Here is a 115,343-nt window from a genome sequence, read left to right on the forward strand (position 1 = left end):
AGCGATTGCAGGAGAAAAACATTGTGATAAAAGAATAAGGGTAAGGGCATAGACACCTCCCTAGGTGCTTAGGCTTATTTTCAATCAGACGGCTCACACTTTTGTATGGAAACACATAGTGTGGGCCTTTTTACGTCCTCGAAAACGTGAGTTAATAATATCGTACTTGCCATTAGATAGGCCTATGGTCCTTCGTGATTGAAAGATCTATATTTTTTAGAAATAAACATTTTTAACAAAAAATCCCTATTTTTATCTGTACAGAAAAATTCTCTCTGCTATAATGAATAACAGTTTGAGCTACGCAAGAATATGTATGCAGAACATAACGATGACTTCGCAGGAGCATTTTTCATGAAGGGGTGATACCACTAAAAGAACCTCGCGAATACTGAGATGTGATGGTTATTTTTGCAAGAACAATGTTATGAATCCATTAGGCTAGAGTACCAGTGGATACTGTTCATCCAGATAATGGTAAGAGGCTTTTGTCCTGAAAACACTTCAATACAAACAGGGAATTATCCCCATTGTGAAAGTTTGTAAAATCTTGGAGAATTTGAAGGTGAAAATTGGTTCATGACCATAGATATAGAGTAATGGGTTATAATTACAAAAAAGACACAAATACCCACATATTTTGTTACATTCGACCATTATATTTAATGTTATTGGAGCTAATACTTCCATTTTTTACAATAACATTCATTTCCTTGAATTTTCGTTAGCCGCTTTTACCTTAACTGTCACTTGTTTGGCCATCACATTGTTTTGTCACACTTCATGATAGACAAAAGTTTGCCAATTATCGGAGGGGACATATGTTAGCAAATCAGGCCAATCTCATCGACTTGGAGTGGGAAAAAGAACAGGTAGCCTTGCTTAATGATACAAAGGCTGAATATCCACAGGATAAGTCGATTCATCAGTTGTTCGAGGAACAAGCAGAAGCTGTGCCACACCGAGTTGCCATCGTTTATGAAAATGAGCGCTTAACTTACCAGGAGCTCAATAGGAAAGCCAACCAATTAGCAAGAGCACTGATCGAAAAAGGGATTACAACAGACAGCATTGTCGGTGTCATGATGGAAAAATCCATTGAATATGTTACAGCTATTCTGGCCATCCTCAAGGCTGGAGGAGCGTATGTTCCTATCGATATCGAATATCCCCGTGATCGGATTCAATATATCCTGCAAGACAGTCAGACCCAAATCGTCATCACCGAGAAAAACGTCAGCCAGCTTGTTTATGACGTCGGATACCGTGGTTCTGTCGTTGTACTTGAAGAAGAAAAACTGGATTCTCGCCCAGATTCCAATCTTCACTTGCCAAGCAAGCCAACAGACTTGGCTTATGTCATATATACATCAGGCACAACCGGCAAACCGAAAGGAACCATGCTGGAGCACAAAGGAATCGCTAATTTGCAATCATTCTTCCAACACACGTTTGGCGTTACACCTGCAGATAGGATTGGGCAATTTGCCAGCATGTCTTTTGATGCATCGGTATGGGAAATGTTCATGGCCTTACTAACCGGTGCCAGCCTCTACGTCCTATCCAAACAGACGATTCATGATTTCATCAGTTTTGAAAACTATTTGATTGAAAATGAATTGACCATCATCACGTTGCCACCCACTTATTTAACTCACCTCAACCCAGATCATATTACAACACTTCGCATCATGATTACGGCAGGTTCAGCTGCCAACTTTCCTTTAGTGAACAGATGGAAAAACAAAGTTAGGTACGTAAATGCATATGGACCTACGGAAACAAGCATTTGCGCGACGATATGGGAGGCACCTTCCAATACGCTCGTCAATCAAACGATCCCAATCGGAAAACCGATTCAAAATACGTGCGCTTATATTGTCAATGATGAGCTACAGCTGCAGCCAATTGGCAGTGAAGGCGAATTATGCATTGGTGGAGTAGGCTTAGCCAGAGGATACTGGAATCGTCCAGATTTGACCGCCGATAAATTTGTAGAGAATCCTTTCGTACCTGGAGAGAAGATGTACAGGACAGGAGACCTGGCAAAATGGCTGCCGAATGGAGAAATCGAGTTTCTCGGCAGAATCGACCATCAGGTGAAAATCAGGGGTCATCGGATAGAGTTGGGTGAAATCGAGTCCGTTTTGCTGAAACATGACCAAATAAAAGAGGCAGTGGTAGTCGCTAGAGAAGACCAACACGATCAACCCTATTTGTGCGCTTATTTTATTTCGCAATTGGAAGTAACTCCTACTCAGATCAGAGAATATGCAGCTCAAAAGCTTCCTGCGTACATGCTTCCTTCCTATTTCGTGAAGCTGAATAAAATGCCGCTCACGCCAAATGACAAGGTTGATCGCAAAGCATTGCCTGAACCTGATTTTACTGCTCAGACAAATTCTGCATACGAAGCTCCTAGAAATCAGACAGAATCGATTCTCGCAACCGTTTGGCAAGAAATATTGGGGATCGAGAAAATTGGGATTCGCGACAATTTTTACTCACTTGGCGGGGATTCCATTCAAGCGATTCAGGTCGCAGCTCGTTTGCATGCCTATCAACTAAAGCTAGATACGAAAGATTTGCTGAATTACCCGACAATTTCTCAGGTTGCTCTCTTTGTCAAGAGTACGACGAGAAAAAGCGATCAGGGGATCATAGAAGGACCTGTCACGTTAACGCCGATTCAACAATGGTTCTTTGAAAAGAACTTTACGAATATGTTCCATTGGAACCAATCGTATGTGCTGTATCGCGAAGAGGGAATTGATCCTGAAGCCATCCGAAAGGCCCTGGATAAAATCCTTTCGCATCACGACGCGCTCCGCATGGTCTATCAGCGCGAGAATGGAAGAATCGTTCAGCAGAATCGTGGATTGGGCAACGAATTATACCATTTCCAACACTATGATCTGACCTCGCATTCGGATATCCAGCAAGTGATCGAAGAAGAGACGAGACGTTTGCATAGCAGCATGAATTTACAAGAAGGACATTTGGTAAAGGTAGCCCTGTTTCATACGCTCCAAGGCGATCATTTATTTTTGGCCATCCATCATTTAGTCATGGATGGAATCTCTTGGCGCATCCTGTTTGAGGATCTAGCAACTGCATACAGTCAGGTACTAGCAGGAAAAAATATCGTCCTCCCAGAAAAAACGGATTCTTTTAAAAATTGGGCAGTATGGCTAAATGAATATGCGAATAGTGATGAGTTGCTGAGAGAACTACCGTATTGGGAGAATCTCGAATTAGGTGCAAGGAATGCTTCTCTTCCGAAAGACTTTGAAACGGCGGGCAGCAAACAGAAGAGTATCCGAAACATACAGGTCGGATTACTAGCAGAGGAAACTGAACAATTGTTGAAGCAGGCAAATTCTGCTTATCAAACCGAAATCAATGATCTGTTATTGGCAGCGTTGGGGTTGGCCGTCGCAGAGTGGAGCAGGCTTGACCAAATCGTCATTAATCTGGAAGGGCACGGGCGCGAGGATGTGATCGAACAGGCTAACGTGACAAGAACAATAGGCTGGTTTACGTCCCAATATCCCGTTTTACTAGATTTGAGTCAAATTCGTCACTTACCTGAGCATATCAAATGCATGAAAGAAAACCTGAGGAAGATCCCCAATAAAGGCATTGGCTATGAAATTATAAAGTATATGACAGAACCGGAAAAACGACGTTCCTTGTCCTTTTCCTTGCAGCCCGAAGTGACATTTAACTACTTGGGTCAGTTTGACTCAGGCCTTAACAGTGAACAGTTTACCCGTTCTCCCTATAGTTCAGGCAATACACTCGGTGCGGATGGAAAGAACAATCTGAGTCCCGATTCCGAGATTTATACCGCTTTGAATATTACGGGAAGAATCGAAGGTGGAGAGCTTCTCATCACGTTTACTTATAGCGAGGAGCAATTTAGAGAAGAGTCTATTCATCAATTGAGTGAGAACTATCGAAAACATCTCCGGTCGATCATCACTCATTGCTCGCAGAAAAAAGAAGTAGAGCGGACTCCAAGTGATTTTAGTCTGAAAGGACTTCAAATGGAGGAAATGGATGACATCTTCGAATTGCTTGCCAATACTCTTAACTAAATAAACACTTGCTAATATTTAGTGGGGAAAAACATACTCTTTACTTACATTTTTATGTAAATATGAAAAATAATGTTGATATCGAGGTGCCGGAATGAGCGTATTTACCAAAGAACAAGTACAAGATATGTATTTATTGACGCCCATGCAAGAGGGAATGTTATTTCACGCCTTGCTAGATGAAGAACATAACTCTCATCTTGTACAGATGTCCATTTCGATTCAGGGCGATCTTGATGTTGGTTTGTTTACCAATAGCTTGCATGTGCTGGTAGAGAGATATGATGTGTTCCGTACGCTGTTTCTCTATGAAAAATTAAAGCAGCCTTTGCAGGTTGTCCTGAAGGAACGGCCCATTCCTATCCTATTTTGCGATTTAACTGCATACGACGAGCAAGAAAAGCAGAACCGCTATACGCAATACAAAAGGAATGACCAAGAGAAGACCTTTCATCTGGCGAAAGATTCGTTGATGAGAGTGGCTATTTTCCAAATGACGGAAAGCGAATACCAAGTCATCTGGAGTTTCCATCACATACTCATGGACGGTTGGTGCTTCAGCATTATTTTTGATGACTTGCTTTCCGTCTATTTATCCTTAAAGAACGGTGCTCCGATCTCCCTTGAGCCGGTGCAGCCATACAGTCAGTTTATTCGATGGCTGGAAAAGCAAGATAAACAGGCTGCTCTCTCATATTGGATAGACTATCTGGAACAGTTTGAACAGCAAACTTCCTTGCCGAAATTAGGGAAGTCTTCTAGCAAAGCCTTTCTACCAGCACAATATCGTTTTGTGCTGGACCGTTCGCTGACGCAGCAGTTGTCTGCGATCGCGAGTCAAAATCAAGTGACTTTGCCGACTGTGATTCAAACCTTATGGGGGATTCTCCTCCAATCCTATAACTCTACGAATGATGTGCTCTTTGGCTCTGTTGTATCCGGGCGACCAACTGAAATCGTCGGAATCGACAAAATGGTTGGGTTGTTTATCAATACCATTCCATTCCGCATTCAAGCGAAAAACGATCAAACCTTTGCAGACTTGATAGAGGATGTGCACCAGAGATCACTGAAATCCCAGTCATATGAGCATGTGCCTTTGTACGATATTCAAAACGATTCCGTATTGAAGCAAGATTTGATCGATCACCTGATGGTCATTGAAAACTATCCGTTAGTGGATGCCTTGCAGAAAAAGACAGCGACTCAGCAAGTAGGCTTTACCATTTCCGATGTGGAGATGTTTGAGCCTACCAATTATGACATGACCGTCATGGTAATGCCCAAAGAAGAGATTGCGATACGGTTTGATTACAATGCTGCTGTCTTCGACGAAGTCGTTATCCAAAAAATGGCTGGCCACCTCAAGCAGATCGCGGCTTGCGTGGCAAACAATCCGAAGGTAGCCCTTCAAGAAGTTACCTTGCTGACAGAAGCAGAAAAACAGCAACTGATAGCCAGAAACCTTGATACTTCTGATGCCTACCCAGCGAAAACCATGCACGAGCTCTTTATGGAACAGGTAGAAAGAACACCGGATCAGGTTGCTGTCGTATTCGGAGATCAGCAGCTGTCATATCGGGAGCTAGATGAGAAGTCCAATCAGCTCGCCAGATTTTTGAGTAGAAAAGGGATTGCAGCAGACAGTCTAGTCGGTACGATGATGGATCGTTCCATCGAGATGATTGTAGGAATTCTTGGGGTTTTGAAAGCCGGTGGTGCGTTTGTCCCGATTGATCCGGAGCTGCCTGAAGAACGAATTGCCTACATGCTCGAACATAGCGGGATTCAATTGGTAGTGACCCAACATCATCTACTAGAGAAAGTCTCTGCTTCTACTGAAAAAATAGACATCAGCGCTCCAGTTATATGGGAAGAGAGCAGTGCGTCTGTTGAAATGATCAATCATTCAGATGACTTGTTTTATATCATCTACACCTCAGGAACGACAGGGAAACCAAAAGGCGTCATGCTTGAGCATAAAAACATGGCAAATCTGATGAACTTTACGTTCACCAAGACGAACATCGATTTTCATGAAAAAGTATTGCAGTATACCACATGCAGCTTTGATGTTTGCTACCAGGAGATTTTCTCCACGCTGCTTTCCGGCGGACAGCTCTATCTCATCACGAATGAGATGAGACGCCATGTTGAAAAACTATTTGCTTTTATCCAGGAAAAACAGATCAGCATTTTGTCCCTCCCTGTATCGTTCTTGAAATTTATCTTTAACGAAAAAGATTATGCACAAAGCTTCCCGCGCTGCGTCAAGCACATAATCACGGCAGGGGAACAGCTCGTCGTCACCCATGAGCTACAGAAATATCTGCGAAACCAACACGTATTTTTACACAATCATTACGGGCCGTCGGAGACACATGTGGTAACCACCTACACGATGGACCCAAGCATGGATATACCAGAGCTGCCGCCAATCGGAAAACCGATCAGCAACACAGGCATTTATATCCTGGATGAAAAGCTGCAAATGAAACCAGAAGGCATTGTTGGAGAGCTGTATATCGCTGGTGCGAACGTAGGAAGAGGGTATTTGCACAATCCGGAGCTGACTGCGGAGAAATTCCTCGAGAACCCGTATCAATCAGGCGAAAGAATGTATCGAACGGGTGACCTGGCCCGTTGGTTGCCGGATGGCAATATCGAGTTTTTAGGGCGGATCGACCATCAGGTAAAAATCAGGGGGCATCGCATCGAGCTGGGAGAGATCGAATCGCACTTGCTCAACCACGCCTTAATCAAGGAAGCCGTAGTCATCGACAGAGCCGATGAGACTGGTGGAAAGTACTTGTGCGCCTATGTCGTTTTGACAGAGGAAGTCAGCAACGAAGAGCTGCGTACGTACTTATCCCGAACGCTGCCTGAATATATGATCCCTTCGTTCTTTATAAACCTGGAGCGGATTCCGGTCACACCGAATGGAAAAACAGACAGAAGAGCCTTGCCCATACCTGAGGGGAATGCTTCTACTGGAGCGGAGTACCTCGCCCCGACCACAGAACTGGAACAGAAAATGGCAGCGATTTGGGAAAACGTACTCGGCGTGTCGCCGATTGGCATTCAGGATAACTTTTTCACGCTGGGTGGTCATTCGCTAAAAGCGATCCATCTCATTTCCCGGATGCAAAAAGACTGCCAAGCAGATGTACCGCTTCGCGTATTGTTTGAGCGACCAACCATTCAAGAAATTGCCAAGTATGTGGAAGGTGAAGAGACAGGAACGTATCTCGCTATTCCGCGGGTCGTCATGCAAGAGCATTATCCTGTATCCTCCGCACAAAAACGCATGCTCATTTTAAACCAGCTTGATCCGGCTAGTACGGTTTACAATCTGCCCGTTGTGACGGTACTCGATGGGGAATTGAATGGGCAGCAGCTGGAGCATTCCTTTTCCAGCCTCGTGAGTCGTCATGAATCGCTGCGAACCTCTTTTCATACCATCAACGGCGAGCCGGTTCAACGCATCCATCAGGAATGCAAGCTGCCAATCGCCTACATGGAAGCGACAGAAGAACGTTTGAATCAAGTCATCATGGATTTCATGCGTCCGTTTGATTTGGAAAAAGCTCCATTAAGTCGGGTTGGACTGGTCAAACTGGGAGAGAAGCGCCATGTCTTAATCGTCGATATGCACCATATCATCTCGGATGGCGTGTCCTCGCAAATTATCCTGAATGATCTTGCGCAGCTCTATCAAGACAAATCCTTGCGAGAGCAACGCATTCAATATAAAGACTTCGCGGTGTGGGAAAAAGGTCTGGCAGAAACAGACGAATTCAGAAAACAGGAAGCGTATTGGACCGAGCGTTTTGCTGGTGAAATCCCGGTTTTGAACCTGCCTTTGGACTACTCTCGACCTTCTATTCAAAGCTTTGAGGGTGAACGTTATCTATTCTGCTCAGAAAAACAGCTGCTGGAAGGTTTGCAGCGAGTAGCGACCGATACTGGTACTACACTCTACATGGTGTTAATGGCAGCCTATCATGTTTTACTCGCGAAATACTCCGGGCAAGAAGACATGGTTGTCGGAACCGTGACAGCTGGAAGAACGCACCCTGACACGGAAAGCATAACGGGCATGTTTGTGAACACGATGGCACTGAGAAATCAGCCGGTGGCAACCAAAAGCTTCAAGGAATTTTTACGAGAAGTGAAGGACAATACACTCGCTGCATTTGAACATGGGGATTACCCGTTTGAGGAGCTCGTCGAAAAGCTGGCGGTTAATCGAAATCGAAGCCGCAACCCATTGTTTGACACCTTGTTCATTTTGCAAAACATGGATGCCGATCCGATCGCGATCGAAGGCATGACAGTGACGCCTTACATGCCAGAGGGCAAAATGGCGAAATTCGATTTGTCGCTCGAAGCAACCCAAAACCATGCCGGTCTTATGTTCTGCTTTGAATTTTGCACCAAGCTGTTCAAGAGGGAGACCATCGAGCGCATGTCGCGACATTATCTCCAAATCTTGCAAGAAGTCATCCGGAACATGGACTTGGCTCTCTATCAGATGGAGATGCTAACCGAGCCAGAAAAGCAGGAATTGCTGGTCGATTTCAACGACACATTCAAGCCTGTTCAGTTGGAAAGCACACTTCCACAGTTATTTGAAGAACAAGTGCTGAAAACACCTGATCATATCGCGTTGGTTTGCGGAGACAAACGATTGACATATGAGGAGCTCAATAAGAGAGCCAATCAGCTTGCACGCACATTGCGGAAAAAAGGAGTGAAGGCTGACCAAAGCGTTGGGATTATGACAACTCGCTCCTTGGAAATGGTGATTGGAATCCTCGCTATTCTCAAGGCTGGCGGAGCGTATGTGCCGATCGATCCAGAGTATCCGAATGATCGCATCGCGTATATGCTGGAAGATTGCGAAGCCCGTCTGGTGCTTACCCAAGAGCATCTTGGAACAAAGATTGCGGATAGCGTGGAATGCCTGTATCTGGAGGATAAGAGTAACTATTCTCGTATTACCACAAACCTGAATCCGATACATACGGCTACCAATCTGGCTTACATCATTTACACATCTGGTACGACAGGCAGGCCAAAAGGGGTCATGGTGGAGCACCGAGGAATTGTCAACAGTGTGACGTGGAACAAAGAAGAGTTTGCCCTATCTGTCCATGACAGAGGTTTGCTGGCTCTATCCTTTGCCTTTGATGGTTTTGTCCTTACCTTCTTTGCGTTGATTCTATCCGGTTCAACAGTTGTCTTGACGAAGGATGAAGAAGCAAAAGATCCGATAGCGCTCAAGAATCTGATCGCAACATGGAGTTGCAGCTACACGTTATGCGTGCCAAGTTTGTTCCAGGCGATTTTGGAATGCAGCACTTCCGAAGATATCAGTCCGATGAAAATGGCTGTGCTCGGAGGAGAAAAGCTATCACCGAAGCTAGTTGAGATGTGCAAAGAGATGAATCCGCAGATGATTGCTGTCAATGCGTACGGTCCGACAGAAAGTAGCGTTATCGCTACCTATTTGTGCGATACACTGCCGGATGCTCCGATCACCATTGGACGGCCAATTGCAAACACAAGCATATACATCGTGGACCATTCACACCAGCTGTTACCAATCGGTGTAGTGGGAGAAATATGCATAGGCGGACTCGGTTTGGCACGTGGATATTGGAACAAACCAGAACTTACTGAGGAGAAGTTTGTTACCAATCCATTTGAGCCGGGTGAACGCATGTACAAGACAGGCGACCTTGGCAGATGGCTCCCTGACGGAACGATTGAATTCGCAGGACGCTTGGATGAACAGGTAAAAGTGAGAGGATACCGGATTGAGATCGGGGAGATCGAATCGGTTCTGCTCAGCTATGAAACGACAAATGAAGCGATTGTCGTTGCCTATCAGGATGGAAGCGGAGACGCGTATCTGACGGCGTATTTCACCGGTAAAGAAACCATCTCTGAAGCGGCGCTTCGAGCACATTTATCTCAAGAACTGCCAGCGTATATGGTACCAACCTATCTGGTTCAACTGGATGCTTTCCCGCTCACACCAAATGGCAAGATCGATCGCAAAGCCTTGCCGAAGCCTGAAGGAAAGCCTACAACAAGTGTGGAGTATGTCGCACCTGCTAATGAAGTAGAGGCAACACTCGCAAAGATTTGGGAAAACGTCCTTGGCATCTCCGGTATTGGTGTGATGGATAACTTTTTTGAGCTGGGTGGCCATTCCTTAAAAGCTATGACGGTAGTAGCGCATGTGCATCGGGAGTTTCAAATCGATCTTCCTTTGAAGCATTTCTTTGAACAGCCTACCGTTCGGGCCTTGTCCCAGTTGATTGAGCACAGCGAGCATGCATCAGATATTTCGATTCAACCAGCAGAGCCGCAAGACTACTATCCGGTATCATCCGCCCAGCAGCGTATGTACGTGCTTCATCAGCTGGAAGGAGCGGGTATCAGCTACAATACGCCTGGCATGATCATGTTGGAAGGGAAACTGGTACGTGAGCAATTAGCGTATGCCCTGCAAGCTCTGGTAGACCGCCATGAGATTTGGAGAACATCATTTGAGATGGTGGGAGATGAGCTCGTTCAAAAAATTCACGACCGCGTGGAAGTGGAAATCGAGTATCGGACAGCAGAAGAACATCAGATCGACGACATTTTCCATTCGTTTGTCCGTCCGTTTGATCTTTCTGTTCCACCACTCATTCGCATGGGCTTGGTGAAAATCTCGGATGAACGCCATCTTCTCCTTTATGACATGCATCATATCGCTGCAGATGCCTCATCCGTCACGATCATATTCAACGAGCTGGCCGAATTGTACCAAGGCAAACACTTGCCTGAGTTGCGCATCCAATATAAGGATTTTTCTGTCTGGCAGAAGAAGCGCCTGTACGAGTCCAATGACTTCAAGAAACAGGAAGACTATTGGCTGAATACGTTTGCGAGAGACATTTCTGTATTGGAGATACCGACAGATTTTCCGCGACCATCTGTGAAAAGCTTTGAAGGTGACCATATCGCGCTTTCAACAGATCAATCACTGTTGCAAGCTTTACACGCGCTCGCGACAGAGACGAAAACGACCTTGTTTATGGTATTGCTGGCTGCCTACAATGTGCTGCTATCGAAGTATTCGGGGCAGAATGACATCGTCGTCGGTACGCCAATCTCTGGCAAGACGCGGGCTGAACTGGAACCGATTGTCGGAATGTTCGTCAATACGCTTGCCATCCGAAACAAACCGACAGCCCATAAGACTTTTAAGGAATTTCTGATGGAAGTCAAGCAGAACGCGCTGGATGCCTATGATCATCAGGATTACCCGTTGGAAAGCTTGGTTGAGAAGCTCGGCATTCAACGTGATCCAGGACGCAACCCGCTGTTTGACACGATGTTCATCCTGCAAACCGATGATTTATACCAAAAAACGCTGGATCAGCTGGTCTATCGTCCATATGAATCTGGCAGCGCGCTTGCCATTTCGAAATTCGACCTGTCCTTTCATTTGACCGAGCGAGAAACCGACTTGTTCCTCCGCTTAGAGTACAGCACCAAGCTTTTTAGAAGAGACACGGTAGCTAGAATGTCACGTCACTTCTTGCAAATCCTGCAAAACGTCACAGCCAATCCAGATATGCAGCTTCAAGAGATTGAGATGCTGACGGCAGAAGAAAAGCAGTTGTTGCTGGTGGAGTTCAATCATACGGAAAGAGAATACGACGAAGAGAAAACCATCCAACAACTCTATGAACATCTGGCCGCAAATACGCCTGATCAAACGGCTATTGTATTCGAAGAGAAGAGCATGTCATACCGAGAGCTTAACGAAAGAGCGAACCAGCTAGCCGTGGTATTGCGGGAAAAAGGAGTAGGTCCTTCGCAAATCGTCGTCATGATGGTAGAGCGTTCCTTGGAAATGGTCATTGCAACACTTGCCATTTTAAAAGCGGGCGGAGCCTTTTTACCTGTCGATCCTGATTATCCCGAAGAAAGAATTCGCTACATGATCGAGGACAGTCAGTCGAAGCTTGTGCTTACGCATTCTCACTTGTTCCACAAGGTGTCCAGTCAGGCAGAAATTATCGATTTGGACGACGCACGAAGCTATTCGTCGCATACTGACAATTTGATTTGCATCAACAAGCCGTCAGATCTGGCTTATATCATTTACACGTCCGGTACTACTGGCAATCCAAAAGGAGTCATGCTGGAGCACAAAGGTGCAGCCAATCTGCAAGCAGTTTTCAGAAATCAGCTTGGGGTAACTCCACAAGATCGGCCAGGACATTTTGCGAGTATCTCTTTTGATGCATCCGTGTGGGATATGTTTATCGCTCTTTTGACAGGAGCGACCTTGCACATCTTCTCCCGAGAGACGATCAATGATTTCCGCAAATTTGAGGAGTACGTCCGCCTGAATGGGATTACCATTCTAACTTTGCCGCCGACGTATGCCATTTATCTGGAGCCTGATCGCGTCCCAACTTTACGTATCCTGATAACAGCCGGATCTTCATCTTCCACTGCGTTGATAGATCAATGGAAAGAGAAAGTGACCTATATCAATGGATACGGGCCAACAGAGAATACCGTTTGCGCGACGCTCTGGAAAGCCTTACCGCATGAACCAGTCGGCCAAACAATTACGATTGGTAAACCGGTACAGAATACGAAGCTGTACATTGTGGATGAACAAATGCAATTGAAGACTGTTGGTCAGATGGGAGAATTGTGCATCAGCGGGGTGGCACTGGCGAGAGGATATTGGAATCGACCAGAGTTAACCGCGGAGAAATTCGTCGACAACCCGTTTGTGCCAGGAGAGAAGATGTACCGAACAGGTGATTTGGCTAGATGGCTCCCGGATGGAAATATCGAGTACCTCGGCAGAATCGATCACCAGGTGAAGATTCGCGGACATCGGGTGGAGCTGGGTGAAGTCGAGAGTGTTCTGTTGCGTTATGAAACGATAAAAGAGGCGGCAGCCATCACACATACGGATGACAACGGGCAAGCTTACCTGTGCGCGTACTATGTGGCAGAAGGGGAAGCAACACCAGCACAGCTGCGAGAATTTATGGGGAAAGAATTGCCAAATTATATGGTTCCCTCCTTCTTTGTTCAGTTGGAAAAGATGCCGTTGACACCAAATGACAAGATTGACCGCAAAGCTTTGCCGAAGCCAAGCCAGGAGCAGAATGCAGGTCGAGAATATGAAGCACCACAAAACGAACTCGAACAATTACTGGCAACGATCTGGGCAGAGGTATTGGGAATCAAGCAAGTCGGAATGAAAGACAACTTCTTTGAACTTGGCGGAGATTCCATCAAAGCGATTCAGGTATCCACGCGCATGCACGCATCAGGCTGGACGCTTGCGATGAAGGAACTGTTCCAATATCCGTCGATCGAAGAAGTCGTCGTCCATGTGACGCCGAACATCCGAGAAAGTGATCAGGGAGTCGTAGAAGGCGAGATTGGCTTGACCCCCATCCAGAAGTGGTTCTATGAGCAGAATTTCACTGATCGTCACCACTGGAATCAGGCTGTCATGCTGTTTCGTGAAGAAGGCTTCGATGGAGCACTTGTTCAGCAAGCCTTCCATAAAATCATCGAGCATCACGATGCGTTGCGCATGGTATACAAACACGAAAATGGGACCAGCACGCAGATCAATCGAGGGATAACAGACGAACTATTCCGTTTCCACTCATTTGATTTGAGGGAACATGCAAACAGCGCAGCTCACATTCTGGAATTGTCTAACTTCATCCAAAGCAGCATCGATTTGGAACAAGGACCGCTCGTCCATTTGGGCCTCTTCTCAACCAAAGAAGGTGATCATTTACTCATTGCGATCCACCATCTGGTAGTGGATGGCGTCTCGTGGCGAATCTTGTTTGAAGATTTTTCATCGGCCTATTCACAGGCTCACCTTCATCAGGAGATCGTCTTGCCGAAGAAGACGGATTCATTCAAGGACTGGTCGGCTCAAATGCAAACTTACGCAGAGAGTGAAGAGCTTTTGCGGGAAGTTACGTATTGGCACAATCTGGAGAGCACGACCAAACCCGCAGCTTTGCCAATCGATTTCGTCACAGCAGATCGGAAACAAAAGCATACGCGTACAGTAAAGGTTGAGTTGACTGCATCGGAGACAGAAAACCTGTTACGTCACGTCCATCATGCCTATCATACGGAGATAAATGATCTGTTGTTGACCGCTCTGGGATTAACCGTGAAAGAATGGGCGAATATCAACAGGGCTGTGATCAATCTGGAAGGTCACGGACGCGAAGACATCCAGAACGAAATGAATGTGACACGGACGATTGGGTGGTTCACTTCCCAGTTCCCAGTTGTACTTGATATGGAAAAGTCAGCGGACTTTGGTTATCAAATCAAGCACATCAAAGAAAACTTGCGCCACATTCCGAAAAAAGGGATTGGCTATGAGATTTTACGCACGATGACGACAAGTGCGACCCAACCATCCTTGCCATTTAGTCTTCAGCCGCAAATCAGCTTTAACTATCTGGGGCAATTTGACTCGGATGTGAAATCGGGTGGTTTATCATTCTCGCCACTCGGAACGGGGCAGTTGTTCAGTCCAGAATCAGAGAGAGTATTCCTGTTGGACATTTCCGGCATGATTGAAAATGGAAGGCTCCAGATTACCTTTGGGTACAGCAGTCTACAGTACAAGGAAGAGACCATTACGAACTTGGCAGACAGCTATCGGAAACACTTGCTTGGCACCATAGCCCATTGCCTATCAAAAGAAGTAGGAGAGTTGACCCCGAGCGACCTGGGGGATGACGACCTTTCCATGGAAGAACTGGAGAACATCCTGGAATTGATTTAAGCAGGCGACGTCAGAAATGCTTTTCCTCCAATAAAAGCGGTGCATCACGCGTTTTTATTGGAGGAACCCTCTTTGGATCGATAATAACTTTAGTTGAGGTGCGTAATGAAAAAGCAGGAAAATATCGCAAAGATTTACCCGTTAACCCCATTGCAAGAGGGAATGTTGTTTCATGCTGTCACAGATACAGACAGCAGCGCCTACTGCCTCCAGATGTCCGCAAAGATCCAGGGGGATTTTCACCTGCCGATCTTCGAAGAAAGCATCAACAAGCTCGTAGAAAACTACGAGGTATTGCGAACGGTGTTTGTCTATCAAAACCTGCAGCGACCTAGACAGGTTGTCTTTAAAGAGAGAAAAGCTACTGTACATTTCGAAAACATTTCCCATCTGTCTGAAAATGAACAGAAGGATTACATAAAAGCTTATACCGATCAACATCATTCGTTTGACTTGACAAAAGATACCCTAATGAAAGCAGCCATTTTCCAAACAGGGGAAAGCCAGTATCAATTCATTTGGGCGTTCCACCATATTGTCGTCGACGGGTGGACATTGGGCGTATTGCAGGGCAAGCTGCTTTCTTATTACGCTGCACTCCGTAAAGGTGAATCGATATCACGGGAAGCAGCAAAACCATACAGCGAATACATCAAATGGCTGGATAAGCAAAACAAAGAAGAGGCGCTCACTTACTGGCAGAATTACTTGGAGGACTTTGATCACCAAGCAGACTTCCCGAAGAAGAAGTATGTGGCTGAGGGTGGCACCTATCTGCATGTTGAGTCTCTATTCACCATAGCGCCAGAGAAGACACAGCAATTGATGCAGATTGCCAATCAGAATCAGGCCACGATGAGCAGTGTGGTTCAAGCACTTTGGGGTATTTTAGCCAGCAAATACAAAAATTCTGAAGATGTTGTTTTCGGGTCTGTTGTATCGGGTCGTCCGCCTCAGATCCAAGGAATTGAGAGCATGGTTGGCTTGTTCATTAACACGATTCCAACCCGAATCCAAACGAATAGACAGCAATCTTTCAGTGATCTGCTAAAAATTGTCCAAAAGCAAGCGTTGGCGTCTGCTGCCTATGATTTCGCCCCGCTGTATGAGATTCAGAGTAAAGCAGAACTGAAACAGGAACTGATTGATCATTTGGTGACCTATGAAAACTACCCGGATAACTCCAAAAACGATCTGGAAGATTCACTCGGTTTTCAGTTCACCGTTGAAAATGGGGAAGAGCAGACGTCCTATGATTTTAACGTAGTCGTTGCCGTCGCACCGTGGAACGAAATGTATGTGAAGCTGAGCTATAATGCTTCGGTTTATGAACAGGCATTCGTGGACCGAGTGGAAGGTCATTTAAAAACGATCATCGAGCAGATCATTCACAATCCAGAAGTGCTGCTTCAAGATATCGGCATCATCACTGATGTGGAAAAACAGCAATTATTGGTAGATTATAACGAAACGGCCGTCGATTATCCGCGAGACAAAGTGATATATGAACTGATCGCAGAGCAAGCAAGTCAGTCGCCAAATAAAGTAGCGGCGGTTTGCGGGAAAGATCAGCTTACATACCAGGAGCTCCATGAGCGTTCGAACCAGCTTGCCAGAGCTCTTTGCGAGAAAGGAATTTCCCGAGGCAGTATTGTTTCGATTATGGCGGAGCATTCACTGGAACTGATCGTAGCAATCATGGCTGTCCTAAAATCAGGCGGTGCCTATTTGCCGATTGATCCAGAATATCCGCTCGAGCGTATTCAGTACTTACTGGATGACAGTCAGACAACGATTCTCTTAACACAGTCTCACCTTCAGGAAAAAATCGAATTTGAAGGAGACATCCTCTATTTAGACGATTCAACCTTGTATGAAGGTGATAGCACGAATCTTGAAACACAGAGCACGCCAGATGATTTGGCTTATATGATCTATACCTCCGGGTCCACTGGGAATCCGAAAGGGGCGATGATCACCCATCAAGGTTTGGTCAATTACATCTGGTGGGCGAACAAAGTGTATGTCCAGGGTGAAGCTGTAGACTTCCCGCTCTACTCTTCCATTTCGTTTGATTTGACTGTCACTTCGATCTTCACGCCACTTCTGTCAGGTAACACCATCTATGTGTACAGGGGAGCAGACAAGGTACAGGTCATTTTAGATATCATCCAAGACAATAAAGTCGGAATCATCAAACTGACGCCCACACACCTGAAGCTGATAGAAGAAATTGATGGCACAAATTGCAGCATCAGACGGTTTATTGTCGGCGGTGAAAACTTGCCAACGAAGCTGGCGAAGAGAATCTATGAGAATTTTGGTCACAATGCCAAAATCTTCAACGAGTACGGACCAACCGAAACCGTTGTTGGCTGCATGATTTATCAGTATGACCCAGAACAAACCAAACAAGAATCCGTACCAATCGGTGTCCCTGCCGATAACGTCCAGCTCTATTTGCTTGATTCTTCCATGCAGCCTGTGCCAGTTGGCTCCATTGGCGAAATGTACATAGCCGGAGATGGCGTAGCGAAAGGGTACTTCAATAGACCGGAGCTGACTCAGGAAAAATTTATCGATAATCCGTTCCGTCTAGGGACCAAAATGTACCGCACTGGTGACCTGGCGAAATGGCTGCCTGATGGAAGCATGGAATATTTAGGGAGAACAGACCATCAAGTTAAGATTCGCGGACATCGGATTGAGATGGGCGAAATTGAAACTCGTCTGACGCAGCATGAATCGATCAAGGAAGCAGTTGTCATCGTAGAAAAGGACAACAGTGGTCAAAATGTCCTATACGCTTACATTGTTTCCGAGCAAGAGCTGACGGTATCTGAATTAAGAGAACATCTGAGTAGTACGCTTCCTTCCTACATGGTTCCGTCTTCTTTCATCCGTTTGGAGGAAATTCCGCTGACTGCCAATGGAAAAGTAGAGCGGAAGAAATTGCCGAAGCCTGACGGTGCAGTTGTAACGGGAACAGCGTACGTCGCTCCTCAGAATGAAACGGAAACAAAATTGGCTGAGATTTGGCAGCAGGCCCTGGGGGTTAGTCGTGTAGGCGTTCACGATCATTTCTTTGATTTGGGCGGACATTCACTGAAGGCTATGACAGTCATCTTTCAAGTCTCTAAAGCGTTGGAAGTGGATTTGCCAGTAAAGGCACTGTTCGAGAATCCGACCGTATCCCAGCTCGCTACTTTTATCTCGAAATCGGGGAAAAGCAAGTACACAGCCATTCAACCGGTTGAGGTAAAAGAATTTTATCCCGTATCTTCTGCTCAAAAAAGAATGTACATCCTTCAGCAATTTGAAGGAAGTGGCATCAGCTATAACATTTCGGGAGCAATGTTGCTGGAAGGAAAGCTGGATTACAATCGTTTTGCTAGCACGGTCCAACGACTGGCGGAGCGCCACGAAGCTTTACGCACCTCCTTCCACCGTATCGATGGTGAGCCTGTACAGAAAGTGCATGATGAGGTAGAAGTACCAATCCTGATGCTGAAGTCTACGGAAGGCAAGGCGGAGCAGATCATGCGCGATTTTGTCCGTCCATTTGACCTCGGAACCGTGCCATTGATTCGAACAGGCTTGGTCAAGTTGGGCAAAGACCGTCATTTGTTCCTGCTCGACATGCACCATATCATCTCGGACGGTGTCTCATCCCAAATTTTGTTGAGTGAATTTGCCAAGTCGTACCAAGGAGAAGCCTTGCAGCCTCTTCCTCTTCAATACAAGGATTTCGCTGCCTGGCAAAATGAGCTGTTCCAGACGGACGTGTACAAGAAGCAGGAGCTTCACTGGTTGAATACGTTTGCTGATGAAATTCCATTACTCAATCTGCCGACTGATTATCCGCGTCCAACCATTCAAAGCTTTGAAGGGGATCTTGTTCTTTTTGATACAGGAAAAGAATTGACCGAGCGTTTGCGCAAGGTAGCAGCAGATACGGGTACAACCCTGTATATGGTCTTGCTCGCGGCTTACCATGTACTGCTGTCCAAGTATTCCGGCCAAGAGGATATCATTGTGGGTACGCCTGTCGCTGGTCGTTCTCATGCCGATGTGGAAAACATCATGGGGATCTTTGTGAATACGTTGGCGATGAGAGATCATCCTGCGAGCGAAAAAACCTTTACCCACTTCTTGCAAGAAGTGAAACAAAATGCGCTGGCGGCTTATGACAATCAGGATTATCCATTTGAAGAGCTGGTGGAAAAGCTGGCGATTCAACGTGACATTAGCCGAAATCCTTTGTTTGACACCATGTTTTCTTTGGAAAATGCGAATCAGCAGTCGCTGGAAATTGAGCAGCTGACAGCAGCTCCGTACGAGATATTTAACAAAATTTCAAAGTTCGATCTAGCTTTGAATGCGAGTGAATCGCAATCTGACATTCAATTCCTATTCGCATTTGGTACGAAGCTATTCAAGAAAGAAACCATCCAAAGAATGGCCCATCATTATCTCGAGATCCTGCGTACCATTAGTGCACAACCGAATGCCAAGTTAGCAGAAATCGACATGATGACAGAAGCAGAAAAACGTGATCTCATCCTGAACGTCAACGATACTTTTGTCGAACGTTCTAATGATCAGGTTTTGCACCAATTGTTTGAAGAGCAAGTATTGCTTACGCCAGATCAAGTAGCGGTAGCCTTTGACGGAAACACCTTGACCTACCGCCAGTTGAACGCCCGGGCCAATCAAGTAGCTCGTTTGCTGCGGAGCAAAGGAACTCAACCAGATACATTGATCGGAATTATGGTAGACCGTTCCATCGGGATGGTCGTGAGCATGTTGGCCGTGTTAAAAGCAGGTGGTGCATATACGCCAATTGATCCTAGCTACCCGCCAGAAAGAATCCAATACATGCTCAGCAACAGCAAAGCTCCGATTCTACTGACACAGCGTCATTTGAAAGAGACAGTAGAGTATGCAGGAGAAATTATCGACGTAGACGATGAAGCGATTTATGCAGGTGACGACACCAATCTTGACAATGTCGCTGGCAGGGATGACTTGGCCTATGTCATCTATACATCAGGATCGACCGGAAATCCCAAAGGGGTTATGATTGCGCATCAAGCGATTTGCAATCACATGCTTTGGATGAAGAATGCGTTCCCACTGTCTACAGAGGATGCTGTTTTGCAAAAAACGCCGTTTTCCTTCGATGCTTCCGTATGGGAATTTTATTTGCCACTGATCACGGGGGGACGCCTGGTACTGGCAAAGCCAGACGGACATCGTGACATCGAGTACATGACTCGCATGATCAGAGAAGAGAAGATCACGACTCTACAGATGGTTCCTTCCTTGCTAGATCTGATCATGACCGAACCGGGATGGAGCTCTTGCACGAACCTGCAACGCGTCTTCTGCGGTGGAGAAGCATTGGCACCTGCACTTGTTTCGCGCTTTTACCAGAATCAAACGGCACAGTTGATTAATCTCTATGGCCCTACAGAATCCACGATTGATGCGACATACTGGATTTGCCCTCGTTTGCCGGAGTATGGCGTGATTCCTATTGGCAAACCGATTGATAACGTCCGTTTGTACGTCGTAAATGCGAGCAACCAGCTCCAGCCTGTAGGGGTTGCAGGAGAACTGTGCATTGCTGGCGATGGATTGGCCCGCGGTTACTGGAATCGTGAAGAATTGACAACAGCCAGCTTCATTGACAATCCGTTTGAACCGGGTAGCAGGATGTACCGTACTGGAGACATGGTAAGGTACCTAGCCTGCGGCAACGTGGAATATCTCGGACGCATCGACCATCAGGTCAAAATCAGAGGCCACCGGATCGAACTGGGTGAGATCGAAGCAAGGCTTTTGCAACATGAATGGATAAAAACGGCCATTGTCCTTGCCCGTCCAGATGAAAAAGGGCAAAACAACCTGTACGCCTATATCGTTTCCGATCAGGAAATCAAGACAGCCGACCTGAGAGCTTACATGGCTTCCCATTTGCCATCTTATATGGTTCCTTCTTATTTTGTTTATTTGGAGAAACTGCCGCTCACGGCAAATGGCAAGGTAGATCGCAAAGCATTGCCTCAACCTGAGGGAGCATCCTCATTAGAAACCGTATATGTAGCGCCGCGCAATGAAGTGGAAGCCACGCTCGCAGACATTTGGCAAAGTGTACTTGGCGTGAACCCAATCGGGGTACACGATCATTTCTTCGAGTTGGGTGGACACTCCTTGAAGGCAATGAACGTCATCTCTTTGATCCATCGCACCCTTCAAGTAGATGTGCCGTTGAAAACACTGTTTGAATCGCCAACGATCGCTGACTTGTCGGCATACATCTCTACTGCTAGCAAAGGCAAGTATACGACGATTGAACCTGTCCAAAAGCAGGAGTATTATTCGGTATCTTCTGCACAAAAGAGAATGTTTATTCTCCGACAAATGGAAGGTGCAGACATCAGCTACAACATGCCTGGCATCCTGTACATCGATGGCATGCTGGATACAGAGCGTTTGCAGCAAGCGCTCAAGAGTCTGGTGAGACGCCATGAATCTCTGCGTACCTCGTTCCACTCCATGAAAGGAGAGACTGTTCAGCGGGTACATGAAGATGTCGAGCTGGAAATCTCGTTGATGGAGTCAACAGAGGGAGAGCTCAAACAAATCGTCGAGCAATTTATTCAACCGTTCGATTTGGAAAAAGCTCCACTGATTCGCGCTGGACTGGTCAAACTGGCTCCGGAACGCCATCTTTTCATGCTGGATTTGCACCATATTGTGGTGGATGGTGTATCTATTGGGATTCTTGTTCAAGAGCTTGCTCAGCTTTATCACGGGGAAGAGCTGCCAGAACTGAGCATTCAGTACAAGGATTTTGCCCATTGGCAGAATCAATGGGTTGAGACGGAAGAGTTTGCTTCTCAGGAAGCTTATTGGATCGATACCTTTACGGGAGAAATTCCTGTATTGAATCTTGCAACGGATTATCCGAGACCTTCTGTGAAAAGCTTCGAGGGTGAGCGATTTGTTTTCAGCTCCGGTGCCCTATTGAAAAAAGAATTAAATCGACTTGCCCATGGTACAGGAGCTACGCTCTACATGGTCCTGCTGGCTGCCTACAATGTACTTCTCTCCAAATACTCTGGACAAGAGGACATTATTGTTGGTGCGCCTACTGCTGGCAGGTCCCATGCAGAAACGGATTCGATCATCGGTATGTTTGTCAATACACTGGCATTGCGAAACGAGCCTATGGGGGCTAAGACCTTCCTTAGCTTTTTGGCAGAAGTGAAAAACAATACGCTGAAAGCTTTTGAGAATCAGGATTATCCACTGGATGAGCTGATCGATAAGCTGAACATTCAACGGGATCTGAGCCGCAATCCTTTGTTTGACACCGTATTTATCTTGCAAAATATGGATCAGAAGCCGTTCGAAATGGAACAACTGACGTTTACACCCTATATGGCAGACGTGAATCAGGCCAAGTTTGATCTGTCATTAGAGGCGTACGAAGAAGATGAGGAGATCATCTTTAGTCTTGATTATTGCACCAAATTGTTTACACGAAAAACGATTGAAAAAATAGCGGCACATTTTATCCGAATCCTCCATGCCGTTATTGAGCAACAAGCCATTACCTTATCCGAAATCACGATGCTGTCCGATGAAGAAAAGCATCGCTTGTTAGTAGAATTCAACGATACACATAAGGAATATCCGCAGAACAAGACACTACATGAGCTATTTGAGGAGCAAGTGGAAAAAACACCACAGGTTGCTGCGGTTGAAATCGGCGATAAGCAGATGTCCTATCACGAACTGAATGAGCGAGCAAACCAGCTTGCCGTCACCTTGCGTGAACGGGGAGTAAAGGCTAATCAATTCGTAGGAATCATGGCAAACCGTTCTGTGGAAATGGTTGTGGGAATCATGGCCATTTTGAAAGCAGGTGGAGCCTATGTGCCTATCGATCCCGAATATCCGGAAGATCGTGTGGCCTATATGCTGGAGGATTGCGAAGCCCGTCTGGTGCTTACCCAAATACATCTTGGAGCTAAGCTGGCTTCTAGTGTGAGCGTGGAATGCCTGTATCTGGAGGAGGAGAAGAACTATTCTCCCAACCGTTCGAATCTCGAGCCGATTCAAACCGCTTCCGATTTGGCTTATGTCATCTACACATCGGGGACAACAGGCAAACCAAAAGGAGTAATGATCGAGCATCGTGGCATTGTCAACAGCGTGTTGTGGAAGAAAGAGGAGTATCAGTTTAGCGTCCATGATAGAAGTCTGGTGCCCCTATCTTTTGCGTTTGATGCCTTTGTCCTTTCCTTCTTTACACCGATCCTTTCCGGTTCAACCGTCATCTTAGCGGAGGATGAAGAAGCCAAAGACCCTGTATCTCTCAGAAACCTCATTGCAGCTGCGAGATGCACCCAAATGACAAGCGTGCCAAGTTTGTTCCAAGCTATATTGGAATGCGGTTCTGCTTCGGATATCATCTCCCTGCAAACCGTCACACTTGGTGGCGAAAAAGTATCTGCTCAGCTCGTTGAGAAGAGCAATCAGCAGAATCCGGAATTGGTCATCGTCAATGAATACGGTCCGACAGAAAGCAGTGTCGTCGCCACCTGGCAGCGAATTTCGCAACTGGATTCTGCGATAACGATCGGACGTCCCATTGCCAACACCAGCATCTATATCGTGGACAATTTCCATCAGCTACAGCCAATCGGCGTGGTAGGGGAAATTTGCATCGGTGGCTACGGATTGGCACGTGGATATTGGAACAAACCGGAACTCACAGCAGAGAAGTTTGTTTCCCATCCTTATTTGGAAGGCGAGCGCATGTACAAGACTGGCGATCTAGGAAAGTGGCTCCCTGACGGAACGATTGAATTTGTCGGTCGCTTGGATGAACAGGTAAAAGTAAGGGGATATCGGATTGAAATCGGCGAGATTGAGTCGGTTATGCTCTCCTTTGAAAAGCTGACTTCGGCTGTCGTAATTGTCCATGAGGACCAACAGGGCCAATCGTCGCTTGCTGCTTATTACACGGCGGAAGAAAAGCTTGAAGTCTCGAATCTGTGGTCGTATTTGTCGCAAAGCTTGCCGTCTTACATGATTCCTGCGTACTTGGTTCAGCTCGATCTTCTCCCGCTTACACCTAATGGAAAGATCGACAGGAAAGCCTTGCCGAAACCAGAAGGCAGACCTGTAACAGGAGCAGAATATGTGGCGCCAGCAAGTCCTGTGGAAAGCAGGCTAGTAGAGATTTGGGAACGTGTGCTCGGGGTAAACGAGATCGGTATTCTCGACAATTTCTTCCAGCTAGGTGGGCATTCCTTGAAAGCCATGTCGCTCGCCGCACAGATCCATCGAGAGTATCAAGTCGAGCTTCCACTCAGAGTACTCTTTGCGACACCTACCATTCAGGCATTGGCAGAGTATATCGATACAAGTGGAAAGGACACACATATATCGATTCAGCCTGTACCGTGGCAAGCGTATTATCCCGTTTCCTCTGCACAAAAAAGGATGTTTGTCCTGCGCCAGTTTGAAGGCACCGGCACAGTCTATAACATGCCAAGCGTGATGTATATCGAAGGCGATCTGGATCATGCACGCTTTGAAACCGCGATACATGGGCTGGTCAAGCGACACGAATCGTTGCGGACATCCTTCCACACAGTGAATGGCGAGCCTGTTCAGCGTGTACATGAGGCAGTCGAACTGGATGTGCGCTATGAGGATTTGACGGAAGACCAAGTCGAGCAAACCATCGAATCATTTGTGCAAGCATTTGATCTGGAGAAGGCTCCGTTGTTGCGGGTCGGACTCTTCAGACTGGGAGAGAAGCGACATCTCTTCCTAATGGATATGCATCACATCATTTCGGATGGCGTCTCTGTCGGAATCATCATGGAAGAGTTCTCGAAGCTGTACCGAAACGAATATTTGCCAGAACTGTCTGTTCAATACAAAGATTTTGCTGTCTGGCAGACGGATCTGTTCCAAACAGACATCTATACAAAGCACGAGAACTATTGGTTGAATTCCTTCGCGGGTGACATTCCGGTACTGAATCTGCCCGCCGATTATTCTCGCCCGCTGGTTCAAAGCTTTGAGGGAGATTGCATTTCGTTCCAGACAGACAAAACGTTGTTGAACGATTTATACAAGCTCGCCCATGAGAACCAAACCACACTGTTTATGGTCTTGCTGGCGGCTTACAATGTGCTCCTTTCCAAATACAGCGGCCAGGAAGACATTGTAGTGGGAACGCCGATTGCTGGCAGATCCCATGCGGATGTAGAAAAAGTCTTGGGGATGTTTGTCAATACATTGGCTTTGCGAAACACCCCTGACGGAACGAAATCATTCCAGGCATTTTTGGAAGATGTCAAACAGAATACGCTGCAAGCATACGCCCATCAGGATTATCCGTTTGAAGCACTGGTCGAAAAACTGGAAATCCAGAGGGATCTCAGCAGAAACCCGCTGTTTGACACCATGTTTATTTTGCAAAACCTGGACAAAAAAGCTTATGAGTTGGATGGGCTGAAATTTGAAGCCTACGCCGGAGATGGGCAGCAAGGCAATGCCAAATTCGATCTCACGGTGGAAGCGCATGAAGATGAGACAGGAATTCATTTTGGTCTCGTGTACTCCACGAAATTGTTCCAAAGAGGCACGATTGAAAGAATGGCAGGTCATTTCCTCCAGGTACTGCGAGGAGTCGTGGCAGATCAAACCGCTTCCTTGCACGAGCTCAGCTTGTTGAACGAAGAAGAAAAGCAGCTTGTGACAGTTGCATTTAACAATACGGTTGTCGATTATCCACGCGAAAGCACCATCCAAGAGCTTTTCGAGGAGCAGGTCCTGAGAACACCTGAGAATGCTGCCGTTATTTTTGACGGACAGATGCTGACGTATCAGGAGCTGAACCAGAAAGCGAACCAGATCGCAAGCGCGCTTCGCCGTGAGGAAATCGGGAAGGATTCCGTTGTAGGACTGATCGCAGATCGTTCTCTCGAGATGATCACAGGCATCATGGGAATCATCAAAGCGGGAGGCGCCTACCTAGGGATTGATCCGGAGCATCCATCAGAGCGTATTTCTTACATGCTCGAAGATGGTGGCGTGAAGGTTGTCCTTGTTCAAAGACATCTGTTGCATCTCGCAGGCGAAGGTCTCATTCCAATTATTTTGGAAGACGAGAGCCTGGAGCTAGAAGATGCCAGCAACTTGACTAACCTCAATAACGCCAAAGACTTGGCCTATGTGATGTACACGTCAGGTTCAACGGGCAAACCAAAAGGAGTTATGGTTGAGCATCGCAATGTCACTCGATTGGTGAAACATACGAATTATGTTCAGGTACGTGAAGAAGATCGTATGATTCAAACGGGCGCCATTGGCTTCGATGCCATGACGTTTGAAATTTTCGGAGCTCTGCTACATGGTGCTAGTTTGTCCCTCGTGAGCAAGGATGTTCTGTTAGATGCAGAGAAGCTGGGCAGCTTCCTGCGAGAGAATCGGATTACCACAATGTGGTTAACTTCACCACTGTTTAACCAGCTCTCGCAAGACAACTCGGCGATGTTTGAAGGCTTACGTGCGTTAATCGTCGGTGGTGAAGCACTGTCTCCGAAACACATCAACAAAGTAAACAGCGCTCATCCCGATCTAGAAATCTGGAACGGATACGGCCCGACCGAGAACACTACCTTCTCCACGTGCTATCTGATAGAGAAGGAATTCGAAGACAATATTCCGATTGGGAAGCCGATTACGAACTCCACTGCTTATATCGTGGATCGATATAATCAGCCGCAGCCAATTGGAGTGCCGGGTGAACTATGCGTAGGTGGCGACGGGGTAGCCAGAGGCTATTTGAACAAGCCGGAATTGACCGATGAGAAGTTTGTTCCGAATCCGTTTGTTTCTGGTGAAAACATGTACCGCACAGGCGATTTGGCGAGATGGAAAGCGGATGGAACGATTGAGTATTTGGGTCGTATCGACCAACAAGTAAAGATCAGAGGCTATCGGATCGAGCTTGGGGAAATCGAGACCGTTCTCACCAATCTGGAAAAGGTAAAAGAAGCTGTCGTTACGGTGATGGATGATACGAACGGCCAAAAAGCTCTTTGCGCTTACTTTGTTCCAGAAGAGGAACTCGACGTAGCAGACCTGAGAGAAGCTATATCCAAAGAATTGCCTAGCTACATGGTTCCAACCTTCTATGTCCAAATGGATAAACTGCCTTTAACAGCAAACGGAAAGCTCGATCGTAGAGCATTGCCAGAACCATCTGGTGATCGGGTTCACGGTTCCGCATATGTTGCTCCACAAAATGCGACCGAGACGAAGCTGGCTGAAATTTGGCAAGGGGTACTGGGAATTCATGCGATAGGCATTCACGACAACTTCTTTGAATTGGGCGGACATTCCCTGAAGGCCATGAATGTAATCACGCAGGTGCATAAAGCATTTCAGGTAGAGCTTCCGTTAAAAGCACTGTTTGAATCTCCTACGATCCATGAGCTGGCTGCCTATATCACTGCGAGTGAAATGGAACAGTTCGAGACGATTCAACCAGTAGAGCAAGCAGACTTTTATCCAGTCTCGTTCGCACAAAAAAGAATGTACATCCTGCATGAATTTGAAGGAAACGGGATCAGCTACAACGTACCAAATGTGCTGATGATAGATGGCAATCTGGATTACGAACGCTTTGAACACGCTATTCAAACGCTGGTAAGACGACATGAATCCCTGCGAACATCCTTCCATTCGAAAAACGGGGAACCAGTGCAACGAGTCCATGAGGAAGTCGAGCTGCACATTGGCATTTCCGAGGCAGCAGAAGACCAAGTAGAGCAACGCATTCAGGAGTTGGTCCAGCCATTTGATCTCGAAGTGGCTCCGCTGTTCCGGGTTCATCTGATCAAACTGGGAGCAGAACGACACTTGTTCTTCATGGATATGCACCACATTATCTCGGATGGAGTATCGCTTGCAGTCATCGCCAAGGAGTTTGCGAGCTTGTACGAAGAAAAGCAGCTCCCTGACATGCGTCTCCAGTACAAAGATTTCGCTGCTTGGCAAACGAAGCTGGCCCAGTCTGAGCGCTTCCAAAAACAGGAGGATTATTGGACCCATGCCTTTGCAGGAGAGATCCCATTACTCAATCTGCCAATTGATTACCCAAGACCTACTGTTCAAAGCTTCGAAGGCGACACAGTAGCGATCGGTACAGGAAATCACTTGCTTGCGGAGTTGCGACAACTCGCTGCAAATACTGGCTCCACACTGTTCATGGTGCTTCTGGCAGCCTACAATGTGCTGCTGTCCAAATACGCAGGACAGGAAGAAATCGTAGTCGGCACACCGATTGCAGGTCGATCCCACGCAGATGTGGAACGAATCGTCGGCATGTTCGTCAACACGCTCGCCTTGAAAAATGTGGTAGGAGGCAACCTGACCTTCCGTGAATTTTTGGGTGACGTGCGACAAAATGCACTAGATGCGTTTCAACATCAGGATTATCCGTTTGAGCATCTCGTAGATAAGCTGGAAGTGCGGCGCGATCTAAGCCGAAATCCGCTATTTGATACGATGTTCAGTCTGGGGCTTGCGGATTCTTCTGCATTAGAAATTGCAGGACTCAATATGTCCGCTTATCCGGTAGATGGCAAGATCGCGAAATTCGATATCGCTCTGGATGCGATGGAACAACAAGATGAGCTTCTCGTGCAATTCAGCTATTGCACGAAGTTGTTTGCAAAAGATTCGATCGATCGTCTGGCAGCTCATTACGTCAATCTTTTACAGTCGATCATTGCCAATCCAGATAGCAAGCTGGCCGAGATCAGTGTCTTGTCAAAAGACGAGATGGATCAGATGCTGCATGATTTCAATGCAACAAAAGCCGCTTATCCAACGAATAAAACGTTCCAGGAGCTATTCGAAGAGCAGGTCGAAAAAACACCGAACCAGGTAGCCGTCATTTATGAAGATGAACAGCTAACGTATCGGGAATTAAATGAAAAAGCGAACCAGCTCGCACGTATCTTGCGCCAAAAGGGAGTCAAGCCAGAGAGCAAAGTCGGCATCATGGTAGACCGTTCCTTGCACATGGTAGTAGGGACACTCGGTATTTTGAAAGCCGGCGGCGCCTACGTCCCGATTGATCCAGACTATCCGTTGGAGCGTCAAGCATTCATTTTGGAAGATAGTGATGCGAAGCTGTTCCTTACCTTGCAAAAGATGAATACACAGCTTGCATTCCCTCACGAAACTCTCTATTTGGATGCAGAGGGGCTGTATCAGGGAGAAGTGAGTAATCTGGAGCCTGTGGCACTGCCGGAACACGCCGCTTACATCATTTATACTTCCGGTACGACTGGCAAGCCAAAAGGGGTCGTGATCGAGCACCGGAGCTATGCGAATGTCGCGTTTGCATGGCAGGATGAGTATCACTTGGACACCTTCCCGGTTCGCTTGCTGCAGATGGCGAGCTTCGCGTTTGACGTATCGACTGGCGACTTTGCCCGCGCATTGCTCACAGGAGGTCAGCTGGTAATTTGCCCGAATGAGGTCAAAATGGACCCTGCTTCCTTGTACGAAATTATCAAGCGGTATGAAATCACTATTTTCGAAGCGACACCAGCTCTGATCATGCCGTTGATGCATTACATTTACGAAAACCAGCTCGACATCAGTCAGATGAAGCTCCTGATTCTCGGAGCAGACAGTTGTCCAGCAGAAGACTTCAAGACCTTGCTCGCCAGATTCAGCGATTCGTTGCGCATTGTTAACAGTTATGGGGTAACAGAGGCGTGCATCGATTCCAGCTATTATGAAGAAACGGATGTCTCATCCATCCGCTCGGGAACGGTACCGATCGGAAAACCGCTGCCGAATATGCAGATGTATGTAATGGACCAACAATTGAATCTTCAGCCTATTGGAGTCGTGGGTGAGTTGTGCATCGGTGGAGCAGGGGTCGCTCGCGGTTATTTGAACAGACCTGAGCTGACACTGGAGAAGTTCGTACCGAATCCATTCGCTCCAGGTGAGCTGCTGTATCGTACGGGTGATTTGGCGAAATGGCGCTCGGATGGCAATGTGGAATTCCTGGGTCGTAACGATCATCAAGTAAAAATCAGGGGTGTCCGTATCGAGCTCGGCGAAATCGAGACACAGCTACGCAAGCAAGAGGGAATCTTGGAAGTAGTCGTGGTCGCAAGAGAGGATCACAGACAAGAAAAGTATTTATGTGCGTACGTTGTGGCAGACCACGAGATCGACACAGCACAATTACGTCAGGAATTGCTAAAAGAATTGCCTCAAGCGATGATTCCTTCGTATTTCGTTTCTCTTGAAGCGCTGCCGCTTACCGCAAATGGGAAGATCGACAGACGTTCCTTGCCGGCGCCAGACGTATCTTTACTCAGAACGACGGAGTATGTAGCGCCTCGTACGGAATTGGAAGCGCAATTGGCCCGCGTATGGGAGCAAGTGCTGAATGTGGAGCAAGTAGGGGTTCTGGATGATTTCTTTGCAATTGGCGGTCACTCCCTGCGTGCGATGAGTGTGATTTCGAGCATGCATAACGAATATCAAGTGGATATCCCGCTTCGTATTTTGTTCGAAAAACCAACGATTCAGCAATTGGCTGCACACATCGAAGAGACAGCAAGAGGGTATGTCATTTCGATTCAACCAGCACCTGCGCAAGAGTATTACCCTGTTTCATCGGCCCAAAAGCGCATGTTTATCCTCCATCAATTTGAGGGAGTCGGCATCAGCTACAATATGCCTTCGACCATGCTGATCGAAGGAAAGCTGGAACCAGAACGATTAGAGACAGCGTTCAAGCAACTGATTGAGCGACATGAAAGTCTTCGTACATCTTTTGCCGTTGTAAATGGAGAACCTGTTCAAAAGATTCACGAGGAAGTTCCTTTTGATCTCTCGTATACAACGATCACAGAAGACCAGGCCCAACAGGCTCTTTCATCCCTCGTTCAGCCATTCGATCTGGGAGTAGCGCCGTTGCTTCGCGCCCGACTTCTGAATATCGGCGAAGATCGTCATGTGCTCTTTACCGACATGCATCATAGCATTTCCGACGGGGTATCATCCGGCATTCTCCTGTCAGATTTAGTGCAGCTGTACCAAGGAGATGTTTTGCCCGAGCTGCGAATCCAGTACAAGGATTTCTCCGTATGGCAACAGGAGCTTTCCCGATCCGATGCCTTCAACAAGCAAGAAGAGTACTGGGCTCAATTGTTTGCAGACGACATTCCAGTACTAAACCTGCAAACAGATTTCACTCGACCAAGCATCCAAAATTTCGCAGGGGATCAGTATACAATCGGAACCGGAAAACAGCTCATGGAAGGCTTGAACCAGCTGGCGCGAGAAACTGGAACGACGCTGTACATGGTTCTCCTTGCAACCTATAATGTACTGCTTTCCAAGTATTCCGGGCAGGAGGACATCATCGTCGGCACACCAATTACAGGCAGATCCCATGCTGAACTGGAACCGATTGTCGGTATGTTTGTAAACACATTGGCGATGAGAAACAAGCCACATGCTGCGAAAACATTTACCGAGTTGCTGCTACAAGTTAAGCAAAATGCACTGGACGCTTACGCCCATCAGGACTATCCGTTTGAGGAACTGGTGGAAAAACTGGACATACCGCGAGACTTAAGCAGAAATCCGCTCTTCGACACCATGTTTACTGTGCAGAACAACACGGATGAGTCAATCGACTTGCCTGGCTTGTCACTTGCTCCTTTCATGACGGATCAGACTGGCAACCATTCCAAATTCGATTTGACGTTGATTGCCTCAGAAGAGCGTGAAGAGATCAGCATTGGTGTCGAGTACAGCACAAACTTGTTTGCGAGAGAGACCATTGAACGATTTAGCAACCACTTCTTGGCCATTGCACAAATTGTTGTGCAAAATCCGCATACCCGCTTGAGTGAGATCGACATGCTCTCGACGGATGAGAAGCAGATCATTTTTGAAAAGTTCAATGATACAGCTGTCAGTTATGTACAAGACAAAACACTGCATCAATTATTCGAGGAACAAGTCGATAAGACACCAAATCAGGAAGCCATTCTCTTTAACGGGCAATCACTGACGTACGCCGAGCTCAATGAGCGAGCCAACAGATTGGCAAGAGTTCTACGCACCAAAGGAATCGGACCTGATCGTCTTGTAGCGGTCATGGCGGAGCGTTCACCAGAGATGATCATTGGCATCCTTGGTATTTTAAAGGCAGGCGGTGCTTATGTTCCGATCGATCCTGCGTATCCGCAAGAACGCATTCAGTACTTGCTGGAGGACAGTGACGCTGCCCTGCTTCTCTGCCAAGCTCATCTGTCAGAACTATTGTCCCGCGTGTCGAGCGGACTTGATTGGCTTGATCTGAACGCAGAGCATGAGGCCGAGATGGATGGCTCTAATCTCACATCACTCAATCAATCGACCGATCTTGCCTATGTGATCTATACATCAGGTACGACCGGTAAGCCGAAGGGCGTCATGATTCCGCATCAGGGAATCGTCAATTGCTTGCAGTGGAGAAGAGATGAGTATGGCTTCGGACCGGAACACAAGGCGTTGCAGGTATTCTCGTTTGCGTTCGATGGATTTGTAGCAAGCTTGTTCGCTCCGCTTCTCGGAGGTGCTACTTGCGTCCTGCCGAGAGAGGAAGAAGCTAAAGATCCTGTAGCGTTGAAAAAACTGATTGCCTCAACGGGAGTTACACATTACTACGGTGTACCGAGTCTGTTCCAAGCGATTCTGGATTGCTCGACTGCTGCCGATTTCTCTCCTCTGCGTTGCGTAACATTGGGAGGCGAGAAATTACCTGCACAGCTTGTGCAAAAAACGAAAGAAAAGCATCCAGCAATTGAGATCAACAATGAATACGGTCCGACCGAAAACAGCGTTGTCACCACCATCTCTCGTTCGATCGAAGTAGGTGAAGCTATCACCATTGGCCGACCGCTAGCCAATGTACAAGTGTACATCGTAGATACACAACATCACTTGCAATCGATCGGCGTAGTGGGAGAGCTATGCATCGGAGGCCCCGGACTTGCAAGAGGTTATTTGAACAAACCAGAGCTCACACAAGAAAAGTTCGTTCCGAATCCGTTCATACCAGGAGAGCGCATGTATAAAACCGGTGACTTGGTGAAATGGCGGACAGATGGCACGATCGATTACATCGGTCGGGCTGACGAACAGGTGAAAGTGAGAGGGTATCGTATCGAGATCGGGGAGATCGAGAGCACCATACTCACTTACGATGGCATCGATCAAGCAGTGGTGGTTGTGCAAGAAGATGACGTAACAGCCGTTCAGTATCTTTGCGCTTATCTAGTCACTGCAGCAGAGGTATCCGTTTCCGAGCTGAGAAGGCATCTGGCGAAGGAACTGCCTGCTTACATGGTTCCAAGCTATTTTGTTCAGTTGGATCAACTTCCGCTTTCGGCCAATGGAAAAGTGGATCGCAAAGCATTGCCGAAGCCACAGCAATCAGATGCGACGACACGTGAGTACGTGGCGCCAAGAAATGCGACTGAGCATCAATTGGCATCCATTTGGCAGGAAGTTTTGGGAGTAGACCCGATCGGTATCACTGACCATTTCTTTGAACTGGGTGGACACTCATTGAAAGCAACACTGCTGGTTGCAAAGGTGTATGAGTACATGCAGATTGAACTGCCGCTGAACCTCATCTTCCAGCATCCAACCATTGAGAAGGTAGCGGATTTCATCACCCACAAGAACTTCGAGGGCAACACCGGAAGAGCCATTCTCTTAAATGAAGAGACAACGAGAAAGGTATTCTGCTTTACGCCGATTGGAGCTCAGAGTGTCTATTACCAGAAGCTTGCTAATGAAATCAAGGGCGTCTCCCTGCACAGCTTTGATTTCATCCAAGAAGACAATCGACTTGAGCAGTACATCGAAGCCATTGTCGCGATTGATCCAAAAGGACCCTATACGCTCATGGGATATTCATCGGGAGGCAATCTGGCTTTTGAAGTTGCAAAAGAACTGGAGAACCAAGGATATGTCGTGACCGACCTCATCATGTTCGATTCGTATTGGAAAGACAAGGTGATGGAGCGGACTCTGGCGGAAACCGAAAGTGACATTGCCCAGTTATTTGCCGAAATTGGAGAAAACATCGAAATGTTCAACATGACACAAGAAGACTTCAATTTGTACGCTGCCAATGAATTCGTCAAGCAAAGCTTCATTCGAAAAACGGTCAGCTATGTGATGTACCACAATCAACTGATCAATATGGGTGCAACGAACGCAGCGATCCATCTCATTCAATCAGAGCTGGAATCGGGCGAGGAAGATCTGGTTGCAGTTAAATGGAATGAATCCGCTTGGACACAGGCTACGAAACGACTGATGACGTATGAAGGGTACGGAATCCACTCCAGCATGTTGGGAGGAAATTACGTGTCGATGAATGCTTCCATCCTCCGAGACATCCTGCAAGAGCTGTTCATTCTGAAATAAGACCGCGGCTTTGTGATGATTCCCCTTGGGAAAAAGGTTTTCCAAGGGGAGTTCATCCATTACATCCTTGGAGAGGAGCAGCACATGATTTTTACCAAGCAAGATCAGCAGAGAAAGAAAGAGCCCGTGTTTGGCTGGGTACTTTCGTTTGTTAAGCCTTATCGAGGTTGGGTCATTATCTGCATCATCGCCTCGCTTCTTGTGGCCGTGGCAGACATTTGGATGGGAATCCTGATCAAAACCATGGTCGAACAAACGAACGATTTCGACAAGCTGGTCAGTATTGCCCTCATCATTTTAAGTATGACCATTGTCGGTTTTCTCTCGAAATATCTCATCACGTATTCGGCAGCTAGATTCAGTTCAAGAGCCATGAGAGATTTGAAAAACAGCATGGTTTCTCATCTCGAAAAATTCCCCATGTCTACCATGGATAAATATCATTCCGGCGATCTCGTTTCTCGCTTAACAACGGATGCCCAAATCTTACAAAGCTTTTTGCAAAAGCATTTTTTCCAGCTTTTTTATCTGCCAGTTGTTTTTGCCGGAGCTCTCGGACTGTTGTTGACGATCAATTGGAAGTTAATCATCTTCAGCGTCGCGATCCTTCCAGTCGCCATCGCCATCACAGGCTGGATGAGCAGACCGCTTCAAAAGTACTCGGAGAAAATGCAGGACCATCTGGGTCAAACGAACGCGATCGCGCAAGATACTCTTTCCGGAATTCACATGGTCAAAGCTTTTCAATTGGAAGATGTTCTGTATCGGAAATACCATGCGGGTATGAAGCAGGTATTGAAAAATGCGATCCAGGCAGAGAAGAAGCGCGCGTGGATGACAGCACCAGGGATTTTATTGTTTTCGTCCCCCATTCTGTTTTTTGTCGCTTACGGTGGTTATTTGATTCAGGCGGGAGAATTGGATCTGGGTAGCTTGGTCATCTTTAGCTATTTGCTTCACTTTATTATCGAACCGCTTTCACTCGCACCTGTGCTGTTTGCCCAAGTTCAAGAAACATCAGGTGCGGCAAAGCGGCTGCAAGAAATTTTTACACAGCCTGTTGAACAAAATGATCAGCCTGCGATTTCTGTTGATCCAGAGGAGATTCCGGTACAGTTTGAGAACGTTACGTTTGCTTACGATCAGGCAAGGATTCTTGATAACGTAAGCTTTACGTTACATCCGAACAAGACCATTGCGTTAGTAGGTGCCAGCGGGAGTGGAAAGAGCACCATCATGAAACTGCTGTGCGGGTTTTATCGAATGGAACCTGGCAACGGGAGCATGAAAGTATTCGGGCATTCTATGACTGACTGGAATATGACGGACATGCGGAGCTATCTTTCCATGGTTTCTCAGGATACGACGTTATTCCCTGTGTCTATTGCGGAAAATATCTCTTATGGACGCATTCATGCGACACAAGACGAGATTATCGCAGCGGCAAAGGCAGCCAATGCCCATGACTTCATTATGGAGCTGCCACAAGGTTATGAAACAAGAGTGGGGGAACGAGGCTCTCGTTTATCCGGAGGACAGAAACAGCGCATCGCGATTGCCCGAGCAATTCTGAAGGACGCCCCGATTCTGCTGCTGGATGAACCCACATCTGCCTTAGATACAGAGTCGGAGGCTTTGGTTCAGGAAGCACTGGAAACGGTGATGAAAAATCGGACCGTTCTCGTCATTGCTCATCGCCTGTCCACGATAAAAGATGCGGATGAAGTGCTTGTTCTGGAGCAAGGACAAATCGTTGAGCGAGGTACACACTACGATTTGCTTGCCCAAAGCGGCGTTTACACCAGATTGTATCAAAAACATTTTGCCACAGAGATGCACAGATCACTGGCAGCAGAGGGGGTATAGGCATGTTCATCCAGAACTTGATGCGTGAATTACTTCAATTGCTGTCGTTTATGAAATCCAAAAAGCGAGCGTATATTTTGGGACTCGTGGGAGACGGAATCGGTCAAGCTGCTGTATTGGTATCCTTGCCTTTCGTGTTCAAGGATCTGACGGATTTGGCGAACACAAAAGACCCAGCTTTATTAACTAGAGCGATTGTCACCATGTCTGTGATGTTTCTCTTGCTGAGTATCCTGTCACCGTTTTTCAGCTACATCTATCGACGATGCGTTCGTGAGCTCATTGCTAACATTCGGCTTCAGGTCTATCAACGATTGAGCAAGCTGCCTTTCGATTATTATGAGCAGCATCATTCGGGAGATACGATGTCGAGACTGGGCAACGATGTTGTCCTTATGGAAAACGCGTACGCAGAGCAATTAAAAACGTTAAGCATCATCCTGCTGTCGCTCATCGGTTCGATCATTGGAATGTTTGCTATGGATTGGAAAATAGCCGTCGTCCTGCTGCTCGTAAGCACAGTGACTCTTTATGTAAATACGCTGTTTGCCAAGTCGGTGCGGCGCATTGGGGACCGAATGCAACAGCAGATGGGGATGGGGACAGAAAGATTAAACGATTTTTTGTCGGGGTTGCCCATCATCAAAATGTTTCATTTACATAACGTTGTGACCGCCCGTTACACGGAAGCAAACGAAGAAGTAACTAGGTCTGCCATTAAGCAAGGGCATAAACACGGATTATTGGAAGGGACCAATTTTTTCATCCAATTCTTAAGCTTCGGAGGAATGCTTGTTTTTGGAATCATGATGGTTTCCAAGGAAATGATCGGGTTGGGCGTGCTGGTCGCCTTGGTTCAACAACAGATGCTTGTTACGATGGCGTTTCTCCAGCTTGGCCAAGTCATCACAGCGTTACAGACCTCGCTAGCAGGGGCTTCCCGGGTCGTCGAGTTTCTGAATGAACCGATCGAGCCAGAAGAGTATCAGCAGAGGTCCGACAAAGACCAGCAATCAGAAAGCATGCTGAAATTGGATCAGGTCGTTTTCGGATACAACGAAGCTACAAACGTGCTGGATGGTGTTTCGTTGCGAGTCGAGCAAGGCCAAATGGCTGGTCTAGTAGGAATGAGTGGGAGTGGAAAAAGCACCGTCATGAAACTCCTGTTAGGATATTACCCACCTACGAGCGGCTCTCTTTATTTACTGGGCAAGCCCATGGGAGCGTATTCTCTAGCAGAAATAAGAAGCATGATCTCTTATGTACCGCAGGATGCCTTTTTGTTCGAAGGAACCATCGAAGACAATATCCGTTATGGATGCCTGGATGCTTCGGAAACGGATGTCATCAAGGCAAGCAAAGCAGCTTATGCGCATGATTTTATTATGGAGCTATCAGATGGCTACCAGACCAAAACAGGAGAACGAGGTGCGAAGCTATCTGGCGGTCAGCGTCAGCGAATTGCGATTGCAAGAGCCATTCTGAAAAATGCGCCGATTCTTCTACTGGATGAAGCAACCTCCGCTTTGGATGCAGAATCGGAATATTGGGTGCAGCAAGCATTGGCCGCACTCATGAAAGATAAAACGGTACTCGTCATCGCTCATCGCCTGTCAACCGTAGAGGATGCAGATGTGATTTACGTAATGGATCAAGGAAAGGTCATCGAGCAAGGTCGCCATGTTGAGTTAATGGAGCACAACGGCACGTATGCCAAATTGTATGAAGTGCAGCAGCGAAAGGATCGCGCAGAACAAGTTAGTAGTCTTGAATTCTCGGAAAGAAGAGTGAGTCCTACGTGATTGCCATTTACGCTATGAAATGTCCTGCTGTCATGGATAAAGAGTTGTTCAATCGATTTTTGCATGCACTACCCGAAGCGAAACGGGAACGGGTCAACCGTTTCAGAAATCCGGCTGATTCCTATCGAGCGTTGCTCGCGGATGTGCTTGCACGTTCTCTCATTAGTGAAGCCTATGAGATTCCCAATGAGAACATCGAGTATGACTACAATGCATACGGAAAACCATTTTTCAAATCATTTCCCAACTTCTGCTTTAATGTCTCGCATTCCGGAGAATGGGTAGTCTGCGCTACGCATGACTCGCAGGTGGGGATTGACGTGGAGCAAATATGTCCGATTGACTTGGATGTTGCTACTCATTACTTTGCACAAGCCGAAGTAGAAGATCTCCTGGCGAAACATCCGAATGACCAGCTTTCGTATTTCTTCGACCTTTGGACTTTGAAGGAGAGTTATATAAAAGCCAGAGGCATGGGGCTATCCATCCCATTGCAATCGTTCGCCATTCGAAAACATCTGGACCAATCGATATCGTTAACGCAAAATGATTCGCGTGTTGCTTGGTCATTTCAACAGTATGAGATCGACCCAGGATACAAATTGTCAGTTTGCGGTACTATCAATCAGTTTGCTGATCAAGTAGTCAGGAAGGATTTACAAGATTTGCATCAGGCCCTTTTTTACAGAAGGATCTAGATGTCATTACATGATGAGGAAAGGGTGGGGAAAGAGATGAAACTGTTCTGCTTTCCGTACGCAGGGGGGCTTCCCAGCATCTATTACGGTTGGAGGCGGGTATTATCGCCAGCGGTTTTGGAAATTGATCCATTCGAGGTCCGGCCTTCATTTCTGGGCGATAGCATAGTTCTTCTCACCTCGTTTTATGAGGTCTTGGAGGATGTATACCAAAGGATCACACCAGAGCTGGGGAAAGAGCCATTTGCCTTTTTTGGCCACAGCATGGGCGGATTAATCGCGTTTGAACTGACACGAAAACTGTTGCAGAATGGAGGGCCACTGCCCCAGCACTTGTTCTTGTCTGCTTCCCGTGTGCCACATGCGTATCACAAACTGGTGAAAACATACGACCTGCCGCATAACGAGTTCCTCGAATCGTTACGCACACTTGGGGGTACTCCCGATGAAGTTTTGGACAATCACGAGCTCTTGGAGCTATTTTTGCCCACGATTCGCGCTGATTTCCAAGCCGTGCAAACCTACGAAATGAATACCGATCTTCCTCGGCAAATTCCTGTCAACATGACGGTTTTGTTCGGAAAAGAAGATAAGATTGAACTCCAGGATATTGTGGCGTGGCGAGACTATGGCGGGCGAGACTGCAAATTTTACCCCATGCCTGGTGGACATTTCTTTATTCATCACCAAATGAATCCGATCCTTGCGATCATTCAAGACACATTGAATGCGGAACAAACAGTTGCAATCCGTGCACAATTCTAATGATTGTGTACGGCAACAATAAATTCTAAGGTGAAGGTTGGTGTTCTTTTGATGAATCAGAAAGCATTATCTCGTTTGCTGGCGGCCGTTACATTATCAACGGCTCTGGTCTACCCGCAAGCTGCAAGCGCAGCTGCTCCACCTCCGTCTTTGCATGACGACAATCCAAATGGTCATTTTGGTGACTGGTACACAGGTGCGGTGCCTCCCAATGCATCCGACGCCAAGCCTGTGATCCTATTTGTCCAAGGTCTGCACTCCACCTACAATACCTGGTATACAACAGACGGATTTTATGATGCAGCCTATAACGCCGGGTATCGTACTGCTTTTGTGCAACTGAAGGACGCGGATGGTACTGGCGGCAACATGTGGACAAACGGAGCCAAGCTCGCGGAAGTCATTAAAAAGGTCGCAGATTATTACGGTGTCTCCAAAATCAATATCATTGCACATTCCAAAGGCGGCATCGATACACAGACAGCACTCGTCCACTACGGCGCACATCCGTATGTCAACGTCGTTCACCAGATTTCTACGCCAAACAAGGGTTCAGAATTGGCTGACTTGGCTTACAGCAATTGGGCGGGATGGCTCGCTGACATTCTTGGCAAAAAAGACGATGCGGTGTATTCCCTCCAAACGTCATACATGGCCAACTACCGTTCCCAGACTGACAACCGTACCGAAAATCGTTCAACAAAGATATACATGGCCGCCGGAACAGGGGACGATGGCATGTTTAGTCCTACCTGGTTTGGTCATGCGGCTATTCCTGGTGAAGATGATGGCGCTGTTTCCGTAGAATCTGCCTTCGGTTTGCCTTATGGGATTAAGAGCTTTACCAAAGACATTTCCCACGGTCAAATAGTGAAAGCCTCGAATACATGGAATCTGGTCGAACCGAAATTGCAAAAGGCCTCTGTTCGCGGTGCAAATAAAGCAAGCGAAGAAAAATCAAAAACAACCACTTTGGAAGAGAGCTCCGTCATTCTCCGTGGTGGCGAAGTGGAAGACAACGTCTCGGAAACATTTTTCCTGGAGAGCGGAATCGATCAGTTCAATCTGGATACGATGACCTCGTCGGAAGACACCGTTGTGACCCTAATCAGTCCGTCTGGCAAAAAGTATGAAGCGGACCGCAGTGAAAAAAGCGAATCGGAGGATGAATCCGAGATATTCCAAGGTGCTGTTCATCACTTCATTGAAGTAGAGGAGCCTGAAGCAGGCGAATGGACACTTGAAGTGGAGGGCTCTGACGATGCCTTTTTCATGGTGGGTTCCGTGGATGGTGGAGAAGAAGCGAAAGTAAAGGCGAGCAAAAAGGTATTCAAGAAAGGCGACAAAGCGAAGATTTCCGTCGACTTGGGCAAAAACGAAATTGATCAATCGCTATTGGAAAAAGCAAACCTGACTCGCTCACTGAACGGCGAAAAAGCAAGCGTCCTTGATGAAGTGAAGTTTGCCATAAAAGAAGATGAGCTTACTGGCAATTTTACCGTGCCGACTAAGCCAGGCGTTTATAATCTCTCCTTTGACGTAACCGGCATCAATGAGGACGGCGAACCATTTACACGCTCTATTAATTACAACTTTGCGGTAACAGATCGTGATGGAGAAATCGAAGACTAATAAGAAGCATCTTCAGCAGCCCTCGCGGAAAGTGAGGGCTTTTTTGTTTTTGCTTCCAGTCCGATAGAATCGAACAAAAGAAGTAATCGTGACGAGAGTTTGGAGCGTGATACCTTTATGTATTATAATGAAACGGATTAGCATGATAGATAGTCTAGAACAGGTGGAATTTACTATGAAAATCGACCCTAATCATGAACTTATAAACGATTGGTTGGCTCTTACTCACATTACTGAAAGTATTTCCAATATGCTTGAAAAAGATTTACGAGAAAATTACAATCTTTCTTTAAAAGAGTTTTACGTCCTTTACTTTTTATCGAAAGAAAGTAATAAAACACTGAGGTTACAACAATTACAGGAACGGGTTGGATTAAGTCAAAGTGCGATATCAAGGCTGGTTGGAAGACTTGAGGCAAAGAACTGCAGAGCTTTACAGAGAAATGTATGTGAAGACGACCGTAGAGGCGTTTATACTCAGCTAACTGAATTAGGTGAAGAAAAACTCCAGAGATACCTCGTGACGATGAATGAAATTCTCCAATCTGCTTTTTCAGATGGAAAATTTGATGATGCAATACAATTGTTAGTGCAAAAGAAGTAATTGCAAAAAGCCACGATTTCCTAACCAACGGGAATAGCGGCTTTTTTTCGTGTAAGGATCGCCGTTACACTTATCGGTTGACAGGTGAAAAAGGATGATGGTAAATTAGATGCGTGCGCATGCATTTAAAATACAAAGCTCTACTCACAAAATCAGTAAAGGAGTGGGGGCTTAAAAGGTTTAGAGTTAATAAATCGTAATATAATGTGATTGTTACCCCTACCGCTCAAGAGTGGTAGGGAAAAATTAGATTGAAAAAATAGTGAAAAGAAAGAGGGAATCACATGAATTCATCAAAATCTGTAACAGCATTATTCACCCAGTTTGAATACAAAGGACTGAAACTTGAAAATCGGTTTGTTATGGCACCCATGACCCGCAGTTTTTCACCGAAAGGGATTCCAGGGCCCAATGTAGCTGACTATTACCGTCGACGCGCAGAGAACGAGGTGGGCTTAATCATCACCGAAGGAACGCTAATCGAGCATCCAGCTGCGGGTGCAGACCAGAATATCCCACATTTCTATGGAGAGGAAGCGCTGGACGGATGGGCACGCGTTGTTCGAGAAGTACATGAGGCGGGCGGAAAAATTGCTCCGCAGATTTGGCATACCGGCATGGCTCGCCAAAAGGAGAAATTCCCAGAATCAGATGTCGAACCAATCGGTCCTTCTGGTCTAAGTCTTACTGGTGAAAAGGTATCAGAACCACTCAGCATAAAAGAAATTAACGATCTCATTCAGGCTTACGCACAAGCCGCGTCTCAAGCTAAGAAAATTGGTTTTGACGCAGTGGAAATTCACGGAGCACATGGCTACCTGATTGACCAGTTCTTCTGGGAAGTCACCAACAAGCGTACAGATGAATATGGCGGTGATCTTGTAGGCCGCACCAAATTTGCTGTAGAGGTGATTAAGGCTGTACGGGACGCAGTCGGTCCTGACTTCCCGATTATTTTCCGATTTTCGCAATGGAAACCGAGTGATTATCAATCCAAACTGGCAAAGACGCATGAGGAATTGAAGCTTTTCCTTACACCTCTGTCCGAAGCCGGTGTAGATATCTTCCATGCTTCCACCCGACGCTTCTGGGAGCCGGAGTTTGAAGGCTCTGATCTAAACCTGGCTGGCTGGACTCGTAAACTGACTGGAAAACCAACCATCACCGTAGGATCTGTTGGATTGGACTCTGAGTTCCTGAGTCTATTCACCGAAGGCAAGGGTGGTCAGCCCGCTAACATCGATAATCTGATTGAACGTATCGAGCAAGAAGAGTTTGATCTTGTGGCAGTTGGACGTGCGCTACTGAGCGATCCGGCTTGGGTATCAAAAATTCGTAACGGCAATACCGAAGAACTTCAACCATTTACGCGAGAAGCATTAACAACACTGAGCTGATCGAATAAACAAATTCAGTGAGCTTATTAGCAAAGTAATGATCCCAGTTCTTGCAACCTGATAAATCCCGTTTCTCTTCACGATTTGGCCTATTAATATGGTTTTCCCCCTTCCGAACTCAAAAAAGGAAGTGGGCTGAAAAGGACGATGTAGCTTCATTCATAAGAACAAACTACGATAGGGCGACCCGCTTACTTAATGGGCTTGCCCTCTTTTTTTGGGGTGGAAAACGGAGTGGCTGCGGATACCGTTCGCAAATATATGCATACAACCGTAAGGCGATTGGAATTGTAGTATGGAAGAGACAGGAAAGGGAGCGTGCATCCGTATGATGAGGCTGTTTCGATACTTGACGTCCTACAAATGGCCGATCGCAGTGATATTGGTGCTTGTATTCGTCCAATCGTTATCCGATCTGTACTTGCCAACATTAATGGCAGATATCGTTGACGTTGGGATTGTGCATGGAGACACCTTCTTTATTTGGAAGGTTGGCGGTTTTATGTTACTCGTCGCTGCTGGTGGGGGTTTCTGTTCCATCGGAGCCAGTTACTTCTCTTCCAAGGTTGCCATGAGCTTTGGGCGCGAGTTGCGTGCCAAAGTGTTTAAGCAAGTAGAACACTATTCGATGCAGGAGATCGACCAAATCGGTACAGCCTCACTCATTACTCGAACAACGAACGATATTAACCAGGTACAGCAGGTTCTGATCATGATTTTGCGTATCATGGTCGCTGCTCCCATGATGTGTATTGGTGGAATTATCATGGCTTCATCTAAGGATGCAAAGCTGACGCTAGTCCTTGCAGTAGTAGTACCCATTCTAGCCTTATCCATTTTCCTTATCGCACGCAAGGGGATGCCTCTTTTCAAAGCTATGCAAAAGAAGCTGGATAAGCTAAATCTGGTCGTGAGGGAAGGCTTAACAGGAATACGTGTGATCCGCTCGTTTAACCGCATGGATGCGGAAAAAATGCGTTTTAACGAAGCGAATGCCGATTTGACGCAGACAGCGATTAACGTGAATCGAATCATGGCAGCCTTGATGCCGATTATGATGCTGACCTTTAATTTGTCTGCCGTTGCCATACTTTGGTTTGGTGGCCACCGTGTTAGCAATATGGATCTGCAAGTCGGTGATCTCATGGCGTTCATTCAATATGCGACACAGATTATGTTTTCGTTGGTCATGCTGTCCATGATCTTCGTCATGGTTCCACGCGCTTCTGCATCTGCTATCCGGATTAACGAGGTGTTGGATTTACATTCGACCATTTATGATCGCCCAGAGCCTGTGACCCGAACGAAAACGACAACTCCAGGCACGGTGGAGTTTCAGGATGTAACTTTTTCTTACCCGGGTGCAGAACATCCCGCGTTGACCTCGATCACCTTTACAGCTCGACCGGGGCAAACCACCGCAATTATCGGAGGGACAGGCTCCGGTAAATCGACGATACTCAATCTGCTTGACCGCTTCTACGATGTGACTTCCGGAACCATTCGGGTAGACGGCGTTGACATACGCGACTTGCCTCTCGAGCAATTGCGAGCAAAAATCGGCTATGTTCCACAAAAGGTGCTGCTCTTTTCAGGCTCGATCGCTGAAAATATTCGCTTCGGTAAAAAAGAAGCTACAGATGCCGAAGTCGAGCATGCCGCTAAAATTGCGCAGGCAGGCGATTTTATTGCGAGTATGAATGGCGGATACGAGGCACACATTTCCCAAGGCGGCACGAACGTGTCTGGTGGACAAAAGCAACGGTTATCCATTGCACGAGCGATTGTCCGTCAACCGGCCATCTATATGTTTGATGACAGCTTTTCCGCGTTGGATTTCAAAACAGATGCGTTATTACGAGCCGCATTAAAAGAAGAGATGGAGAAGAACCAATCCACGTTAATCATCGTGGCTCAGCGGGTTAGCACTGTGATGGACGCAGACCAGATTATTGTGCTGGATGAAGGCTCGATTGCGGGTATGGGTACACATCAAGCGCTCATGCAAAACTGCGAAGTCTATAAGGAAATCGTACGATCCCAACTGACAGAGGAGGAGATCGCATGAGTGAATCTGGAGGAGGTAAGCAAGCGCCAAAGAGTGGCGGCCACATGGGTGGTCCGATGGGAATGGCGATGCCGGGAGCAAAAGCAAAGGACTTTAAAGGCACACTCAAGCGCTTGATCGGCTACTTCCGGCCACGCCGCGTACAGCTGATCATCGTGTTTCTTGCTGCCGTTTTGAGTACGATCTTTGCTATTGTCAGTCCTAAACTGATGGGGAAGGCGACAACGAGCCTTTTCGCAGGCATGATCGGTCTCATGCAGGGACAGCCAAAGGAAATTGCATTTGACTTTGGGTATATCGCAGATATCCTGGTCCTTTTGATCGGATTGTATGTCATCAGTGCGCTGTTCAGCTATTTGCAGCAATATGTGATGGCAGGAGTATCGCAAAAGATCGTCTATGACATGCGTGAGCAAGTCAATGAGAAATTGTCCCGCCTGCCCCTGAAATACTTTGATTCGAAAATGCATGGGGATATTTTGAGTCGTGTCACGAACGACATTGATAATATCAGCAACACGCTCCAGCAAAGCCTGACACAGCTCATCACATCCATCGTGACGATCATCGGTGCCATCATTATGATGCTAACGATCAGCCCATTATTGACTCTCATTCTGATTTTGACGTTGCCGCTCAGTGCCATTGCTACGAAACAAATCGCCTCGAAGTCACAAAAGCATTTCATTGGACAGCAAAGCTCACTTGGCGAATTGAATGGGCATGTAGAAGAAATGTTTACGGGGCATCAGGTTGTGAAGGCGTTTGGGTATGAACGGAAGTCTCAAGAGAAATTTGATCAAATCAATGCAAAGCTGTATGAAGCTGGATGGAGGGCACAATTTATATCAGGAATTATCATGCCGGTTATGAGTTTCATCGGAAATATCGGCTACGTGCTCGTCTGCATCGTCGGTGGGATTCTCGCTACGAACGGTTCGATTGAAATCGGTGATATCCAAGCCTTTATCCAATATACTCGTCAGTTTACGATGCCAATCGCGCAAACAGCGAACATCGCCAACCTGATCCAGTCCACCATCGCGTCGGCGGAGCGGGTCTTTGAAGTTTTGGATGAAGAAGAGGAAGTGCCTGAAAACACGGAGCCAGTCACAATTGCAGCGCCGAAAGGCAAAGTGGAATTTCAGCACGTCAAATTTGGTTATAAAGAAGAACATTTGCTGATGCAAGACATCAATCTCTTAGTATCGCCAGGACAAAAGATTGCGATCGTGGGCCCAACAGGTGCGGGTAAGACGACTATGATTAACTTGCTTATGCGCTTCTATGAGCTTAATGGAGGAGCGATTCTGATCGATGACGTCGATATTACACGTATGAAACGAAGCGATCTTCGTTCCTTGTTCGGTATGGTCCTGCAAGATACGTGGCTGTTCAACGGAACGATCCATGATAATTTGGCGTATGCGCACCCTGACGCTTCTGATACGGATATCATTCGCGCAGCGAAGGCGGCTCGTGCCGATCACTTTATTCGCACGCTACCAGAAGGATACAAGACGGTTTTAAATGAAGAAGCCTCGAATATCTCTCAAGGGCAAAAACAGCTGTTGACCATCGCTCGTGCCATTTTAGCAGACCCTACCATTCTGATTTTGGATGAAGCAACCAGCAGCGTCGATACACGAACCGAGGTGCATATCCAAGAAGCGATGAATGAGCTAATGAAGGGGCGTACCAGCTTCGTGATCGCACATCGACTATCTACTATTAGAAACGCTGACTTGATCCTCGTCATGAACAAGGGAACGATCATTGAACAAGGAACACATGACGAGTTGATGGCGCAAGATGGCTTTTATGCTGATTTATACAACAGTCAGTTTGCAGAGTCCACACCAGCAGGCTAAAAATGACGTGTACGCTAAACCGCCAAGTAAAGGGCTATACCAATGCCCTCAAAATCTTGGCGAATGGCCGGGCAGGTTTGGCTGCCAGAAATCTCGGTTCTTGCCAAAAACTGCTGGATTTGTCCATGAAATATACGATGGAGCGCATTCAATTTGACAAGCCGATCATGGAACAACAAATAATCCAGCACTACTTGGCAGAAATGGCATTGGACTGTGAAACTCTGCGTGCGTTTACGTATCATGTCGCATCGCTCGTCGATCAAGGCAAGAATGTGATCAAAGAAGCCGCCATGGTGAAATTGTTTGCCTCGGAAATCCAAAAGAACATCATTGCCGGTCGTTTAATCAAGGAATACTCGTAAACAAGAGAAAAGTGGGAATACTGGATCTGACCAGTGACATTTCAGGGCCCAGCGTCATACACGACGAAGGGCTATTTTTTATATGACGAGGTTTTATAATGAATATTTTTTATATTCAGATTTATATATTGTCGTTTTTCAATCCTCCGCTTATAATTCTACTAGTGCACTAACTTCATATCTTTGTTTATTTTGAAGTGTATACTTCGAAAACAAAACCGAAATTGCTTTCCTGTTTGTAAGTAATGAACCCAAGGAGGCATGACATGAAAAGGAATGAGTGGGAAGCGTCGTTTGAAGCATACGTTCAAAGGCTGATGGATGATTTTCAGGTTCCCGGTGCAATCATTGCCGTGGCCAAAGACGGAGAACTCACTTATGAAAAAGCGTTTGGTTTTCGGGACCGAGAAACGAAAGCTCCCATCGATCTGGATACGGTATTTGGCATCGGGTCGATCACGAAGTCGTTTACTTGTATGGCGATCATGCAGCTTCAAGAGGAAGGGAAGCTTTCCGTGCATGATCCAGTTATCACCTATTTGCCTGAGTTTCACACACCGAACGAAGCCCAAACGAAGAGCATTACCATTCATCATTTCATGACGCACTCCCTCGGCTTTCCACCACTTCCATCTCTCATTCCCGCAATGCTACCCAGCATACAAGCCGATCCGACAGCAGAACCGTTACTCCAGCAATTTGAAGCAGAATGTCAACATCCGATCGTTTCCTTTGAAGACCTCATGGCGTACATGGCAAAGTTTCCCTTTGAGTTGTTAGGGCCTGCGGGGACACAATTCAGTTATTCGAACGAAGCTTTTGGCTTGCTTGGCGCAATCATTGAACGTGTCAGCGGCAAAACATACGAAACCTATGTCCACGAACATCTTTTACAGCCGCTTGGCATGGAACGAACGGTTTTTCATGTGGAGGAATTAGGCGAGGATGACAATACGACCATGCTGTACACACCTCGCATGAATGATGGCGTTCGTGAAGTAGTACGTGCCCCCGGTTGGTGGGATGCTCCCTCCATGCGTGCAGCAGGCTTCCTCAAATCGTCCGCACGTGACATGCTTCGGTATGCGGATGTCTATCGGACAGGCGGGCTTTCAAATGGAACGACAATCATCTCGGGTGATAGCGCAGCGCAAATGACTGCGCCGCATGTCCGCATTGATTTGAGCCGCAGCTATGGTTACGGACTTGGCGTGATGCCATTTTCAGAAGAGTATACCTTACTGACCCATACCGGCGGCTTAAAAGGAATCACCGCGCAAATGTTCATCGTCCCAGAGGCGGGAGTAACCGGGATTCTTTTGACCAACATGGATGATGCCCCCATTTCCAATCTGACATTAGGATTGTTAAACAGCATGTTCGGTCGCCCGCTCGAGACGCAGTTCGCCACGTTTGCCGAATGTGAGGTAACGTTTGCTTACTTGCAGCAATGTCCCGGTACATACAAATCCGGAGAAGGGGACGTAGTAGAGATCAGATTCGATGAAGCAATGAGACAACTCTCACTCGTTCTAGGCAGTGATGTGTTCCCAATGCGTTCTGTTGGAGAAGATACGTTTTTATTCACTCGCCACAGCGTCGATTCACTCATCCGCTTTGTTCGCAATTCAGACGGTGAAATCAAGCGCTTGGCGATGGGATCGCGCCAAATGCCGAAAGTAATCTAACCAAAGACAAGGAGGCAGGTTACTCATGAAGGTGTTTATTTCGTTGGACATGGAAGGGATCTCCGGACTCAGCGAATGGGAGGATGTCATCCCCGGTCGCAGACATTATGAAGCGGGGAGGCGACTGTTGACACAAGATGTAAATGCGGCGATTGAGGGTGCACTGGAAGCCGGAGCCACCCAAATTATCGTCAATGAATCTCATGGACCGATGAACAATATCATTCTGGAAGAATTGCATCCACAGGCAGATATCATCCGTGGTTTTTTCAAACCTCTCTGTATGATGCAGGGGATCGACAGCAGCTGCGATGCCGCATTTTTCATCGGTTATCATGGAAAAGCGGGAACAGGAGATGCAGTACTCAATCATACGTTGTCTGGCCTTGCTATCCATCGGCTTATCTTAAATGGCAAAGAGGTGGGCGAAGCAGGATTAAATGCAGCAATCGCTGGAGCCTTTGGTGTCCCTGTCGTACTCGTTACCGGAGATTCCCAAACAGCAAAGGAAGTGGAAGAAGATATCCCTGGAGTCTTTACGGTCGCCGTGAAAACAGGGATAACGGGCCTCTCGTCGCAAGCGATGCATCCTGTTCGTGCCAGAGAACTGATCCGACAGCAAGCAAAAGAGGCATTGCTCCATCGCAGTACAGTTAAACCGCTTGAACAAAGTGTAGAGAATACGATAGAAGTCGAGTTTACGAAATCACAATTTGCTACAGCAGTCAGCTGGATGCCAGGAATGGAACTCATCGAGGGACGCACGGTACGCTTCCACTCGCAGGATCTTGTCAGTATGATGCCTGTCTTGCAATCGATGCTGTTGATCACTGGGCAAGTGAATCGGATGATTACTGGTTAAGTAAACCAAAAATGCAGAGCCCCTCATCACGAGGATGCGCTGCATTTTTTTGTTCGATTTAGGTTTGAGGCTTATGGTTTTTCAGATACGCAAGGGCTTGATAAATCATTTCAGCTGCCTCTTCACGAGTGATGGCCTTATGCGGGTGGAGCTTGTTTTCCTTATCTAAGTGGATAATCCCTCTTGCCAGAGCAAGTTGAATAGAGCCTTGGTAATCAACGGTGAGGCCATGATTATCTTGGATTTCTACCGGTACTAGTTTGATCATGGGAAGATTACCCTCGGTCTCCATGACTCTCATCAGGTGGTGAATGAACTGTTCTTTTTAGTTCACACACATGATGGGTGAGATCGGTCATGCTGGCTTACTCTAAGGAAGAGGTTGAAAAGTGGGACGAAAAGATGATGCATCAATATTGCGAGCTCATGCAAGCGCATCTTTTGATTGTCATCGAAGCAGATCCGCGTCAAACACAGTTCGAAGATGCTTTCTCGGCGGCAGCGGCGTTCATACAAAATTTGCAGCTGCTAGCTTGGGAGAGAAAGGTCGGCGTAGTCTGGAAGACGAACGATTACAATTGGCATCCGAAGTTTCTGCAAGCTGTTGGTGTAAAGCAGGGAGAGAGAGTTGTGGGCACGTTGCATCTCGGTTATTTCAACGACAACAAAGTTCCACGACCAAAGAAGCGTACACCGATTGGTGAGCTGCTTACCGTTCATCACGAATAGTTGCCTATCCCAATACTTCATAGAAAAAAACAACCGGTCATCCACGTGAGACCGGTTGTTTCTTCTATTTGTTTACCATTAAATGATTTAAGAAAAATTTTAACTTTTGATTACTATTTCATTTAACATTACCTACTATCATCAGATAGAAAAAGAAAAACGTGTGTTCGAACCATGGAGGAAATGGAAATGAAAAAGCGATTTCTCTTACTAGGTATTCTTTTATTGTTACTGGGTTATCCATTCTTGGGACCGCTCGTAGAGGATGTATCGCAACAAAAAGAGCCAGATGCAGCAGTTGTCCCGAAATACAAAACGATTCGGGTTGAACAAGACCAGATATATCAGGGAGATCTATTATTGGTCAACAAATACGATGCGATCCATTCAGAGAGAGTGCTATCCGATGTGATCAATTTGTCTTCGCACAATTATTTGGTTGAGGGTTATCGCTTGCAAGATAATTCCATTGAATTGTCTGAGAAGGCAGCGGAGGCGTTCAACGAAATGGTCAATAGAGCAAGCAGTGACAACGTAAAGCATTTTATGATCAAGAGCGGCTACCAAGGCTTGGAAAAGGGACATAACGATACTTTGCCAGATTGTTTTAGCGAACATCATCTGGGTACAGTCTTGGACGTTGCATCCACACAAATGAAAGTGGAGCAATCCCCTGAAGGGAAGTGGCTACAAGAAAACGCATGGAAATACGGGTTCATTCTGCGCTATCCGAAGGAAAAGGTCACAATCACTGGCATTCCTTACAATCCTATGCATTACCGATTTGTAGGTTTGCCGCACAGCGCTATTATGCAAGAGCGTCAATTATCTTTGGAGGAGTACGTGAATTACTTGCGAGAGGCAAAGGAAGTGTCAGGGACGATAAATGGTGGCGACTACAAGATTTATTATCATCCAGTGGCCACTAGCATCATGGTTCAAGTGCCGACCAATGGGAAATATGTGCTTTCAGGCGACAATCAAGAAGGTGTCATTTTGACAGAATTCCTGTAAATAGTACAGGGAGACAGTAAAAACGATTCCGCTATTTAAAGGCCTTACATGCAAAAGGCTGCTGAAGCTATCAGCAGCCTTTTTTGCCTATTCCAAGAAGATATTTAAATCACACGTCTTCCAAGCTCAAAGCGTTTTTCCCAGGAAGTCCCCTTGAATTTTGTTGTCGTAACTCCTGGCTTACCGTACGTATGCAGTAGTTTATTGTCTCCAGCGTAGATGGCAACATGGGTAATGCGAGAAGAAGAGCTGCCGTAGCTGCGGAAGAAAACGAGATCTCCTTTTTGCAGCTGATTCTTCGAGACTTTTTGACCGACTTTGGACTGTTGACGTGAGTCTCGCGGCAGATTTACTCCGACCTCTTTAAACACTCGCTGTGTAAAGGAAGAGCAATCGAATGTACTCGTTGTTTTTTTGCTCGATCCAAATTTATAAGGGACGCCTTTATACTTCAATCCTTGTGAAATGACCTGATCGGCAATTTCGGAAGAGGGAGCTGAAGTATTCGTAGCCTCATTATTTTTCGCAGTGTTTGGATCAGAAACAGTTGAGGATGAATCTGCTGCATTTAGATCGAATGGAGTGACACTGCTTTTTGTCTGTTTATTCCGATTATTAGCAGTAGTACTTTCCTCATTGGTTGTCAGGTCGATGCCAGTACCATCTTGCACCAATTGATCAGTTTGCTCATTTTCAGCCTGTTCATTGTCCTGATCGTCAACTGATCCTTCGTTGTTCTGTTGCTGGTTCTGGTCATTCTTATGTTTTTTCTGTAGTTTCTCCTGATTATGCGTAGTGGTGGAGGTGAGACTTGTCTCTGAAGCCGCGTAGGCTTGTCCGTTCATGAGAAGAGAAGTTCCCATGAGAATGGCTACGACCGTAGTAGTTGTACCTTTCCAGTTTCGCTTTGTCATGATGTTCCTCCTTCAGAATGTGTGATCTTGTTGTGTGTTTCTCATCCACGCTCTTATCGTACAGAACAAAACTAAGAATCCCGGTAGAATTTCATTAGAGTTTTCTGAGAAAACTGTTGGTAAGATATTCAAACGGAGATGATTGGTATGCCTACGCCAGATGGAAAAGGTTATTTACTGCTCGTTGAAGATGAGCATAACTTGGCACGATACTTACAGTTAGAGTTGGAGAATGAAGGATTTTCGACAGATATTGAATACGAAGGGCTTTCAGGATTAGAAAAGGCACTGACGGTTGAGTACGACCTCATCCTCCTGGATGTCATGCTGCCCGAATTATCGGGGATAGAATTATGCCGACGAATTCGGGAAACCAAAGACGTCCCGATTATCATGATCACGGCTCGCGGAGAGGTTCCGGATATCGTGACGGGATTAGACAGTGGAGCTAATGACTACCTGGCTAAACCGTTTGCAATTGAAGAGTTGTTTGCACGGATTCGGGCCTTATTGCGTCAACGGGAATCAAAAGCGAATCAGGAGATACTGGTTGGCCGATTGCGTATCCAGCCCAACGCTCGGCGTGTGTTCCTAGATGAAGAGGAAATTATGTTAACACCACGCGAATTTGATTTGCTTTATTATCTGGTTCAAAACAAGGAGCAAGCTGTCTCCCGAGAGCAAATTCTCACAGCCGTGTGGGGTTTTGACTTTATGGGGAATACCAACATCGTGGATGTGTATATCCGATATTTGCGGAACAAAATTGAAAGTGATCCATCCGTCAAACTGATTCATACCGTTCGAGGAATTGGATATACACTACGAGATTAAAAGGAGAACGCAGTGCTTACTCATCGCAGATACTCACTTAAATGGAGACTCACTCTGTTATTTAGCTCTGGTATGCTTCTTTTGCTTCTCTTTTTGTCCATTTTTATTTTTTTCAGCACCTCTAATCTCGTCCATCAACATGAGCAAAAATTGCTCAATCAGAAGGCAACGGCTATCGCTGCCGATTTGAAAACGGAAATCACGGAAGAAGCATCACTAACGATTACCTATTTGACTCGTTTGTTAACCAATTACGCTGACGTCAATCAATTCATAAACATTAGCGACCAAAACGGCAAGGAAATCGCTTCGATACAGGGAGCTAATTGGAGTACAGAGCCTGAAGTCTATTATGAAAGGACATTGGTCGCAAAAGAACCTGTACAGCTCCCGTTCACATCGGAGCTTCTGTATGTGCAAATTTCTACGACGACGGAAGCGCTTGAATGGTACTTTTCCATCTTGCTCACGATTCTTTTTCTCTCTTCCTTTTTTACCTTGCTGCTTTCGGCGCTCGGCGGCTATTGGTTGAGTAACTGGGGACTCAAGCCTCTCGATCATCTTATTCAGCAAATCCATTCCATTTTCCCTCAACGCCTCTCTCAACGGATTCACCATCATCACGTAGAGACGGAAATCTACGAGCTGATCAACGCCTTTAATCTGCTGTTAGATCGCATGGAAGAAGCAATGGTCTATCAGCAGCGATTCGTCACAGATGCATCACACGAGTTGCGTACACCGCTTTCTATTATTGAAGGGTATGTGAGTCTTCTGCAAAGATGGGGGCAGCACAAGCCAGAAGTAAGGGACGAAGCGCTCGCTGCTGTACAGCAGGAGTGTAAACGACTTTTCAAACTCATTGATGACCTGTTGTCTCTAGCTAAAATGCAGCATACCTCTCAACCAGGGTCAACGAAAGTCGAACAGCCATTAACCCCTTTGCTACTTGAAGTAAAGCAAGCTTGGGTACCCATTTTCCCTCCACAAATTAAGCTGCTTTTTGAATGGGAAGAATCTCTTGTCCTTTTGATGGATCGGGAGCGAATTCGACAGTTATTGGACATCCTTTTGGACAATGCAAGGAAATACACAGATGAGGGACAAGTGAAGGTGCGAGCATATGGCGATGAAGTGGCTGTGCACATTTTGGTAGAGGATACAGGGATCGGTATTCAAGCAAAAGAGATTCCCCACCTTTTTAAGCGATTTTATCGAGTGGACAAATCCCGTGCTCGAAAAAGGGGAGGAAGCGGGATCGGTTTGGCTATCGCCCAAGCGATTGTCGCGGATCACGAGGGAAGCATCACGATTGCTCCTTCGGCGGAAAGAGGCTTGATTGTTCATGTTTTGTTGAAAAAAGCGGAAACGAACTGACTACACGGATGAAAAACGATGGGGCCATGTGCGCGTTTTCCAAGGAACCGGTCATCAGATCGGGCGTGCATGCCAGAGGTGCGAAAAGTGGGGAAGGCTCAAGAATACATATGTAGCTCTTCCTGTTTTGTTTGTTCAGATGACATGGATTTCATTTGTTGGGGTACCGCCACATGCCCATCAAGCTAAGCAAACCTCCTCAAAACAAAAAAGGGGCTGTCTCAAAAGTCAATTTTTTGACTGAAAGACACCCCTCATTTTAAAATCCTTGATAAGCGGATGTAGCCTTTTTTCGTGCTTTACCATACGGGGCATTTCATTTTGTAAAAAAAACAGGATGTGAACCGAACCTTTTTCCGATAAAAAGACAATATAGTGTGTAAGCTGCTTATTCAGGAGGGCCCCCTGAATAAAAAATGAAGAGATGTTCTCACTATTTACAATTAATAAAAGAGCGAATTAACTATGAAAAAACGATTAATTGGTGGAATGGTTGCTACTGCTATTTTGATTCCAGTTGCAGTATTTGCGGCTTCTCCCTTGATTGAAATGCCTACAAGAACATCGATGACTACTGAACAAGTCAAGGTGGATGAGGTTGGCAAAGCAACACTCGATAAGCTGTATCTCGCATTTCCCGAAACAAAATCGTTTGAGATTATCGATGCAAGCAGCGTTCAAGGTAATATATCCATAGGGGAAACTGACCAACTGACATACGACCAACTGAGAAAGGTCCAAATGATAAAGGGCCAACCGATAAACCAAACAAGCATCGTCCTACAAGAAAAAGGAGGAACCGGCAAAAAGATTACCCTACATACAAACGGTAGTACGGGTGAGATTGAACACGTGATTCAAGAAATTGGGAGCCTAAGGAGAAGTCACTCAGTACTTTAACCGATCAGGAAATCAAAGCGAAGGTAAATGATCTCATTGATAAATTGTATGGCAACGTCGAAGAGTACGAGGTTGCTATAGAGCAAATGGAGAATCCAGATAATAAAACATGGATGTTGAATTACACCAAAGAGGGATTCGGATTCAAAAGTCCGATCTACCAGGTTTTTGTTCAGGACAATACCATTAGTGTTTCTAAGCTCGTAGGTATTCCTACAGGACCGGCGAATCCGAACTTTGATGGACCTGCTGCAAACTACCTGGATAATGAAGAATTGTTTAAATTACTGGGAATGGATGCTTCCACATTGAAAAAGGAATTAGATACAGGTAAATCCATTTTCGACATTGCGGCCTCTAAAAATGTTTCGAAGCAACAAGTGCTAGACGTGATCATTGAAGCCCAAACGAAATCTCAAATCGAATTTGATAAAGAAAATGGACACACAACAAGTCCCAATCTTCAGAATGAGCTAAATAAAAAGGTAGAACATGTACTTAATCAACAATAACGAAGCTTGTTTCCCATCGTAATGAATCTGACCGAGAGACAGTTTGAATTGTCCAAAGGTCAACCGTGCAACAAGAGGCGTGGGCTTCTCTCTTTGTTTCACGAAGAGAAGGGGTCCGCGCTCCTTTTATTTTTCAATATAGGGGGACCGCCACATGCCCATCAATGTAGGAAAGAGGAGGGGGCAGAAAATGATCAGGGTCAAGAAATTAGCTTTTATGGTAATGCTCGTATTTGTCGTGGTTATGTTTGGTTTTTTGTATAACCATCCCGACAACAGCAATGCTAGCCAAGCTGACAACAGCAATGCTAGCCAAGTCGATTCGCCCGTCTACAAAATTGTCATCGATCCAGGACATGGCGGCAAAGATCATGGTGCGGAGGGTGTTAGAGGTCGGTTCGAAAAGGATTTTACTTTGCAGTTAGCACACAAGGTAAAGGAGGTAGCGGAGCAAGATTCGCGCATACAGGTGTATCTGACGAGAAGCGATGATCTCTTTTTATCTTCGGAGCAGCGAGATAGACCGCGATTTGCAAATGAGTTGGGGGCAGACTTGTTTATCTCTCTCCACGGAAATACCTATACAGACCCTACTGTTTCGGGAACAGAGACGTATTATTATCATCCGGAATCCCTTCCGCTTGCTGAGAGCATCCAGAAGCATGTGAGTGAAGCAACCGGCTTTCGGGATCGGGGCGTAAAAAAGGTTCATTTTTTTGTCGTCAAGGATACAAAAATGCCGGCAGTGCTACTTGAGGTTGGGTATTTAACCAATCCGTCGGATGAGCAAAAACTGTTTGAAGAAGATTTTCAATATCGCATTGCCACTTCGGTGATAGAGGGCATACAAGACTTTCTGCGAACAACTGAAATAACAGACGGCCAAAGCGATTCAGCGTGAGTTGCTAATTAGGGGTCTGCCCACATGCCCATCAAGCTAACACTGATGAATTCTTAGGGCAGAGCCATTTCTTCAAACAACCATGAATACTGCAAATAGAAAGGCATACCAAAAAACTCAAGCAGGTTAATTTTTAAACACTATGCTACTTTCTTGTGACACATGGTAAACGGATAGACAACATCCAATATATCAAAGACTGTCTTTTTCTCATAACGGTGGGATTTGCGCCCGTTTTTCAGTAGGAGGGCAAACAGGCGAAGCAGTACTTTTGATAGCTCTTGGATGTTTTTTTGTATTGCTTGAAACAGTAATGAAAAATAATCTTTGATGATATAAATGGCTTTATATGGGGTACAACCACATGCCCATCAAGCTAAGGAAATTACTACCTCCTCAAAACGAAAATACGCTATTCTTTCGGTAGACTGACTAACGAAAGGATAGCGTTTTATGATGAATCTTGGTATTTCAAACGATCTTCATTTATTTTCACAAGAACTGGAACGACATTTGTCTCCTCTTGCTCTCACCCAACTAGCCAAAGAAACCGGATGCGTCACACGATCCAGTAAATATCGTGCGCAAGATTTAGTCGCCTTATGTGTTTGGTGGAGTCAGTGAATAGCTACGACCTCTCTCAACCAGCTTTGCAGCCGTTAACTGGCTATGAAATAAAAAAGTTATTGGAGGAATTTTTCTCACATTTCTATAGATCAACATATGGAACGATTTATCCAATGCTTACTCGGATGGAAAAGGAGGGATTGATCACCAAGGAAGTTGTACCTCAAGATGGTAAGCCCAACAAAAAAGTTTTAACCATAACCGATAAAGGACGAGAGTGTTTTAACGACTATTTAATAGGGCCTCTAGAGCAGGATAGTACAAAATCGGATTTTTTGATGAGGCTTTACTTTGGTGAATTTGTCGGGTATGACAGGGTGATGATTTGGTTGACGCAAGCACAGGAAGATGCGCAAATCAAATTAAAAGAGTTACAACAGTCGTATTTACTACATAAAAATGAGATGCATCCGGCACAGATCATTTGCATCCAAATTGGGATAAATGAATATAGCGCTAAACTTGAAACCATTGCACAGGGAATGTTAAATATTGAGCAATTAGAACTAAAGAAGCAATGATCGGGTCATCATTGTTTGAAATAATAGAATATACCTTTGGAGGAATATACTATGAAAACCATTTTTATCACTGGCGCTTCATCAGGAATTGGAAGAGCTACAGTAAGACACTTTGCTGAAAAAGGCTGGAACGTAGTAGCTACAATGCGCTCACCTGAAAAAGAAACCGAATTTATTAAGTCCGACAATATTTTGGTGCTACGGCTTGATGTTGAAAAAAAAGATACGATAACAAATGCGTTAGCAGCAGGAATTGAACGTTTTGGTAAAATTGACGTCCTCCTCAATAATGCAGGATATGGATCAATGGGAATTCTTGAAGCAGCTACTGATGAGCAGATTAGAAGACAATTTGAAGTGAATGTATTTGGTTTGATCAACATGACGAAAGTAATCGTGCCACATTTTAGAACAACCAAAGAAGGAGTACTGATTAATATTTCTTCAATGGCAGGAAAAGTTACCTTTCCTACAATGTCACTTTATCATTCTACTAAATTTGCTGTCGAAGGCTTTTCTGAATCCCTATCTTATGAATTAGCATCACAAAATATCAAAGTAAAGTTAATCGAACCAGGAGCGATTAATACAGACTTTGGTGGAAGATCAATGGATTTTTATTTTAGCGAATCATTATCGGACTACAAGCCATTTACGGATGCATACCTTGGTAAATTAGCAGAAATGGAGAAAGATCCAGCGTTTTCCTCGTCTCCAGAACTTGTCGCTGAAACAATCTATCAAGCGGCAACAGATGGTACCAGCAAGTTACGATATGTTGTTGGTGAAGATGCAAACACTCTTATTAACATGAAGGATGACGTAGGAGATGAACAGTATATGAAGAATATTACTGAACATTTTTCTTTAAACCGTAAATGAGCTAGAAAACGATTTTCACTCCTTTCTATAGTGTAAGTAGTACAATTGACTAATGTATTTCGGAAAAAAACAAGTAGCAGGGATGGTGCAGAATCCCTGCTACTTTTCTATTGTGGCTCTGAGATTTCGCTCGTTAAGTCCGCTTTGGAAAAATTTTGCTAGACCGTTACCAAGTCGAAATACTCGTGCTATCATTAGGTAAGGGACAACTAATTACGAGACTGAATCAGTGGCAACAAAATCAAATGAGTAGTTGGATTGATTTCGTATTTTTTACGCTACATTAGGGTTTTCGCTTGAAGTAAATCAAAAAACAGCTTCAAGTAATTACTCGTGATCCCATGTAAACTACGAACTCCTTAGGCAAATTCAATCATCGAGATTTCCTATGATAACCATAGGGAATTTGTAATTGTTCCGAAAGATGGTCGCTCCTATAATCAAATACGTAGCAATGCTACATAAAATCAATAGGAGCTGATTCCAAATGTTACAAGCCATTTTTTATCATGCTGGTTGCCCAGTATGTGTAGATGCGGAGCAAGTTGTCCTAGACTACCTGGATCAAACAAAGCTCGAAATCGAAATTGTCCACCTTGGTACAGAGCGGAATCGCATTGAGGAAGCAGAGAAGGCTGGTATTCAATCCGTACCTGCTCTCGTGCTTGGCGGGAACGTCTACCACATCAACTTTGGAGCAAGTTTGGAAGATGTGAAAAACGGCTAAGTTTGAAAAAGGGGGGGTGCTTTTGAGGCGCCTCCTTTTTCTTATGCTTTTACACGACCATATTTCCATTTACAATGGATAGAAAAATGGAACATGGAAGGTAATATACGCTCATGATGTTTGATCCCCAAGAACGAAAGGAAAATCGCTCAGTCCGTATTATGATGGCTCTCTTTCGGGTGTCCTAGGCGATAAAAAAAGTGACGCAGGCAGAGAGTGATGAACATGGATTGTCACCCGTACAAATTCAAGCGTTGCTGTTCACTTTCTATACGAGAAGCGACGTGGCTTCCATTGGTAACTTTGCCAAGGCAATCGGAACGACGCATGTGACAGCCGTAAAGATTATCAATGGACTCGTTAAGAAAGGGCACATGACAAAAGCACCTAAAACGGAAGATCGCGGAGTGACCTTGCTTCAATTGACTGCAAAGGGAAAAGAAGCTGCATCGAGCCTTGAAAAATGGGGGTACACACTGGAGGAAGCGCTTCATTCGATTCCAGAGGAGATACTGGAAGATTTCGAGATCGGGCTCGGCTCCGTTATCACAGCGATGCAAAGACGTGGCCATCTCGTTGTAGCGGAGCCCTGTCTAGGCTGCGTCCACTTTCGACCGAATACAGGTGATTCCCATACACCCCATTATTGCGCGTTCATTGAAAAGTACCTCACGCATGAAGCATCCTTGAAAGAATGCCCCGAGCATATTTCCACTTGGAAAGACTAGATAATCATAGGTAATACCTATCGAAATGATAACAAAAATGCTATTGAACAATCATTTCCCTCGTCATAAACTGATCTTGACTCCCGCATCATTGAACATCAGCACGTTTTACCGTAGCGATCAACTGCTCCATAAAGACTCGGCTTGCTGCACACAAATACTTGTTTTTCCGGTAGACGATACCGATTTGCGCCGTGATAGTGGGCTGTTGGATCGGAATCGTACGTATGCGTTTATCGTCGATATAGTCGAGGTAGCCTTTTGAAAGGACCGTGACACCGACTCCTTGTCCGACCATATTCGTAATCGATTCCATTGTGGTCATCTCCAAGACTGGCTGTGGCGAAAAACCAAGCTCACGACACTTTTCGTCGATCAACTGACGCAAATAGTACGTGTTGGGCAATAAAATGGAGGGAGTTTCTTTTAAAATCGCAAGCGAAACAAATGGTTCCTTCGCGATCGGATGATCCACAGGTACCCCTAGGGCCAGATTTTCTGTAAGGAGTGGAATGGTTTCCAGATCGTCATGCTCCATAGGAAAAAAGACAATGCCTACATCGAGCTCGTTTTTCAAAAGTCCTTCATAAATATCGCCGGTCCTCATCCCGAAAACCGATAATTCGACCTTTGGATAACGCTGGTGGAACTCGATAACAGTAGGCGGGAGCAAGTAATTGACGACCGTTAGCAGTACGCCAATCTTTAATGCGCCTCTGCTTAAGCCTTGCAGCTCGCTTATCGCTGCACGTGCCTGTGACAACTCATGAAAAACATTATAGCTATGGTGAAGCAATGTTTTGCCTGCTTCCGTCATAACCGTTCGTTTTCCGACGCGATCAAACAATGGCATGCCGATTTCATGCTCAAGCAGACGGATTTGCTGGCTGAGTGAAGGCTGCGCAATGCCCAATTTCTCGGCTGCGCGAGTAAAATTCAACTCCTGGCACAATGCCATAAAGTACTCTAATTGCTTGAGCTCCAACGACCATCCCTCCGGCGATTCATGATCAAACGATAGGTTTTTCCTATTATTATAGAACAAATCATAATGGATTTGTATGATTGCAGTGTGCAATGCGATTTACATGAAAAAATGAGGTGATCTCTTGTGAATGTTGAAATCCTTTCCATCAATGTAGGTAAACCCAAACAAGTCCAGTATCAAAAGAAAGAGATTTCTACCGGCATTTACAAAACCCCAACGACAAGAGCTCTCTATTTATCCTTTTTGAACTTGGAAGGAGATGGGCAGGCAGATCTTGTCCACCATGGGGGGAAGGAAAAGGCTGTATGCGTTTATCCCTATGAGCACTATCCATTTTGGGAAGCTGAATTACAAAGAGAGTTGGCAATCGGTGCATTCGGAGAAAATCTGACGATCCGGGGATTAGTAGAAACGGATGTTTGTATCGGTGATACCTTTCAGCTAGGGGAAGCGGTCGTACAGATTAGTCAACCGAGACAGCCCTGTTACAAATTGTCGGTGCGATACGGTGTACCAGAAATGTTGGTTAAGGTACAAGAGACAGGCTATACCGGCTTTTATTTTCGCGTGCTAAAAGAAGGGCTTGTATCTCATACGGATGAATTGACAAGACTCTCTTGTCACCCAAAAGCGATAACGGTCTCTTATGCAAACCGAATCATGCATCAAGAAAAAGAAAATATTGATGGCATGAAAAAGCTGCTTGAAGTAGAGGAGCTGTCTTCAAATTGGCGAGCGACCTTTACCAAACGATTATCTGGCATAGAAATTGATACCCGAGAAAGACTGACAGGCAACCAATCATAGCTACAGCCATTCATTAATACGGACAACAATTGTTGTATATATATAGGCTAGGAAGTACGTGAGCGTTGCAAACTCATTACGATTTAAGGATGGGGACTACATGCGACGATCGATTGGGAAAAGTATTCCTAGAAAGGAAACATGGGAAAAGGTTACAGGGACAGCCATATATACCAATGATCGTTCTGCACCAGGGCTACTACATGCCAAAGTTGCTATCAGTCCGCATGCTCACGCTAACATAAAATCGATCGATTTGACCGAAGCCATGAAAATACCAGGTGTAAAAGCGATCATAACCGGACAATATTATCCGATACTGACAGGGTCACCACTGGCAGACCGTCCTCCAATCGCAATAGACAAAGTAAGATATTATGGCGAGCCCATTGCCCTCGTAGTCGCGGAACAGGAATATATTGCAGAGATGGCGACTTACCGAATCAAAGTGGATTATGAACTTTTGCCGACAGTTCTTTCCCCTCGGGAGGCATTTCAAAAAAATGCTCCACTTGTTCACGATCGTCTTGCCGAGTATAAACGCCACGAGGAGGTATACCCTGAGCCGGGAACCAACATTGCGAACAGGACCAAAATCCGCAAGGGAAATATGGCAGAAGGTTGGAGAAATTGTCATCACACTGTTGAAGTCGAGGTCACTTTGCCACAATCGGATCACGCTGCAATTGAAAAGAGATGCAGTACGGCACAGATTATGCCCGACGGCAAAGTGATCATCTGTTCCGCTTCACAATCACCTTATGTCATCCGAAGAGCAATCAGCCAAGCGTTTCATATTCCCCTTCATAAAGTAATTGTTCATACGCCATTAGTCGGAGGAAGTTTTGGCGGAAAAGCCGCGATTCAACCGGAATTTCTTGCTTATTTGGCTTCCCGAGCGGTTGGCGGAAGACCTGTCAAATTGGTTAATTCCCGGGAAGTGGATATGATCTCTTCCCCAGTACATATCGGACTGGATGCCAAAATCAAGCTAGGCTGTACACGAGATGGAAAACTAATGGCCGCCGAAATTTTGCATTTGTATGACGGCGGTGCGTATTCCGATCGGGGTGCGGTCATGAGCCGGGCCGGAGCCTCCGATTGTACGGGGCCATATCGCATCGACAACGTTCAATGCGATTCTTTGTGCATGTATACGAATCATCCATATTCCACTTCATTTCGAGGATTCGGCCATCCAGAACAAACTTTTGCCATAGAACGGGCGATGGATCTTTTGGCGAACCGAGTGGGGATGGACCCGTTGAAATTTCGATTAAACAATGCGATAGCCCCCGGAGATACGTCCCCCACGCAAACCTTGCTGAATAGAAGTAATTTGGGGGATTTGGCCAAGTGTATTGCCAAATTACAAACATTAATCGATTGGGACGACCGTTCGCCGCGGACATTCAATGGCAACCTCATTCGGGCAAAAGGGGTATGCTGCTTCTGGAAAAATTCGAGTACGCCGACCGATGCCGGTGCGGGAGCCGTTATTATGTTTAATGAGGATGGCAGCATTAATTTGCTCTGCGGAGCAGTAGAAATCGGACAGGGGACGAGAACAGCGTTGACTCAGCTGTTAGCAGAGCGTTTGCGGATGGATCCAGGAATGATCCATGTCTCTACAGAAGTGAACACCGAAACCGATCCCCATCATTGGAAAACAGTGGCGAGCCGCAGTACCTTTTTAGTTGGCAATGCGATTTTACATGCGGCGGATAATGCAATCGTCCAGTTAAAAAATATAGCTGCCATCGTATTGCAATGCTCACCGAAAGACTTGGATGTAGGAGGGGGCAGGGTTTTCTTTAAGGATCATCCTGAAAGAGGGATAAGAATTGAGAAAATCGCTAACGGCTATCAATACCCAAACGGAAATACGATCGGTGGTCAAATCATCGGTCGCGGTAGCTATGCGATGCGGAATTTAACATTACTGGATCCTGAAACAGGTAAGGGAAATCCCGGCCCGGAATGGACGGTTGGTGCACAGGCGGTAGAAGTAGAATTCAATACGAGTAACTACACGTACAAAATTGTGAAAGCAGCAGCGGTCATCGATGCTGGTAAGATAATTAATCCTGTATTTGCACGCAGCCAAGTTACAGGTGCAATGAGCATGGGCTTAAGTTTTGCTAGCCGCGAAGCTTTTTTATTCAATGAGAAAGGCGCTATATTAAATCCGAATTTTCGAACCTACAAGTTAATTCGTTTTGGTGAGCAGCCGCAGTACCTTATTGATTTCGTTGAGACACCTCATTTGGAAGCGCCTTACGGATTGCGTGGCATCGGAGAACATGGCTTGATTGGCATGCCCGCAGCATTGGCGAATAGCCTGAGTAACGCCGCTGGAGTAGCGTTTAATCATTTGCCTCTCACACCCGAGATGATCTGGAGGACGATCCATGATTCCATTTGACTTTGACTACTACCAACCCGCTTCCATTCAGAAAGCTGTGGAATGGTTTCAGTTGCTGCAAAAACGGAAGAAAAATCCGATGTATTACGCCGGAGGCACAGAAATCATCACATTTGCTCGAACGAATTCTATTCACCCGGGTGCTGTTATTGATTTGAAATCCATTCCAGCGTGCAATGTAATGGAAATCCAGAACGATAAGCTGGTTATCGGAGCTTGTGTCACATTATCTGCTTTATCCGCAGCGAACCTGTTTCCGTTACTCAGTGAAACGGCACAGGGCGTTGCCGATCAAACAGCGCGGAATAAAATCACGCTCGGGGGAAATATTGCTGGAAAAATTCATTTCCGGGAGGCCGTTCTGCCGCTATTATTGGCAAACAGTAAAGTGATCATAGCAGGAATACAAGGAGTAAAAGAGGCTTCCATACACCAGGTTTTCACACAACAATTGAGATTGGAACCGGATGAATTTCTTGTGCAGACCGTAACAGACCGAAGCTATTTATCATCACCTTACGTTCATTCCAAAAAAAGACAGATTGGCAATATTGGTTACCCGCTTGTAACAATCGCTGCACTTAAGAAAAATAATCGGATTCATACGGCATACAGTGGCGTTTGCTCTTTCCCGTTCCGATCCTTTGAAATCGAGCAGGTGTTGAACGAATACTCGATCCCATTGGCAATAAGAATTGAGCAGGCGATGAGTAAATTACCCGCTCCAGTGATAACGAATGCGGAAGGTTCCGCACCTTATCGGAAATTTGTTCTTAAACAAACAATTGCTGACGCAATCCAAACCTTAGAAAGAGGGTGAAGCATGTTATCGCATAAGATTACCATGTATCCTATTGAATTCGAAGTGAATGGGGCAAAACAAACCATTCATGGAAGAGCGGCTGATATTCTCTTATACACACTTCGAGACAAATTGGGACTCACGGGTAGTAAATCTGGCTGCGATAACGGCGACTGCGGCTCGTGTACGATTTTGGTAGACGGCGTAACCATGAAAGCGTGCCTGATGCTCACCGTGGAGGCGAGTGGGAAGCGCATTACTACGATTGAGGGTTTGAGAAACTCACCGGTTCAACATGCTTTTGTTCAAAATCAGGCATTCCAATGCGGTTACTGTACATCCGGCTTTATTATGAACTGTGAAGGGCTACGGAATACTCACCCACAAGCAGATGAGGAAACCATCAAAGTCTGGCTCGAATCCAACATTTGTAGATGCATGTCCTATGAAGAAATTCACAATGCGGTGAAGGACGTTTTTACACCCCAAAAATAAGGATAGGTCCTGCTGCCTTTGGTAGCCCAAGGAGGGGAGAGGTTGGAGGAAATCCATCGTATTTTGGAAACCATTCAACGTACCGATCTAAGAAGCGTGCTAGCGACGATTACCCAAGTCGAAGGGAGCGCCTATCGTCGAGAAGGTGTCTCCATGCTGTTTCTGGAAGGTGGTTCCCAAATTGGGGTAGTAAGCGCCGGCTGTTTGGAGGCTCATCTTGCGTCTTTCGTACCTGATATTTTGGAAGCAGGCGTTTCTCGCAGTTTCTTATTCGACATGCAATCATCGGAGATTTTGTCCTGGGGGGAAGAACAAGGGTGTGGCGGTGTCGTTCATGTAGCAATGGAGCCGATTCATGATACTTTACTGGATCATTTATGTACATTGAAGCATTACTTAGATCAACAAACCGTGGTCATGCACGTTAAAAGATTAGGCTCTGACGGCTCTGTTACCGATTATGCTTTCTTGACCGAAAATCTTCAGCTGTTTGGGGAATGGAGAGGAGAATTTCCTCAGGCACTTGTAGATATGATATCGACCAAGTCAGAGCCTTCCTGTACGAGCGGCATAAGATTTGTCCCAACTATCCAATCCGATGTTTTCGTACATCGGTATGACCCACAACCGCGTCTGATCATATTTGGTGCGGGACCTGATTCGAGACCGCTTGCTGCATTGGCGGCAGCCACCGGCTTTTCCGTAATCGTCTCTGATTGGAGACCCGCTTTATGCGACCGACGCTATTTTCCAGATGCTACGTCTTTTATTTTGGGGTTTCCGGAGGAAGCGATACGTGCCATTCAATTTTCTCCCTTCGATTATGTAGTTGTGATGACTCATTATTTTAAAAAGGATCAACAGCTGCTTCGACTTCTTTCTGATCGGCAGCTTCGTTATGTTGGAATTTTGGGATCGAAAAGGAGAACGGAACGTATGCTATCAGGCTTACAGATTCCGATGAACGTTCACTTTCCTGTAGGACTCGCCATAGGAGCTGAGGGGCCGGAGGAAATTGCTGTCAGTATTCTGGCAGAGCTGATATCTGTCCGTAGAAAAAAACGTAAGCAAGAAAGTAGTTCCCATGAATCCGGATAAAATCGTGGGTATATATTTGGCGGCGGGAAAAAGTACTCGAATGGGTTCGGATAAGCTTCGCCTTCCATTGGGCTCTATGCATTTGGGAAATTATGCTTTGGCAGCGGCCTTACACTCCAAATTGGAATATGTCGCAATCGTATCTAGCGACGTTACGGCAGATTGGATCGATCGTACCTTTTATCAGGAGTCCATTCATCGGAAATGGGCCATATTTCACTGCTCGGAAGCGCACTTGGGGCAATCGCACTCCCTGCGTTGCGGTGTAGCGGCTGCACAAGCGATGAACGCGGCAGCTGTTATGATTTTGTTAGCGGATCAACCATTGATTACGACAGCGATGATCAATGAACTGCTATTTCACTATCAGGCTACGACCAACGTTGGGTTCCTAGCCTCGAGGCATGACGGTTTGGCGAGACCGCCCGTTATTTTTGCTAGGCAGATGTTCCCTGACCTGCTGCGATTGGAGAACGACCAAGGAGCGAGGCAGCTCATCCGAAAAGGTACCTCGGGAGTATCCATCGATTTTACAAGCTCGGACTTATTCACGGATGTCGATACGGCTGAAGATTACAGTCATTTATTAGAACGCTGGAAATCTTGAATCACTTGCTCAGCGTTCATATATAACCCAGCCGGGTATAGAGAATTTTGCATATGGTCAGGAGATTTTATATGCGGAGTGGATTCCGGGGTAGTGGAGCTAGAAGTTCCGGGCTCATCCAATCCGTTTTTCCATTGTTGAATCAACTTCGCTAACCCGCTACGTGTCCATACTTGTTGATTCTCCATCGCAAAATCGCCACTTTCAGACCATTTCGTAAAAACTCGTATCATATTGACTAGATTGGCATATCCCGACCGAAGCAGTTCCATTTGCTGAGTCAATGGTTTCAAAGCAGCGCGTTTTTTTGTGCCAAATGGATTGTAACGCAAGCCCTTCTCTGCTTTATCCACCTCAGTTGTCGCCTGATGAAGCTCCTGAAATAGGGATTGCAATTTTGTTTGCAAAGCTTGGGCTTTATTGGCGGGACAGCCTTCATTAATCCAAGCCGCAGTCTGTTTAAAATGATTAGATAGCTGATCAGAGAAATGGATCATCTTTTTGCGGGATTTGTGAACGGAATCGGGAGGGAATAATATGATATGGATGACAATAGCGACTACCGCTCCAATAATCGTATCGCGTATACGATCTAGAGAATAAGTCGGCATTTTGCTTTGAAAGTACATGACCAATAAGATGCTAAGAGCAACTTGCACCAAGATGGCATGATCCCATTTCACCCACGTTACGATCAGAACGCCGACAAATAAGAGGAGGCCGATACTCCAACCGTCTGTAACGATCAAAGGCGTTATCCATACGGTAAACAGGACACCGACAATGGTCCCCAAAACACGCTGCCAGGCAAATTGTAAGGATTTGTCGAGCGATAATTGAATGGATAAAATGACCGTCAGAGGAGCCAGATATGGCTCCATGAACATGAACCCCTGGCTCCGTAGGTAAAATCTCTACCATTTCCTTTATTTTTCCTTTACCCTAGTGGTTAGGATAATCAAGTACGGTTTTCATATTCACTTGAGCTTCGAAGCAATCTTGTCGTAATTGAGGTTAGAATGTGTAGCCGTTACACTGGAGGTATAGGGGAACATGAAAAAGCATTTGGACAAGTATAACGAGAGCTCCGAGCGAAGGAGAGCCCGAATTGTCTATATTCTGGCCGTTTTCGCTGCTATCGTGTTGGGCTTAGGGTCCAGAGTGTTCGCCGACCGTCTGCCTGTCTTTGTAGCTGAACATTTTGGCGATGCCTTATGGGCATCCATGATCTACTTCGGCTTTCGCGCTTGCTTTACGCATAAGAAGATTTTTTTCGCGTTGTGGTGCAGCATCGCGTTTTGCTTTGTGATCGAGTTCAGCCAGTTGTACCAGGCGGTTTGGATCAATCAGATCCGGGGGACAACCCTTGGAGCGTTGGTATTAGGTAAAGGCTTTTTGGTGGAAGATCTCGTGCGGTATAGTGCTGGAATTACCTTCTCTTCGTTGCTTGACCTGGCTTGTACTTTGCGCAAGCGTTCTTCCTAGTGACTATACCCTAATATTCACAACGCAACTGAATGTGAAGAACCATCTGAAATTGCTCTTCAGATTAGTTACCTGTCAGTAGGTAACCACATAGGCTAAAGGGTAAAACCTTTACACTGGAGGGGAGATTGAAATGTACAACAACTCTTACCATTACTATCAATGGTATTATCCCGTGCTTGCCGGATGGAATAACAACCATTTTCACTATGGGTGGAGTCCTCATTATTACAGCTGGAGCCATGCGAATGGGAATAGATACGGGAATCGTTATCAGAATACCATCGAATTGAGAGATTATGGACCAAAGCCATTCGTCGTGAACATTGAGCAAGCTACAAAGCAAAACAGCACGTTCCGTACGGCATTATGGACAGGGAAGCACTTGCAGGTGACGCTGATGAGCATAAATGTTGGAGACGACATTGGTTTAGAAATTCATCCGAATACGGATCAATTCATCCGAGTGGAAGAAGGTCAAGGTCTTGTTCGGATGGGGGATCGCAAAGATCATTTAGATTTTGAACAAAGGGTCAATGATAACGATGCCATCATGATCCCTGCGGGCACATGGCACAATGTCATCAATACGGGTAATACGCCGCTTAAAGTATATTCCATCTACGCGCCACCTCATCATCCATTTGGCACCGTTCATGAGACGAAAGCCAGTGCCATGGCTTCTGAGCAAAGCCCTCAATAAGAATCGAGTCGATAGGAAATGGTGTCAGAATATCCCGCTCCGTTTTAGGGGGCGGTATCTTTTTAGTAGGATAGATATTTTCTCAAGGATATTTTCAATGAACATAGAATATTAACGTTATTCACACTCTTCGTTTAAGGAAGGTATAAACCTATGGATAAAGAAGCTCTGCGAATCAACCTTAGACAAGAACAGATCAACATGAAAGAGCTGCTTCAGTCACTTGTTGAAACGACTACAGACGCCATTTCAATTAGGGACATGCAGGGTAATATACTTTTTGTGAATAGTGCTTTTGAAAAAATCTATGGTTGGACATATCAAGACCTCCTGAATGACCCGTACTGTCTCGTACCTGAAAATCTCATAAACGAGACAAAGGAAATTTTCCACGAGATTAAATTTGAAGGGAAAAATATTACGGGTTATGAGACTGTGCGTCAACGAAAAAATGGTCAAATCGTTCAGGTTGGTCTAACTGCTTCCCCTATAAGGGATACAGAAGGTAGTATCGTAGGCACTTCAGTCATCGCCAGAGATATTACGGACCGCAAAATGGCTGAAGAAGCACTTGTGAATAGCGAGGCAAAGTACCGCATCCTTGTAGAAAATACGAGCGATGTCATTTGTCAACATGATGTACACATGAATAATCTTTTTGTATCTCCTTCTATCGAGCAGCACTTGGGATATACACCGGATGAATTTCTTCAAACGAATAGTTTTGATCTCATTCACCCCGAGGATGTAAAAATCGTGAAAGATCTGCGTACTTTAATCTCTACGCATCCCCAAAATGTTCAAATGGAGATCAGATTACGCCATAAAAATGGATCATGGGTGTATTGGGAGTCGCGTTGTGTTCCAATCATGTCTGAGAACAAAGAGGTTGAAAGCTTTCTATTCGTTTCACGCAATATCACCGAGAGAAAACAGTCTGAGGAAGCTTTACGCAAGAGCGAAGAGCAGTATAGATTCATTGCTGAACACACAGCCGACTTCATCTCCGTTATTGATAAGGACGGTCACGTATCGTATAGTTCACCTTCACATCTGAAGAAATTAGGTACGAGCCAAATTATCATTGAAAACATACATCCAGAAGATGCATCACTCGTCTATGAGCGATTTTCCACTATGCTTCAATTTCATATACCCATTACATGTGAGTATCGATACAAACGGGTAAACGAGAAATGGATCTACCTCGAATCAAAAGGAATGCCTTTTTTCAGCTCGGATGGCGAAAGTCAGTACTTCATCAACGTTACACGTGATATTACGGAAAGGAAGCAAAACGAAGAACTTCTCAGGAGAACAGAGAAGCTGTCAGTAGTTGGTGAATTGGCTGCAAGTATCGCGCATGAAATAAGGAATCCTCTCACGTCATTAAAGGGCTTCATTCAGTATTTACGGCCTACACTGTCGGAGGTCTCTACTTATACAGACATTATGTTGTCAGAGCTAGATCGAATCAACTTTATCGTGAGTGAGCTGCTAGTATTGGCCAAACCGCAAACTCTTCATGTGAAGCGGATTCTTTTACACCCACTCATTGAAAGTGTGGTAAAGTTTCTCGAATCAGAAGCGAATCTAAACAACATTACGATTAACACAATATTCAGCCATATACCGATAGCGATTAATGGGGAAGAAAATCAAATAAAACAAGTCTTTATCAATATACTGAAGAATTCACTGGATGCTATCACGGCAGTTGGCGAAATCCGCATAGAAACGACATGTCTACGTGATAATCACGTGCTGATTCGCTTTACCGATAATGGATGTGGCATTTCCCAGGAGTTGCTGTCCAGGCTCGGCGAACCATTTTATACCACGAAAGAGAAAGGGACAGGCTTAGGTTTACTTATCAGCAATAAAATAATGAAAGATCATCAAGGCAGCATCACCATTTCAAGTGAGCTCAACAAAGGAACCATCGTGGATATCATGTTACCCATTTCGAAATAAGAAGGTGAACCTTGTGAATTTGCGAATAGTGGGCCACCTTGGAGCTATCACAAGAAAATATAGCGTTAGACCGAGGTTGTTGATCCTATACGGTTTTTGAATAGCAAAATCGGCAGCCTCTGTATAATAAGTTTTAGACTGACCCCGTAAAAGAAGCAGCGGCGGACTAGGACTCGAAAATAAAGTCTTGGTCACAGGCTGGATTGTATTTCCAGTATGGCTCATTTGATTTATATAGAGGTGTACCAACAAAATGCGGAAAACCCCGGTGCTAAGATAATTTTTGAATGAAAAGCATCAGTTCTTATATTTTCCAACTTCCTATTGGGAATATCATGCTTATGCAATGTAAATAATTATCTTGACTTTATGGGCGGCCACCAACATTTTAACGAAAAATATACGCTAAGCACGTTCAGGCGCATTAAAAGCAGATTTTTCCTACTCTAAGCCGAATGTCCACTAAACATCATTAGCGGTCATCAAGCTGTTGAAAGTAGGCTTGTTATGTCCGCTAATGCTATGCGTATAAAACAGTTAAATGTTGGCCCTACCCCCCATATAAAGGAGATGATTTTCTTGGAAAATAATAACAACAGCAATAACAGCGGCTCGGGGAACCAGGATCCAAAGTCAGAGCCTTCGACAGGGTCTACGACACCTACGACACCTACGACACCGACCCCGGAGCCTGGAGGAGGTTTAATACCGAAACCTGGCCCTGGAGGAGGTACAATACCGACACCTCCGACACCGTCTCGATAATTGTCCACAGATGAACAAAACACGCTTTTGTTCATTTGTAACCCGTTCTAAGCATGAAAGGAGCCTCTGGGGGCTCCTTTCATTATTTAATCCATATTCTTCTAACAAGCGAACTTAGTACTAGACTGAGAAATAAAGTGTTAGACTGGCGGCCAGTTATTTAACGAACGGGCAGGAAAGCATAGTGATTATCGACTTGAAAAGTAGTTAAATTGTCGAAGAAAAGGTAAAATACTACTGTCAAGTGCGATGAATGGCGATAGGGCTTTCGATTATCCTTTCTGTGTCTATATAAACACATTTTCTTATGGAAATTATTTTTCCTCAACACAACATTCTGTTTGTTTTATTCAATAGATTCATTTTTGGTAGTTCGAAATGTTATAACAAGAAATGAAAGGGGGAATGACGTTGATTGAACATAGCAATCTTGAAGAATATCAAGACCCGGTAAATTACGATCTTGAATTTGGCGGTGAAATGGACAAATATCAGTTCTATCTTGAGCTTGCTAGATTGAGTCCTGGGGAAGTATTAGAACTTGCTTGTGGTACTGGCTTAACAACGATACCTCTGTCGAAAGCAGGCATAACGATTACCGGTGTTGATATCTCTTCAGCGATGCTCGCATATGCGCGGTTGAAGGCGGAAGGGTTGACTGTTACTTTTTTGGAAGGTGATGCCCGTACCTTCGAATCGGACAAGCGATTTTCGATGATTTATTTGACTGGTAATGCATTTCAGGCATTCTTAAGTGATCAAGATCAAATCGATTTGCTCACGACCGTTCACAAACATTTACAACCCCATGGAATCTTTTCATTCGAGACCCGTAATCCGGAGGGGACGGATTTATCCGATCAAGAGGAGACAGAATGGGGATCATTTATTGATAAGGATGGGAATAACGTCAAGGTATCAGGCACACAATGTTACGATGCTAGCCAGCATATCATGCATTGGGTCACGATGCGTGATTGGGGGTATAAGCGAACGACTTCCCGAATTGCTTGTCGGTTCACGGATCAGGATACGCTGCATTCTTTATTAACCCGTCACGGCTTTCGCGTCGAACATCAATATGCTGACTGGGATAAAACGCCGTTCTCTCCGTCATCTTCATCTATCATTAGCGTTTGTAGGAAATGTTAGGAGAGACGTAATGCATTGCAATAGAAATAATCCCCTCAGGTCGAGGGGATTTTTAGATGGATTATCCGTACTATACACCGAGAAGATAAAAGTATTCATGTTAAGCTAACGGGGTCGATAGTTCAATAAACCCAGCCAGTCTAACACTTTATTTTCGTGTTTTGGCTGGCCTTTTTGTATGGAAGGATTGAATAGTCTACTACTTTATTTTCTCTGAACAACGGCGCATGGTGCTCATGATGAAGTCTTGCTGCTCAGTAGTAAGTTGGCGCATGGCAAGGTCCCGGTAGGTTACATCCTCAATATGCATGCTCCTGTTCCCTCCAAGACCAGTATTTAGTCAAAAAATATAACTTCTTCTCAGACAAAGCCAAAGGTAGGTAGAATTACTGTTCGGTGAAAATGTAGTTTTAGACTGATTAATAAAGTATTGGACTGGATAATAAAGTTGTAGACTGGCAGTTGCTTTAAGCTAAAGGGCAGGATAGTTCAATAACGACATTTGTTCGACCTTTCCCGATTACTCACACACACTAGTTTGTGAAAAATCTCTTTTTCTAGGATTCTCCGGTTGCACGTTGATCGGCTGCTTCCGTACGAATCTGTGCGGTGACAGGTATTTTAGTCTCTTTCTGTTTTAAGCCAAACATATTCGTCTGACTGTAAACTGTACCAATAATAACAAAGAGTGCGCCGATATAATGAAAGTTGGTTATTGTTTCACCAAGAAAAATGGCAGATAACATATATCCGAAAATAGGTGTTAGAAATAAAAAATTATTTGCTCTGACAGGGTCTTCTTTCAATAAGGAGAACCAAAGCAACATCGCAATAATTGAAACAACAATCACCTGCCAGATAAGCCCAAATCCAAAGTAGAAATCGAGATGAAAGTAGTAGTCAGGTTCTAATAAAAACGAAAGCGGCATAGCCATTGCACTACCTAAAATAATCTGCCAGGTGTTTACTACAATTCCGGGCAATCTCATTTGTGTTTTACTAAAGTAAATGCTTCCGACCCCCATTGAAAAAACACCAATTCCCAATGTAATGAAACCGAATAAAGTTCCATTAATATCGTTTATATAGGGATATAGGGCAATTCCTAGGCCTAACGCAGAGAGACACATTCCCACTAACTCATTTCTTTTGATGGTTCTGTTTAAAAATATGGAGGAAAGAAAAGCAACAATAAACGGATTGAAAGTGAGTAATAAATTAAAAATGCTTGAATCTACATGGTCAAGGGATAAGAAACAGCATCCCACATAAATAGTCGAATTAAGTAGTCCTAGAATAATTAGATTTCCCCATTCTTTCCCTTTTGGAAAAGGATACTTTTTGTTAGCGATATACACGATAGCAAATAGTATAATCCCTGCGAAAAACAATCTTATTGAAGCGAAAAGTAGTGGACTTGAAGAGACTAAACCTATTTTTGTAGCAATTGCCGCAGTAGCCCAAATAAACGCATAAAGGATTCCAGTAGTTGTTCTCAATGTAATCACAACCTTTAGAATAAGTCTTACACAGAGTATATGAGCTTGAAATCAATTAATAAAATTGATATTTTGAATCAAAATCATCATCTTTTTAGATGGATGTGAGGGGGAGCGAATCTTTGTGGAAATTCGGCATTTGGTTACCTTTATTGCGATCGTTGAGTTAGGCGGGTTCACCAAAGCGGCAAACCATCTTGGATATGCTCAATCAACCATTACTTCTCATATAAAGGCTTTGGAAACGGAACTAGGCCGCCCTTTATTTGATCGAATAGGAAAACAGGTAATTTTAACGGAAGTTGGAAAAAAACTGATGCCTCATGCCAAAAAGATGTTGGAAATTTATGACGGAATTAAAGAGGTAACTTCAATGGAAGGTGAAATTTCAGGTCATATCACCATTACGATTGCAGAATACCTATTACTCTATCGTTTTCCACCAATTTTTGAAGAATTTAAACGAAAATACCCTCATGTAAGTATAGAATGGCACCACGTCGATCCTTTAACATTTCAGGAAGAACTTTCAAATGGAAGTACAGATCTTGTCTTTATGTTAGGTAAACAAGTGAATAATTCGAACATGTATTGTGAAACGATAGTAGAAGAGCAAATGATGTTTTTATATCCCAACGATTTCAATATCAACAATCAATTGGATTTGAAAAAGAGCAGTTTGCTTGTTACAAATAAAGGTTGCAGTTATCGTACTCTTCTGGAACAGTTTGTAGAAAAATCCAACATAGGAATTCAAAGCAGCATTGAGTTCTGGAGTATCGAGTCAGTAAAACAATCAATTATTGGTGGCCTAGGAGTCTCGATATTGCCACGGATAACTGTGGAGAAAGAGTTGCGTGATCATAAGTTAATAGGCGAAACGTATGAAGAAACGCTTTTTACATTTATGTTGTATCCCAGAAACAAGTGGCTATCGCCGGCAGTAACAGAGTTTATTCATATCGTTAGAAAAAACGCGCAATTTTGGTAATATGGAGTTTGTTAAGAAACGATATAAAAAATGTACATGGGAAAAATCAGAAAAATATGGGGCACTGCAGGATCGTGCAATAAGTGGCTTTTCACAAAAACATGTGGATTTCTCCAGCTTTATCGGAGTTTATTCATATCACTTTGAAACATGCAAAAGGTTGGTCATAGATGAACTAACGGGTTCGATAGTTCAATGAGGCAGTCTATAACTTTATTATTCAGTTTAGATCCGTGGATAGCTTCATTCTGACGTATAGTCTAAAACCTATTTTTACTAGGCAGCTCATCCGATAAAAAATAAACAGCGCTACAATGGGCGCTGTCAGTCTACTACTTTATTTTTAGAGAACAATAGTTCGTCATCAATTTCAGAAGCAAGTACAAAAGAAAAAGGGTGCTCAAATTGAGTACCCTTTTTGACTTTGTTGCACTTTGCGTTCAGCTATATACGAACCGATTCCCAAAATCAGACCCAGTCCTACGAGCATAGCACCGACCCATGGGAGGGAGGTAATATCAAGATGAGTAATAACCCACCCCCCAATAAAAGCCCCAGCTGCATTTCCTAGATTTCCGGCAGAATGACTGGAGGTAGAAGCAAGCGCTGGTGCATTCTGAGCGAGGTTCATCACACACACTTGCAGCCCTGGAAATACAGCGAAAGAAGCAGCTCCCCATAGAAAAATGGTAATTACGGCAGCGATAGGGCTATATACGGTAAACGTAAACAGCGTGAGAATGATGCATATGGTCAAGTAAAGACCGAGTATGGAAGGCATCAGCTTCCAATCCGCAAGTTTTCCGCCGACGATATTGCCGATGGTCACTCCACAACCGAAGAGGACAAGAATCCACGTTACATGATACTCAGCAAAACCGGTAATTTGCGTCAACAGTGGCGTTATATACGTAAATACGGTGAAAAGACCTGCGTTGCCAAATGCTCCGATAAGGAGGTACAGAAGGAGCTTAGGCTTGAGAAGAGCAGTAATTTGCCCAGTGATACTCCCCGTATTTTTTTGCCGCATGTTTGGGACGAAAATAAGTATTCCGATCAGTGCTATGATTCCCATAATCGCAATAGAGCCAAATGAGGAGCGCCACCCCATATGTTGACCGATGAAAGTCCCCAGAGGTACACCAATGATATTGGCGATCGTTAGACCCGCCATCATAATGGAAACGGCTGCGGCACGTTTGTCAGGACTTACGAGACTGGAGGCTACAACAGCCCCAACTCCAAAGAATGTCCCATGCGTCAAAGCGGTTATCATGCGTGCCGCCATCAATATTGCATAGTTTGGAGCAAAAACAGAGATTCCGTTTCCGAGAATAAATAGAACCATAAGTAGACAGAGTAGCTTCTTTTGGGGAATTCGGTGGGTGAGGACTGTTAGTATTGGTGCACCGACGGCTACCCCAAGAGCATACATGGTAATGAGCTGACCCGCAGACGAGATACTAACATCCAAATCCTCTGCAACATTCGGCAGCAGACCCATGATAACAAATTCCGTCATTCCAATTGCAAAAGAGCCGACAGTAAGAGAGAGCAATGAGATAGAAGACTTTTCCTTGTTGACCTGTTTCTTGGTAGTAAGTTGAGATAATGCCATGATGTCAATACAACCTTTCTACAGAATGAAATCCGGTTTCCATTGTCGTTTGATAGTTGCGGGTAAAGATTACCTGTTCTCTATTGTTTAGTCAAGGCATTCTTCTTGGGTATATATGTAAAAAACTTTACATAACGATGCGAGAACTGATGCTTCAGGCAGGCGATGATCATTTTTGCCTATGAACGAAGCAACACTTCTGTTGGGTTACGATAAGACAGACGATTTTTTTGCTGAGGCTCAATCGATCATTGAAGATAACTGTTATCTGTAAATCGTCGTTGGACACGTAGGAGAATATTCATGTGGCAAGCCGAGTACATGCTAGGGGATGATACCTAGCCGTTACTCGGCTTTTTCATACGTAGATGCAATCAAAACCCAGTATCTATTTGATCATCATTTAGCGTCACATAAGATAGGGGAAGGTACCTATTTGAAAGGTGCTCCCGGTCTCTTACGATTAAATCATAGAAGAAATACGAGCAAAGATAGATGATCAGAAATGATCTGGAAGCCATTCAGTATGGAGGACCTATGATGGATCAATGTACCACTTTTTTTGAACGCTATGGTGATGAGGGGAAGGCAATGGATAACGGTTATCTGAAGCAAATCTTCGACCACTTGCAGGACGGGATTATTCTTATGGATCAGGAACGAAAAATTATGGTGATGAATCCATCCGCAGAAAAGATGACCGGATGGAAACGAGGAGAGAAGGTGCCGTACTGCTCCTACTGCCAAAACAGAAGGCTGGAAGATGGTGAAGAACGCTGTTATTTGCTCGCCAAACGGGAGGTTCCCTATTTTCTATCTGCAATGCCCACGTATGAAGGGGGGTACGTCGACATGGAGATGAGCACAGCTGTCATCTATGAAAATGGCGAGCAAAACATGCAGGATGTCCTTTTGGTCTTGAAAGATATGACGGTCAAGAAAAAAGAAGAGGAGGTCAGAATCTCCAAGCAGGTTCTGCAAAAAACGCTAGAAGCCCAGGAAAACGAACATAAGCGCCTGGCCCAGGAGCTGCACGACGGCGTAGGACAATCATTGTATTCCGTTTCAGTAGGCATTCAAGCCATTCAAGCGCGGATCAACCAGAAAGGACAATTTCGCGAATTCATGCAAGAGATCGTGAATGAGCTGGAAAAAGCGATACAAGACGTCAAGCTCTATTCTCTACAGCTGCGTCCGCATAGTCTCGATCAACTGGGACTGATCCCTACGGTTCGGCATCTTGTTTCTAACTTGAACAAAGCGCATCAGGATGTTTCCATTACCTTTTCCTACAGCAATGTCAGCGATCATTTTCAGCCAATCTTGGAAATTAATCTGTACCGTGTCATCCAAGAAGCTCTACATAATGCACTGAAATACGCGAAGGCGACACTCATTGAAGTCATCCTGTACAAGGAAGACGATCAACTGACTTTGCTGATTCAGGACAACGGAATCGGATTTGTTCGCGAACAGGTTCAGGTTGGTCTGGGACTCAAACATATGGAAGAACGAGTGGATCAGACGGAGGGGAGTCTTCAGATTCAGTCCGTCCTCCACGAAGGTACATCGATTAAGGTAACGGTACCGGGACAAGGGGGAGAGCAGTGTGATACGGGTGCTTTTGGTCGATGACCACACGATGATTCGGAAGGGTTTGCGTGTCCTTCTCGAAAGTTACTCTCAAATAAAAATTGTCGGAGAGAGTCATTCTGGCAGCGATGCCATCCTAAAAGCCACTCAGCTACAACCCGATGTGGTGCTGATGGATTTGTCACTGCCGAATGGGCTGGATGGGTTTACAGCGAGCAATGAGATTCGCAAGTCGAATCCTTTCGTGAAAATCGTCATATTGACCATGCATGACGAGGAGATTTTTGTCCAGAAGGCCATCAACGTCGGAGTCCATGGATACATTCTAAAAAACAGCCATGGCGAGCTGCTGTTTCAAGCCATTATGGAGGTGTGCAGAGGTAAGCGCTTTTACAAGACTTCCGTATCGGAAGAGATCATCAAACTATGGCTGAAATCAGATGCGAAAACATTGCCTTCTGTCTTAACGGTACGTGAAAAGGAGCTTGTCAGACTCATTGTGCTTGGCTATACCAATAAGGAAATCGCCGACAAGCTGTTGATCAGCGTCAAAACCGTGGAGAATCACAAAACGAATATCATGCAGAAGCTACAGCTCGACACCAAGCATCAATTGATCCAATATGCCATTAAAAATAGATATCTCGATCTGGCATTTTAATCGTCCAGATCGAAAAGTAGGGGACTTCCCCTATATGGAAAAAATGACAGAGAATTAAACTAAATGATAGAGACTGCACCTCTTGAACAATCATCCTACGTATGGAAACGATATCGTCGTCGAAGGAGGAAGCATGGCAAAACAAGTTCATTATTCCATTGTCATTGTGGGAGCAGGCTCAGCCGGTATCTCTGTTGCTGCCCGTATCGTCCGAGCTTCCAAAAAGCTCAAGGGACAAGTCGCCATCATTGATCCCGCATCCAAGCATTATTATCAGCCGTTGTGGACATTAGTCGGAGGTGGTGCCGCGAAAAAGGAGGAATCCGAGCGTGACCTCTCCTCTCTGATCCCCGCAGGCGTCGACTGGATTTGCGATGCGGTCACTATGTTTCAACCGGAACAGCATACGCTCAGTACGGAGCAGGGAACCATCTTTTCCTATGACTATCTCGTTGTTGCTGCTGGTCTGCAAATAGATTGGGATGGGGTAAAGGGCCTGAAGGATGCCGTTGGCAAGAACGGCGTTTGCAGCAACTACGCATATCACACGGTAGATAGTACATGGGAAGCCATCCGGAGTTTTCAAGGCGGCACTGCCATTTTTACACACCCGAATACACCCGTAAAGTGTGGCGGAGCTCCTCAGAAAATCATGTATCTGGCCGATGAGTATTTCCGCAAGCTACAGGTTCGCAACCAGTCAGAGATCATTTTTGCATCGGCAAAGGGCAGTATTTTTGACGTTCCCACGTATGCAAATACCCTCAATGACGTCATTCGTCGCAAAAACATCGAAACCAGATACAAGCAAAACCTCATAGAAGTGCGGGCGGATACCAAAGAAGCCGTATTCGAGAATCTGGACACCAACGAGCAGGAAGTATGGAAGTATGACTTGCTTCATGTGACCCCTCCCATGAAAGCACCCGATTTCGTTAAAAACAGTGCATTGGCAGACGCAGGAGGTTGGGTCGATGTCGATCCATATACGCTTGCGCACAAAAGATTCCCTACTATTTTTGGCATTGGCGATTGCGCGAATCTTCCTACTTCCAAAACCGGAGCTGCTATTCGCAAACAGGCGCCAGTCGTCGAGAAAAACCTGCTCGCGCTGATTAACGGTCATCCATTGGAGGCAAAGTACGACGGCTATACATCCTGCCCGCTCGTAACGGGGTACAACAAACTGGTACTGGCCGAATTTGATTACAACCAGATGCCGTGTGAAACATTTCCTTTTGACCAGTCTGAAGAGAGATTCAGTATGTACCTGATGAAAAGAGAACTGCTTCCCATTCTTTATTGGAATGGCATGTTAAAAGGTTTGATGTAAGGCGGCGTTGAAAGAGAGGAGGAGAGCAACATTTTGAAGGACAGAAAGGAACAGAGCAGCTCTGACATGTTTTGGGAAGATTTGTCTGATCCAGAAGTTCAGGAAGCAATCTCTATTTTGATCCGAAAGCTCCCGAAAATAAAAGATACCGTTCTGGCTGCTGAAGAGGGACTAGAAGTAGCGACATCGATCTTGCGTGATCAGGAATCACTTCGGTATCTGTTTGAGCGGGTGGATGGTCAACTGTCCCGTTTCTCAGTGGAAAAAGAATCGATAGACGCCTTGTTCACTTTGCTTGAGAAGTTGCCAAAGCTCGTTAAGTATGTCAGCGTTCTCGAACAAGCTGCTGATTTTCTGGAGAGTCTCGGAAACGATAAGCAATCACAGCAATACGTGCTTTCTGGTATGAAAGCGTATATCGCTCCCGTGTCCTCCCAAGTGGAGCACGGGGTGGCTGTCTTCCGGGAAGCAAAGGTAAGAGCCGAAGGTAAAAGCGAACCAGTTTCCGTATTTCGTCTTTTCAAGCTCATGAAGGATCCCACCGTCCAAAAAACCCTTCGCTTTACCCAATCGCTGCTCGAAGTACTCGAGGAAAAATCAAAGAAATAAGATACGTGTAAAAGGAGGATTGCATCATGTTATTGCGTTACTTTTATGATGAAAAGCTGGCACATGCATCTTATCTGGTCGGCTGCCAAAAAACCGGTGAGGCCATTGTGATTGATCCCAGCCGGAATCTGGCTCCGTATTTTCAAGTTGCCAAGGCAGAAGGCGTTTCCATTGTAGCTGCCACCGAAACGCACATTCACGCTGATTTTGTATCGGGTGCACGCGAACTGGGCGCAGTTCATCAAGCGAAGCTGTTTTTATCCAATGAGGGCGATGAAGATTGGAAATATCAATATTTGGAGGGTTTGAACCATCAGCTTGTCCACGATGGGGATCGCTTTTTTATCGGAAACTTGCTATTTGAAGTCATGCATACCCCTGGCCATACACCCGAAAGTATCTCCTTCCTTTTGACAGACCTCGGTGGTCATGCAGATCGGCCCATCGGGATCTTCACGGGAGATTTCGTCTTTGTCGGCGATGTCGGCAGACCGGACTTGCTCGAAAAAGCGGCGGGAATAATGGGAACATCCGATTCAGGTGCAAGAGCCATGTTCCAGTCTCTCCAAAAATTCAAGCAATTGCCGGATTATATGCAGGTATGGCCAGCTCATGGCGCAGGAAGTGCTTGCGGGAAAGCATTGGGGGCCGTACCGTCTTCTACCGTCGGTTATGAAAAGCTCTTTAACTGGGCAATGTCACACACCAATGAAGAGGAATTCGTCAATGCACTTCTGGATGGACAACCAGAGCCGCCAAAGTATTTTGCAGTGATGAAACGCGTGAATAAAGAAGGCCCTGCGTTGCTCAAGGAACTCCCTGTAGTCCAAGAGTTCAACTCGTTTGAATCGATAAAGGAATGGCTGGAAAACGGACAGATTCTCGATACGCGTCCGTTCCAGCAATTTGCGAAGGGACATTTGGATGGAACATTCCACATTCCTTTTAACAAGTCATTTGCCAACTGGGCGGGATGGACTGTCGATTACAATCGACCGGTTCATGTCATGGCTACCCCAGATGAGCTGAACGAGATTTTGCTGACCTTACATTCCGTTGGGATTGATCATGTCACGGGCTTTATCGACAGCGGCAAGCTAATGGAAAGGGAAGCGTCTTCGCTCGAGACAATCGAAGAGGTTACACCGTTGGAGATTGCAGAGAGGGTGGAAAAGGGAGAGGTTCACGTAGTAGATGTACGTAATCTCGCTGAGTGGAACGAAGGGCATATTCGGGATGCACAGCACATCATGCTCGGTATGCTCGCAATGCGGCTGGATGAGATTCCTCATGATAAGCCGCTTCTCGTACAGTGCCGTTCCGGTGCCCGATCTGCCATTGGAGCAAGCATTCTGAAGGCAAATGGATTCAAGGATGTAATGAATTTGAGCGGCGGAATCTTGAAATGGCAAAAGGACGGCTTGGCACTCGCAGAACGAGAATAAAACGAAGTGAGGCATTGCAAAGGGTGAGCGTATGACTATCGACCTTATGATCACACTGTTTGTTATCGGTTTCACGGGATCGTTTATCTCCGGTCTCGTCGGAATCGGGGGCTCCATCATCAAGTATCCGATGCTCCTGTACATTCCGCCCGCCCTTGGATTCGTTGCTTACACAGCTCACGAAGTATCCGGAATAAGTGCAGTCCAAGTATTTTTTGCCACTCTTGCTGCTGTTTGGGCTCTGCGCAAAGATAAGCTCATTCATTACCAGCTCGTTCTGTACATGGGAAGTGCCATTATTGTCGGGAGCTTGCTTGGAGGATATGGTGGAAAATATCTTTCGGCAGAAGCCATTAATATCGTTTACGCCATTCTGGCCACCATTGCTGTAACCATAATGTTCCTGCCAAAAAAGCGGATTGACGAACAAGAACAGTCCGAGGTTACCTTTCATAAACCAACAGCCGTTTTATCCGCTTTGATTGTCGGAGTCTCTTCCGGAATTGTCGGGGCAGCTGGGGCTTTTATTTTGGTTCCCATCATGCTGGTGATCCTCAAGATTCCGACAAGAGTAACGATTGCTTCTTCTCTTGCCATCACCTTTCTTTCTTCCATCGGTTCGACTGTAGGGAAATGGATGGCGGGGGACATATTGCTGTGGCCATCCGTGATCATGGTTATCGCTAGCATCATGGCAGCGCCCATCGGTACGAAGGTCAGCAAACGGTTGAACACCCGGATTCTCCAAACCATTCTTGCTTTGTTGATCCTGGGCACTACAATTAAGATTTGGGCCGACATCTTCCTATTCATACGGATGTGAAGATTTAATTTTTCCATCAATCAAAGATAAAGAAAAATCAATTGTCATGGAACGGCGTTGACATATCCGAGTAAAATGATAAGATAAAAAAGAATTTTACGATGCAATTAAATTTCATAGAACATTCTTATCAAGAGTGGTGGAGGGACTGGCCCGATGAAACCCGGCAACCTTGGTCTAATTGACCTTACGGTGCCAATTCCTGCAGATGTATTCTGCGAGATAAGAAGGTGGGAACTGCGAAATCGCCCCTCTTCTTTTCGGAGAGGGGCTTTTTATATTTATAATCCGTAGTATTCATATCTTTTTACTTTGTATTATGCAAGGAGGAAATAACATGATTCATTATGCGGTCAAGCGTGGCTTTCTCATGATCGTTACGCTGTGGATTATTGTCACGGTGACGTTTGTGACCATGCACCTGATTCCGGGTGACCCGTTCGCGTCTGACGCGAAAATGCTTCCGGAAGAAGTCGTGAAGAACATGCGGGCGGAGTACAACTTGGATCAGCCAATCACGGTACAGTACCTGCTCTATCTGAAAGGATTGTTGCAATTTGACCTAGGGCCATCTATCCAGTCCAAGACGAGGGACGTGAATACGCTCATTGCGGAGGGTTTTCCCGCTTCGGCTGTTCTGGGACTCCAGTCGTTTATTGTGGCGCTGGCAGGTGGAATCACACTGGGAATCGTAGCGGCACTCTATCACAACCGGACATTGGATTTCTTGTCTATGTTTGCAGCCATCATCGGGATCTCCGTCCCCAGTTTTATTCTGGCACCACTGCTGATCAAGTACATGGCGGTCAAATGGGAGTTATTGCCCGTCGCTGCGTGGGGGAGCTGGGAGCACTCGATTCTTCCAACGCTTGCGCTCGCCATCGGTCCGCTTGCCATTATCGCCCGCTTCGTACGAGCCAGCATGCTTGAGGTTTGGCAGCAGGAATACATAAGCACGGCGGAGGCGAAAGGGCTTGGCACCTTTTCCATCGTCGTCAGACACGGGATGCGCAATGCCATGTTGCCGGTGCTTACCTTTGTCGGCCCGCTGTTTGCCAACCTGCTGACTGGGACCTTTGTAGTGGAAAAGATTTTCGCCATTCCCGGGCTCGGCAAATACTTCGTGGAAAGCATTTTTAACCGCGATTATCCCGTGATTTTGGGAATGACAGTGTTTTACAGCTTTGTACTCATTTTTACTTTGTACATCATCGACCTGCTGTATCGGGTGATTGACCCACGCATCAGATTGACGAGTGGAGGGAAATAGCATGATGGCCAATCAAGCAACACAACTGGATTCCCTGTTTCGACCGGTCGACCGAAACCGACTTTCCGAGGAAAATCGGGAACGTCCCAGTCTTGGGTATTGGCAGGAGGTATTGCAGCGGATAAGCCGCAATAAGCTGGCGATGCTCGGGTTCTTCCTGCTCATGGCAGTGGTGACCCTGTCGCTCATCGGGCCGATGCTTGTTCCCCACAGCCCGCATGAACAGTCGTTGACAAAGGGAAATCTGCCGCTGTCGGGCGAGCATTGGTTTGGAACGGATGACCTGGGCCGGGACATGTGGGCACGTACCTGGATGGGAGGCCGCATCTCTTTGTTTATTGGTGTGGCGGCAGCAGCCATCGACCTAGTGATCGGTGTTTGCATCGGCGGAATATCCGGTTACATGGCAGGAAGGAACAAGCTAGGCGACCGTGTGGACAACATCCTGATGCGTTTGGCTGAAATACTCTACAGCATTCCGTATCTGCTGGTGGTCATTCTGCTGATGGTGGTTCTTGAGCCTGGACTCACAACGATTATTATTGCCCTTTCGCTGACCGGCTGGGTCGGCATGGCCCGCCTGGTCAGAGGACAAATCATGCAGATCAAGCGGCAGGAATTTGTGCTAGCCGCAGAAAAGCTGGGAACCTCCCATGCCAAAATCATCATCAAGCATCTGCTTCCGAATACGCTCGGCGTCATCATCGTCAACCTGACCTTTACGATTCCGCACGCGATTTTCGCCGAATCATTTCTCAGCTTTCTTGGGTTGGGTGTGCAAGCACCCACCGCCAGCTGGGGAACGATGGCCAACGACGCGCTGGCAGTTATGCTTAGCGGGCAGTGGTGGCGGCTGTTTTTTCCGGGATTCATGATTTCGCTTACCATGTTCGCGTGCAACGCGCTCGGGGACGGTTTGCAGGACGCACTGGACCCGCGGATCAGAAAATGAGGGGGAGTACATCATGAAGCCATTGTTGGAAGTAGATCAGTTGCACGTCTCCTTTCGCACGTACGGCGGAGAGGTGCAGGCAGTAAGAGGAGTTTCCTTTTCTGTGAAAGAGGGAGAGACGCTGGCAATTGTAGGGGAAAGCGGTTGCGGAAAAAGTGTGACTGCGTGGGCATTGATGGGGATGATTCCTCCCTGATCCGGTCAGGTAAAAAGCGGCAGCATTCGGTTTCGGGGGCGTGAACTAACTGGGCTGACGAAGCTGGAATGGCAACAGGTTCGCGGCTCGCAGATCGGCATGATCTTCCAGGATCCGATGACCTCGCTGAACCCCACCATGAAAATCGGTCTGCAGATTGCTGAAGGGCTGATCAAGCATCGAAAGCAGACGAAGGCGGAGGCAAAGGAAGAGACGCTGAAACTGCTTGCGAGAGTCGGCATTCCGGAGGCGGCGAGAAGGTTTGAACAGTTTCCACACGAGCTAAGCGGAGGTATGCGGCAGCGTGTCGGAATCGCCATGGCACTTGCCTGCCATCCGCAGCTGATTATTGCCGACGAACCGACGACGGCGCTGGACGTGACCATTCAGGCACAGATCCTTCGTCTGATGAAGGATCTGCAGCAGCAGTTGAACACCTCGATCATTCTGATTACCCACGATCTGGGCGTCGTCGCAGAAGTAGCCGACCATGTAGCGGTCATGTACGCAGGCGTAGTGGTGGAGAGCGGCCCGGTGGGAGAAATCTTTGACAACCCGCGCCATCCATACACGCAAGGGCTGTTGAAGTCTGTACCGCGTCTCGTTGCAGGCAAAAAAGAGCGGCTGATTCCAATCGATGGTACCCCACCAGACCTGTTTCGTCCGCCTGCTGGTTGCCCATTCGCTGTCCGTTGCCCGTTTACCATGGAAATTTGCCTGGAGCATATGCCGCACGCGAAAACGTTTTTCGATCGGCATGAAGCGAGCTGCTGGCTGAACGACCCACGTGCCCAAAGAGCAGAAGCTTGGATTGTAGCAGGGAGGGAGAGACATGTTTGACAACATTGTGAGAGTGGAGAATCTCGCCAAGTCGTTTGAGATTGGCGGCGGCCAACGTGTTCGGGCTGTTGACTGTGTCTCTTTTGAAATCAGGCGAGGGGAGACGTTTGGAATCGTCGGGGAAAGCGGCTGCGGCAAGTCTACACTAGGTAGGACTATTGTAGGGCTGTACCCGGCTACTGCGGGGCGCATCCTGTTTCAAGGCAAAGACATCGCCAGGATGGATAGACGTGAGCGACGGGAAGCAAACCGCCACATGCAGCTGATCTTCCAAGATCCGCAAGCCTCGCTCAATCCGCGGTTACGGGTGGGTGACATCATCGCCGAAGGGATAGACTCCTATGGGTTGGCAAAAGGAAAAGAGCGAGAAGAGCGCATCTATCAGCTACTGGAGCTGGTAGGACTGCACCCAAGCCACGCAAAGCGCTTTCCGCATGAATTCAGCGGCGGACAGCGACAACGTATCGGAATTGCCCGCGCGCTTGCGGTGGAACCCAACTTTATCGTAGCAGACGAGTCCATTTCTGCTCTGGATGTGTCCATTCAGGCGCAAATCGTCAATCTGCTGGCCGATCTACAGGCAGATCGGTACATCACCTATTTGTTTATCGCCCATGACTTGTCGATGGTGAAGCACATCAGCGATAGGATCGGCGTGATGTACCTGGGGCAGATGATGGAGTTGGCACCGAGCGAGGAGTTGTTTGCTGCGCCGCTTCATCCATACACGCAGGCCTTGATCTCGGCTATGCCGGTCTCCCATCCTGCCCAACGCGAAGCGCGTGATCAGATTGTACTGACAGGAGAGCCGCCCAGCCCGATTCATCCGCCAAGCGGTTGCCCGTTTCGCACCAGATGTCCGGTGGTCCAAGGTGTTTGCGCCGAAACTGTGCCGGACTGGAAGGAGGTGAGGCAGGGACACTGGATCGCTTGCCATCTTGTACAGTAGACAGAGGAGAACAAGGAGGAAATCATCAATGAAAAAGGGATTGCTTACTTTTGCCACACTGCTGGCGCTCGTTGTGCCTGCACTTTCTGCGTGCGGCAGCGATAAACCAGCTGCGTCGTCAGCCGATCAAAAGACGAGTGCAGCCGTCAAACAAGTCATTACCGCTAACCTGCGGGGTGAACCGTACACATTAGACCCGACATTCGCTTCCGATACCACCTCGTACTGGGTGATCGACCATCTGTACGAAGGATTGTACCGCTACAGCCAAAATGGAGACATCAGCGAAGGCGCAGCCGAAAAGGTGGAAGTCTCCCCGGACGGCAAAACCTACACGTTTACCCTCCGCCCCGAGATGAAATGGTCCAACGGCGATCCGTTGACCGCGCATGACTACGAATACTCCTGGAAGCGCGTGCTGAACCCGCAGACTGCCGCCTATGAACCATCCGCGCTCTACTACATACAAGGCGCAGAGGCATACAACACGGGCAAAGGCAGTGCGGATGACGTTCAGATCAAAGTAAAGGATGACCGCACACTCATTGTCGGACTGAAAGACCCCATCACCTATTTCCCGAAAATCATGATGAGTCGCGCCTATCTGCCGGTGAACAAGAAAGTCGTGGATGCGGACAAAAACTGGGCGGCGGAAGCGAAAGGTATCGTGACCAATGGCGCGTACACCGTGGAGAGCTGGGACCACAATAGTCAGCTGACAATCGTCAAAAGTCAGAGCTACTGGGAGAAAGAAAAAGTAACGATGGACACCGTCCACTTCAAGATGGTAAACGAAGCGACCACCTACTACCAGATGTTCAAAACGGGAGCACTTGACCTGATTGACTCCTTGCCGATCGACGTGATTGAGCAGGAAAAAGAAAAAGAAGAGTATAAATCATTTCCGGACTACAGCATTTATACGTACACGTTCAACGTAGCGGATAAGCCATTCACCAATGCGAAAGTTCGTCAGGCCTTTTCCTACGCGATCGACCGGGACATCCTGACGCAAAACGTGACCAAGGGAGGCCAGCTCCCAGCGTACGGTTATACGCCATTCGGGGTGAAAACTCCTTCGGGCAAGGACTTCCGAGAAGAAGTGGCGCCTTACTATCAGTTTGATCCGGCAAAGGCGAAGCAGCTTCTGGCTGAAGGCTTGAAGGAAGAAGGCTGGACAGAGCTTCCGCAGATTACACTGAAATACAGCACAGCGGAAAACCACAAGAAGATCGCCGAAGCGCTGCAGGAAATGTTCAAGCAAAATCTAGGCGTGCAGGTGAAGCTGGAAAATCAGGAGTGGAAAACATACATCGATACGTTCAAGCAGAAAAACTTCCAAATTGCGCGCATGGGCTGGGGCGGCGATTACCTCGATCCGCTCGCGATGCTGGAGCTGTACACGGGAAAAAGCTCCCGCAACTTCACCAACTGGGCCAACCAGACGTTTGACGAACTGATCGAAAAAGCAAAGGTCGAACAAAACGAGGAAACACGCATGAAGCTTCTGCACGACGCTGAAACTATTTTAATGCAGGACTTACCAGTGATCCCGATATTTTTCAATAACGAAAACTACCTCAACAGCAAAAAGATCGAAGGCATCCGTTTTAGTGTAACCGGCACACCGGACCTGCGCTGGGCGAAAAGAGTAGCCGAGTAACCTCAGCAAGGAGCAGTTTACCTAGAGTAACTGCTCTTTGTTTTATGGACGCAATCAAAGATTTCGTGCGAAAGTCGTTTCCTAAATGATGAAAGTATCCTAAAATCTAGAATAAAGGAGGATACATGACGATCTAACGAGAGTGATTTTGGGGATATTACTGGCATTTCTCGATTTCAGGTTTAACGAGTTTGATGTCTTGCCGGATTTCATCGGTTGTATCCTAATAAGGATTGTTTTTTTGCTGACAATTGCCAGATTATACTGAACTTAATTCCAATATCCGTGATCAGTATGCGCGCGTTCCGCAAGAAGCGATCAAGAACGCCTTTCACATGCTGGATCAGGCTATGAAAAAACTTACGAACGAAGAGGTGGAAACAAATGACAATAACCATGCATTCAAAAGAGTTCATCAATCGCCGTCAAAGACTCGCGGAAAAAATGCCTGAACACAGTGCACTTGTACTATTTTCAGGGGTTGTCAAGACACGCAGCCATGACGATAAATATCCGTTTTCACCGAACCGCAACTTCTATTATCTAACCGGCATTGCGCGCAGCAACCTCATTCTCATGATCACGAAACGCGCTGGCATCGTGACCGAAACGTTATTTCTTCAGCGCCCAAATGAACTGGAAGCGAAATGGACAGGGGCCGTCTTATCGGATCAAGAGGCTAAAGAGCAGTCTGGTATCGAACACTTCGACTATCTCGATGAGTGGCCCGAGTCATTTGGAACCTTTGTGAGGCGCTGTGAAGGCAAGGGCTCACTCTATCTTGACTTGTATCGCTGTCTATGGAGCGATGAGCTGACCCCTGCGGAGACTTTTGCCGAAGACGCGCAGAAGAAATACCGGACCCTGCCAATTCACGATGCGGGCCCATGGCTGAAAGAACTGCGTATGGTGAAGAGTCCGGCAGAGATCGAAGAAATCAGACGTGCGATTGCGATCACGGATGAAGCAATCCGGCGTATGTGGTCACATGCACGTCCTGGAATCATGGAATATGAGCTAGAAGCGCACTATGATTTCACGTTGAAGTCGCATGGTGTTCGCGAGCTTCCTTATTTACCTATTATTGCTAGTGGAATCAATGCTACTGTCTTGCACTATGAAGCGAATAATCAGCCTGCGGAAGATGGTGACTTGGTTCTCCTCGACCTCGGTGCAGCATCGAACTACTATGCGGCTGATATTTCGCGAACGTTTCCCGTGAATGGTCGCTTTACAGAACGTCAGAAAGCGATCTATCAACTCGTACTCGAAGCAGAAATCAAAACCATCGAAGCAGTGAAGCCTGGTGTCACACTTCCACAACTTAATGATGTCACGAAACAAGTCTTGACAGATGGCCTGCTACGTCTCGGTCTCATCCAAGAGAGCAGTGAGCTATCCAAATACTACTATCATACCGTGTCTCATCACCTTGGACTGGATACGCACGATATCCCGGATTACAGTACTGCCATGCAACCCGGTATGGTGATCACGATTGAACCTGGTCTGTACATAGAGGAAGAAGCGATTGGCATTCGGATTGAAGATAATGTGTTAGTAACAGAAGAAGGCTGCGAGGTGCTCTCTACGCGGATCCCGAAGAAAATCGAAGAAGTGGAATTGTTGATCGGAAAAAAGGAATAGGGAGTGCTTACGAGCGAATGGATTCATTCCATTACGGTCACTAGCTTCGTAGTTATTGAAATATGGTGCTTCTATCAATCCTAAGAATTTGTGCAGCCGCACGCATGGAAGGGGCTACGATGCTCGGCTAAACATGGCCAAGCAATGTCCGTGAACTGCGTAATTTGGTAGAACGAGCTTTTCCTAACACCATCCCAATTTAACCATAACAATCTCTGTTATGGTTATTTGCATGGGAGCACCCCTGACCAAAACTATTAAAATGATAAAGAAATGTTTTGCGCATATTCCATAATAAACCATTTGGTTGTAAAATAAAGGAAAACTAAGAGGGTGATCCATTATGGGGGGACTGCTAGGGACATTGCACCAGTCGCTGCGGTCAGAAATCGAACAACATCGGAGAGCGCGCGGTTATACATTGAGCAAACTAGGTGATTTAACAGGTATTAATCCTGGAACATTGAGCGAGATTCTAAATGGCAATCCGCCTCGGGCTATTACCATAGGTCAATTAGACGCTCTCGCTGCGGTGTTTGGCTATGAGCCAGGCTGGTTGTATGAACTATACCCCGATGAATGTTTATATGAAAGGAAAATCTCGCGCCCCCGATTGATCCCTTACTTGATTCGAAGCGCTGAGAATGGGCGAAAGGATTGCATTGAAGCTGTTGCCTCCCAATTGCTGGAGAATCCCAAAAATATCTCCATCCTTTTTACTGTGGCAGAGCAATTATACGAGGATGGGAAACTGGAAAAGGCGGTGCTATTCTATGAGTACGTAATTGAGAGCGAAAAAGACAGCTACTCTACCCAGTTTGTGATGAGTCATTATCGGTTATTTCAAGCAATACTCGGGACCAATGCTGATGAAAATGAGAAGGCTGTTATTCGCTTTTCTCCCTATCGAAAGCGATTACCAGAAACTGATCAATTAGACGCCTTATTAAATTTGGCAAAGGTTAGTTTCACGTTACAAAAATGGAGTGAAGCGGAAACTTACGCAGATGAATTAAGAGAGCTTTCCAAAATTTTTTATCAAGATGAGCTGCAAAAACGAAGAAAAAATCGATCGGCAGAGTTGATAAAAACAGAACGTCCGCTCGTCTACTATTACGGAATGGGCTATCTATATAAAGGATTGGTCCTACAGATGCAAGGGGGTTATACGCAATCAAAAGAATATGTACAAGCATACGCCGATTTGCATTGGTTTGAACTTCTTGACGATGAAGGGAGAAGAATCGTTGAGAGGTTTGCAGTCTTTGCAAAGGCGAATTTTTACACACTAGAAGTCTTAATGGGGAACGAAGAAATCATTAAGGATTATACGGACTATCTGGCGGAACAGCCAGTTGAAATACTTCCGGGCCTCGTTACGATTATGGAAGCTGCGAATACATATCATTTTTGTGTGGATGAGGTTTTATTACGCCTCTCTGAAGATATTGCTAGATTCCATGAACGGACCTTGTTGGTTAATATGGTTCAGCACCTTCAATATCGATATCACAAAGCAAAATATGATTTTGCAAAGGGACGCATGGAAAGTGGACTCAATGAGACCCTACACTGTTTAGTTCTATCGGATTTGATGAATCGACATCATGATGCACTATTATGTGTACAGTTATTTGAGAAATATCGACATCTTGCTTCGTCATCACAAATCATTCAATATCAAGCAATTGTAATAGGCGAAAAGAAGGCCGAAGCTACATTCTTAAACTAGTATGCAAGACGATGTACCCTTAGGGATGAAAAATGAGATAAGTAGAGAGGATGAAAAAGAATGAAATATGTATTACTAGCAGTCCTTCTAGCGTTTGGGTTTGGCAGTGAGATCGTTCACGAACCCCAAAAGTCTGGCGCGCCACATGTTATTTATTATCAACATGGTGCAGATTTTTAGGAAGAGTTGATAAGACACAATAAAAAACATCCTTTCGATAGGATGTTTTTTATTATACAATTTTTTCTTAGTTGGTGAATTCTTGCATATTGATTTATAGTTATTAATGTCATAATCTGTAAATAATAGGAGGTGCTTAACATAAAAGCTATCGCAAGTTCATTAGAAAGGGACGTTCCTGTGCACCTAGGAACACCCCCGAAAAGAGAAGCAGCAGGTGCCCCTAAAAGCAAGTCTACGATCTGGGGCGCGGGAAAAGAAGCAAGCCGCCATCATTTAGATTTAGAAAAAAGCATCGAACAACTACGACAGCAAATGATGGAATTGGCAGGAAAACATGGTCTTTCAAGTGACGCCGTTTTGGGTGTAAGTCAGCAATTGGACAGATATATTATGATGGCGCAAAACAACCATAAAACGTTTAGCATTTGGTGAAGGTTCACGATAGGCCAACTAAAATAGGATTGCAAAAGAGGAACCCTTGGAAAAGTGGGTTCTTTTTTACTTTCCTAGTTACTGCTGGGTCGAATGCTGTCCGCTACTGCGAAAGAACCACCGAAGGATGAAAAATCCAGTGCGGTGGTTCTTTTTTTCTATCGTCTTCCATGCCATCATTATAGACGGGGGGCGATGAAGGATGTTCCAGGATTTCAAGCTTGTTGGTGACCGTCCAGTCACGATACAAGTGAAAGAATACGTCAAACGTTTAATAATCAAAGGCGCTCTTCAGGCGGATCAGAGGCTGCCCTCCACGCGAGACATGAGCGTCCTACTTAAGGTGAGCCGCAATACAGTCATTGCCGCCTATGAAGGGCTAGAGGATGACGGGTTTACGTATGCGATTCCTGGCAAGGGCAGCTATGTTACCACTATGGTAGGCCATTTAGCTGCAGATAACGGAGGAGCTGACGGCTCCGCCGTGTGGCAAATCGACTGGAAGGCACGATTGAACGAATATGCTGTATCTGCTGTAGAGCTGGACAAGATGAAGCAGGGCATTCGCGCTCAAGAAGGAATCATCTCGTTCACAAGCATTGCTCCGGATGAACAGTTGTTTGATTTAGGGGATGTAAGGCGAGCCTTTATGGATCGAATGGCAATCGAAGGGCAGGTGCTGCTCAACTACGGATATGCCAAGGGTTACAAGCCATTGATCGATTACTTGATGCGATATATGGAGAATAAGGGCGTCGATTTAAGCGGCAAAGATATGCTGATTACAAGCGGGTTTACAGAAGGCTTTGACATTGTGCTGTCGGCACTTCGGCCTTCTGCGGGGCGTGGAGCAGCCATTTGTGAGAATCCGACTCATCATACAGCGATCAAGAATTTGAAGCTGCACGGTTTTGAGATTACCGGCATTCCGATGGAGAGTGATGGTATTGATGTGGAGCAGCTTGAGGCAGTATTGCAGAAGCAGACAAACAGCTTCGATCTGGCCTACTTGACACCTTCCTATCACAATCCTACAGGCATTGTCATGTCTCCTGCGAAGCGCAGTGCCGTCATGAAATTAATGATGCGCTATCAGATTCCGGTGATTGAGGATGGATTCAATGAGGAGCTGCGTTACTCGGGAGCGCATGTAGCGCCATTAATCGCGACAGCAGGGCAAGGAAACGGAGTCATCTATATTGGTAGCTTCTCCAAGGTACTATTCCCTGGTTTGCGAGTGGGCTGGGTACTTGGAGACAGGGCACTGATCGACAATCTGGAAAGCATTAAGCGTGCGCGCACCATTCATACATCCACCATTGATCAATCGATCTTATATCAATATTTGCTTAATGGAAATTTCGATAAATATGTTAAAAAAGCCCGTATGGAATATAAGCGCAAATATGAACTGACGAAGGCATGCTGTGAAGCACATCTCCCTGAAGCGCAGCTGTCTGGCGACGGAGGCTTGCATTTGTTTCTTACCTTTCCATCAGGCGTAGATACACGGCAGCTGCTAGAGGCCTGCATAGAACAGGGTGTCATTTTTACACCGGGAGACAAATTTTTTATTCAAGAAGGAACAGGGACGAATACGTTGCGACTTGGTTTTTCACGAGTAACGGATGCAAATATTGAGCGAGGTATTCAGATCATCGGTAAACAGGTACGTCGCTTTCTTAAGGCATAACGATTACAAAAGACACAACCATTTTAATGAAAAAAGAGGTGTCATCATGAAGATAGGCGTTATTATGGGTGGTATTTCTTCTGAGCGTGAGGTTTCTCTACAAACAGGTCAAGAGATGATCAATCATTTGGATCGCAGTCGCTATGAGGCAGTTCCCATTGTCGTCAAGCAACGAGCGGATGTCATTACACAGCTTCAGCAGGCAGGCATCGATTTCGCGCTATTGGCGCTGCATGGCCAATATGGCGAGGATGGCACGGTACAGGGAGCACTGGAGACACTGGGCATTCCCTATACAGGAAGCGGTGTCCTGGCAAGCAGCTTATGCATGAATAAGCAACTGTCCAAGATGCTGCTGAAGACGGCGGGTATTCATACGCCTGAAGGTCTTTACTGGCAGGACGCTTATGATCCGCAGGCAGTGGAGCAAATGGGTTACCCGGTCATTGTGAAGCCGAACATGGGGGGATCCAGCATCGGTACCCAGCTCGTGCATAATGAGGGGGAGCTGCTGTCTGCTGTTCAGGAGGCAAGTCATTTGGATCGAGGGATCTTGATTGAGCCCTATTTGAAAGGAACGGAGCTTACCTGCGCGATTTTGGATGGGGAGGTATTACCGATTATCGGGATACGCTCCGAGCATTCAGAGTGGTTCGACTACAGAGCGAAATATGAGGACGGCGGCGCGGAGGAGAAGGTGATCCAGCTTCCTCCCGATATTGAACAGCGTGTGCGCGAGGCGGCGCTTGCCAGCTACCGAGTGCTGCAGTGCAAGGTCTATGCAAGAGTCGATGTGATTTTGTGTCAGGATATTCCTTATGTGCTAGAAGTGAACACATTACCGGGGATGACTGCCAACAGCCTGTTTCCAAAAAGTGCAGCAGCAGCAGGGATGACCTTTGCACAGCTGATGGACCGAATTATTGCTAGCTCCCTCCACGAGCGGAAACAAGAATGGGGGATGGTGATCTAAGAGAAGAGAAACCCTACATGTAGTAGGGTTTCTCTTTTCTTTTGAAAAGGAGAGACACTTTTCGCGTTCTTTTCATTGACTTGCATAATGAATGACTACAGAACACTTTACCATTCGATCTCCACTGTTCCTATAAATGTGCGGCCTGTCTGCTTTAAAAATAAGAGTATCCTCAGGTTCCACTACATAAACCTGTTCGTTGACATCAACCTCTAGCGTGCCTTCATTTACGAGAATAAATTCCTCAACCCCTGTTGAATGCGGTTCTGCTATATGCTCGCATCCTGGTTCAAGGGTTACTGAGAAGATCTCAAATTGTTGTTCTGGATTATACGGTACCAGTGGATATACACGATACTGTCCATTATTTTCAACAATTGGATTTACTTCCTTCTTTTTGACGATCGTAACAGACGGCTTGTATTGACTAACGAGTGAAGAAAATGATAAGCGTAGCCCACTAGCTATTTTCCAAAGAGTTGTGATTGTAGGAGCAGACTTCCCTCTCTCAATTTGTCCTAACATCGTTTTGCTAACCCCTGTGATTTCAGCAGTTTTATCCAAGCTCAAGTTTCTTTCTTTCCGAATACGCTTTATGTTCTCTCCAATATTCGTGTGAAATTCTTCCATCAAAATGCCCTCCATAGAAATCGGACGTTATATTGCACGAGTGTGCGTTATATTTTACAATCAGACTATATATAGTTCGATAGATACACTATATAGTCCAAAATATACGAAAAGAGGCGTTATGTCTATGGAGAACACGATTTTATCAGGTGTTCATCAAGCGATTGGTAACACTCCAATGGTTCATCTTTCTAGGCTTACAGAAAATCTCGATGGAAATATTTTCGCCAAACTTGAATATCTAAATCCTGGTTTTAGCAAAAAGGATAGAATCGCGTTGCAGATCATTGAAGAGGCTGAGAAGACCGGAATACTAAAACCAAATGACACCGTTGTGGAATTAACGAGTGGCAACACAGGGACTGGGCTTGCTATTGTTTGCGGAGTGAAAGGTTATAAATTTGTCGCTGTCATGTCAAAAGGAAATTCAATGGAGCGAGCGAGGATGATGAAAGCACTGGGAGCAGAAGTTGTTCTAGTAGACCAAGCGCCTGGTTCCTCTATCGGGCAAGTCTCTGGAGAAGACCTTGCCAAAGTGGAAGAAGTAGCGCAGCAACTAACAAAAGAAAGAAATGCATTTCGTGCAGACCAATTTCATCACTGTGGCAATATTCATGCTCATGAATATCACACGGGGGAAGAAATTTGGAAACAGACGAATGGAAGAGTGGATGTTTTCCTTGATTTTGCTGGTTCTGGTGGTACCTTTACAGGTTGTGCAAAAACGTTAAAAAAGAATAATCCCAACATTCGGTGTTATGTAGTTGAACCGTATACCGCTCCCTTTTACTCTGGTAAAACGGCTACAAACCTCAATCACAAGATCCAAGGTGGGGGATATTCCATGGATTTACCACTTTTGGATAAAAATTTGGTTACAGACTACATCCATGTTACAGATGAAGAAGCGACACAAGTTGCTAGAGAACTGGCAAAAAAAGAAGGAATATTTGCAGGTTTTTCTTCAGGGGCAAATGTCGCGGCTGCCTTACAACTTTTGAAAGGGAAAGAAAAAGGTGCAAATATTGTGCTAACGATTAATGATTCAGGCCTGAAATATCTAAGCACAGATCTATATGAATAAAATTTTCAACTGATGCGTTCGATAACGAAATGCTAACAATAACAGTGGCAGTCTAGGACTTTATTTTCTGATCCTCGTATGTCGCTGTTATTTTGTCTGATGACTCATATTGCCCCTTGAAACTAAAGTTACTTGAGGTTTTATAATTGGTTAGGAGGTGTTGTAACGTGTACGCAAATGCGAGGAACAGATTAGACACCACACAAAATCAAAAGTTCTTCATAGGACAAGTGGCGAAAATCACAGGATCTTCTGTACCTACTGTTCGTTATTATGACGAGATCGGCCTGCTTTCACCTGCTGAGATAACTTCTGGAGGTCATCGTATGTATACGGCAGAGGAAATATGGCGGTTAAAACTGATCCTAACCCTTCGCTATCTAAACTTTGGCATTGATGAGATTAAGAGAATGTTAGCTGGGGATATACCTGTTGATATGGCGATAGAATGGCAAATCGAAGCTTTGGACATCCAAATGCGTACGCTTGCCAGCATGAAATCCATTTTGGAACAAACAAAGCAGAGTAAGGGTAGCAATGATTCACTGAGCTATATGCACGAGTTGATTGAATCAATTTCTGCTAATGCATTGGAACGGGAAAAGTTTATTTTGGAAAAAATGTTCGCGTCCGTTTTTCCTGAACAATTTCCGGTTGAATGGCGAGAGATTTTTTTGTTAGGGGTGAACGTCTCTTCATTGCTGGAAGGCAAGCTTTCGGCAGCACAAACGGCTGCCTTAGATGAGTTGGAGGAAATGTTTAATGATCCACAGATTGTCCGGGAGATGAAGCATGATGTTATATCCTTCCTGGAAGTAGTTCACCTGCCTAAAATCAGTGTTGAGATGTGGAGCGCCAGAATGCTTAACAACCATAAACAGTTGTTGAAAGCAGCGGAGCAACATGCAACGCCAGACAGTCCTGTCGTACAGGCGAATATTCAAGAGTATGTCTTGATGTTTGCCGATGTTGACGAACTCCCTGTCTCGCAGTCATTTTTCCGTCGGTTTGCTGAAAGGATGCTTTCAAGCCAATCAGAAAATCTCGAACGTTTCAGAAGAATTTGCTCAATCCTGTACCCTAGTCTGCAATCGTATATAAAAACAAATGAATTATTCTACCAAGCATTACAGTGGAAGCTGCAACAACTGGATAAAGCGTAAACGTACTCTTTGTTCTAGCTTGCGAAGGAGGTGGCATGCTGACATATGAAGAAAAACAAACAAAGAAAGTACAATGTCTTTTTGGGGGGATTTGTCACTCTATGTATGTTCCTGGTGGTTGGTTGCAGCACGCAAACAACTGTGCCAGCCGAGCAACAGGCGAGTGCTAAACCCAAAAAGGGCGGAACCATTACAGTAGCGTACCCTTATGAACCGGATACGTTAGATGCTCACATGTCTGCTGGATCTGCTGGGGTCTATACCTGGTTGCTCGGTGGATCGCTGCTATATAAGGATCCTGCCACAAACGAATACAAGCCCTATTTGGCTAGCGACTATAAAATTTCTGAGGATGGCAAAACGTGGACTTTCACGATCCGTTCCGGGATTACCTTTCACGATGGGACACCTCTGACTGCAAAAAGTTTTAAGGAAACCTTCGATCGTGTTCTCAATCCGCAGACAAAAGCAATAACAGCCGCTGAAGTAATGGCTCCCATAAAAAGTGTGAAAGCGCCAGACGATCAGACTCTCGTTCTGGAACTACATGAACCCAATGCTGCCTTTCGCGATGCACTAGGGAATGATATAACGCAGCCGTTATCGTTGAAAGCGATTGAAAACGCTGGAGAGGATTACGGTCGGAATCCTGTAGGAGTAGGGCCGTGGAAGCTTGAGAGCTGGAACACAGGCGAAGGTGTCACCTATGTTAGAAATGAAGCTTTTCAGTGGGGAGAGCCATATTATGAAAATCAAGGTCCGCCTAGAGCCGACAAACTTGTCATAAAAGCGATTGCTGACAGCCAACTCAGAATGTCAGCGCTAGAGAGCAGTGCTATTGATGTAGCAACGGAAGTACCTCTAAAAGACGCGAATAATTATCGGAATAATCAGAACTATCAAGTTATGGAACGCTTACGTCCTGGAGTGGGTTTACTGTTGGAGATGAATCTGACGAGACCGGAGTTTCAGGATATTCAGGTGCGTAAAGCAATTAATATGCTCGTCAATAAAGAAGCCATTATCCAAGCCGTTACGCAGGGAGAAGGCGAAGTAGCCCATACGCCGTTATCTCCATCTACGCTAGGGTATGACAAATCCTTAGAGAAGTACGGGTACCAGTATAATGTAAACGAAGCAAAGAAATTGTTGGACGACGCTGGTTGGAAAGTGAACGGAAGTGGTGTGAGAGAAAAGGACGGAAAAACATTTAGTCTGAATTTGCTGAGTACTGCAGATTTTGACAAAGAAGCCCAATTGCTCCAATCCATGCTGGGTGAAGCAGGTATCCACATGATGATTCAGAATCTAGAAATAGCAGGGTACATGCAGGAAGTCGTCAAAGGAAATTTTGATGTAACGCTGATATCGGGAGCCTATGATGACCCTGATATTTTATACTTTTATTTTCATTCCAGCGGTGCTTACAACCTGTCTGGTGTAAAAGATGACAAGCTGGATTCCCTCCTTTTGAAAGGGCGTACAACCATACAGACTGATGCTAGAAAGCACGTGTATATGGATGTACAAAAGCATCTGATTGAGCAAGCGTATGTTGTTCCTATCTATTACGATAAGGCCTTTACTGTCATAAATTCTCGTGTAAAAGGAGTAAAGTGGACATCTATTATGCCAACATATAATGACAGTTGGATCGAGAACTAACTACATGTCAACAAAGGAGAGAAGCGCATGCAAAATAACGGATGGATTGATTCTTTTGAAAAGTATGCTCAAAAATGGATAGCAAAAGGTCAGGTTCCTGGTGTTTGTATGGGATTAGCAAAAGAGGGTCAAATCTTCTATAATAACGGATTTGGCTTCCGTGATGTGGAACGGCAGTTAGGAGTTACGATCGATACGGTTTTTGGAATAGGATCCATAACAAAATCCTTTACCTGTGTGGCGGTCATGCAATTACAGGAAGCTGGTAAGTTATCCGTACATGACCCTGTTGTCAAATACTTGCCGGAATTTCGTCTGAATAATCTTGATGTGGGGCAAATCACGATTCATCATTTTATGACGAATACGAGTGGAATTCCACCCTTGCCCACATTTTTTGCAAGTGTGATGCGAAGTTTGGAAGTGAATGAGGCAGAAGACCATCCATTCCTCCAAAACCAGACAGATGATACGGTACCAATCGATACGTACGAAGACCTGATGAGTGTTATTTCTACATTAGATTTAGAGCTTTTAGGGCCATCAGGTACAGAATTCAGTTATTCCAATGATTGCTATTCCTTGCTGGGAGCGATCATTACACGCGTCAGCGGAAAGTCGTATGAGGCGTATGTCAAGGAGCATATCATAGATCCAATGGGGATGAAGCACACGAGTTTTTTTCTGGAAGAGCTGAATGGGTATGAGAATATTACAAATCTGTATATCATGCGAGACAGAGGCGATCACAAGGAGGTGATCCCATCTCCAAATTGGTGGGATACTCCCGCTTCCCGGGCGGCAGGATTCCTAAAATCAACGGTGCGGGATATGCTGCGATATACGGACATGTTCTGCAAAGGAGGGCTTACATCAGGGGGAAAACGTATCCTGACACCTGAAAGTGTACAACAAATGATGACCCCTTACTTTCCCACTGATATGGTACCTGGTCAATTTTACGGGTACGGCTTGGTCATAACCTCTGACTACTATGGAAAAAAGTTAGTTGAACATAGTGGTGGTATTAAAGGGGTTACGGCTCAAATGTGCTTCTTTCCCGAAACAGGACTGGCCGGAGTGGCACTGTCCAATCTTGAATTGTCGCCGGTTTTGGCGGTTATGTCGGGTGCACTAAATAGTCTGGAAAACCGCCCTCCTGAATCCTCTCATCTGGATAGCATCGATGATTTCCTATCCGAGGAAGCTATGCATCAATTCGTGGGAGATTATCAATCTAGTGAGTTTGGGACATTGCCGATCAGATTGGAAAATGGGCAACTGGTGCTCTCCTTTTTGGGAGAAAACTACGTAATGAGACCATTTGCTGAAGATATTTTTGTAGTCCGGGCATTTGGAACAGATTTCTCCGCACGATTTATCAGAGTTGGAAATAATGAGATTGCTAGAATGGCTTTTGCGGGGAGACAATTTATTCTTGATGATAAAAAAACGAGTGGGGGAAATGAAAAATGACCAAGCGAGCCAACTTAAATGATGCGAGATGCCGCCAGCTTGATGAGCTTTTTTCTACGCTTGCCGAACAAAACAATTGGAGCGGCAACATCTTGATTTTGGAAGAAGGGAAACCTTATTATCAAAATTCCATAGGAATGGCCAATCTGGAAACGGCTGAAAGATTGTCACCAGATTCGGTATTTGAACTCGCATCGGTTTCCAAGGCGTTTACAGCAATGGCAATCATGATTTTGCAAGAGCAAGGCAAGCTCGACTATACAGATAAAGTTGACGACCTCCTTCCAGATTTTCCTTATGCCGATATTACTGTAGAAAATCTACTCGTACACACATCCGGTTTGCCTGATTACATGGAGTTGTTTTCTGAATGTTGGGATAAAACGCAAATCGCTACGAATCAAGACATCCTCGATCAGCTAATCAAGCATCGACCCGATGTGTTGTTTCAACCCAATGAAAAGCATGCGTACAGTAATACCGGCTATGCTTTATTGGCTTCTATCGTAGAACACGTAGCTGATACACGATTTACCGATTTCTTGCAGCAACAGATTTTTCAACCACTAGGTATGCAACACACGAAAGTGTACAACCGAAGATATTCTCCTGAGGTGATCCAGCATTACGCCTATGGATACGTGTATTCCGCTCAATCTGAAGCATTTGTGTTACCTGATGATTCAAGTGAGCACGATTTTGTCATTTATCTGGATGGCATCCAGGGAGACGGTGCGATCAGTTCAACACTGGATGACTTGCGTAAGTGGGACAGAGCTCTTTACACAGAAAAGCTAGTTAAAAAAGAAACACTAGAGAGAGCGTTTTCCCCCGTTCAGCTTACTGACAACCGTTTATCTAATTATGGTTATGGCTGGCGGCTGCGTGAAAATCAGGTGACAGGAAAAGTCGTGCATCACAGTGGAGGCTGGCCGGGGTATCGAAGCTACTTGATACGATATATTCAAGCAGATAAAACGATTATTTATCTCACAAACGTGGATCAGGAACGTGAGTTGACGGAAATGGCTGTAGGGACAATCGAGAATATTTTATTTGAACGACCGTATGACATTCCGTAGCCAATAGCAGATAGTTGAAAAGGAATGCGACAAGGTGAACCTGTTTGTGCCTTGCTGCTTAGAGGATAATCTGGACTTGTAAGCGCTATGGTGAAAGTAACGGCCGTCACTTGGAAATAATATGTAAGAGAGCGCGAGTCATGAGCGAGAACAATCAGGAGCCAGATGTGTTTGATACGATTGCGGATTCAACTAATGGAGGAGGAAGAAGAGTGAGTTTAACATTATCTTTGGATTTTCAGTTCGCGACATCAATTGAGAAGCTTTGGTCCGCCTTAACCGATTCTAGCAAACTTGCCAAGTGGATCATGGAAAATGATTTTAAGCCTGTCGTAGGCCACCGTTTTCAATTTCGCACGCAGCCGAACGAATGGTGGAATGGAATTATTGAAGGAGAAGTGCTAATCGTGGACGCACCAAACCGGTTGTCCTATACCTGGGCCAGCGGAGAGGAACATACGGTCACCTGGATGCTTCAGGATTTAGGGGACGGAAAGGTTAACCTTCATCTCGACCAAACCGGAATCTCAAATGCTCAAGGAGTCGAAGGGGCTAAATATGGTTGGAGTGCGTGGTGCGGAGAGCTGGAAAAGGTGTTGGAACAATAACTGCTATCGGTACGAAATATCTCCTTCTGAATGGTACAATGTGAATATAAGTAAAAACGAATACTGTCGGAAGGATGGTAAGCATGGGCGAATCTAATCAAGAGTATATCGTAATCTCTGGTGCAAGGGAAAACAATCTCAAGAACGTATCCTTGCGCATACCCAAGCGGAAAATTACGATCTTCACCGGTGTATCTGGATCGGGCAAGTCATCGATCGTCTTCGATACGATCGCCGCAGAATCCACGCGATTGCTGAATGAGAACTTCAGCATGTTCGTGCGCAATTTTCTGCCCCGCTATCCACAGCCGGATACGGACGCGATCGACAACCTGAGCATGGCGGTTATCGTGGACCAGAAGCGGCTGGGCGGCGGTTCCCATTCCACGATGGGCACAATTACCGATATTTCTCCCATTCTTCGCCTGCTTTTTTCCCGAATAGGTCAGCCCAATGTTGGACAAGCGCATATGTTCTCCTTTAATGACCCCCAAGGCATGTGTCCCGAATGCAACGGGATCGGTCGCAGTCTGAGCGTCGACATGAGTAAGGCGCTGGATATGTCAAAGTCGTTGAATGAAGGGGCAATCATGCTGCCGGACTATAAGGTAGACGGCATGGAATGGAATATGCTCGTGCAGACAGGCTTCGATCCTGACAAGAAACTGAGCGATTATTCGGATGAGGAGCTTGAGCAGCTGTTGTACGCCAAGGCGAGGAAGGTGGAGATGCAGTTCGCCGGGAAAGCCGTCAATATTACAGTAGAAGGCGTCATTGAGAAGTTCACCAACAAATACATTAAGCAGGATCTAAAGACGAAATCTGAGCGTACACAAAAAGCGGTTGCGCCGTTCATCTCCGAAGGTTCTTGCTCCAGCTGTCATGGTGCGAGACTCAATCAGGCCGCACTCAACTGCAAAATCAATGGCCTCAACATTGCAGAGATGTCTTCCATGGAGGTCGGTCGACTCATCCGCGTCATTCAGGAGATTGACGATTCGGTCGCCGCACCGATGGTCAAGTCGCTGACGGAACGGTTGAAGCATCTAGTGGATATCGGACTAGACTACTTGACTCTAGATCGCGAGACAGATACCTTGTCCGGCGGCGAGTCGCAGCGTGTCAAGATGGTGAAGCATCTGAGCGGCAGTCTGGTGGATGTTACTTACATTTTTGATGAGCCCAGCGTTGGTTTACACCCCCGTGATGTACACCGGTTAAATGAATTGCTTCAGAAGCTGCGCGACAAGGGCAATACCGTCATTGTCGTCGAGCATGATCCAGATGTGATCAAGGTGGCAGATCATATTGTCGACGTCGGGCCTCACGCCGGCAGCCACGGTGGTACCATCGTGTATGAAGGCAGCTTTGAAGGTCTGCTGGAGTCAGAGACACTGACAGGTACCCATATGAAGCGGCCGATCCAACTGAAGCAAGATTTCAGGAAGCCGTCCGGCAAGCTGTCCATCGAGGATGCCACACTGCACAACCTGCGGAACGTGAGTGTTGATATTCCAACCGGAGTGCTGACCGTAGTTACGGGTGTCGCAGGCTCCGGCAAGAGTACGCTGATTAACGAAGTATTCCTCAGCAACCATCTGGATGCGATCGTCATCGACCAATCGGCAGTAGGCGTGTCAACACGCTCGAATCCCGCGACCTACACAGGGATCATGGATGATGTACGCAAGGCGTTTGCTTCCGCGAACAAGGTCAACCAAGGCTTGTTCAGCTTCAACTCCAAGGGGGCTTGCGAGAACTGCCAAGGTCTAGGTGTTGTGTATACAGACCTTGCATTCCTTGAAAGCGTCAAGCTGCCGTGCGAAGTCTGCGGAGGTAGACGGTTCAAGGAAGAGGTACTTGCATACAAGCTAAACGGCAAGTCAATTGCAGAAGTGCTGGAGATGACGGTGGAGCAGGCATTGGAATTTTTTGAGCGAAAAGAAGTTGTGCGCAAGCTCCAGGCGATGAGTGATGTGGGGCTGAACTATATTACACTCGGCCAGCCACTCAGTACGCTCTCCGGCGGGGAATGCCAGCGCATCAAGCTGGCAAGCGAACTGCATAAGAAGGGCAGCATCTACGTGATGGACGAGCCAACAACTGGCCTACATATGTCAGATATCGGTCACCTTCTGGAGATCATGAACCGCCTCGTGGATGCCGGCAATACGGTAATCGTCATCGAGCACAACCTTGATGTGATCAGCCAAGCGGATTGGATTATCGATATGGGACCGGACGGAGGCAGCAACGGCGGTCAGGTGGTCTTCGAGGGCACACCTCCGCAGATCATCTATGCGGAACAGTCGATCACGGGAAGATACTTGAAGTAATTACTTCAAGTAATCCATCAAATCCACTTTCGTAATGTATGGGATTCCGACGTAAAAGCTGCTATGGAATAACGAATTCAGATCTCCTCATGGGAAGCCGGAGGAGATTTTTGTTATGCCGAAACAAATGTCAGAAAATAAAAAATAATCTTGACATTGAATCAGATGATTAGTAAATTGGTGATTACAAGCAACCTATCGATCGATCGATCGATCGACAAAACCCAAAAAGCAGATGATGTAACCGCTACAAGTAACTGGAGATGAGAGACGCTAGTTTCCTGCAATCATCAGTAGAAAGGAGCGCGCTTTTTTGACGAAAGAAAAAATATTTCAAGCAGCATTACGGCTATTCGCAAGAAAAGGTTTTGAAGCAACCAGCATACGTGATATCGCTCTAGAAGCAGAGGTAACCTCCTCCACTCTCTATCATTACATGAAAACAAAAGAGGATCTGCTCGTTGCCATCATGCAAGAAGGGTTACAGACCCTTCTTGGAAATGCAAAGGAAGTGCTCGCTGAGCTTGAAGCGCCCGAACAACAATTGGCAGCGTTTGTACAGCTTCATGTTACCAGTCATGCCATTGACAAGCTAACAGCGCTAGTAGTAGATACGGAGTTCCGTGCGCTGACAGGAAATACGCGCGAAGAAATTGCCATGTTGCGCAGTGAATATGAGCTGCTCTGGCTGCGTATTTTAACGGGCGGATTAGAGGGGGGCGTATTTACGATAGAGAATACCAAGCTTGCCGTCCTGGCTTTGCTTCAAATGTGCACGGGTGTCGCCCATTGGTACTCGCCTGATGGCCCAAATTCATTGGAAGAAATCAGCTTGAATTTTTCCGATATGGCGCTTGCACTCGTTCAGGCAAAGCGAAACGGTCAGCAACTGACTGTTTCCGATTTGGATCTGCCTGAACCCGCTCATTTTTTTATGAAACCATGGCTGGGGGCTGCTGCGCATGAACATTCTTGATGCCCGTGTCCGCTTGCCACAGCAGTTCCGTGAGGCACGCATAGGTGAAATGCGAAATGAGTACGTCGCTCAATATGATGCGGTGTTACAAGTCAGATCGACTATCGCGAAAACGCTCGACGATTTGATTCAAGAAATGAAAGAATCAGGAGTAGACCACGCCATTATGCATGCAGAATACGAATTCGGCGAGGATGGGGATGCGCTGAATGAAGCATTGGCAAAAGTCATATCCGCTCACACCGAGCTCTTCTCAGGATTCGGTACGATTTCAATGGAGCATTTTAGACCGATGCGCGCTGTCCAACAAGTGAGCCGCATCAGAGAGTTGGGCTTTCTGGGAGTAAACATCCAGCCTGCATTTTTTGAGATGCCGATCGATGATCGCAAATTATATCCCGTATACGCAAAGGCTGCCGAGTTAGGCTTGGCAGTTGCCATTCATACGGGAATTAATTATTCGATGATTCATCCCATCCGGAATGAACACCCGCTGTTGCTGGATCAAGTCGCCTGTGATTTTCCAGAATTAACATTGATCGCGTGTCATGGGGGGTGGCCCTGGGTGCCTGAAATGGTTGCCGTAGCGCGCAAGCACCCCAATGTTCTGGTGGATTTGGGCGGGCTTTCTCCAAGGTATTTGGGGGTGCAAGGAGCAGGGTGGGAGATGATGTACAGGTTAGCAAACAACCTCTTGCAAGATCAAATCCTCTTTGCAACAGACTGGCCTGTATTTCCTCTGAAACGCGCAATTGCAGAATGGAAGGAATTAGGTATAAAGCCCGAGGTGCTAAAGAAGGTGCTCGGTTCGAATGCAAAAGCATTGTTTTCCAAAATAAAGGCGGAGGTAAAAAAGAATGATAACACGTAAGGCGGTGGTAGAGTGTGAGATCCATCAAGAGATAGGCTGGATTCACCTGAATCGCCCCGAGCGGTTAAATGCGGTGATTCCACAATTGGTAGAGGAGCTGTATGGATCGCTCGATAAGTTGGAACGGGAAGGAGTAAGGGCAGCAATACTGGCTGGCCGTGGGAATGCTTTTTGTGCAGGACATGATTTGCGTCATGAAGAAAAGCCTGCAAATGAGGCTGAGCTTCGTTTTAGTTTACAAAAAATTCAGGATATAACACGAAAGATCCAGCGTGTTCCTTTTCCGGTGATCGCTGCGGTTCATGGTTATGCATTAGGAGCAGGGTGTGAGTTTGCGCTCGGATGCGATTTGATCATCGCCGCTCACAATGCCGAATTCGGCTTTCCGGAAGTGAGTGTGGGACTTAGTGTTACCGGAGGAATCTCGCATATCCTTCCCATCACGATCGGACTGGTCCGGGCGAAAGAATTGCTGTTTTCGGGCGAAAGATTTGGTGCATCGCAAGCACTGCATCTAGGACTCATCAACAAGGTAGTGGATCATAAAGTGTTAGCTGAAGAAGCTGACAAGTGGGCGAAACGGTTAGCGGAGCTCCCGCAAGTAGCGCTTGCAAAAGCCAAATTTGCGCTAAATCGCGGGGCACAATGCGATCTGGAGGCAGCTTTTGAATTGGAGATCGAGCATGCGCTGGCTACCGTGCAAACAATCGAATCCAAGCAGGCGGCTGAAGGGTTCCGAAAAAAAGGATCAGTATAGAGAAGGAGGGCTGAAACCTTTTGGACATGCAAGAAATCAAGTCTTTGACGGCACGGGCGGCCAAACGATGGGGAGAAAAAATCGGGCTTGTCTTTGATGAATGGAATGAACAACTGTCATTTCAGGAGATAGAAGACCGTTCCAACCAGATCGCCAACATGCTCCAAGTGCTGGGTGTAGGCTATGGGGATCGGGTAGCCGTCATGCTGAGGAACCAGCCGGAATTCCCGCTTACCTGGCTGGCGTTGGCAAAACTGGGCGCGACTATAGTGCCGATAAATGTAAATTACAAAGAGTACGATGCACAGTATATCCTCCACCACTCCGAAGCAATCGTTATCGTAACTTCACAGGAGTTTATATCCCTGCTACATAAGATCAGACCTTCCTTACAAACCCTCAAAACAATCCTCTCAGTAGACCAATCAGACGATCCCAACGTTGTCGATTTCAGAACGATGTGTGAAACAGCGTCCACGACTCCAACAGCGCTTACCGTTTTTCCTGAAACTTTAGTCAACATCCAATATACATCCGGCACGACAGGCTTCCCTAAGGGGTGTATGCTTTCACATGAATATTGGCTCACCATAGCAAAAAAGATGGTCGAGCAGCATCCCAACTTGACCAATTCAGATGTACTGTTAACGGCGCAGCCCTTTTACTATATGGACCCGCAATGGAATTTTCTGGGTGCGATCACTGTGGGGGCAAAGCTTGTGGTTCTCGATCGATTTCATCCCTCTACATTTTGGAAGAAAGTACGGCAATATGGCGTTACCTTTTTCTACTGCCTGGGGATCATGCCCACGCTAATGGTCAAAGCACCACGCTCGCCATTAGACAGGGAAAATAACGTTCGCACCATTCTTTGCTCGGCCATTCCCCCGCATCTGCACCACGAATTGGAAGAGCGATGGGGCGCGCCATGGTATGAGGTTTTTGGCATGACAGAGACAGGTGGAGATATTTCGGTAAAACCACACGATCATGACCGATTGCTCGGAACAGGCTGCATCGGAAAACCGGATAAAGACCGGACCGTCCGCATTGTTGATATTCACAACCGCCCCGTTTCGAGGGGCGAGGTTGGCGAGCTCCTCCTACGGGGCTTGGGGATGATGGATGGCTACTATAAAGATCCTGATGCGACTTGCGCTGCCTTTCAGGGCGGCTGGTTCCACACCGGAGATTTGGTGCGAATGGACGAAGACGGATACATCTATTATGTCGGCCGAAAAAAGGAAATGATTCGCCGGAGCGGGGAAAATATTTCGGCTGCTGAGGTTGAGGAAGTCATGAAAATGCATCCGGCCGTGCAATATGCTGCCTGCCTTCCAGTGAAAGACGAAATACGCGGGGAAGAAATCAAGGCATACGTGGTAGTAAAAGCGGGCCAAACGGTGCCTCCTCATGAGTTGATCTCTTATTGCACCGAGCATCTTGCTTACTACAAGGTTCCACGATATTGGGAATACCGCAGTGAATTGCCTCGTACCCCATCTGAGCGTATAGCCAAGCATGTACTGGCGAACGAAAAAGCAGATCTTCGCATCGGTTCCTATGATCGCATTGATGATAGCTGGAAATAACATGAAAAATGGAGAGGAAGATATGGATGAATAGTTGGGTAAAGGTACTGAAAGAGCTGACAGAGGCTGCCGGAGTTCCCGGACAAGAACAGGAAGTTCGAGAATTAATGCACACGTACTTGGAACCGCTTACAGAAGAAGTGCTCACAGATAATCTAGGAAGCATAATCGGGCGGAAAACAGGCCTGGCCAATGGACCCAAAATCATGATGATGGGCCATATGGATGAAGTGGGGTTCATGGTAACGCGTGTCATGAAGGATGGATTCATCGCCTTCCAGCCGCTTGGTGGCTGGTGGTCGCAGGTGATGCTGGCACAGCGCGTGAACATTAAAACACGCAAAGGGGATATCGTCGGCGTAATCGGGTCAAAACCGCCGCATCTGCTGTCTTCGGAAGAACGAAAGAAAGTGGTTGAGATCGAGTGGATGTTCATCGATATCGGAGCATCCAGTGCAGAACAGGCAAAGGAGCTGGGAATTCGCCCAGGTGATCCGATTGTGCCGATCTGCCCTTTCACGGTGATGGCGAATGACAAGATGTATATGGCAAAAGCGCTCGATAATCGCGGCGGTTGCCTGACAGCCATTGAAGTAATGAAACAGTTGCAACAAACGGATCACCCCAACATCGTATTTAGCGGCGCTACTGCACAAGAAGAAGTGGGATGCCGCGGCGCATTCACGAGCACGTATATGGTGCAGCCAGATATATTCATTGCATTGGAGACGGGGATAACGTTTGACACGCCGGGAAGCGCCGACTCTCCTAATTTGCCTGATATCAAGTGCGGTGGCGGGCCTACGATTGGTCTATTCGACGGCTCGCTCGTGCCCAATCGGAAATTGCGGGATCTGTTATTTGATACGGCTGAAGAGGAAGGCATCCCGTATCAATATGCTGCTATTGCAGGTGCGGGTACGGACGCAGGAGCTGCTCATATGGTTGGCAAAGGGGCTCCATCCATCGTCATTGCAATCCCTGCGCGTTACATTCACAGTCACGCTTCGATTCTCCATCATGATGATGTGGAAAATACGGTGAAATTGCTGACGGCTCTCGTCAAAAAGCTGGATCAAAAAACGGTTGATTGGCTCAGGTCGTAGGAGGCAAGGATATGTCCCAAACAAGGGAGTGGTGTCATTCATGGGGATAAGAAAGCGGGAAACCGCCTCGTTTGTGAGCATTGTCCTTTCCTGTTTAGTACTGCTGGCAAGCGTGGCCGGCTGCGGGACGCTTGCCACGAAACTAGATACTGATGAAGGAAAAAAAGATGCCAATATATCCGAGAAAAAGGGCGGAACGATCACCGTTGCGATCGGCAGTGAACCAGACACACTGGATGTCCACAAATCGACAGCGTTAAGCACGGAGGGGGTCGCGCTCAATCTAGGGGGGGCCCTCCTTTACAGAGATCCCCAAACAAATGAGGTCAAGCCCCATCTGGCCGAATCGTACTCCATTTCGGAAGATGGGAAGACATGGACATTTCGCATTCGCCAAGGCGTTACCTTTCATGATGGGACACTGCTTACTGCACATGCGTACAAGCGAACGTTTGAGCGGGCCATGTCTCCGGAAATCGCTCCGAAAGGCGTAGGGATGGTTCTTGGCATCATCAAATCGATCAAAACACCGGGTGATCAGACCCTTATTTTGGAGTTGAATGAACCATCTGCCACGCTCCTCACCTATTTCACTTCCGCGAGCTGGATGCAGCCGCTCTCGGTGGACGCGGTGCAAAAGTTTGGGGATCAATATGGAAGGAATCCGGTCGGTGTCGGTCCATGGAAGATGGAGAGCTGGAAATCAGGAGATTCTATCACGCTGATTCAAAATGATGCGTATCGCTGGGCACCGCCCTTCTTTAAAAATCAAGGACCACCGAGACCGGACAAATTAGTTCTGAAATTGATTCGAAATCCGCAAACGGCTGTCGCTGCTTTGGAAAGTGGAACCATCGACATCGCTGATCTGCCTGCGAAAGACGCGAAGAAATTCAAGAACAACAATCGTTTTACAGTACTTGAGCAGACAAAGCGCGGCTTGGGGCTGTTTGTCGAGCTGAACTTGAATAACGAGATTTTACAAGATAAAAACGTACGCAAAGCGTTGCAAATGGCAGTAAAGAAGGATGCTATCGTGCAGTCGCATCTGCAAGGCGAAGGAATTGTTGCAGATGGTCCGCTGCCAGCAAATTTGTTCGGATACGATCAATCCATTGCCCAATATGCATACAAATACAACCCCGAGGAAGCGGTGAAGCTCCTGGAAGAAGCCGGATGGAAACTGAATGCACAAGGGATAAGGGAGAAAGCAGGAAAACCGCTTCATCTCGAATTGTTGAGTATGGAAGTATGGTCTCAACCTGCCCAGTTGATGCAAGGAATGTTCAAAGCGATTGGGGTAGACGTGAAAATCATTACTCTGGAAGGCAGCGCAGTCGACCAGTTAACTGCTGCCGGCACATTTGACTTGGCTCTGGATGGATACGTCGCTGATGACCCTGATATCTTGTTTCCGTTTATGCATTCAACTCAGATCGGTGGGATGAATCGTTCAGCCATCCATGACAAAACGATCGATTCCTTGCTGGAAAAGGGACAGGTGACGATGAAGAGCGACGATAGAGCGAAAATCTATGGAGATCTTCAGAAGCGCTCTGTGGAGGAGGCGTTTTGGATTCCCATTTACACGGAAAAACGGTTTGTCGTGGTAAACAACCGTGTGCAGGGACTGATGCTTGATCCATCCGGACTGAAATTGTTTCAGGACGTGTGGGTTAAGTAAGCGAGGAAACACAAAACAAGGAGAACAGGTCATGAACAATCAAGAATGGATCGTGAGTTATGAGGAGTTTGTCCGAGAAACAATGATGGGAAGCAAGGTGCCTGGAGCTGCAATTGGAGTGGCCAAACACGGACAGCTCGTTTATGCCAAAGGGTTCGGCTATCGTGATGCCGAGCAAGGTCAGGTAGCGACAGTTGATACTTTGTTCGGAATCGCTTCGATTACGAAATCGTTCACCGCTATTGCGATCATGCAGCTACAGGAAGCCGGAAAACTGAAGGTTGCCGATCCTGTTTCCCGCTTTTTGCCAGAGTTTCATGTAAAAACGGGAAGTGGAACGGAAGCAATCACCATTCACAACTTTCTAACCCATTCCTCCGGTTTGCCACCATTATCTTGCGTCGATGAAGCACTCAAGCGTGGGATGAACACCTATGAGGAATTGATGACCTATATGGCGCAACTGGAATTTACTTTATTGGGCGCACCAGGTACGGAGTTCAGTTATTCCAATGATTGCTATACGCTACTGGGAGCAATTGTTGAGCGGGCAAGCGGTAAGCCATATTCGACATATGTGAAGGAGCATATTCTCCAACCAGCGGGAATGCAGCATAGTTGCTTTTCTTTGGTGGAGTTGCACGGGTACGAGGATAGGACACCGCTATTTGAGACACCGCCGTTTCAATCATCCGGCGGATTAAAATCAACGCTCACCGACATGATGAGATACACCGAGCTGTTTCGCACGAAAGGTTTGATTGGCAAGGAACGAATTCTTCGCACGGAAAGTGTGCAGCAGATGACCACCCCTTATTTCCGATGCGAACATAACCAATATTACGGGTATGGTGTAGCGATTACACCCAATTTCTACGGTGCTGTGATGCTGGGCCATAGCGGCAGAGAGAAAGGGATCCAAGCCTACATGAGCATCATCCCCGAGAACGGATTGGCTGCCGTGGCGCTCACCAATCTCAGCGGTTCGCCGGCTGCCGCATTGGCACATGGCGCGTTTCACTGCATCGAGAATCGTCCGGCGAAATCAACGCATGTTACGTATAAGGAATATCACCTCCCGACAGATCGT

Annotated in this window: 71 protein-coding genes, 5 pseudogenes and 1 riboswitch (2 of these 77 cut by a window edge); of the genes and pseudogenes, 68 read left to right on the forward strand and 8 right to left on the reverse strand. The window is 46.1% G+C overall.

Annotated features, from left to right (window positions below; genetic code table 11):
- The 16 genes and pseudogenes from ACFYU8_RS03250 to ACFYU8_RS03325 form a co-directional block, all read left to right on the forward strand.
- Nucleotides 1-38: the end of an AI-2E family transporter gene (locus tag ACFYU8_RS03250; RefSeq protein ID WP_391365298.1), read on the forward strand. 1,069 nt of this gene lie to the left of the window's left edge; only the last 38 of its 1,107 coding nucleotides appear in the window; its start codon lies off the left edge, out of view; its stop codon occupies nucleotides 36-38.
- 783 nt (nucleotides 39-821) lie between these two features.
- On the forward strand, nucleotides 822-4,100 hold the full coding sequence (gene tycA, locus ACFYU8_RS03255) for a tyrocidine non-ribosomal peptide synthetase TycA (RefSeq protein ID WP_390295866.1): 3,279 nt from the start codon (nucleotides 822-824) through the stop codon (nucleotides 4,098-4,100).
- A 94-nt stretch (nucleotides 4,101-4,194) separates the two neighbouring features.
- A complete protein-coding gene (gene tycB / locus ACFYU8_RS03260) occupies nucleotides 4,195-14,967 on the forward strand; it encodes a tyrocidine non-ribosomal peptide synthetase TycB (RefSeq protein ID WP_390295864.1) in 10,773 nt (3,590 codons plus the stop codon).
- A gap of 105 nt (nucleotides 14,968-15,072) precedes the next feature.
- Nucleotides 15,073-34,536 carry a tyrocidine non-ribosomal peptide synthetase TycC gene (gene tycC, locus ACFYU8_RS03265; protein ID WP_390295862.1) on the forward strand — a complete coding sequence of 6,488 codons (19,464 nt, stop codon included), beginning with the start codon at nucleotides 15,073-15,075 and terminating at the stop codon, nucleotides 34,534-34,536.
- 84 nt (nucleotides 34,537-34,620) lie between these two features.
- Entirely contained in the window at nucleotides 34,621-36,402 is a 1,782-nt protein-coding gene (locus tag ACFYU8_RS03270; protein ID WP_390295860.1) for an ABC transporter ATP-binding protein, read from the forward strand.
- Nucleotides 36,403-36,404: 2 nt separating this feature from the next.
- On the forward strand, nucleotides 36,405-38,204 hold the full coding sequence (locus ACFYU8_RS03275; protein ID WP_390295858.1) for an ABC transporter ATP-binding protein: 1,800 nt from the start codon (nucleotides 36,405-36,407) through the stop codon (nucleotides 38,202-38,204).
- Nucleotides 38,201-38,902 (forward strand): 4'-phosphopantetheinyl transferase family protein, encoded by a 702-nt coding sequence (locus ACFYU8_RS03280; protein ID WP_390295855.1) that lies wholly within the window; start codon nucleotides 38,201-38,203, stop codon nucleotides 38,900-38,902. Before ACFYU8_RS03275 ends, ACFYU8_RS03280 begins: the two co-directional genes overlap by 4 nt.
- Nucleotides 38,903-38,938: 36 nt before the next feature.
- Nucleotides 38,939-39,667 carry a thioesterase II family protein gene (locus ACFYU8_RS03285; RefSeq protein ID WP_390295853.1) on the forward strand — a complete coding sequence of 243 codons (729 nt, stop codon included), beginning with the start codon at nucleotides 38,939-38,941 and terminating at the stop codon, nucleotides 39,665-39,667.
- 51 nt (nucleotides 39,668-39,718) lie between these two features.
- A complete protein-coding gene (locus ACFYU8_RS03290; protein WP_390295851.1) occupies nucleotides 39,719-41,299 on the forward strand; it encodes an esterase/lipase family protein in 1,581 nt (526 codons plus the stop codon).
- 175 nt (nucleotides 41,300-41,474) lie between these two features.
- Nucleotides 41,475-41,903 carry a MarR family winged helix-turn-helix transcriptional regulator gene (locus ACFYU8_RS03295; RefSeq protein ID WP_390295849.1) on the forward strand — a complete coding sequence of 143 codons (429 nt, stop codon included), beginning with the start codon at nucleotides 41,475-41,477 and terminating at the stop codon, nucleotides 41,901-41,903.
- Between the two features lie 284 nt (nucleotides 41,904-42,187).
- Nucleotides 42,188-43,300, forward strand: a complete 1,113-nt coding sequence (locus ACFYU8_RS03300) for an NADH:flavin oxidoreductase (RefSeq protein WP_390295846.1) — start codon at nucleotides 42,188-42,190, stop codon at nucleotides 43,298-43,300.
- Between the two features lie 328 nt (nucleotides 43,301-43,628).
- Entirely contained in the window at nucleotides 43,629-45,368 is a 1,740-nt protein-coding gene (locus ACFYU8_RS03305) for an ABC transporter ATP-binding protein (protein WP_390295844.1), read from the forward strand.
- A complete protein-coding gene (locus ACFYU8_RS03310) occupies nucleotides 45,365-47,239 on the forward strand; it encodes an ABC transporter ATP-binding protein (protein WP_390295842.1) in 1,875 nt (624 codons plus the stop codon). The genes ACFYU8_RS03305 and ACFYU8_RS03310 overlap by 4 nt, the downstream gene beginning before the upstream one ends.
- A 14-nt stretch (nucleotides 47,240-47,253) precedes the next feature.
- Nucleotides 47,254-47,604, forward strand: a pseudogene (locus ACFYU8_RS03315) (acyl-CoA dehydrogenase family protein); the annotation flags it as partial.
- Nucleotides 47,605-47,870: 266 nt separating this feature from the next.
- Nucleotides 47,871-49,292: a serine hydrolase domain-containing protein gene (locus ACFYU8_RS03320; RefSeq protein WP_390295841.1), complete on the forward strand. Its 1,422-nt coding sequence runs from the start codon at nucleotides 47,871-47,873 to the stop codon at nucleotides 49,290-49,292.
- Between the two features lie 25 nt (nucleotides 49,293-49,317).
- The gene (locus tag ACFYU8_RS03325) at nucleotides 49,318-50,154 is read left to right on the forward strand and encodes a M55 family metallopeptidase (protein ID WP_390295840.1); all 837 of its coding nucleotides are present in this window, start codon (nucleotides 49,318-49,320) and stop codon (nucleotides 50,152-50,154) included.
- Between the two features lie 58 nt (nucleotides 50,155-50,212).
- On the opposite strand, the gene ACFYU8_RS03330 is transcribed toward ACFYU8_RS03325, so the two are convergent.
- Nucleotides 50,213-50,422 (reverse strand): S-layer homology domain-containing protein, encoded by a 210-nt coding sequence (locus ACFYU8_RS03330; protein WP_390295838.1) that lies wholly within the window; start codon nucleotides 50,420-50,422, stop codon nucleotides 50,213-50,215.
- A gap of 89 nt (nucleotides 50,423-50,511) precedes the next feature.
- Between ACFYU8_RS03330 and ACFYU8_RS03335 the strand changes: the two genes are divergently transcribed.
- Nucleotides 50,512-50,883, forward strand: coding sequence for a nitroreductase family protein (locus tag ACFYU8_RS03335; protein ID WP_390295836.1), 372 nt, complete (start codon nucleotides 50,512-50,514; stop codon nucleotides 50,881-50,883).
- A gap of 189 nt (nucleotides 50,884-51,072) precedes the next feature.
- Complete coding sequence (locus tag ACFYU8_RS03340; protein WP_390295834.1) at nucleotides 51,073-51,897, forward strand: M15 family metallopeptidase; 825 nt, start codon at nucleotides 51,073-51,075, stop codon at nucleotides 51,895-51,897.
- Between the two features lie 104 nt (nucleotides 51,898-52,001).
- Here the strand turns inward: ACFYU8_RS03340 and ACFYU8_RS03345 are convergent, their stop codons facing one another.
- Nucleotides 52,002-52,811, reverse strand: a complete 810-nt coding sequence (locus ACFYU8_RS03345) for a C40 family peptidase (protein ID WP_390295832.1) — start codon at nucleotides 52,809-52,811, stop codon at nucleotides 52,002-52,004.
- Nucleotides 52,812-52,958: 147 nt separating this feature from the next.
- Between ACFYU8_RS03345 and ACFYU8_RS03350 the strand changes: the two genes are divergently transcribed.
- The 4 genes and pseudogenes from ACFYU8_RS03350 (at nucleotide 52,959) to ACFYU8_RS03365 (ending at nucleotide 57,335) form a co-directional block, all read left to right on the forward strand.
- Nucleotides 52,959-53,645 carry a response regulator transcription factor gene (locus tag ACFYU8_RS03350; protein WP_390295830.1) on the forward strand — a complete coding sequence of 229 codons (687 nt, stop codon included), beginning with the start codon at nucleotides 52,959-52,961 and terminating at the stop codon, nucleotides 53,643-53,645.
- A gap of 12 nt (nucleotides 53,646-53,657) precedes the next feature.
- Complete coding sequence (locus ACFYU8_RS03355; protein WP_390295828.1) at nucleotides 53,658-55,022, forward strand: sensor histidine kinase; 1,365 nt, start codon at nucleotides 53,658-53,660, stop codon at nucleotides 55,020-55,022.
- Nucleotides 55,023-55,487: 465 nt separating this feature from the next.
- Nucleotides 55,488-56,434, forward strand: a pseudogene (locus ACFYU8_RS03360) (hypothetical protein).
- A gap of 190 nt (nucleotides 56,435-56,624) precedes the next feature.
- Complete coding sequence (locus tag ACFYU8_RS03365) at nucleotides 56,625-57,335, forward strand: N-acetylmuramoyl-L-alanine amidase family protein (protein WP_390295826.1); 711 nt, start codon at nucleotides 56,625-56,627, stop codon at nucleotides 57,333-57,335.
- 140 nt (nucleotides 57,336-57,475) lie between these two features.
- Here ACFYU8_RS03365 and ACFYU8_RS03370 read toward each other — a convergent pair.
- Nucleotides 57,476-57,685 (reverse strand): annotated as a pseudogene (locus tag ACFYU8_RS03370) (IS4 family transposase); the annotation flags it as partial.
- Between the two features lie 106 nt (nucleotides 57,686-57,791).
- Here ACFYU8_RS03370 and ACFYU8_RS03375 point away from each other — a divergent pair.
- From ACFYU8_RS03375 to ACFYU8_RS03395, 5 genes and pseudogenes are all read left to right on the forward strand, one after another.
- Nucleotides 57,792-57,956, forward strand: a pseudogene (locus ACFYU8_RS03375) (IS4 family transposase); the annotation flags it as partial.
- Nucleotides 57,956-58,483 (forward strand): PadR family transcriptional regulator, encoded by a 528-nt coding sequence (locus tag ACFYU8_RS03380; protein WP_390295824.1) that lies wholly within the window; start codon nucleotides 57,956-57,958, stop codon nucleotides 58,481-58,483. The pseudogene ACFYU8_RS03375 and the gene ACFYU8_RS03380, both read left to right, overlap by 1 nt.
- 51 nt (nucleotides 58,484-58,534) lie before the next feature.
- On the forward strand, nucleotides 58,535-59,365 hold the full coding sequence (locus tag ACFYU8_RS03385; protein WP_390295822.1) for an SDR family oxidoreductase: 831 nt from the start codon (nucleotides 58,535-58,537) through the stop codon (nucleotides 59,363-59,365).
- Nucleotides 59,366-59,852: 487 nt separating this feature from the next.
- Nucleotides 59,853-60,092, forward strand: a complete 240-nt coding sequence (locus ACFYU8_RS03390) for a glutaredoxin family protein (protein ID WP_390295820.1) — start codon at nucleotides 59,853-59,855, stop codon at nucleotides 60,090-60,092.
- Between the two features lie 200 nt (nucleotides 60,093-60,292).
- Complete coding sequence (locus ACFYU8_RS03395; protein ID WP_390295818.1) at nucleotides 60,293-60,820, forward strand: MarR family winged helix-turn-helix transcriptional regulator; 528 nt, start codon at nucleotides 60,293-60,295, stop codon at nucleotides 60,818-60,820.
- An 88-nt stretch (nucleotides 60,821-60,908) separates the two neighbouring features.
- On the opposite strand, the gene ACFYU8_RS03400 is transcribed toward ACFYU8_RS03395, so the two are convergent.
- Complete coding sequence (locus tag ACFYU8_RS03400) at nucleotides 60,909-61,805, reverse strand: LysR family transcriptional regulator (RefSeq protein WP_390295815.1); 897 nt, start codon at nucleotides 61,803-61,805, stop codon at nucleotides 60,909-60,911.
- 126 nt (nucleotides 61,806-61,931) lie between these two features.
- Between ACFYU8_RS03400 and ACFYU8_RS03405 the strand changes: the two genes are divergently transcribed.
- From ACFYU8_RS03405 to ACFYU8_RS03430, 6 genes are all read left to right on the forward strand, one after another.
- Complete coding sequence (locus ACFYU8_RS03405) at nucleotides 61,932-62,615, forward strand: MOSC domain-containing protein (RefSeq protein WP_390295813.1); 684 nt, start codon at nucleotides 61,932-61,934, stop codon at nucleotides 62,613-62,615.
- A 100-nt stretch (nucleotides 62,616-62,715) separates the two neighbouring features.
- Complete coding sequence (locus ACFYU8_RS03410; RefSeq protein WP_390295811.1) at nucleotides 62,716-65,040, forward strand: xanthine dehydrogenase family protein molybdopterin-binding subunit; 2,325 nt, start codon at nucleotides 62,716-62,718, stop codon at nucleotides 65,038-65,040.
- Complete coding sequence (locus tag ACFYU8_RS03415) at nucleotides 65,027-65,860, forward strand: FAD binding domain-containing protein (RefSeq protein WP_390295809.1); 834 nt, start codon at nucleotides 65,027-65,029, stop codon at nucleotides 65,858-65,860. Before ACFYU8_RS03410 ends, ACFYU8_RS03415 begins: the two co-directional genes overlap by 14 nt.
- 3 nt (nucleotides 65,861-65,863) lie before the next feature.
- Nucleotides 65,864-66,337, forward strand: a complete 474-nt coding sequence (locus ACFYU8_RS03420; protein ID WP_390295807.1) for a (2Fe-2S)-binding protein — start codon at nucleotides 65,864-65,866, stop codon at nucleotides 66,335-66,337.
- 42 nt (nucleotides 66,338-66,379) lie between these two features.
- Nucleotides 66,380-67,435 (forward strand): XdhC family protein, encoded by a 1,056-nt coding sequence (locus ACFYU8_RS03425; protein ID WP_390295805.1) that lies wholly within the window; start codon nucleotides 66,380-66,382, stop codon nucleotides 67,433-67,435.
- Nucleotides 67,422-68,042, forward strand: a complete 621-nt coding sequence (locus ACFYU8_RS03430) for a nucleotidyltransferase family protein (protein WP_390295803.1) — start codon at nucleotides 67,422-67,424, stop codon at nucleotides 68,040-68,042. The genes ACFYU8_RS03425 and ACFYU8_RS03430 overlap by 14 nt, the downstream gene beginning before the upstream one ends.
- On the opposite strand, the gene ACFYU8_RS03435 is transcribed toward ACFYU8_RS03430, so the two are convergent.
- Nucleotides 68,015-68,923 carry an FUSC family protein gene (locus ACFYU8_RS03435; protein ID WP_390295801.1) on the reverse strand — a complete coding sequence of 303 codons (909 nt, stop codon included), beginning with the start codon at nucleotides 68,921-68,923 and terminating at the stop codon, nucleotides 68,015-68,017. The two genes, ACFYU8_RS03430 and ACFYU8_RS03435, sit on opposite strands and share 28 nt — an antisense overlap.
- A gap of 172 nt (nucleotides 68,924-69,095) precedes the next feature.
- Between ACFYU8_RS03435 and ACFYU8_RS03440 the strand changes: the two genes are divergently transcribed.
- The 4 genes from ACFYU8_RS03440 to ACFYU8_RS03455 all read left to right on the forward strand — a co-directional run bounded on the left by ACFYU8_RS03440 (nucleotide 69,096) and on the right by ACFYU8_RS03455 (nucleotide 74,121).
- Nucleotides 69,096-69,527 carry a ribosomal maturation YjgA family protein gene (locus tag ACFYU8_RS03440; RefSeq protein ID WP_390295799.1) on the forward strand — a complete coding sequence of 144 codons (432 nt, stop codon included), beginning with the start codon at nucleotides 69,096-69,098 and terminating at the stop codon, nucleotides 69,525-69,527.
- A 133-nt stretch (nucleotides 69,528-69,660) separates the two neighbouring features.
- Nucleotides 69,661-70,230, forward strand: coding sequence for a cupin domain-containing protein (locus ACFYU8_RS03445; RefSeq protein WP_390295797.1), 570 nt, complete (start codon nucleotides 69,661-69,663; stop codon nucleotides 70,228-70,230).
- 153 nt (nucleotides 70,231-70,383) lie between these two features.
- A complete protein-coding gene (locus ACFYU8_RS03450; RefSeq protein ID WP_390295795.1) occupies nucleotides 70,384-72,204 on the forward strand; it encodes a PAS domain S-box protein in 1,821 nt (606 codons plus the stop codon).
- Nucleotides 72,205-73,374: 1,170 nt separating this feature from the next.
- Entirely contained in the window at nucleotides 73,375-74,121 is a 747-nt protein-coding gene (locus ACFYU8_RS03455; protein ID WP_391365314.1) for a class I SAM-dependent methyltransferase, read from the forward strand.
- 557 nt (nucleotides 74,122-74,678) lie between these two features.
- Here ACFYU8_RS03455 and ACFYU8_RS03460 read toward each other — a convergent pair.
- Nucleotides 74,679-75,629 (reverse strand): DMT family transporter, encoded by a 951-nt coding sequence (locus ACFYU8_RS03460; protein WP_390295791.1) that lies wholly within the window; start codon nucleotides 75,627-75,629, stop codon nucleotides 74,679-74,681.
- A 115-nt stretch (nucleotides 75,630-75,744) separates the two neighbouring features.
- Between ACFYU8_RS03460 and ACFYU8_RS03465 the strand changes: the two genes are divergently transcribed.
- On the forward strand, nucleotides 75,745-76,611 hold the full coding sequence (locus tag ACFYU8_RS03465; protein ID WP_390295789.1) for a LysR family transcriptional regulator: 867 nt from the start codon (nucleotides 75,745-75,747) through the stop codon (nucleotides 76,609-76,611).
- Between the two features lie 400 nt (nucleotides 76,612-77,011).
- On the opposite strand, the gene ACFYU8_RS03470 is transcribed toward ACFYU8_RS03465, so the two are convergent.
- Entirely contained in the window at nucleotides 77,012-78,229 is a 1,218-nt protein-coding gene (locus ACFYU8_RS03470) for an MFS transporter (RefSeq protein ID WP_390295787.1), read from the reverse strand.
- Nucleotides 78,230-78,769: 540 nt separating this feature from the next.
- Between ACFYU8_RS03470 and ACFYU8_RS03475 the strand changes: the two genes are divergently transcribed.
- From ACFYU8_RS03475 to ACFYU8_RS03550, 16 genes and pseudogenes are all read left to right on the forward strand, one after another.
- Entirely contained in the window at nucleotides 78,770-79,864 is a 1,095-nt protein-coding gene (locus ACFYU8_RS03475) for a sensor histidine kinase (RefSeq protein WP_390297311.1), read from the forward strand.
- On the forward strand, nucleotides 79,839-80,483 hold the full coding sequence (locus ACFYU8_RS03480; protein ID WP_390295785.1) for a response regulator: 645 nt from the start codon (nucleotides 79,839-79,841) through the stop codon (nucleotides 80,481-80,483). The genes ACFYU8_RS03475 and ACFYU8_RS03480 overlap by 26 nt, the downstream gene beginning before the upstream one ends.
- 133 nt (nucleotides 80,484-80,616) lie before the next feature.
- Complete coding sequence (locus ACFYU8_RS03485; RefSeq protein WP_390295783.1) at nucleotides 80,617-81,816, forward strand: FAD/NAD(P)-binding oxidoreductase; 1,200 nt, start codon at nucleotides 80,617-80,619, stop codon at nucleotides 81,814-81,816.
- A gap of 33 nt (nucleotides 81,817-81,849) precedes the next feature.
- The gene (locus ACFYU8_RS03490) at nucleotides 81,850-82,425 is read left to right on the forward strand and encodes a helical membrane plugin domain-containing protein (RefSeq protein WP_390295780.1); all 576 of its coding nucleotides are present in this window, start codon (nucleotides 81,850-81,852) and stop codon (nucleotides 82,423-82,425) included.
- Between the two features lie 26 nt (nucleotides 82,426-82,451).
- A complete protein-coding gene (locus ACFYU8_RS03495; RefSeq protein WP_390295778.1) occupies nucleotides 82,452-83,870 on the forward strand; it encodes a rhodanese-like domain-containing protein in 1,419 nt (472 codons plus the stop codon).
- 31 nt (nucleotides 83,871-83,901) lie between these two features.
- A complete protein-coding gene (locus tag ACFYU8_RS03500) occupies nucleotides 83,902-84,693 on the forward strand; it encodes a sulfite exporter TauE/SafE family protein (RefSeq protein ID WP_390295775.1) in 792 nt (263 codons plus the stop codon).
- A gap of 124 nt (nucleotides 84,694-84,817) precedes the next feature.
- Nucleotides 84,818-84,922: riboswitch (SAM riboswitch) on the forward strand.
- A gap of 108 nt (nucleotides 84,923-85,030) precedes the next feature.
- Nucleotides 85,031-85,963, forward strand: coding sequence for an ABC transporter permease (locus ACFYU8_RS03505; RefSeq protein WP_390295773.1), 933 nt, complete (start codon nucleotides 85,031-85,033; stop codon nucleotides 85,961-85,963).
- A 4-nt stretch (nucleotides 85,964-85,967) separates the two neighbouring features.
- A complete protein-coding gene (locus ACFYU8_RS03510) occupies nucleotides 85,968-86,915 on the forward strand; it encodes an ABC transporter permease (RefSeq protein ID WP_390297308.1) in 948 nt (315 codons plus the stop codon).
- Nucleotides 86,916-86,928: 13 nt separating this feature from the next.
- A pseudogene (locus tag ACFYU8_RS03515) lies at nucleotides 86,929-87,951 on the forward strand (ABC transporter ATP-binding protein).
- Nucleotides 87,944-88,900: an ABC transporter ATP-binding protein gene (locus tag ACFYU8_RS03520; protein WP_390295772.1), complete on the forward strand. Its 957-nt coding sequence runs from the start codon at nucleotides 87,944-87,946 to the stop codon at nucleotides 88,898-88,900. Before ACFYU8_RS03515 ends, ACFYU8_RS03520 begins: the two are co-directional and overlap by 8 nt.
- Nucleotides 88,901-88,928: 28 nt before the next feature.
- Nucleotides 88,929-90,563, forward strand: coding sequence for a peptide ABC transporter substrate-binding protein (locus tag ACFYU8_RS03525; RefSeq protein WP_390295771.1), 1,635 nt, complete (start codon nucleotides 88,929-88,931; stop codon nucleotides 90,561-90,563).
- Between the two features lie 384 nt (nucleotides 90,564-90,947).
- On the forward strand, nucleotides 90,948-92,210 hold the full coding sequence (locus ACFYU8_RS03530; RefSeq protein WP_390295770.1) for an aminopeptidase P family protein: 1,263 nt from the start codon (nucleotides 90,948-90,950) through the stop codon (nucleotides 92,208-92,210).
- 343 nt (nucleotides 92,211-92,553) lie between these two features.
- Entirely contained in the window at nucleotides 92,554-93,942 is a 1,389-nt protein-coding gene (locus ACFYU8_RS03535; RefSeq protein ID WP_390295768.1) for a helix-turn-helix domain-containing protein, read from the forward strand.
- A 360-nt stretch (nucleotides 93,943-94,302) separates the two neighbouring features.
- Entirely contained in the window at nucleotides 94,303-94,557 is a 255-nt protein-coding gene (locus tag ACFYU8_RS03540) for an aspartyl-phosphate phosphatase Spo0E family protein (RefSeq protein ID WP_390295766.1), read from the forward strand.
- Nucleotides 94,558-94,759: 202 nt separating this feature from the next.
- Complete coding sequence (locus ACFYU8_RS03545; RefSeq protein ID WP_390295764.1) at nucleotides 94,760-96,250, forward strand: aminotransferase-like domain-containing protein; 1,491 nt, start codon at nucleotides 94,760-94,762, stop codon at nucleotides 96,248-96,250.
- A 46-nt stretch (nucleotides 96,251-96,296) separates the two neighbouring features.
- Nucleotides 96,297-97,223, forward strand: coding sequence for a D-alanine--D-alanine ligase (locus tag ACFYU8_RS03550; RefSeq protein WP_390295762.1), 927 nt, complete (start codon nucleotides 96,297-96,299; stop codon nucleotides 97,221-97,223).
- Between the two features lie 72 nt (nucleotides 97,224-97,295).
- Here the strand turns inward: ACFYU8_RS03550 and ACFYU8_RS03555 are convergent, their stop codons facing one another.
- Complete coding sequence (locus ACFYU8_RS03555) at nucleotides 97,296-97,853, reverse strand: helix-turn-helix domain-containing protein (protein ID WP_390295760.1); 558 nt, start codon at nucleotides 97,851-97,853, stop codon at nucleotides 97,296-97,298.
- A 127-nt stretch (nucleotides 97,854-97,980) separates the two neighbouring features.
- On the opposite strand from ACFYU8_RS03555, the gene ACFYU8_RS03560 reads away from it, so the two are divergent.
- The 14 genes from ACFYU8_RS03560 to ACFYU8_RS03625 form a co-directional block, all read left to right on the forward strand.
- Nucleotides 97,981-98,937 carry a PLP-dependent cysteine synthase family protein gene (locus tag ACFYU8_RS03560; protein ID WP_390295758.1) on the forward strand — a complete coding sequence of 319 codons (957 nt, stop codon included), beginning with the start codon at nucleotides 97,981-97,983 and terminating at the stop codon, nucleotides 98,935-98,937.
- A 167-nt stretch (nucleotides 98,938-99,104) separates the two neighbouring features.
- The gene (locus ACFYU8_RS03565) at nucleotides 99,105-100,100 is read left to right on the forward strand and encodes a MerR family transcriptional regulator (protein WP_390295756.1); all 996 of its coding nucleotides are present in this window, start codon (nucleotides 99,105-99,107) and stop codon (nucleotides 100,098-100,100) included.
- A gap of 45 nt (nucleotides 100,101-100,145) precedes the next feature.
- On the forward strand, nucleotides 100,146-101,765 hold the full coding sequence (locus ACFYU8_RS03570; protein WP_390295754.1) for an ABC transporter substrate-binding protein: 1,620 nt from the start codon (nucleotides 100,146-100,148) through the stop codon (nucleotides 101,763-101,765).
- Between the two features lie 27 nt (nucleotides 101,766-101,792).
- Nucleotides 101,793-103,241, forward strand: coding sequence for a serine hydrolase domain-containing protein (locus tag ACFYU8_RS03575; RefSeq protein ID WP_390295752.1), 1,449 nt, complete (start codon nucleotides 101,793-101,795; stop codon nucleotides 103,239-103,241).
- Entirely contained in the window at nucleotides 103,238-104,323 is a 1,086-nt protein-coding gene (locus tag ACFYU8_RS03580) for a serine hydrolase domain-containing protein (RefSeq protein WP_390295750.1), read from the forward strand. Before ACFYU8_RS03575 ends, ACFYU8_RS03580 begins: the two co-directional genes overlap by 4 nt.
- Nucleotides 104,324-104,535: 212 nt before the next feature.
- Nucleotides 104,536-104,931, forward strand: coding sequence for an SRPBCC family protein (locus ACFYU8_RS03585; protein WP_390297305.1), 396 nt, complete (start codon nucleotides 104,536-104,538; stop codon nucleotides 104,929-104,931).
- 83 nt (nucleotides 104,932-105,014) lie between these two features.
- A complete protein-coding gene (locus tag ACFYU8_RS03590) occupies nucleotides 105,015-107,267 on the forward strand; it encodes an ATP-binding cassette domain-containing protein (protein ID WP_390295748.1) in 2,253 nt (750 codons plus the stop codon).
- 313 nt (nucleotides 107,268-107,580) lie between these two features.
- On the forward strand, nucleotides 107,581-108,243 hold the full coding sequence (locus tag ACFYU8_RS03595) for a TetR/AcrR family transcriptional regulator (RefSeq protein ID WP_390295746.1): 663 nt from the start codon (nucleotides 107,581-107,583) through the stop codon (nucleotides 108,241-108,243).
- Nucleotides 108,230-109,114 (forward strand): amidohydrolase family protein, encoded by an 885-nt coding sequence (locus ACFYU8_RS03600; protein ID WP_390295743.1) that lies wholly within the window; start codon nucleotides 108,230-108,232, stop codon nucleotides 109,112-109,114. Before ACFYU8_RS03595 ends, ACFYU8_RS03600 begins: the two co-directional genes overlap by 14 nt.
- Nucleotides 109,101-109,871, forward strand: a complete 771-nt coding sequence (locus ACFYU8_RS03605; protein WP_390295741.1) for an enoyl-CoA hydratase/isomerase family protein — start codon at nucleotides 109,101-109,103, stop codon at nucleotides 109,869-109,871. Before ACFYU8_RS03600 ends, ACFYU8_RS03605 begins: the two co-directional genes overlap by 14 nt.
- Before the next feature lie 26 nt (nucleotides 109,872-109,897).
- Nucleotides 109,898-111,463, forward strand: coding sequence for an AMP-binding protein (locus ACFYU8_RS03610; RefSeq protein WP_390297302.1), 1,566 nt, complete (start codon nucleotides 109,898-109,900; stop codon nucleotides 111,461-111,463).
- 26 nt (nucleotides 111,464-111,489) lie between these two features.
- Nucleotides 111,490-112,569: a M42 family metallopeptidase gene (locus ACFYU8_RS03615; protein ID WP_390295739.1), complete on the forward strand. Its 1,080-nt coding sequence runs from the start codon at nucleotides 111,490-111,492 to the stop codon at nucleotides 112,567-112,569.
- Between the two features lie 40 nt (nucleotides 112,570-112,609).
- Nucleotides 112,610-114,253: an ABC transporter substrate-binding protein gene (locus ACFYU8_RS03620; protein WP_390295737.1), complete on the forward strand. Its 1,644-nt coding sequence runs from the start codon at nucleotides 112,610-112,612 to the stop codon at nucleotides 114,251-114,253.
- A 31-nt stretch (nucleotides 114,254-114,284) separates the two neighbouring features.
- On the forward strand, nucleotides 114,285-115,343 hold the 5' portion of the coding sequence (locus ACFYU8_RS03625) for a serine hydrolase domain-containing protein (protein ID WP_390295735.1). The gene runs 243 nt beyond the window's last position; only the first 1,059 of its 1,302 coding nucleotides appear in the window; the start codon lies at nucleotides 114,285-114,287; its stop codon lies off the right edge, out of view.

It is taken from the genome of Brevibacillus sp. NPDC003359 (genome assembly GCF_042878995.1).
Taxonomy (GTDB): Bacteria; Bacillota; Bacilli; order Brevibacillales; family Brevibacillaceae; genus Brevibacillus.

What these genes read in the sequence shown, in the direction of transcription:
- ACFYU8_RS03495 (WP_390295778.1), top strand. Translation starts at nt 82,452, where the DNA reads ATGTTATTGCGTTACTTTTATGATGAAAAGCTGGCACATGCATCTTAT.
- ACFYU8_RS03505 (WP_390295773.1), top strand. Translation starts at nt 85,031, where the DNA reads ATGATTCATTATGCGGTCAAGCGTGGCTTTCTCATGATCGTTACGCTG.
- ACFYU8_RS03445 (WP_390295797.1), top strand. Translation starts at nt 69,661, where the DNA reads ATGTACAACAACTCTTACCATTACTATCAATGGTATTATCCCGTGCTT.
- ACFYU8_RS03610 (WP_390297302.1), top strand. Translation starts at nt 109,898, where the DNA reads ATGCAAGAAATCAAGTCTTTGACGGCACGGGCGGCCAAACGATGGGGA.
- ACFYU8_RS03535 (WP_390295768.1), top strand. Translation starts at nt 92,554, where the DNA reads ATGGGGGGACTGCTAGGGACATTGCACCAGTCGCTGCGGTCAGAAATC.
- ACFYU8_RS03385 (WP_390295822.1), top strand. Translation starts at nt 58,535, where the DNA reads ATGAAAACCATTTTTATCACTGGCGCTTCATCAGGAATTGGAAGAGCT.
- ACFYU8_RS03520 (WP_390295772.1), top strand. Translation starts at nt 87,944, where the DNA reads ATGTTTGACAACATTGTGAGAGTGGAGAATCTCGCCAAGTCGTTTGAG.
- ACFYU8_RS03450 (WP_390295795.1), top strand. Translation starts at nt 70,384, where the DNA reads ATGGATAAAGAAGCTCTGCGAATCAACCTTAGACAAGAACAGATCAAC.
- ACFYU8_RS03545 (WP_390295764.1), top strand. Translation starts at nt 94,760, where the DNA reads ATGTTCCAGGATTTCAAGCTTGTTGGTGACCGTCCAGTCACGATACAA.
- ACFYU8_RS03500 (WP_390295775.1), top strand. Translation starts at nt 83,902, where the DNA reads ATGACTATCGACCTTATGATCACACTGTTTGTTATCGGTTTCACGGGA.
- ACFYU8_RS03575 (WP_390295752.1), top strand. Translation starts at nt 101,793, where the DNA reads ATGCAAAATAACGGATGGATTGATTCTTTTGAAAAGTATGCTCAAAAA.
- tycA (WP_390295866.1), top strand. Translation starts at nt 822, where the DNA reads ATGTTAGCAAATCAGGCCAATCTCATCGACTTGGAGTGGGAAAAAGAA.
- ACFYU8_RS03270 (WP_390295860.1), top strand. Translation starts at nt 34,621, where the DNA reads ATGATTTTTACCAAGCAAGATCAGCAGAGAAAGAAAGAGCCCGTGTTT.
- ACFYU8_RS03415 (WP_390295809.1), top strand. Translation starts at nt 65,027, where the DNA reads ATGATTCCATTTGACTTTGACTACTACCAACCCGCTTCCATTCAGAAA.
- ACFYU8_RS03320 (WP_390295841.1), top strand. Translation starts at nt 47,871, where the DNA reads ATGAAAAGGAATGAGTGGGAAGCGTCGTTTGAAGCATACGTTCAAAGG.
- ACFYU8_RS03615 (WP_390295739.1), top strand. Translation starts at nt 111,490, where the DNA reads ATGAATAGTTGGGTAAAGGTACTGAAAGAGCTGACAGAGGCTGCCGGA.
- tycC (WP_390295862.1), top strand. Translation starts at nt 15,073, where the DNA reads ATGAAAAAGCAGGAAAATATCGCAAAGATTTACCCGTTAACCCCATTG.
- ACFYU8_RS03440 (WP_390295799.1), top strand. Translation starts at nt 69,096, where the DNA reads ATGAAAAAGCATTTGGACAAGTATAACGAGAGCTCCGAGCGAAGGAGA.
- ACFYU8_RS03430 (WP_390295803.1), top strand. Translation starts at nt 67,422, where the DNA reads ATGAATCCGGATAAAATCGTGGGTATATATTTGGCGGCGGGAAAAAGT.
- ACFYU8_RS03560 (WP_390295758.1), top strand. Translation starts at nt 97,981, where the DNA reads ATGGAGAACACGATTTTATCAGGTGTTCATCAAGCGATTGGTAACACT.
- ACFYU8_RS03435 (WP_390295801.1), bottom strand. Translation starts at nt 68,923, where the DNA reads ATGGAGCCATATCTGGCTCCTCTGACGGTCATTTTATCCATTCAATTA.
- ACFYU8_RS03285 (WP_390295853.1), top strand. Translation starts at nt 38,939, where the DNA reads ATGAAACTGTTCTGCTTTCCGTACGCAGGGGGGCTTCCCAGCATCTAT.
- ACFYU8_RS03365 (WP_390295826.1), top strand. Translation starts at nt 56,625, where the DNA reads ATGATCAGGGTCAAGAAATTAGCTTTTATGGTAATGCTCGTATTTGTC.
- ACFYU8_RS03590 (WP_390295748.1), top strand. Translation starts at nt 105,015, where the DNA reads ATGGGCGAATCTAATCAAGAGTATATCGTAATCTCTGGTGCAAGGGAA.
- ACFYU8_RS03275 (WP_390295858.1), top strand. Translation starts at nt 36,405, where the DNA reads ATGTTCATCCAGAACTTGATGCGTGAATTACTTCAATTGCTGTCGTTT.
- ACFYU8_RS03455 (WP_391365314.1), top strand. Translation starts at nt 73,375, where the DNA reads ATGACGTTGATTGAACATAGCAATCTTGAAGAATATCAAGACCCGGTA.
- ACFYU8_RS03470 (WP_390295787.1), bottom strand. Translation starts at nt 78,229, where the DNA reads ATGGCATTATCTCAACTTACTACCAAGAAACAGGTCAACAAGGAAAAG.
- ACFYU8_RS03600 (WP_390295743.1), top strand. Translation starts at nt 108,230, where the DNA reads ATGAACATTCTTGATGCCCGTGTCCGCTTGCCACAGCAGTTCCGTGAG.
- ACFYU8_RS03295 (WP_390295849.1), top strand. Translation starts at nt 41,475, where the DNA reads ATGAAAATCGACCCTAATCATGAACTTATAAACGATTGGTTGGCTCTT.
- tycB (WP_390295864.1), top strand. Translation starts at nt 4,195, where the DNA reads ATGAGCGTATTTACCAAAGAACAAGTACAAGATATGTATTTATTGACG.
- ACFYU8_RS03340 (WP_390295834.1), top strand. Translation starts at nt 51,073, where the DNA reads ATGAAAAAGCGATTTCTCTTACTAGGTATTCTTTTATTGTTACTGGGT.
- ACFYU8_RS03335 (WP_390295836.1), top strand. Translation starts at nt 50,512, where the DNA reads ATGCTGGCTTACTCTAAGGAAGAGGTTGAAAAGTGGGACGAAAAGATG.
- ACFYU8_RS03620 (WP_390295737.1), top strand. Translation starts at nt 112,610, where the DNA reads ATGGGGATAAGAAAGCGGGAAACCGCCTCGTTTGTGAGCATTGTCCTT.
- ACFYU8_RS03525 (WP_390295771.1), top strand. Translation starts at nt 88,929, where the DNA reads ATGAAAAAGGGATTGCTTACTTTTGCCACACTGCTGGCGCTCGTTGTG.
- ACFYU8_RS03420 (WP_390295807.1), top strand. Translation starts at nt 65,864, where the DNA reads ATGTTATCGCATAAGATTACCATGTATCCTATTGAATTCGAAGTGAAT.
- ACFYU8_RS03530 (WP_390295770.1), top strand. Translation starts at nt 90,948, where the DNA reads ATGACAATAACCATGCATTCAAAAGAGTTCATCAATCGCCGTCAAAGA.
- ACFYU8_RS03305 (WP_390295844.1), top strand. Translation starts at nt 43,629, where the DNA reads ATGATGAGGCTGTTTCGATACTTGACGTCCTACAAATGGCCGATCGCA.
- ACFYU8_RS03300 (WP_390295846.1), top strand. Translation starts at nt 42,188, where the DNA reads ATGAATTCATCAAAATCTGTAACAGCATTATTCACCCAGTTTGAATAC.
- ACFYU8_RS03555 (WP_390295760.1), bottom strand. Translation starts at nt 97,853, where the DNA reads ATGGAAGAATTTCACACGAATATTGGAGAGAACATAAAGCGTATTCGG.
- ACFYU8_RS03310 (WP_390295842.1), top strand. Translation starts at nt 45,365, where the DNA reads ATGAGTGAATCTGGAGGAGGTAAGCAAGCGCCAAAGAGTGGCGGCCAC.
- ACFYU8_RS03550 (WP_390295762.1), top strand. Translation starts at nt 96,297, where the DNA reads ATGAAGATAGGCGTTATTATGGGTGGTATTTCTTCTGAGCGTGAGGTT.
- ACFYU8_RS03485 (WP_390295783.1), top strand. Translation starts at nt 80,617, where the DNA reads ATGGCAAAACAAGTTCATTATTCCATTGTCATTGTGGGAGCAGGCTCA.
- ACFYU8_RS03510 (WP_390297308.1), top strand. Translation starts at nt 85,968, where the DNA reads ATGGCCAATCAAGCAACACAACTGGATTCCCTGTTTCGACCGGTCGAC.
- ACFYU8_RS03410 (WP_390295811.1), top strand. Translation starts at nt 62,716, where the DNA reads ATGCGACGATCGATTGGGAAAAGTATTCCTAGAAAGGAAACATGGGAA.
- ACFYU8_RS03390 (WP_390295820.1), top strand. Translation starts at nt 59,853, where the DNA reads ATGTTACAAGCCATTTTTTATCATGCTGGTTGCCCAGTATGTGTAGAT.
- ACFYU8_RS03330 (WP_390295838.1), bottom strand. Translation starts at nt 50,422, where the DNA reads ATGATCAAACTAGTACCGGTAGAAATCCAAGATAATCATGGCCTCACC.
- ACFYU8_RS03580 (WP_390295750.1), top strand. Translation starts at nt 103,238, where the DNA reads ATGACCAAGCGAGCCAACTTAAATGATGCGAGATGCCGCCAGCTTGAT.
- ACFYU8_RS03350 (WP_390295830.1), top strand. Translation starts at nt 52,959, where the DNA reads ATGCCTACGCCAGATGGAAAAGGTTATTTACTGCTCGTTGAAGATGAG.
- ACFYU8_RS03345 (WP_390295832.1), bottom strand. Translation starts at nt 52,811, where the DNA reads ATGACAAAGCGAAACTGGAAAGGTACAACTACTACGGTCGTAGCCATT.
- ACFYU8_RS03475 (WP_390297311.1), top strand. Translation starts at nt 78,770, where the DNA reads ATGGATCAATGTACCACTTTTTTTGAACGCTATGGTGATGAGGGGAAG.
- ACFYU8_RS03605 (WP_390295741.1), top strand. Translation starts at nt 109,101, where the DNA reads ATGATAACACGTAAGGCGGTGGTAGAGTGTGAGATCCATCAAGAGATA.
- ACFYU8_RS03325 (WP_390295840.1), top strand. Translation starts at nt 49,318, where the DNA reads ATGAAGGTGTTTATTTCGTTGGACATGGAAGGGATCTCCGGACTCAGC.
- ACFYU8_RS03570 (WP_390295754.1), top strand. Translation starts at nt 100,146, where the DNA reads ATGAAGAAAAACAAACAAAGAAAGTACAATGTCTTTTTGGGGGGATTT.
- ACFYU8_RS03290 (WP_390295851.1), top strand. Translation starts at nt 39,719, where the DNA reads ATGAATCAGAAAGCATTATCTCGTTTGCTGGCGGCCGTTACATTATCA.